The organism is Nocardiopsis sinuspersici, from assembly GCF_001998325.1.
GTDB lineage: Bacteria > Actinomycetota > Actinomycetes > Streptosporangiales > Streptosporangiaceae > Nocardiopsis > Nocardiopsis sinuspersici.
In genome coordinates this window covers 3,091,903-3,207,245 of sequence record NZ_MCOK01000001.1, presented here as the reverse complement: position 1 = coordinate 3,207,245, position 115,343 = coordinate 3,091,903, and the positions used below count along the sequence as shown (strand labels likewise).

The 115,343-nt window shown below is 71.8% G+C and carries 97 protein-coding genes, 1 rRNA gene, 3 pseudogenes and 1 riboswitch (1 of these 102 running past the window's edge); of the genes and pseudogenes, 72 read left to right on the top strand and 29 right to left on the bottom strand.

Translation table 11 applies throughout. The features are described 5' to 3' along the window. Both NOSIN_RS13775 and NOSIN_RS13770 read left to right on the top strand, forming a co-directional pair. A protein-coding gene (locus tag NOSIN_RS13775) for a rhomboid family intramembrane serine protease (RefSeq protein WP_077691128.1) crosses the window boundary here: on the top strand, positions 1 to 512 show its 3' portion. The gene continues 253 nt to the left of window position 1, outside the view; only the last 512 of its 765 coding nucleotides appear in the window; its start codon lies off the left edge, out of view; its stop codon occupies positions 510 to 512. A 79-nt stretch (positions 513 to 591) separates the two neighbouring features. Continuing rightward, positions 592 to 867, top strand: a complete 276-nt coding sequence (locus NOSIN_RS13770) for an Lrp/AsnC family transcriptional regulator (protein ID WP_077691127.1) — start codon at positions 592 to 594, stop codon at positions 865 to 867. A gap of 114 nt (positions 868 to 981) precedes the next feature. Here NOSIN_RS13770 and trpD read toward each other — a convergent pair whose 3' ends face one another. The 3 genes from trpD to NOSIN_RS13760 all read right to left on the bottom strand — a co-directional run bounded on the left by trpD (position 982) and on the right by NOSIN_RS13760 (position 2,829). Further along, a complete protein-coding gene (gene trpD, locus NOSIN_RS13765) occupies positions 982 to 2,094 on the bottom strand; it encodes an anthranilate phosphoribosyltransferase (protein WP_077691126.1) in 1,113 nt (370 codons plus the stop codon). A gap of 154 nt (positions 2,095 to 2,248) precedes the next feature. After that, a complete protein-coding gene (locus NOSIN_RS27230) occupies positions 2,249 to 2,395 on the bottom strand; it encodes a hypothetical protein (RefSeq protein ID WP_170293689.1) in 147 nt (48 codons plus the stop codon). Then, complete coding sequence (locus NOSIN_RS13760; protein ID WP_077691125.1) at positions 2,392 to 2,829, bottom strand: response regulator transcription factor; 438 nt, start codon at positions 2,827 to 2,829, stop codon at positions 2,392 to 2,394. The genes NOSIN_RS27230 and NOSIN_RS13760 overlap by 4 nt, the downstream gene beginning before the upstream one ends. A gap of 482 nt (positions 2,830 to 3,311) precedes the next feature. Here NOSIN_RS13760 and ctaE point away from each other — a divergent pair, with 482 nt between their 5' ends. From ctaE to qcrB, 4 genes are read left to right on the top strand one after another with little or no spacing between them, the layout of a single operon-like run. After that, positions 3,312 to 3,938, top strand: coding sequence for an aa3-type cytochrome oxidase subunit III (gene ctaE / locus NOSIN_RS13755; RefSeq protein WP_170293691.1), 627 nt, complete (start codon positions 3,312 to 3,314; stop codon positions 3,936 to 3,938). Between the two features lie 17 nt (positions 3,939 to 3,955). Continuing rightward, a complete protein-coding gene (gene qcrC, locus NOSIN_RS13750) occupies positions 3,956 to 4,873 on the top strand; it encodes a cytochrome bc1 complex diheme cytochrome c subunit (protein WP_077691123.1) in 918 nt (305 codons plus the stop codon). Then, positions 4,866 to 5,996 (top strand): cytochrome bc1 complex Rieske iron-sulfur subunit, encoded by a 1,131-nt coding sequence (gene qcrA / locus NOSIN_RS13745; RefSeq protein ID WP_077691122.1) that lies wholly within the window; start codon positions 4,866 to 4,868, stop codon positions 5,994 to 5,996. Before qcrC ends, qcrA begins: the two co-directional genes overlap by 8 nt. Before the next feature lie 3 nt (positions 5,997 to 5,999). After that, positions 6,000 to 7,652 (top strand): cytochrome bc1 complex cytochrome b subunit, encoded by a 1,653-nt coding sequence (gene qcrB, locus NOSIN_RS13740; RefSeq protein ID WP_077691121.1) that lies wholly within the window; start codon positions 6,000 to 6,002, stop codon positions 7,650 to 7,652. Between the two features lie 472 nt (positions 7,653 to 8,124). On the opposite strand, the gene NOSIN_RS13730 is transcribed toward qcrB, so the two are convergent. Then, a complete protein-coding gene (locus NOSIN_RS13730) occupies positions 8,125 to 9,924 on the bottom strand; it encodes an AMP-dependent synthetase/ligase (protein WP_077691119.1) in 1,800 nt (599 codons plus the stop codon). A gap of 530 nt (positions 9,925 to 10,454) precedes the next feature. On the opposite strand from NOSIN_RS13730, the gene NOSIN_RS13725 reads away from it, so the two are divergent. Further along, positions 10,455 to 10,910, top strand: a complete 456-nt coding sequence (locus NOSIN_RS13725) for a hypothetical protein (RefSeq protein ID WP_077691118.1) — start codon at positions 10,455 to 10,457, stop codon at positions 10,908 to 10,910. A gap of 146 nt (positions 10,911 to 11,056) precedes the next feature. Further along, on the top strand, positions 11,057 to 11,998 hold the full coding sequence (locus NOSIN_RS13720; protein WP_077691117.1) for an ROK family glucokinase: 942 nt from the start codon (positions 11,057 to 11,059) through the stop codon (positions 11,996 to 11,998). A gap of 110 nt (positions 11,999 to 12,108) precedes the next feature. Here NOSIN_RS13720 and NOSIN_RS13715 read toward each other — a convergent pair whose 3' ends face one another. After that, a complete protein-coding gene (locus NOSIN_RS13715; protein ID WP_077691116.1) occupies positions 12,109 to 12,921 on the bottom strand; it encodes a lysophospholipid acyltransferase family protein in 813 nt (270 codons plus the stop codon). 384 nt (positions 12,922 to 13,305) lie between these two features. Between NOSIN_RS13715 and NOSIN_RS13710 the strand changes: the two genes are divergently transcribed. From NOSIN_RS13710 to macS, 3 genes are read left to right on the top strand one after another with little or no spacing between them, the layout of a single operon-like run. Then, the gene (locus NOSIN_RS13710) at positions 13,306 to 14,103 is read left to right on the top strand and encodes an alpha/beta hydrolase (protein ID WP_077691115.1); all 798 of its coding nucleotides are present in this window, start codon (positions 13,306 to 13,308) and stop codon (positions 14,101 to 14,103) included. Next, positions 14,100 to 15,035, top strand: coding sequence for a hypothetical protein (locus NOSIN_RS13705; RefSeq protein WP_077691114.1), 936 nt, complete (start codon positions 14,100 to 14,102; stop codon positions 15,033 to 15,035). Before NOSIN_RS13710 ends, NOSIN_RS13705 begins: the two co-directional genes overlap by 4 nt. A 3-nt stretch (positions 15,036 to 15,038) precedes the next feature. Then, positions 15,039 to 16,226, top strand: a complete 1,188-nt coding sequence (macS, locus tag NOSIN_RS13700; RefSeq protein WP_227014784.1) for a MacS family sensor histidine kinase — start codon at positions 15,039 to 15,041, stop codon at positions 16,224 to 16,226. A gap of 31 nt (positions 16,227 to 16,257) precedes the next feature. Here the strand turns inward: macS and NOSIN_RS13695 are convergent, their stop codons facing one another. Continuing rightward, positions 16,258 to 16,890 (bottom strand): molybdopterin-dependent oxidoreductase, encoded by a 633-nt coding sequence (locus tag NOSIN_RS13695; protein WP_077691112.1) that lies wholly within the window; start codon positions 16,888 to 16,890, stop codon positions 16,258 to 16,260. Positions 16,891 to 17,225: 335 nt separating this feature from the next. Between NOSIN_RS13695 and aroF the strand changes: the two genes are divergently transcribed. Continuing rightward, entirely contained in the window at positions 17,226 to 18,272 is a 1,047-nt protein-coding gene (gene aroF, locus NOSIN_RS13690; RefSeq protein WP_077691111.1) for a 3-deoxy-7-phosphoheptulonate synthase, read from the top strand. Positions 18,273 to 18,406: 134 nt separating this feature from the next. Here aroF and thiI read toward each other — a convergent pair whose 3' ends face one another. The 7 genes from thiI to thiO form a co-directional block, all read right to left on the bottom strand. Then, the gene (thiI, locus tag NOSIN_RS13685; protein ID WP_077691110.1) at positions 18,407 to 19,696 is read right to left on the bottom strand and encodes a tRNA uracil 4-sulfurtransferase ThiI; all 1,290 of its coding nucleotides are present in this window, start codon (positions 19,694 to 19,696) and stop codon (positions 18,407 to 18,409) included. Between the two features lie 406 nt (positions 19,697 to 20,102). Continuing rightward, positions 20,103 to 21,128, bottom strand: coding sequence for a 6-phosphofructokinase (locus NOSIN_RS13680; protein WP_077691109.1), 1,026 nt, complete (start codon positions 21,126 to 21,128; stop codon positions 20,103 to 20,105). Positions 21,129 to 21,279: 151 nt separating this feature from the next. Further along, positions 21,280 to 21,936: a response regulator gene (locus NOSIN_RS13675; protein WP_077691108.1), complete on the bottom strand. Its 657-nt coding sequence runs from the start codon at positions 21,934 to 21,936 to the stop codon at positions 21,280 to 21,282. A 134-nt stretch (positions 21,937 to 22,070) separates the two neighbouring features. After that, positions 22,071 to 24,056 (bottom strand): Stk1 family PASTA domain-containing Ser/Thr kinase, encoded by a 1,986-nt coding sequence (pknB, locus tag NOSIN_RS13670; protein ID WP_077691107.1) that lies wholly within the window; start codon positions 24,054 to 24,056, stop codon positions 22,071 to 22,073. Between the two features lie 473 nt (positions 24,057 to 24,529). Further along, positions 24,530 to 25,309, bottom strand: coding sequence for a thiazole synthase (locus tag NOSIN_RS13665; protein WP_077691106.1), 780 nt, complete (start codon positions 25,307 to 25,309; stop codon positions 24,530 to 24,532). A 2-nt stretch (positions 25,310 to 25,311) separates the two neighbouring features. Beyond that, positions 25,312 to 25,527, bottom strand: coding sequence for a sulfur carrier protein ThiS (gene thiS / locus NOSIN_RS13660; RefSeq protein ID WP_077691105.1), 216 nt, complete (start codon positions 25,525 to 25,527; stop codon positions 25,312 to 25,314). A 2-nt stretch (positions 25,528 to 25,529) separates the two neighbouring features. After that, positions 25,530 to 26,801, bottom strand: a complete 1,272-nt coding sequence (thiO, locus tag NOSIN_RS13655; protein WP_150285718.1) for a glycine oxidase ThiO — start codon at positions 26,799 to 26,801, stop codon at positions 25,530 to 25,532. Continuing rightward, positions 26,770 to 26,881: riboswitch (TPP riboswitch) on the bottom strand. Its footprint overlaps the gene before it by 32 nt. A 125-nt stretch (positions 26,882 to 27,006) precedes the next feature. Here thiO and NOSIN_RS13650 point away from each other — a divergent pair. Together NOSIN_RS13650 and thiE are read left to right on the top strand one after the other, a co-directional pair. After that, entirely contained in the window at positions 27,007 to 27,384 is a 378-nt protein-coding gene (locus tag NOSIN_RS13650; RefSeq protein ID WP_171986593.1) for a helix-turn-helix domain-containing protein, read from the top strand. 309 nt (positions 27,385 to 27,693) lie between these two features. Continuing rightward, entirely contained in the window at positions 27,694 to 28,368 is a 675-nt protein-coding gene (thiE, locus tag NOSIN_RS13645) for a thiamine phosphate synthase (RefSeq protein WP_077691102.1), read from the top strand. A gap of 22 nt (positions 28,369 to 28,390) precedes the next feature. On the opposite strand, the gene NOSIN_RS13640 is transcribed toward thiE, so the two are convergent. The 4 genes from NOSIN_RS13640 to NOSIN_RS13625 form a co-directional block, all read right to left on the bottom strand. Beyond that, positions 28,391 to 29,398 carry a zinc-binding dehydrogenase gene (locus NOSIN_RS13640; RefSeq protein WP_077691101.1) on the bottom strand — a complete coding sequence of 336 codons (1,008 nt, stop codon included), beginning with the start codon at positions 29,396 to 29,398 and terminating at the stop codon, positions 28,391 to 28,393. Positions 29,399 to 29,557: 159 nt separating this feature from the next. Then, positions 29,558 to 30,451 (bottom strand): SDR family oxidoreductase, encoded by an 894-nt coding sequence (locus tag NOSIN_RS13635; RefSeq protein ID WP_077691100.1) that lies wholly within the window; start codon positions 30,449 to 30,451, stop codon positions 29,558 to 29,560. 56 nt (positions 30,452 to 30,507) lie between these two features. Next, positions 30,508 to 31,788 (bottom strand): DUF418 domain-containing protein, encoded by a 1,281-nt coding sequence (locus NOSIN_RS13630; RefSeq protein ID WP_077691099.1) that lies wholly within the window; start codon positions 31,786 to 31,788, stop codon positions 30,508 to 30,510. Between the two features lie 163 nt (positions 31,789 to 31,951). Continuing rightward, the gene (locus tag NOSIN_RS13625; RefSeq protein WP_077691098.1) at positions 31,952 to 33,034 is read right to left on the bottom strand and encodes a polyprenyl synthetase family protein; all 1,083 of its coding nucleotides are present in this window, start codon (positions 33,032 to 33,034) and stop codon (positions 31,952 to 31,954) included. A gap of 177 nt (positions 33,035 to 33,211) precedes the next feature. Here NOSIN_RS13625 and metF point away from each other — a divergent pair, with 177 nt between their 5' ends. Further along, on the top strand, positions 33,212 to 34,141 hold the full coding sequence (gene metF, locus NOSIN_RS13620) for a methylenetetrahydrofolate reductase [NAD(P)H] (RefSeq protein WP_077693582.1): 930 nt from the start codon (positions 33,212 to 33,214) through the stop codon (positions 34,139 to 34,141). Here the strand turns inward: metF and NOSIN_RS13615 are convergent. After that, a complete protein-coding gene (locus NOSIN_RS13615; protein ID WP_170293692.1) occupies positions 34,053 to 34,667 on the bottom strand; it encodes a GNAT family N-acetyltransferase in 615 nt (204 codons plus the stop codon). The genes metF and NOSIN_RS13615 overlap by 89 nt on opposite strands. A 320-nt stretch (positions 34,668 to 34,987) precedes the next feature. Further along, positions 34,988 to 35,482, bottom strand: a complete 495-nt coding sequence (gene bldD, locus NOSIN_RS13610) for a transcriptional regulator BldD (RefSeq protein ID WP_077691097.1) — start codon at positions 35,480 to 35,482, stop codon at positions 34,988 to 34,990. Positions 35,483 to 36,040: 558 nt separating this feature from the next. On the opposite strand from bldD, the gene pyrR reads away from it, so the two are divergent. The 14 genes from pyrR to NOSIN_RS13540 all read left to right on the top strand — a co-directional run bounded on the left by pyrR (position 36,041) and on the right by NOSIN_RS13540 (position 52,998). Then, entirely contained in the window at positions 36,041 to 36,721 is a 681-nt protein-coding gene (gene pyrR, locus NOSIN_RS13605; RefSeq protein WP_170293694.1) for a bifunctional pyr operon transcriptional regulator/uracil phosphoribosyltransferase PyrR, read from the top strand. Continuing rightward, positions 36,721 to 37,629, top strand: a complete 909-nt coding sequence (locus NOSIN_RS13600) for an aspartate carbamoyltransferase catalytic subunit (RefSeq protein ID WP_077691096.1) — start codon at positions 36,721 to 36,723, stop codon at positions 37,627 to 37,629. The genes pyrR and NOSIN_RS13600 overlap by 1 nt, the downstream gene beginning before the upstream one ends. 220 nt (positions 37,630 to 37,849) lie before the next feature. Beyond that, positions 37,850 to 39,151 carry a dihydroorotase gene (locus NOSIN_RS13595; protein WP_077691095.1) on the top strand — a complete coding sequence of 434 codons (1,302 nt, stop codon included), beginning with the start codon at positions 37,850 to 37,852 and terminating at the stop codon, positions 39,149 to 39,151. A 50-nt stretch (positions 39,152 to 39,201) separates the two neighbouring features. After that, positions 39,202 to 40,344: a glutamine-hydrolyzing carbamoyl-phosphate synthase small subunit gene (gene carA, locus NOSIN_RS13590; protein ID WP_077693580.1), complete on the top strand. Its 1,143-nt coding sequence runs from the start codon at positions 39,202 to 39,204 to the stop codon at positions 40,342 to 40,344. Between the two features lie 16 nt (positions 40,345 to 40,360). Further along, positions 40,361 to 43,663, top strand: a complete 3,303-nt coding sequence (carB, locus tag NOSIN_RS13585) for a carbamoyl-phosphate synthase large subunit (protein ID WP_077691094.1) — start codon at positions 40,361 to 40,363, stop codon at positions 43,661 to 43,663. 343 nt (positions 43,664 to 44,006) lie between these two features. Beyond that, positions 44,007 to 44,906, top strand: coding sequence for a dihydroorotate dehydrogenase electron transfer subunit (locus NOSIN_RS13580; RefSeq protein ID WP_077691093.1), 900 nt, complete (start codon positions 44,007 to 44,009; stop codon positions 44,904 to 44,906). Positions 44,907 to 45,018: 112 nt separating this feature from the next. Continuing rightward, a complete protein-coding gene (locus NOSIN_RS13575) occupies positions 45,019 to 45,960 on the top strand; it encodes a dihydroorotate dehydrogenase (protein WP_077691092.1) in 942 nt (313 codons plus the stop codon). Positions 45,961 to 46,276: 316 nt separating this feature from the next. Continuing rightward, positions 46,277 to 46,993: an orotidine-5'-phosphate decarboxylase gene (gene pyrF, locus NOSIN_RS13570; protein ID WP_077691091.1), complete on the top strand. Its 717-nt coding sequence runs from the start codon at positions 46,277 to 46,279 to the stop codon at positions 46,991 to 46,993. 409 nt (positions 46,994 to 47,402) lie between these two features. Then, a complete protein-coding gene (gene mihF / locus NOSIN_RS13565; protein ID WP_077691090.1) occupies positions 47,403 to 47,726 on the top strand; it encodes an integration host factor, actinobacterial type in 324 nt (107 codons plus the stop codon). Between the two features lie 358 nt (positions 47,727 to 48,084). Continuing rightward, the gene (gene gmk, locus NOSIN_RS13560) at positions 48,085 to 48,672 is read left to right on the top strand and encodes a guanylate kinase (RefSeq protein ID WP_077691089.1); all 588 of its coding nucleotides are present in this window, start codon (positions 48,085 to 48,087) and stop codon (positions 48,670 to 48,672) included. Between the two features lie 127 nt (positions 48,673 to 48,799). Further along, positions 48,800 to 49,066: a DNA-directed RNA polymerase subunit omega gene (rpoZ, locus tag NOSIN_RS13555; protein ID WP_077691088.1), complete on the top strand. Its 267-nt coding sequence runs from the start codon at positions 48,800 to 48,802 to the stop codon at positions 49,064 to 49,066. A 254-nt stretch (positions 49,067 to 49,320) separates the two neighbouring features. Next, positions 49,321 to 50,511 (top strand): bifunctional phosphopantothenoylcysteine decarboxylase/phosphopantothenate--cysteine ligase CoaBC, encoded by a 1,191-nt coding sequence (coaBC, locus tag NOSIN_RS13550; protein ID WP_077691087.1) that lies wholly within the window; start codon positions 49,321 to 49,323, stop codon positions 50,509 to 50,511. Between the two features lie 321 nt (positions 50,512 to 50,832). Continuing rightward, positions 50,833 to 52,026: a methionine adenosyltransferase gene (gene metK / locus NOSIN_RS13545; protein ID WP_077691086.1), complete on the top strand. Its 1,194-nt coding sequence runs from the start codon at positions 50,833 to 50,835 to the stop codon at positions 52,024 to 52,026. Positions 52,027 to 52,203: 177 nt separating this feature from the next. Next, a complete protein-coding gene (locus tag NOSIN_RS13540; protein WP_077693579.1) occupies positions 52,204 to 52,998 on the top strand; it encodes a DUF11 domain-containing protein in 795 nt (264 codons plus the stop codon). A 244-nt stretch (positions 52,999 to 53,242) separates the two neighbouring features. Here the strand turns inward: NOSIN_RS13540 and NOSIN_RS13535 are convergent, their stop codons facing one another. Further along, entirely contained in the window at positions 53,243 to 53,749 is a 507-nt protein-coding gene (locus NOSIN_RS13535; protein WP_077691085.1) for a CGNR zinc finger domain-containing protein, read from the bottom strand. 108 nt (positions 53,750 to 53,857) lie between these two features. Here NOSIN_RS13535 and NOSIN_RS13530 point away from each other — a divergent pair, with 108 nt between their 5' ends. After that, positions 53,858 to 54,733: an alpha/beta fold hydrolase gene (locus NOSIN_RS13530; RefSeq protein ID WP_077691084.1), complete on the top strand. Its 876-nt coding sequence runs from the start codon at positions 53,858 to 53,860 to the stop codon at positions 54,731 to 54,733. Positions 54,734 to 54,898: 165 nt separating this feature from the next. On the opposite strand, the gene NOSIN_RS13525 is transcribed toward NOSIN_RS13530, so the two are convergent. Further along, entirely contained in the window at positions 54,899 to 56,131 is a 1,233-nt protein-coding gene (locus tag NOSIN_RS13525) for a DUF349 domain-containing protein (RefSeq protein WP_077691083.1), read from the bottom strand. 454 nt (positions 56,132 to 56,585) lie between these two features. Here NOSIN_RS13525 and NOSIN_RS13520 point away from each other — a divergent pair, with 454 nt between their 5' ends. The 4 genes from NOSIN_RS13520 (at position 56,586) to NOSIN_RS13505 (ending at position 63,522) form a co-directional block, all read left to right on the top strand. Then, positions 56,586 to 57,263 (top strand): MBL fold metallo-hydrolase, encoded by a 678-nt coding sequence (locus NOSIN_RS13520; RefSeq protein WP_077693578.1) that lies wholly within the window; start codon positions 56,586 to 56,588, stop codon positions 57,261 to 57,263. A 263-nt stretch (positions 57,264 to 57,526) separates the two neighbouring features. Continuing rightward, positions 57,527 to 59,275 carry an aspartate--tRNA ligase gene (aspS, locus tag NOSIN_RS13515; protein WP_077691082.1) on the top strand — a complete coding sequence of 583 codons (1,749 nt, stop codon included), beginning with the start codon at positions 57,527 to 57,529 and terminating at the stop codon, positions 59,273 to 59,275. A gap of 799 nt (positions 59,276 to 60,074) precedes the next feature. Beyond that, complete coding sequence (locus tag NOSIN_RS13510; protein ID WP_077691081.1) at positions 60,075 to 62,108, top strand: SpoIIE family protein phosphatase; 2,034 nt, start codon at positions 60,075 to 60,077, stop codon at positions 62,106 to 62,108. Between the two features lie 22 nt (positions 62,109 to 62,130). Next, the gene (locus NOSIN_RS13505; protein ID WP_077691080.1) at positions 62,131 to 63,522 is read left to right on the top strand and encodes a replication-associated recombination protein A; all 1,392 of its coding nucleotides are present in this window, start codon (positions 62,131 to 62,133) and stop codon (positions 63,520 to 63,522) included. Between the two features lie 23 nt (positions 63,523 to 63,545). Here the strand turns inward: NOSIN_RS13505 and NOSIN_RS13500 are convergent, their stop codons facing one another. Continuing rightward, positions 63,546 to 65,144: a serine/threonine protein kinase gene (locus tag NOSIN_RS13500; RefSeq protein ID WP_077691079.1), complete on the bottom strand. Its 1,599-nt coding sequence runs from the start codon at positions 65,142 to 65,144 to the stop codon at positions 63,546 to 63,548. A gap of 338 nt (positions 65,145 to 65,482) precedes the next feature. Between NOSIN_RS13500 and NOSIN_RS13495 the strand changes: the two genes are divergently transcribed. From NOSIN_RS13495 to NOSIN_RS27760, 7 genes and pseudogenes are all read left to right on the top strand, one after another. Next, positions 65,483 to 65,875 carry a DUF948 domain-containing protein gene (locus NOSIN_RS13495; RefSeq protein ID WP_077691078.1) on the top strand — a complete coding sequence of 131 codons (393 nt, stop codon included), beginning with the start codon at positions 65,483 to 65,485 and terminating at the stop codon, positions 65,873 to 65,875. Beyond that, a complete protein-coding gene (locus tag NOSIN_RS13490) occupies positions 65,872 to 66,147 on the top strand; it encodes a hypothetical protein (protein ID WP_077691077.1) in 276 nt (91 codons plus the stop codon). The genes NOSIN_RS13495 and NOSIN_RS13490 overlap by 4 nt, the downstream gene beginning before the upstream one ends. Before the next feature lie 292 nt (positions 66,148 to 66,439). Then, the gene (locus tag NOSIN_RS13485; RefSeq protein WP_143832932.1) at positions 66,440 to 66,883 is read left to right on the top strand and encodes a hypothetical protein; all 444 of its coding nucleotides are present in this window, start codon (positions 66,440 to 66,442) and stop codon (positions 66,881 to 66,883) included. 895 nt (positions 66,884 to 67,778) lie between these two features. Further along, positions 67,779 to 70,448 (top strand): alanine--tRNA ligase, encoded by a 2,670-nt coding sequence (alaS, locus tag NOSIN_RS13480; protein ID WP_077691075.1) that lies wholly within the window; start codon positions 67,779 to 67,781, stop codon positions 70,446 to 70,448. A gap of 647 nt (positions 70,449 to 71,095) precedes the next feature. Then, on the top strand, positions 71,096 to 71,584 hold the full coding sequence (gene ruvX, locus NOSIN_RS13470; protein ID WP_077691073.1) for a Holliday junction resolvase RuvX: 489 nt from the start codon (positions 71,096 to 71,098) through the stop codon (positions 71,582 to 71,584). Next, the gene (mltG, locus tag NOSIN_RS13465; RefSeq protein WP_077691072.1) at positions 71,581 to 74,268 is read left to right on the top strand and encodes an endolytic transglycosylase MltG; all 2,688 of its coding nucleotides are present in this window, start codon (positions 71,581 to 71,583) and stop codon (positions 74,266 to 74,268) included. The genes ruvX and mltG overlap by 4 nt, the downstream gene beginning before the upstream one ends. Before the next feature lie 129 nt (positions 74,269 to 74,397). After that, a pseudogene (locus NOSIN_RS27760) lies at positions 74,398 to 74,617 on the top strand (helix-turn-helix domain-containing protein); the annotation flags it as partial. Positions 74,618 to 74,694: 77 nt separating this feature from the next. Here the strand turns inward: NOSIN_RS27760 and NOSIN_RS27755 are convergent. From NOSIN_RS27755 to NOSIN_RS27475, 3 genes and pseudogenes are all read right to left on the bottom strand, one after another. Further along, positions 74,695 to 74,976, bottom strand: a pseudogene (locus NOSIN_RS27755) (hypothetical protein); the annotation flags it as partial. Between the two features lie 8 nt (positions 74,977 to 74,984). Further along, a complete protein-coding gene (locus tag NOSIN_RS13450) occupies positions 74,985 to 75,347 on the bottom strand; it encodes a helix-turn-helix domain-containing protein (RefSeq protein WP_077691070.1) in 363 nt (120 codons plus the stop codon). 24 nt (positions 75,348 to 75,371) lie between these two features. Next, positions 75,372 to 75,494, bottom strand: coding sequence for a UPF0175 family protein (locus NOSIN_RS27475; RefSeq protein ID WP_216349814.1), 123 nt, complete (start codon positions 75,492 to 75,494; stop codon positions 75,372 to 75,374). 415 nt (positions 75,495 to 75,909) lie between these two features. Between NOSIN_RS27475 and NOSIN_RS13440 the strand changes: the two genes are divergently transcribed. From NOSIN_RS13440 to NOSIN_RS13300, 29 genes and pseudogenes are all read left to right on the top strand, one after another. After that, positions 75,910 to 76,422, top strand: coding sequence for a peptidoglycan-binding domain-containing protein (locus tag NOSIN_RS13440; RefSeq protein ID WP_077691068.1), 513 nt, complete (start codon positions 75,910 to 75,912; stop codon positions 76,420 to 76,422). 175 nt (positions 76,423 to 76,597) lie between these two features. Beyond that, the gene (locus NOSIN_RS13435; protein WP_077693577.1) at positions 76,598 to 77,425 is read left to right on the top strand and encodes a shikimate dehydrogenase; all 828 of its coding nucleotides are present in this window, start codon (positions 76,598 to 76,600) and stop codon (positions 77,423 to 77,425) included. Positions 77,426 to 77,837: 412 nt separating this feature from the next. Continuing rightward, positions 77,838 to 78,386, top strand: coding sequence for a translation initiation factor IF-3 (gene infC, locus NOSIN_RS13430; protein ID WP_236743365.1), 549 nt, complete (start codon positions 77,838 to 77,840; stop codon positions 78,384 to 78,386). 175 nt (positions 78,387 to 78,561) lie between these two features. Beyond that, positions 78,562 to 78,756, top strand: a complete 195-nt coding sequence (gene rpmI / locus NOSIN_RS13425; protein WP_077691067.1) for a 50S ribosomal protein L35 — start codon at positions 78,562 to 78,564, stop codon at positions 78,754 to 78,756. Between the two features lie 163 nt (positions 78,757 to 78,919). Beyond that, the gene (gene rplT, locus NOSIN_RS13420; protein WP_077691066.1) at positions 78,920 to 79,291 is read left to right on the top strand and encodes a 50S ribosomal protein L20; all 372 of its coding nucleotides are present in this window, start codon (positions 78,920 to 78,922) and stop codon (positions 79,289 to 79,291) included. A gap of 26 nt (positions 79,292 to 79,317) precedes the next feature. Further along, entirely contained in the window at positions 79,318 to 80,160 is an 843-nt protein-coding gene (locus NOSIN_RS13415) for a TrmH family RNA methyltransferase (RefSeq protein ID WP_077691065.1), read from the top strand. A 528-nt stretch (positions 80,161 to 80,688) separates the two neighbouring features. Next, positions 80,689 to 81,888, top strand: a complete 1,200-nt coding sequence (locus tag NOSIN_RS13410; protein WP_077691064.1) for a sensor histidine kinase — start codon at positions 80,689 to 80,691, stop codon at positions 81,886 to 81,888. A 190-nt stretch (positions 81,889 to 82,078) separates the two neighbouring features. Continuing rightward, complete coding sequence (gene pheS, locus NOSIN_RS13405; RefSeq protein ID WP_077691063.1) at positions 82,079 to 83,197, top strand: phenylalanine--tRNA ligase subunit alpha; 1,119 nt, start codon at positions 82,079 to 82,081, stop codon at positions 83,195 to 83,197. Then, on the top strand, positions 83,197 to 85,683 hold the full coding sequence (gene pheT, locus NOSIN_RS13400; RefSeq protein WP_077691062.1) for a phenylalanine--tRNA ligase subunit beta: 2,487 nt from the start codon (positions 83,197 to 83,199) through the stop codon (positions 85,681 to 85,683). The genes pheS and pheT overlap by 1 nt, the downstream gene beginning before the upstream one ends. 487 nt (positions 85,684 to 86,170) lie before the next feature. After that, entirely contained in the window at positions 86,171 to 87,397 is a 1,227-nt protein-coding gene (locus NOSIN_RS13395) for an aminotransferase family protein (RefSeq protein WP_077691061.1), read from the top strand. 230 nt (positions 87,398 to 87,627) lie between these two features. After that, on the top strand, positions 87,628 to 88,116 hold the full coding sequence (locus NOSIN_RS13390; protein WP_077693575.1) for a MarR family winged helix-turn-helix transcriptional regulator: 489 nt from the start codon (positions 87,628 to 87,630) through the stop codon (positions 88,114 to 88,116). 170 nt (positions 88,117 to 88,286) lie between these two features. Then, positions 88,287 to 89,735: an NAD(P)/FAD-dependent oxidoreductase gene (locus NOSIN_RS13385; RefSeq protein WP_077691060.1), complete on the top strand. Its 1,449-nt coding sequence runs from the start codon at positions 88,287 to 88,289 to the stop codon at positions 89,733 to 89,735. 132 nt (positions 89,736 to 89,867) lie between these two features. Continuing rightward, positions 89,868 to 90,896: an N-acetyl-gamma-glutamyl-phosphate reductase gene (gene argC / locus NOSIN_RS13380; protein ID WP_077691059.1), complete on the top strand. Its 1,029-nt coding sequence runs from the start codon at positions 89,868 to 89,870 to the stop codon at positions 90,894 to 90,896. A gap of 12 nt (positions 90,897 to 90,908) precedes the next feature. Beyond that, positions 90,909 to 91,694 carry a bifunctional ornithine acetyltransferase/N-acetylglutamate synthase gene (locus tag NOSIN_RS13375; protein WP_077691058.1) on the top strand — a complete coding sequence of 262 codons (786 nt, stop codon included), beginning with the start codon at positions 90,909 to 90,911 and terminating at the stop codon, positions 91,692 to 91,694. After that, positions 91,691 to 92,692 (top strand): acetylglutamate kinase, encoded by a 1,002-nt coding sequence (gene argB / locus NOSIN_RS13370; protein WP_077691057.1) that lies wholly within the window; start codon positions 91,691 to 91,693, stop codon positions 92,690 to 92,692. The genes NOSIN_RS13375 and argB overlap by 4 nt, the downstream gene beginning before the upstream one ends. Beyond that, positions 92,689 to 93,897, top strand: a complete 1,209-nt coding sequence (locus tag NOSIN_RS13365) for an acetylornithine transaminase (protein ID WP_077691056.1) — start codon at positions 92,689 to 92,691, stop codon at positions 93,895 to 93,897. The genes argB and NOSIN_RS13365 overlap by 4 nt, the downstream gene beginning before the upstream one ends. Positions 93,898 to 93,902: 5 nt before the next feature. Then, a complete protein-coding gene (argF, locus tag NOSIN_RS13360; protein WP_077691055.1) occupies positions 93,903 to 94,850 on the top strand; it encodes an ornithine carbamoyltransferase in 948 nt (315 codons plus the stop codon). Further along, positions 94,847 to 95,380 (top strand): arginine repressor, encoded by a 534-nt coding sequence (locus NOSIN_RS13355; protein WP_077691054.1) that lies wholly within the window; start codon positions 94,847 to 94,849, stop codon positions 95,378 to 95,380. Before argF ends, NOSIN_RS13355 begins: the two co-directional genes overlap by 4 nt. Positions 95,381 to 95,664: 284 nt before the next feature. Further along, positions 95,665 to 96,372: pseudogene (locus NOSIN_RS13350) on the top strand (argininosuccinate synthase domain-containing protein); the annotation flags it as partial. Positions 96,373 to 96,438: 66 nt separating this feature from the next. Next, complete coding sequence (gene argH / locus NOSIN_RS13345; protein WP_077691053.1) at positions 96,439 to 97,857, top strand: argininosuccinate lyase; 1,419 nt, start codon at positions 96,439 to 96,441, stop codon at positions 97,855 to 97,857. 397 nt (positions 97,858 to 98,254) lie between these two features. Further along, positions 98,255 to 100,783, top strand: a complete 2,529-nt coding sequence (locus NOSIN_RS13340; protein ID WP_077691052.1) for a sensor histidine kinase — start codon at positions 98,255 to 98,257, stop codon at positions 100,781 to 100,783. A gap of 1 nt (position 100,784) precedes the next feature. Then, on the top strand, positions 100,785 to 101,219 hold the full coding sequence (locus tag NOSIN_RS13335; RefSeq protein ID WP_077691051.1) for a roadblock/LC7 domain-containing protein: 435 nt from the start codon (positions 100,785 to 100,787) through the stop codon (positions 101,217 to 101,219). After that, on the top strand, positions 101,216 to 101,704 hold the full coding sequence (locus NOSIN_RS13330; protein ID WP_236743364.1) for a DUF742 domain-containing protein: 489 nt from the start codon (positions 101,216 to 101,218) through the stop codon (positions 101,702 to 101,704). The genes NOSIN_RS13335 and NOSIN_RS13330 overlap by 4 nt, the downstream gene beginning before the upstream one ends. Beyond that, positions 101,685 to 102,281, top strand: a complete 597-nt coding sequence (locus tag NOSIN_RS13325; RefSeq protein ID WP_077691050.1) for a GTP-binding protein — start codon at positions 101,685 to 101,687, stop codon at positions 102,279 to 102,281. Before NOSIN_RS13330 ends, NOSIN_RS13325 begins: the two co-directional genes overlap by 20 nt. A 157-nt stretch (positions 102,282 to 102,438) precedes the next feature. Further along, a complete protein-coding gene (locus NOSIN_RS13320) occupies positions 102,439 to 103,356 on the top strand; it encodes a sirohydrochlorin chelatase (protein ID WP_077691049.1) in 918 nt (305 codons plus the stop codon). Between the two features lie 288 nt (positions 103,357 to 103,644). Further along, entirely contained in the window at positions 103,645 to 106,146 is a 2,502-nt protein-coding gene (locus tag NOSIN_RS13315; RefSeq protein ID WP_077691048.1) for a sensor histidine kinase, read from the top strand. Next, positions 106,136 to 106,591: a DUF742 domain-containing protein gene (locus tag NOSIN_RS13310; protein WP_077691047.1), complete on the top strand. Its 456-nt coding sequence runs from the start codon at positions 106,136 to 106,138 to the stop codon at positions 106,589 to 106,591. The genes NOSIN_RS13315 and NOSIN_RS13310 overlap by 11 nt, the downstream gene beginning before the upstream one ends. Before the next feature lie 105 nt (positions 106,592 to 106,696). Beyond that, the gene (gene lhgO, locus NOSIN_RS13305) at positions 106,697 to 107,908 is read left to right on the top strand and encodes an L-2-hydroxyglutarate oxidase (RefSeq protein ID WP_077691046.1); all 1,212 of its coding nucleotides are present in this window, start codon (positions 106,697 to 106,699) and stop codon (positions 107,906 to 107,908) included. Between the two features lie 249 nt (positions 107,909 to 108,157). Then, complete coding sequence (locus NOSIN_RS13300; protein WP_077693572.1) at positions 108,158 to 108,565, top strand: hypothetical protein; 408 nt, start codon at positions 108,158 to 108,160, stop codon at positions 108,563 to 108,565. A gap of 17 nt (positions 108,566 to 108,582) precedes the next feature. Here the strand turns inward: NOSIN_RS13300 and NOSIN_RS13295 are convergent, their stop codons facing one another. From NOSIN_RS13295 to NOSIN_RS13280, 4 genes are all read right to left on the bottom strand, one after another. Beyond that, positions 108,583 to 109,266: an HNH endonuclease family protein gene (locus NOSIN_RS13295; protein WP_077691045.1), complete on the bottom strand. Its 684-nt coding sequence runs from the start codon at positions 109,264 to 109,266 to the stop codon at positions 108,583 to 108,585. 144 nt (positions 109,267 to 109,410) lie between these two features. Continuing rightward, complete coding sequence (locus NOSIN_RS13290; protein ID WP_077691044.1) at positions 109,411 to 109,992, bottom strand: permease; 582 nt, start codon at positions 109,990 to 109,992, stop codon at positions 109,411 to 109,413. Further along, positions 109,992 to 110,591, bottom strand: coding sequence for a TetR/AcrR family transcriptional regulator (locus NOSIN_RS13285; RefSeq protein WP_077691043.1), 600 nt, complete (start codon positions 110,589 to 110,591; stop codon positions 109,992 to 109,994). The genes NOSIN_RS13290 and NOSIN_RS13285 overlap by 1 nt, the downstream gene beginning before the upstream one ends. Further along, a complete protein-coding gene (locus tag NOSIN_RS13280) occupies positions 110,584 to 111,393 on the bottom strand; it encodes an alpha/beta fold hydrolase (RefSeq protein WP_077691042.1) in 810 nt (269 codons plus the stop codon). The genes NOSIN_RS13285 and NOSIN_RS13280 overlap by 8 nt, the downstream gene beginning before the upstream one ends. Before the next feature lie 270 nt (positions 111,394 to 111,663). Here NOSIN_RS13280 and tyrS point away from each other — a divergent pair, with 270 nt between their 5' ends. Then, on the top strand, positions 111,664 to 112,962 hold the full coding sequence (gene tyrS, locus NOSIN_RS13275; protein ID WP_077691041.1) for a tyrosine--tRNA ligase: 1,299 nt from the start codon (positions 111,664 to 111,666) through the stop codon (positions 112,960 to 112,962). 760 nt (positions 112,963 to 113,722) lie between these two features. Beyond that, positions 113,723 to 115,254, top strand: a 16S ribosomal RNA gene (locus NOSIN_RS13270). Positions 115,255 to 115,343: the final 89 nt, after the last annotated feature.

The following is a 115,343-nucleotide window of genomic DNA, read 5'->3' as shown; positions in this document are numbered from 1 at the left end:
GTGACAAGCCCGTGTGGTTCTCGGTGTTCGGCTCGATGTTCCTGCACGGCGGTCCGCTGCACCTGATCAGCAACCTGATGTACCTGTTCGTGTTCGGCCCCGTGGTGGAGGACCGCATCGGCAAGGTGCGGTTCCTCGCGCTGTACGTGCTCACCGGGGTCGCCGCCGCCTACGGCTTCGCCCTGACCGACGCCGACGGCACCATGCCCATGATCGGCGCCTCGGGGGCCATCTCGGGGGTGTTGGGCGCCTACCTCGTCGTGCAGTTCCGCAGCCGGGTGACCATGCTGGTGTTCGGGGTGATCCCGATGCGCCTGCCCGGGTGGGCCGTGGTGGGCAGCTACTTCGCGCTTCAGTATCTTCTCTACGTCACCACATCGAACGCCCCCGGCGCCGGCAGCGGGGTCGCCTACGCGGCGCACGTGTACGGGTTCATCGCCGGGGTGATCGCGGGACTGGTGGTGTACCGGCTGCGATGGCGCTCCGGGACGCGGCTCTCAGACGTCTACTAGGGCGTGTGCCACGGACGTGCCCCGGCGCCCCTCGCACGGCCGGCGCGCCGTCCCGCACCGAAACCGCCCTGGAGGCACAGTGATCACCGCGATCGTCATGATCAAGGCCGACGTCCACCGCATCCCCGAGGTCGCCGAGGCGATCGCGGAGATCGACGGGGTGAGCGAGGTCTACTCGGTCACCGGCGGAGTCGACCTCATCGCCGTGGTGCGGGTGCGCCGGCACGAGGACCTGGCCGAGGTGATCCCCGGGCGGGTGAACAAGGTTCCCGGCGTGCTCTCCTCCGACACCCACATCTCCTTCCAGACCTACTCCAAGCACGACCTGGAGTCGGCCTTCGCGCTGGGCTGGTAGCCGGCGCCGCGCCCCGCGCGGGCCCGGAAGGGGCCCGGGGCGCCCTCACGGCGTCCTCGGGGGCGCGGCCGCCGGCCGCGCCCCCGAGGTGCCCTCCGTGGGGCCCGCGGGCGCTCAGAGCGTCTTGGCGTGCTCCTGGCTGATGCGCACCCAGTGCTCCAGCGTGCGCTCGGCGGCGCCGCCGTCCACGGCGGCGGCGGCCCGCTCGTACCCGGCGCGCACCGCGTCCAGGAGCGGGCCCCGCACCCCGTCCACGGCCGCCAGCGCGGCGCCCGCGTTGAGCAGCACCGCGTCGCGCACCGGGCCGGGGCGGCCCGCCACCAGGTCGCGGACGGCCTGGGCGTTGAACTCCACGTCGCCGCCGCGCAGGTCCTCGGGCCGGGACCGGGCGATGCCCAGGTCGGCCGGGTCGAGTGCCTCGCGCCGGGCCGTGCCGTCGCGCACCACCCACACCGTGGAGGTGGTCGTGGTGGTCAGCTCGTCCAGTCCGTCGTCACCGCGAAAGACCAGCGCCGAGGAGCCGCGGCGGGCGAAGACCCCGGCGATCACCTCGCACATGCGCTCGTCGAACACCCCGATCGCCGAGGTCGAGGGCTGTGCCGGGTTGGTCAGCGGGCCCAGGAAGTTGAACACCGTGGGCACGGCCAGTTCGCGGCGCGTCTTGGAGGCGTAGCGGAACGAGGGGTGAAAGTGCGGGGCGAAGCAGAAGGTGATGCCCGCCTCCTCCGCCACCCGCACGGTCAGCTCGGGGGGCAGGTCCAGGACCACGCCCAGGCGCTCCAGTACGTCGGCGGTGCCGCAGGAGGAGGACGCGGCGCGGTTGCCGTGCTTGACCACGCGCGCGCCCGCGGCCGCGGCCACGACGGCGGCCATCGTCGAGACGTTCACGGTGTGCGCGCGGTCGCCGCCGGTCCCGACGATGTCCAGGGTGGGGCCGGGGACGCTGATCCGGACGGCGTTGGCCAGCATCCCCCGGGCCAGGCCGGTCACCTCGGACACGTCCTCGCCCTTGGCGCGCAGCGCGACGACGAAGCCGGCGATCTGCACGTCGGTGGCCGCGTCGGACATGATCTCGTTCATCGCCCACTCGGTGTCGGCGGAGCTGAGGGTCCGGCCCTCCAGCAGGGCGGTGATCAGGTTGGACCAGGTCCGCTCGGTCACTGCGGACCCCTCGTCGGGCCCGGCGGCCCGGGGACGGTCGGGGGAGGTTGCGGCGGGGACGTTCATCGTTGTTGCTCCACGGTGAGGAAACGGGCACAGGGGCCCCGGGCGCCGGCGCGTCGCGCGAGGGGCTGGGTGCGCGGCGCTTTCCGTCGAGGGTGGTGTCCCGGCCTTCGCGCGGCGGCCCTCACGGGCGGCGGCGGTGGCGGGCGGGCCGCCCTCAGGCGCCCGGGAAGGGAATCGGGGCGTGGCCGCGCCATCGCCCGGTGTCGGCGCCGTGGTGCAGGGCGGCGCCCACCACGCCGCGGCGGCGCAGTTCCCTCTCACCGTTCTCGGCCGTTCCCAGGCCGTGTCCCATTCCGGTCATCCGCTCAGGGCCGCGGCCCGCTGGCGCATCAGCTCGGCCAGGGACTCGGCGAGCGTGACGGGGTCGATCGGGTGGCTGACGACCTGCTCGGCCCGCGACCAGGTGGCCAGCCAGCCGTCGTCGCGCCGTCCCACCAGCAGCAGCACCGGCGGGCAGCGGTAGACCTCGTCCTTGACCTGGCGGCACAGGCCCATCCCGCCCACGGGGGAGGCCTCGCCGTCGAAGATCGCCACGTCGATGCGCGCGGCCGGGTCGGTGTCCTCCAGCCTGCGCAGGACGACGGGCGAGGTCGCGCACTCGACGAACTCCACCTTGGGGACGTCCGCGGCCGGGCGGCGGCCGATCGCCAGCCGCACCTGCTCACGGGTGTCGGCGTTGTCGCTGTAGACCAGCACGCGCATCCTGGCACCCGTGTCCGTACCGCTGACCACCATCGCGCAACCGTCCCATCGCGTCTGACCAAGGCCGCCGCCATGGGGGGTGCGGCCGAGGCGTTCGTTGGCTGTATGCCTCTGACTGTATTGCCTCGCGGCCCCGCTGCCCAGAAGGGGCGCGGGGCCCGTGCCGGATGCTGAGACCTTCGACACCACAGGATGCCAGCACGTCCGGGCGGTGCGTTAACCCGCTCCCGAGCCCGCGTTACACAATGGTGATGCTTTCGATGCCCGGGCGTTGGCCGGGGTGGGTTGGAGTGTCATCTGCGGGGGTACGAAACGCCTCAGCCGCCCAGGATCGCGATTTTCGGTCCCCGCGGGCGCGTCGTGCGACCGCGAGAGAGGGCCGAGCCGCTACAGTAACGTCCCAGTCACGGTGAACAGCCCCTTCGGGGGCTCTGGAGCGCCTCGCGTCGCCGCCGATCCGTCGCGTTACGGGGGGTCGGGTACGGGCCTGCGCGAGATGCCGTAATAATGCTCCCGTGGCGACAGCAACCGCGAACCCAAATACAGCACCGACACCAGCACATGGTGCGGCAAAGCGTCCTGACCTGGTGAGTGTTGGCACCATCGTGTGGTTGGCCAACGAACTCATGTTCTTCGCCGCGCTGTTCGCGATGTACTTCACCATCCGATCGGTGACGAACGGAAACCCCGAACTGGGGGAATGGCCGGCAACCCACCTCAACGTCCCGTGGGCGTCGGCCATCACGCTCGTCCTGGTGGCCTCCAGCTTCACCGCGCAGGCCGGCGTCTGGGCCGCCGAGCGCGGTGACGTCAAGAAGCTGCGCATGTGGTTCTTCATCACGTTCTTCATGGGCCTGTTCTTCGTTCTCGGACAGGCGTATGAGTACTACGAGCTCATCCTCCACGAGGGCCTGACTCTGCAGTCGAGCGCTTACGGGTCGATGTTCTACCTGACCACGGGCTTCCACGGACTCCACGTCATCGGTGGGTTGGTCGCGTTCCTCATCATGCTGGGACGCACGTACGCCGCGAAGCGCTTCACCCACCAGCAGGCGACCAGCGCGATCGTCGTGTCCTACTACTGGCACTTCGTCGACGTGGTCTGGATCGCTTTGTTCTGCACCATCTACTTCATCCAGTAACCCGAAACGGGGAAACCGTGAAATGGATCACCGCGCGGCGACGGCATCCCCTGGCGGGGTATGTCGTCGTCATCCTCGCGCTAGCCCTGTTCGGGGTGGGGTACGCCGCCCTGGCGCCCACCTCCGACCAGGCCCAGGCGCAGACCCTCGCCGTTGACGCCCCGTCACCCGACGACGTGAACGTCCTCGAGGGCAAGCAAGTCTTCGACCAGACGTGCGCGACCTGCCACAACTACGACGGCAGCGGTACCGAGCAGGGGCCCGACATCCGGGGGGTCGGCCCCGCGGCCGTCAACTTCCAGGTCAGCACGGGGCGCATGCCGTCCATGGACCCGGACAGCCAGATGCCGCGCAAGCCGATGGCCATCTCCGAGGAGGCCCTGCAGAACCTGATCGCCTACTACAACGCGGAGATCAGGACCGACGACCTGGGCCCCGACATCCCCTACGACGTTCCCGGCGAGGCGCCCCAGCGCGACCGGTTCGAGAGCGAGGAGGCCTACGAGGCGGCGGTCGAGGAGTACCAGACCGAGTACGAGGCCTACGTCCAGGGCGCCGAGGACACGGACATGGGCATGCGGCTCTACCTGACCAACTGTGCGCACTGCCACGGCTGGTCGGGCGGCGGCGGCGCCCTCACCGACGGCCGCTGGGCCCCCGAGATCCACGACGCGTCCCCGCGCCAGATCTACGAGGCCATGGTCAGCGGCCCCGGCGCCATGCCGATGTTCAGCGACGGCGTCATCGAGCCCCAGGAGAAGCAGGAACTCATCTCCTACGTGAAGACCCTCCAGTCCGAACCGGACGCGGGCGGCATCTTCGCCCTGGAGAGGGTCGGCCAGGTGGCCGAGGGCCTCATCGCATGGGTCGTCGGCCTTGCCCTGATCGTTGCCTGTGCGATCTGGATCACCGCGAAGCAGCGAGCCCATGACTGAGAACAACACCAACGACAACAACGAGGCCGGGGGCCCCGCGCCCGAGCGCGTGGTCGGCACTCCCAAGGCCGGAGAACGCGTGGTGTCCGAAGCGGGGACCTCGGCGGCCCCGGAGAGCGGCCACGAGGGCCCGTACAAGGCCTCCGAGACGCACGGGCGGCCCGAGGAGACGCAGCGGCGGGGCGAGAAGCTCGCCTCGCTGTGGTTCGTCCTGGCCTTCCTGGGCGGTATCGGCTTCCTGGCCTCCTACTTCGTGTTCGGACCTGAGGCGATCGCCGAGCCGCAGATCGCCCAGTACTCGAACATGCTGCTGGGTGGCACGCTCACCCTCTCCCTGTTCGGTATCGGCGCGGGCATGACCGTCTGGGCCCGCCAGGTGATGCCCCACTACGAGGTGGCCTCGCCCTATGACGAGCTGCCCTCCAGCGAGCAGGAGAAGGGCTCCTTCGGCGCGTTCTTCATGAGGGGCGCCGACGAGAGCGGCTTCACCAAGCGCCCGCTGATGCGGCGCACGCTCATCCTGGCGATGCTGCCGCTGGGCCTGGCGCCGATCGTGCTGCTGCGCGACACCGGCCCGCTTCCCGGCAACAAGCTCAAGAACACCGTGTGGGAGCCCGGTCTGCGCATGTACGTGGAGGGCACCCACCGTGCCGTCCGCGCCGAGGACTTCGAGAACGATCCCAACGCGATGATCTCGGCCCTGCCGGCGATCGACGACGAGCACCACCCGCACGGGATCAGCCTCGACGAGATGGCCAAGTCCGTGATCCTCCTGATCAAGATCCCGGAGGGCGACTGGGAGGAGCGGATGAAGGAGGAGGTCGAGGGTACCGACGGTGTGACGCGCCTGAACTGGACGCACAACGGCATCATCGCCTACTCCAAGATCTGCACCCACGTGGGCTGCCCCGCGGCCCTGTACGAGAGCACGACGCACCGCATCCTGTGCCCGTGCCACCAGTCGACGTTCGACGCCGCGAACGCCGCAGAAGTCGTCTTCGGCCCGGCGCACCGCCCGTTGCCGCAACTGCCGATCAGCGTTGACGATGAGGGCTACCTCATCGCGACCGGCGACTTCACGGCGCCGCCCGGTCCGACGTTCTGGGATTACGCGAAGGACTAGTCGATGAGTAAGACCACGCAAGCACCCAAGGCGCTTCGCGGCGTCGGCAACTTCATCGACGACCGCTTCCACCTGGCCAAGACCGGCGAGAAGAACCTGCGCAAGGTCTTCCCGAACCACTGGTCGTTCATGCTGGGTGAGATCGCGCTGTACTCGTTCATCATCCTGCTGATCACAGGTGTCTTCCTCACGCTCTGGTTCAAGCCGAGCATGGGGGAGATCATCTACGACGGCTCCTACGACCGCCTCCGTGGCGTTCCCATGTCGGAGGCCTACGCCTCCACGCTCTACATCACCTTCGAGGTGCGCGGCGGGCTCCTGGTCCGCCAGATCCACCACTGGGCCGCGCTGATCTTCGTGGCCTCCCTGGTGGTGCACGCGCTCCGCGTGTTCTTCACCGGCGCGTTCCGCAAGCCGCGCGAGATCAACTGGCTGATCGGCGTCGCGATCTTCGTCCTGGCCATGCTCGAGGGCCTCTTCGGCTACTCGCTGCCCGACGACCTGCCCTCGGGCATGGGCGTGCGGATCCTCCAGGGCGTGATGATGGCGCTGCCGCTGATCGGCCCGTACATCTCGATGTTCCTCTTCGGCGGGGAGTTCCCCGGCGAGGACATCATCACGCGGCTGTACATGCTGCACGTGCTGGCGATCCCGGCCCTGCTGCTGGGCCTGATCGTGGCGCACTTCATGATCCTGTGGCACCAGAAGCACACCCAGTACCCCGGCAGGGGGCGTACGGACAAGACCGTGGTCGGAACACCCATGTTCCCGGCGTTCGCGGTCAAGGCCGGCGGGTTCTTCTTCTTCACGTTCGCCGTGATCGCGGTCCTGAGCGCGTTCGTCCAGATCAACCCGATCCACCTGTTCGGGCCCTTCACCCCGACGTCCATCACCTCCGGGCTCCAGCCCGACTGGTACATGGGCTTCATGGAGGGGTCGCTGCGCATCTTCCCGAACTGGTTCGACATCGCGCCCTTCGGATACGCGATCCCGACGGCCGTGCTGGTGCCGGGCCTGGTCGTTCCGGGCCTGGTCTTCGGTGGTATGGCCGCCTGGCCGTTCATCGAGCAGTGGATCACCGGTGACAAGCGTGCGCACAACGTCGCCGACCGTCCGCGCAACGCGCCGGTGCGCACCGGCGTGGGCGCCGCGGGCGTCACCTTCTACGGTGTGCTCTGGCTGGCCGGGTCCAACGACATCCTGTCGGAGACCTTCTCGGTCGAGCTGTACGTGACCACGTACATCTTCCGTGTGCTGGCCATCGTGGGACCGGTCCTGGCCTTCGTCATCGCCAAGCGCATCTGCCTGGGCCTGCAGCGCCGTGACCGGGAGACCCTGGAGCACGGCTACGAGAGCGGGACCATCCAGCAGCTGCCCAGCGGTGAGTTCATCGAGGTGCACAAGCACAACTCCGAGGAGACGGTCCACGTCCTGGAGAGCAAGCCGACCATCGCCTCGACGGCGCTGGCCGACGACGCCGACGTCGACGACAAGGGTGTGGAGAACCCCAAGGCCCGCAAGGGCACCGGGAAGCTCCGTCGTGCCCTGGCTCACTGGTACACCAAGGACAACGTGCCCATCGACGGTGTGGAGGCGCACAGCGGCCACCACCTGCACCACTCCGCTCCGGAGGGTGAGAAGGAGGCCGCCCACTAGGGCGTTCACCACGTCATCGACGGACCCGGCCGCGAGTGCGGCCGGGTCCGTCGTGTTGCGGGCCTTCGCGCGGCCTCTGGCCGCCCTCTGCCCGGCGCCGGCCGGCGTGGTGTGCCGTCGGCGGGAGGGCCTTCGCGCGAGCTCTGTCCGGCCTCCGTGCGGGCGTGGGGCCGCCCGTGGCGGCGCGTGCGGGCGTGGGGCCCCGTCCGGCGGCCGCACGTACGGGTCTGGTGTGCTGGCGGCCGCTGGAGGGAGGGAGGGAGGGAGGGAGGGAGGGAGGGAGGGTGGAGGGGAGGGGCGCGGGTTCCCACCCCTTCCACGGGGAACCGTCCCGTGGAGGCACCGGTCCGGCGGTGACACCGCACGCCCGCCCGGTCGGCCCGCGGCCCCGCCGCGCGGAGGCGCCGTGAGACGGCGGGAGCCGGCCACCCCCGAGGGGACGGCCGGCTCCGGCGCGGCGGTGCTACGGGGCTCAGCCCGCGTAGATGTCGTCGATCTCCTTGCTCCACTGCTTGCTGACCACGTGGCGCTTGACCTTCAGGGAGGCGGTCATCTCGCCGCTCTCCTCGCTGAAGTCGTTGGGCAGGATCTTGAACTTCTTGATGCCCTCGGCCTTGGACACCGCCTTGTTGGCGTTGTCCACGGCCTCCTGGACGGCGGCGTTCAGGTCCGGGTCCTCGGTCAGGTCGGCGACCTCACCGGTCTTGTTGTTGGCCTCCCGCCACTGCGCGAACGACTCGGGGTCGATCGTGACCAGCGCGGCGATGAACTTGCGGTTGTCGCCGACCACCATGCACTGGCTGACCAGGGCGTGGGCGCGGATGCGGTCCTCCAGCACGGCCGGGGCGACGTTCTTGCCGCCCGCGGTCACGATGATCTCCTTCTTGCGGCCGGTGACGCTCAGGAAGCCGTCCTCGTCCAGTGAGCCCAGGTCGCCGGTGCGGTAGAAGCCGTCCTCAGTGAAGGCCTCCTTGGTGGCCTTCTCGTTCTTCCAGTAGCCGACCATGATGTGGTCGCCCTTGAGGAGGATCTCGCCGTCGTCGGCGATCTTCACGGTGGTGCCGGGAAGCGGCTGGCCCACGGTGCCGATCTTGTTGAACTCGGGGCTGTTCACGGAGGTGGGAGCGGTGGTCTCGGTGAGACCGTAGCCCTCGATGATGGTGAAGCCGATGCCGCGGAAGAAGTGGCCGAGGCGGGCGCCCAGCGCGGAGCCGCCGGAGACGGCGTAGTCGGCGTTGCCGCCCAGCGCCGCGAGCAGCTTGCCGTAGACCAGCTTGCCGAACAGCGCGTGCCTGAGCTTGAGCCCGAGGGGGATGCGGCCGGTGGCGAGCGCCTTGCTGTAGGCGATGGCGGTCTCGGCGGCGGCGTTGAAGATCTTGCCCTTGCCCTCGGCCGAGGCCTTCTGCTCGGCCTTGGTGTAGACCTTCTCGAACACGCGGGGGACCGCGAGGAGGAAGGTCGGGCGAAAGACCGAGAACTGCTCGATCAGGTCCGGGCCGGTGGAGGGGAAGTGGCCGAGGGTGGCCCTGGCCTCGATGACCATGACCTGTACGAAGCGGGCGAAGACGTGGGCCAGCGGCAGGAACAGCAGGGTGGAGGGGTTCTCCCTGCCGAGCATGACCTGTTTGGCGGGGCCGTTGAGCGCGTTGCGGGAGATGAACAGGAAGTTGCGGTGGGTGAGCTCGCACCCCTTGGGGCGGCCGGTGGTGCCCGAGGTGTAGATGAGGGTGGCGATGTCGTCGACCTTGACCGCGGTGCGGCGCTTGTCCAGCGTCTCGTCGCTGACGTCGGCGCCCGCGGAGCGCAGCTCGGCGTACTCGGGGCCGTCGAACCTCCAGACCGGGCCGAGCTCGGGGGTCCTCTCGCGGACCGACTCCATGCGCTGGGCGTGGTCCTCGCTCTCCACGAAGGCGGCCTTGGCGCCGGAGTCGGACAGGATCCACTCGACCTGCTCGGCGGAGGAGGTCTCGTAGATCGGAACGGTCACACCGCCGACGGACCAGATGGCGTAGTCGACGACGGTCCACTCGTAGCGGGTGCGGGACATCAGGGCGACGCGGTCACCGTGCTCGATGCCGGCGTCGAGCAGGGCCTTGGCGTACGCGGCGATGTCGCCGTGCAGCTCAGCCACGGTGACGTCGCGCCACTGGCCGGACTCCTGCCGACGGGCGGCGACGGCGTTGGGCTCGCTGGCCGCGCGCTCGTAGAGCGTGTCGGTCAGTCGCGCGTCATCGGAGATCTCAGCCTTCGCGGGAGAGCTGTATTCGCGCACGTGGTGCTCCTGGACATGTACGGGGTTCTGGTGATGGGGACGTGACGACCGTAACAACAGGACCTACTCGTGAGTAGAAAGTGTTGCCGTTCGGTATCCAAAGGTAATCCTGACGAAGGTGTGGCGCGAGGTGAACGCGCTGTTCACAGCGGCGCTCCCTCTGCGCCGGGCACTCCGGCTCCCGTCCCCGGGGCAGGGTGTGTACGCGGTGCCAGGCCCGTTCGCGGGTGTGTGAGGCCGCGCGGGCCGTCCGGGAGCGCGCAGGTCAGAGCAGTGATCCCGGTTACTCCTCGTACGCACGCGAGACTATACGCCTGGCGTGACTTTTGTGCACATTAATAGAGTTATGCGTCCTTTGTAACGTTTCCGAACTCCGGGAGGTTCCAGGGTCGGCCGCCTCCTCGCGTGCCCGGGTTCGGGGCCCCCGTGTGCCCACCCTGGTTCCTCCCTGATCCTGCGACGAGAAGCCCCCGGACGCCCGGGGCGCCGGTTACCGTGAAGCAGAACGCGGCGCGAAGGAGGAACCTGACATGGCGGAGAACGCTGATCGCAACGGTGGTTCGGGCGAGGGCGGGGGCGTGAACCCCGACATCGTCGACGACGCGCTGAAGCTGGTCGACAGCCTCCAGCGCAGGCTGCTGGCGGCCGGGGTCCGGCGCGGGGTCAGCGCCGTCACCTCGCCGCCCCCGAGCAAGGGGGACGTGTGGGAGGAGGCCATCCGCATGGAGTCGGACCAGCAGCGCCCCGCGCTGGAGGAGGTCCTCGACATCGTGCGCACGTCCGCCCCCGAGGTCGCCGGTCACCTGGGCCGGGCGGGACTGGCCATGGTCGGAGCCCTGGGCCGCACCTGGGACGTGGTCGAGCGCTCCCTGGAGCAGACCCGCGCCGACGCCGCCGACCAGCGGCGCTCCGGGGAAGATCCGGGGCCGGGCCGCGACGGGGGCACGGCGGGCGGTACCGAACGCCGGGTCACGGCAAGGGAGTAGGCGCCGGGGAGCGGGTCCGAAGCCGGGGGTGTCCCGGGTGCCCGGGGCCTGGTTTAATCGAGGGGCCTCGCGCATATGGAAACCCTCTGCCATGAACCTTGAGACTTATGTCAGAGTTCGGGCGTAAGTACGAAGGAGCTGCCCCCATGCTGACCATCGGCGTAGACATCGGCGGTACCAAGATCGCCGCCGGAGTCGTCGACCCCGCCGGGCAGATCCTGGACAAGGTCAAGTACCCCACGCCCAGCGACGACCCCGCCGCGCTGGCCGAGGTCGTGGCCAAGGCCGTCGACGAGCTGCGCGCGAGGCGGGGCGCCGTCGAGGCGGTCGGCGTGGGGGTGGCCGGGTTCGTGGACGAGGACCGCGCCACCGTGCAGGTCGCCGTCAACCTCGGGCTGCGCGAGGAGCCGCTCAGGGACCGTGTGCGGGAGCGTGTCGGCCTGCCCGTCGTCATCGAGAACGACGCCAACGCCGCCGCCTGGGCCGAGGCCAGGTTCGGGGCCGGACGCGGCAGCGACCACATCGTCTGCGTCACCCTGGGCACCGGCATCGGCGGCGGCCTGGTCATCGGCGGCACCCTGCACCGGGGCCGCTACGGCGTGGCCGCGGAGATCGGCCACTACCGGATGGTCCCCAACGGGCGCCGCTGCGCCTGCGGCAACCACGGCTGCTGGGAGCAGTACGCCAGCGGCCGCGCCCTGGTCGCCGAGGGCCAGGACCGGGCACGCACCGACCCACGGGCCGCCGAGCGCATGCTCAAGCTCGCCGACGGCGTCGTCGAGCAGGTCCAGGGCCACGTCATCACCCAGGCCGCGCTGGAGGGGGATCCGGCGGCCCTGGAGTGCTTCGCCGCCGTGGGCGAGTGGGCCGGGCTCGGCCTGGCCGACCTGGCCGCCATCCTCGACCCCGAGTGCTTCGTCCTGGGCGGCGGGGTCTCCGACGCCGGGGCCATCATCCTGGAACCGGTGCGCGCCTCCTTCGCGCGCCACGTCCCGGGCCGCCCCAACCGCCGCCTGGCCGACGTGCGCCTGGCCGAACTCGGCGGCGAGGCGGGCATCGTCGGCGCGGGAGACCTCGCCCGGCACTGACCGGCCCCGGCCCGGGCGGCCCCGCGCACACGTGGCCCCCGCGACCTCCACCGTGTGGACGCCGCGGGGGCCGACCGCCGTCCGCCGGTCCGGGCGGCCGCCGGACCGCCCTACTCCTTGGAGCCCTTCCTCGCGGCCCGCCTCTCCGCACGGCGGGCGCGGCGCTCCTCCTTGCGCTGTCCGCGCTCGGCGCGTCTGCGGTCCTTGTCACTGGCGTGCTGCTCGCGCCGGGCCTCCTTAGCCTCGGCCTCCAGCTCTTCCTTGATCGACTGCGCGTAGCGGTCCACGTACTCCTGGCCGGACAGCTCCATCAGCGCGTACATGATCTCGTCGGTGACCGCCCGCAGCACGCGGGGGTCCCTCTCCATGCCGTAGTAGCGGGAGAAGTCCAGCGGCTTGCCGAACCTGACCTTCGGGCGCACCCCCAGCTTGGGCACGGTACGGCCCGGAGGCATGATCTTCTCCAGGTTGATCATCGCCATCGGGACGACCGGTGCCCTGGACTCCAGCGCCAGGCGGGCCACACCGGTACGGCCCCGGTACAGCTTGCCGTCGGGGGAGCGGGTGCCCTCGGGATAGATCCCCAGCAGGTCGCCGCGCTTGAGCACCCTCAGACCGGTGCGCAGCGCCGCCTCGCTGGCCTTGCCTCCGGAGCGGTCGATGGGGATCTGCCCCACCCCGGTGAAGAAGGCCCGGCTCAGCAGGCCCTTCACACCCGTGCCGGTGAAGTACTCGGCCTTGGCCAGGAACGTGATCTTGCGCGGTAGCGGCAGTGGGCCGAAGAAGTGGTCGGAGAACGACAGGTGGTTGCTGACCATGATGGCCGGACCCCGGCGCGGCACGTTCTCCACACCCTCGGCACGCGGTTGCCACAGCACGGCCAGAACCGGCCCCAGGAACGCCTTGACCACCCAGTAGAACATCGCTCAGATCACCCCTGCACACGCGGGGAGCACTGGGCAGGGTCTGCCACGATCACTGTCCCGCTCGGCCGACATTGCCAGGTGGGTCCGCGCCCGAGTGACACGGGGAGAGCCGCCTGACGTGCGCCATCCTCCCACCGTGTGGGGGCGAGTGCCAAAGCGCCCCCGATCGGGCCCTTCGCCCATCGCAGAAGAGGATACTCAGTCGGCCCGCGCGGCACGCGACTCCCCTCTCCGCTCCGGAGGCGGGAGCGTTAGTGTGCACTCATGGCAAACAGTCCGCCGAGCGGCTAGCCTCACGGCTGGAGGCAGGATCGGTGCGCCCCCGACGACCGCGCTCCGGCCACCCGCGTCCCCGTACCGCATGACTCCTGGAGCCGCTCCGTGAGACCGTCCAACGCCCTCCCCCTGATCCCGGGCGCGGAGCCGTTCAGCCACCGCGGGTCGGAGGTCGGCGTCCTGCTCTGCCACGGGTTCACCGGTTCGCCGTACTCGATGCGTCCCTGGGGCGAGTACCTGGCCGCCGCCGGACTCAGCGTGGAGGCGCCCCTGCTGCCGGGGCACGGCACGGTCTGGCGGGACATGAACCTCACCACCAGCGACGACTGGCTGGCCGAGGTCGAGCGGGCCCTGCTGGAGCTGGCCTTGCGCTGCGCGGAGGTGTTCGTCATGGGACTGTCCATGGGCGGCGCCCTCACCCTGCGCCTGGCGCAGCGGCACCCCGACCTCGTACGCGGAGCCGTTCTCGTCAACCCCTCCCTTGCCGTGGAGGACCCGCGCCTGCCCCTCATCGCCCCGTTCCGCCGGGCGATCTCGCGGATCATGCCCTCCACACCCGGCCTGGCCTGCGACATCTCCAAGGACGACACCTCCGAGGGCGGCTACGACCGCGTGCCCACCGCGGCCGCGGCGACACTCCCGAAGCTGTGGCGCGAAGTTCAGGAGGGCATGTCCGGTTTGCGAGCGCCGATCCTGGCCTACCGGAGCACCCAGGACCACGTCGTGGGACCGAGCAGTCTGCGTATCCTCGCTAGGAGAGCGGTCAACACCCGGCTGATGATCCACCCGCTCCACGACAGCTACCACGTGGCGACCCTCGACCATGACGCCGCCACCATCTTCGACGGGAGCCTCGCCTTCGTGCGAGAGCACAGCAGAAGCGGGGAAGGAGCCGACAGATGACGCAACGTCGGGGCAACGGCCTGCTCGCCGACGCCTACGTGCCCCTGATCCTGCTCGCGTCCCCGCACGCCGACCTGATGCTGGAGGCCCTGCGCCGCAGCGGCATCGCCGCCTACGCGGTCCCCCTGGACGAGGACGTCCTCGACCCCGCCGGAGGCCAGGACGACGACCCGCCCACCGACCACCTGTACGTGGACGCCGAGGAGAGGACCGCCGCCGAGCGGGTCCTGGGCGCAGAACTGCCCGAACTGGACGACCGCCCCGAGGCGGCGCCCGACCTGCTGGCCCCGCGTGAGCCCCGGCCCGACACAGACGACGAGGAGGGCGGCGGGACCGCCGCCTCCGGAAGCCCGGCCCCGGGCGCTTCGGCCTCCGACGCCACGGTCGGCGGCGACCTGCTGGACGGCCCGCCCGACAACGTCGACCCCGACGCCGCTCCCGCCGAGCCCGCCGACGAGGACGAGGTCTGGAACGACCTGGTCGCGCGCTTCTACGACGACGCCGACACCCCCGCCGAACGGCGCCGCGCCTCCTGGCCCGACGCCGAGAACCTCGGCGCACCAGAACGGGACGGGGACACCTTCTCCGTCGGCGACCTCCTGGCCGAGGGGCCCGCGGAGGCCGGCGGCGGCCGCGACGAAGCGGAGGAGGAGGCCCGCCGCCGGGCCGAGGCGGAACTGGAGGGCCACTACGAGCCGCCGCCCCCGCCGCCCCTGCTCCAGGGCGACCGGGTGGGCATCGCCGCCTGGTTCGGCCTGCTGGGCGCACCGGTGCTGGTGTTCGGCGCCGCCTTCGTCGGCGTCACCCTGCCCAACTGGCTGATGTTCGCGGCGGTGCTGGCGTTCCTGGTCAGCTTCGTCGTGCTCATCCTGCGCATGACCGACTCCCGGCCCCCCGACGACGGCGGGCCCGACAACGGGGCGGTGGTCTGACCACTGGGCTTCGACGTCCCCCTCTGGCGGTCCTTCGCCGTCTTTCGCGCGGCGGCCCTGGCCTACTCCCTGCTCCTCGCCGTCCAGCACCACGAACACCTGTCCCGGCCCTGGCTGGCCTGGACGGTGCTGGCGGTGATGTCGGCGTGGACCGTGGCCACCACGTACGGCTACGCCCGGCCCGAGCACCGCACCTGGCGCCTGCTCACCGCCGACCTGGCGGTGGCCTTCGCGTGCCTGTTCGCCACCGCCGCCGCGGCCACGCCGTTCTACCTCACCCAGGCCCCGCCGCTGAGCGGCTACTGGTTCGCCGGGGCGGCCCTGGCGGCCAGCGTCATCTGGGGCAGGCGCGGCGCGGCCACCGTCGCCCTGCTCTACGGGATCTGCGACATCACCCTGCGCGTGGTCATGGGCGCCGCCGTGACCGCCGCGACCGCCCGCGGCGTGGTGCTGCTCCTCCTGGCCGGGCTGGCCGTCGGGTACATGGCCCGGGTGGCCGGGCAGGCCGAGGAGCGCTTCGCCCGGGCGGTCGCGCTGGAGGCGCGCATCCGCGAGCGCGAGCAGCTGGCCCGCTCGATCCACGACTCGGTGCTGCAAGTGCTGTCCCTGGTGGGGCGGCGCGGCGCCGAGGCCGGGGGAGAGGCCGCGGAGCTGGGACGGATGGCCGGTGAGCAGGAGGTGCGGCTGCGCGCCCTGGTCGCCGACGGGCTGCCCTCGGAGGCTCCCGCGGACGGGGAGGGGGCCGCGGGGAGGAGGCCCGGCCACACGGACGCGGGAGGGCCCGGCGCAGCGGTGGCCGGCGGGTCGGTGGACCTGCGCGAGCTGGTGCGCCGCACCGAGTCGGTCCACGTGTCGGTGTCGGCGCCCGCCACACCCGTCACCCTGCCCGCGCACACCGCCGAGGAGCTGGCCGCCGCCGTCCTCGCCGCCCTGGACAACGTGCGGCGGCACTGCCCGCGGGGCACCCGCGCCTGGGTCCTGGTGGAGGACGAGGAGGACGCGGTGACCGTTTCCGTGCGCGACGAGGGTCCCGGCATCCCGCCCGGGCGGCTGGAGGCGGCCCGCTCCGACGGCCGCCTCGGCGTGGCCCAGTCCGTCCGTGGGCGCCTGCGCGACCTGGGCGGCACCGTCGAGTACGTGTCGGTCCCGGGGCAGGGCACCGAGGTGGAGATGCGCGTTCCCCGGCGCTGAGGCGCCCCGGCGCGGGACGGCCGCGGAAGGCTCACAGGGGCGGGCCGTGGCCCGGTTCCTCCTGGTGGGAGAAGCGCTGTTCCCGCCAGGGGTCGGCACGGTTGTGGTAGCCGCGCTCCTCCCAGAAGCCACGGCGGTCCGCGGTCATGTACTCCACCGCGCGCAGCCACTTCACGCTCTTCCACCCGTACAGGTGCGGTACCACCAGCCGCAGCGGGGCACCGTGCTCGGGGCCGAGCGGCTCCCCGCCCCGGTGGGTGGCCAGCAGCACCCCCTCGGACAGGAAGTCGTCCAGGCGCAGGTTCGCGCTGTAGCCGTACTCGCCCCAGGCCATCACGTGCGTCACCTCGGGCGCGGGCGGGACGGCGGCGACCAGGTCGGCGGCGCTCACCCCGTGCCAGGGCACCTCGGGGATGCTGAAGCGCATCACGCAGTGGAAGTCGCTCGTCGAGTCCACACGCGGAAGCCGGGTGAACTCCTCCCACGTCCAGCGGTAGGACCCCAGGTCCTCGGTCGCCCCCATGATCCGGAAGTCCCACCTTCGCGGGCGGAAGGCGGGAACCGGTCCGTAGTACAGCGGCTTGTGCTCGTGGCGCACCGCCTGGCCCGGAGGCAGCCGCGACCGGTCTTCCCTCGCGCCGCCCCCGTCCGTTCCCTCGGACAATCCGTCCCCCTGCTCGTCTCTCGGCCCCCGGGGCCGTGCCCGCCCGGTCGGAGCGGGACGCGCTCCCGGCGTCCGGCCATCCTGCCAGGCGCCGACGAGAGCCAGGTCACTCACCCCGGTCGTGCGCGAACCCGGGGGGAGTGCGCTATAGTCACTGCCATGCAGCGAAACTTCTGGCGCTTTTATGGCTACCGGCCCGATACCCCGGTCGCCTGTAAAGCGCTGCGCTGACACAGACGACTTGAACCCCGGGCCGGTAGAGCCCGGGGTTTTCTCGTGTCCCGGGCTTCACGCGGTTCGGACCTCCAACCGACAAGCAGCTAGGGACACCCCACATGGTCATCGTGATGGCACCGGACGCCACCTCGGACAACATCGGCGATCTCGTCGAACTCGTCGCCTCCGCCGGAGGCGAGGCCTACGTGACGCGCGGCGTGAGCCGCACGATCATCGGCCTCGTCGGCGACGTCGAGCGCTTCCAGGACCTGGGCCTGGCCGCCAAGCCGGGGGTCAGCGACGTCCTGCGCATCTCCGTCCCCTACAAGCTCGTCAGCCGCGAGAACCACGACAGCCGCAGCGTCGTCAGTGTGCGCGGCGTGCCCATCGGCGGCGACAACGTCACCGTCATCGCCGGGCCGTGCGCCGTCGAGACCCCCGAGCAGACCCTCGCCGCGGCGCGGATGGCGCTGGAGGCCGGTGCGTCCCTGCTGCGCGGCGGCGCCTACAAGCCCCGCACCTCCCCCTACGCCTTCCAGGGCCTGGGCGAGGAGGGCCTGAAGATCCTCTCCGAGGTGCGCACCGAGACCGGACTGCCCATCGTCACCGAGGTCGTGGACGCCGCCGACGTCGAACTCGTCGCCTCCTACGCCGACATGCTCCAGGTCGGCACCCGCAACATGCAGAACTTCGCCCTCCTGCAGGCCGTGGGCGACGCGGGCAAGCCCGTCCTGCTCAAACGCGGCATGAGCGCCACCATCGAGGAGTGGCTGATGGCCGCCGAGTACATCGCCCAGCGCGGCAACCTCGACATCGTCCTGTGCGAGCGCGGCATCCGCACCTTCGAGAAGGCCACCCGCAACACCCTTGACATCAGCGCCGTCCCGGTCGCCCAGAGCCTGTCCCACCTGCCGGTGATCGTCGACCCGTCCCATTCGGGCGGCAAGCGCGACCTGGTCCTGCCGCTCTCGCGCGCGGCCGTCGCGGTCGGCGCCGACGGTGTCATCGTGGACGTGCACCCGAGCCCCGAGAGCGCCCTGTGCGACGGCCCGCAGGCCCTCCTGCGGGAGGACCTGGCCGAGCTGCGGGACCTGGCGGGCACCCTGGCCACCCTGAACGGGCGTGTCCTCACCCCGGCGCCCGACCTCCAGCCGACCCGCATATGAGGTCGCGGAGCTGAGACGACGGTGCCCCGACCCCGTCACCGGGAGCCGGGGCACCGCGGACCCCCGGGTCCGTTCTCCGGGCGGCTCGGCCACGGGGACGGGCCCGGCGGAGCCGCACCCACGGCAGGCGCCGCTCAGGCGGGGGTGGCCACCGGCGCGCTCGCGGGGGCCACGCGACTGGGCGCCTCATCGCCCAGGAAGCTGGGCTTGTGCACCTGCGCGGTGGAGACCAGGTGCTCGGCCAGCTCCTCGGCGTCCAGGCGCTTCTCGATCTGGCGCAGGTCCGGGATCTTGGCCGCGGTCTCCACCTGGCGCGGGGTCAGCATGGTGCAGCAGTCCTCGTCGGGCAGCTCCGAGATGGCCAGCGTCCCGATCCGGCGCGCGTGGTCCATGATCTCGGTCTTGTCCATGCCGATGAGCGGACGCAGGATCGGCAGGTCCACCGCGTCGTCCAGGGCGGTCAGGTTGGTCATGGTCTGGCTGGAGACCTGGCCCAGCGCGTCCCCGGTGATCAGGCACTCCGCGCCCAGGTCGTCGGCGAGCGCCTCGGCGGTCTTGAGCATCAGACGGCGCTGGGCGACGATCTGCAACCGCTCGATCCCCGAGGTCTTCAACTGCTGCTGGGCCTTGCCGAAGGGGACCACGAACAGCCGCGAGCCCACCTGGTAGCGGTCAAGCTGGCGGACCAGGCTGTAGGCCTTGTAGATGGACTCCGGGCCGGTGAACGGCATCCCGGAGAAGTGCAGGAAGTCGACCTTCAGGCCGCGCCGGATCATCCGGTGCGCGGCGACGGGGGAGTCGATCCCGCCCGACATCAGCACCAGGCCGCGGCCGCTCATCCCGGCGGGCAGGCCGCCCTGTCCGGGGATGCCGTCGGTGAACACGAACGCCTCGTCCCTGTCCACCTCCACGTACAGGGTGTTGTCGGGACGCTTGAGGTTCACCTTGTACCCGTACGCCTCGATGACCTTCGAGCCCAGGTACCCGGCCAGTTCCGAGGAGGTCATCTCGAAGCGCTTGTCGCGGCGGCGGGCGCGCACGGCGAAGGTGCCCTCGCGCCCGGCCATGGAGCGCACGCCGATGTCGGTGATCGCGTCCAGGTCCTTGGCCACCCGGCGGACCAGGTGCACCCACACCACGCCCATCACGTTGGCCATGCGGTCGGCGATCTCGGCGATCTCCAGGTCGGAGGCCCCGGGCTTGCGCACGATGATCACGCCCGCGCCGCGCTGGGAGAGGCGGACGTCGCCCAGGTCGCGCACGGAGGAGCGGATGTTGTTGTGCAGCCGCCGCTCGAAGAGCTTGCGGTTGGAGCCCTTGAGGACGATCTCGCCGAGCTTCATGAGCACGCAGAGCTCGCCGAGCCCGGCGTCGGATCCGGCCTGGGCTGCGGTGAGCGGCGCGGATTCAGGCGACGCGGACATGGTGCTACCTCCGGTGAGTACCTTCGTGCCCCGGTGCGGGGCGGGTGTGGCGGTGGCGGTGGCGGGACCGGGATCGCCCGTCGCCGTCTTCCAGTATCGAACATCCTCCCCACCGCTCCGTCCATTCTCGGGTACGCACTCGGTGAGGGGCACCACGTGGAGGGGTGTGCGCGGGCCCGGGACCGCGGGAGCCCCCGGACGCGGTGCGCCCCCCTCCCTGGGAGCTGGGAGAGGGGCGCGGTCCGGTACGGAAGGGGCGGCGCGCGTGTGGCCGGCGGCCGACGCCTGCGGGAGCCCCGGGAGGATCCGGGTCCCGGGCTTCCGGGCCGTGTTTCCTTGGGGCTCCGCCGCGCTTCGCCTCGTGCTCGGGCGCCGCGGGTACGGGAACCTCCGGCCCCTGCGGTACCTAGCCGAAGAAGACCTCGGCCTCCTCGTAGCGCTCGGCGGGAACGGTCTTGAGGGTGTCGGTGGCCTCGGCCAGGTTCACGCGGACGATGTCGGTGCCCTGCAGGCCGACCATCTTGCCGAACGACTTCTCGTGCACGGCCTGGATGGCGTTCACGCCCAGGCGGGTGGCCAGGACCCGGTCGAAGGCGCTGGGGGTGCCGCCGCGCTGCACGTGGCCCAGGACCACCGAGCGGGCCTCCTTGCCGGTGCGCCTCTCGATCTCCTCGGCCAGGTTCTGCCCGATGCCGCCCAGGCGCACGTGGCCGAAGGCGTCCTTCTCGCCGGTGGCCAGCTCCATCTGCCCCTCCTTGGGGTGGGCGCCCTCGGCGACCACGATGATCGGCGCGTACTGGGTCTCGAAGCGGCTCTCGACGTGCTTGACGACCTCGTCGATGTCGAAGGGGCGCTCCGGGATGAGGATGACGTTGGCGCCCGCGGCCATGCCCGAGTGCAGGGCGATCCACCCGGCGTGGCGGCCCATGACCTCCACCACCAGCGCGCGGTGGTGCGACTCGGCGGTGGTGTGCAGGCGGTCGATCGCCTCCGTGGCGATGTTCACGGCCGTGTCGAAACCGAAGGTGTAGTCGGTCGCGTTGAGGTCGTTGTCGATGGTCTTGGGCACGCCGACGACGTTGACGCCGCGGTCGTACAGCTGGCGGGCCACACCCAGGGTGTCCTCGCCGCCGATGGCGACCAGGGCGTCGACGCCCAGTCCGGCCATGTTGTCCTTGACCCGCTCGACGCCGCCCTCGATCTTCATGAGGTTGGTGCGCGAGGAGCCCAGGATGGTGCCGCCCCGGGGCAGGATGCCGCGCACGGCCGTCACGTCCAGCGGCATGGTGTCGCCCTCCAGCGGGCCGCGCCAGCCGTCCCGGAAGCCGATGAACTCGTAGCCGTAGTCCTTGATGCCCTTGCGGACCACGGCGCGGATGACCGCGTTCAGACCAGGGCAGTCCCCGCCACCCGTCAGAACTCCGACTCGCATTCGACTTCTCCTCGACCTTGTGAGCTCCTGGGCGCATGGCGCCATATGGTCTAGACCATAGTGGGCGCGGGGATCCGAGGCCAACCCGGGTGGGTGAACACCGGCCGAACCCGCGCCGCGGGGGCGGGAGGCGCCCCCGGGGACGGGCCTGTCACCCGTCCAGGCCCCGGTCGATGGCGTAGCGCACCAGCTCCACCCGGTTGTGCAGGTGCAGCTTGGTGAGGGTGTTCTGCACGTGGTTCTGCACCGTGCGGTGGGAGATGGCCAGCCGCTGCGCGATCTGCTTGTAGGCCAGCCCCTTGGCGACCAGGCGCAGCACCTCGGTCTCACGGGGGGTCAGCGCGGGCGCCTCCGGGCCCGGGTCCCGCTCCGCCGAGGACAGCCTGCGGTACTCGCCCAGCACCAGGCCGGCCAGGCCCGGGGTGTACACGGCCTCGCCCGCGTGCACCCGGCGCACCGCGTCCAGCAGTTCCTCACGGCCCGCCGACTTGACCAGGTAGCCGGTCGCCCCGGCCTTGACCGCGGCCAGTACGTCGTCGCCGGCCCCGCTCGCCGACAGCACCAGCACCCTCGGGGGCTCGGGCAGCGCCACCAGGCCCGCGGTCAGCTCGACCCCGCCCATGTCCGGCAGGTGCAGGTCCACCACGGCCAGGGTGGGGCGTGCGGCCGGGGCGATGCGCAGCGCCTTGGCCCCGTCGCCCGCCGTCCCCACCACGTCGATCCCGTCCTCGCCGAGATCGCGCGCGACCGCGTCGCGCCACATCGGGTGGTCGTCCACCACCAGTACCCGGATAGCCTCGCTCTCCATGCGGGTGAGCCTATCCCGCCCGCGTCCGCGCGGGGCCGGGGAACGTCGAAGGGGCGTGCGGGCCCGGCCTGCCCGCACGCCCCTTCCCGAGGCCGTGCTCCCACGCTCCGGGGGCGGCGCCCCCCCGGGGTGCGTCAGTCGTCGCCCCGGTCGCCGAAGTCGCCCAGGTCGATGCCGCCCGGGGTCGCGGTGATCGTGATCTCCGTCTTCTTGGGGGCCTTGCCGGTGTGGGACTGGTGCGTCACGACGTCGCCGCCGAAGAGCTTCTCGACCTTGACCTTGAAGCCGGCCTCCTCCAGGGCCTTGCGCGCGTCCTTCACCTTCATGTCGACCACGTCGGGGATGGCCACACCCGGCGGGCCGGTGGAGACGGTCAGGGTGACGGTGTCGCCCGCGCCGACGCCGGCGCCGCTGTCCGGGCTCTGCTGGATCACCTTGCCCTCGGCGACGTCCTCGCTCTCCTGCTCGACCACCTCGACGGTCAGGCCGAGGTCCTGCAGGGCCGTGCGCGCGCCCTCCAGGTCCTGGCCGACCACGGGGGGCACCGAGATGCTGCGGCTGACGGAGATCGTGACCGTCCCCTCCCGGTCGGCCTCCTCCCCGGCCGCGGGGTCGGTGGAGACCACCGTTCCCGGCTCGACGTCCTCGGCGTCCACCTCCTTCTGGACCACGTTCTCCGGGGCGAAGCCGAGGTCCTCCATCTGCTTGAGGGCGTTGGCGGAGTCCTCGCCCTCGAGGTCGGGCATGGACACCTTCTGCGGCCCCTTGGACAGGTGGACGGTGACCTCGGCGTCGGGGGACAGGCTCTCCCCGGCCGCGGGGTCGGTCTCGGCGACCGCGCCGGCCTCGACGTCGCTGTAGACGGTCTCGTCGGAGAGTACGTAGACCAGCCCCTCGGAGCGGATCAGCTCCCGTGCGGCCTCGGGGGCGGAACCGACCACGTCCGGAACGTCCGCGTAGCGGCCGGAGAGGAACCACCAGCCCGAACCGAGCACGATGACCGCCAGGACCGCCGCGCCGATCCCGATCAGCAGGTTGCGGCGGCGCCGGTCGTCGGGTCCGCTCCGGTAGTCGTCGTACCCGTCGTCATCGTCGTAGCCGTCGTATCCGTCCCCGTCCAGGCCGGCGGAGTTCATGTCCACGATCATCGTGGCGTTCTCGGTGCCCGGGCCGGCCCCGCCGGCGATGAGCTGCGGGGCGGTGACCGAGGACGTGGCCGCCGTCGGGGTGACGGGCGTCAGCGGGGCCCGGCCCGCCGTGGAGGAGGCGGGCAGGACGTTGAGGACCTCCAGGACCTTGGCCAGGTACTGGCCCGCGTTGCCCAGGCGGTACCGGGGATCGCGTTCGGTGGCCTTGGTGACCAGCCCGTCCACCTCGGGCGGCAGGCCCGGCAGGAAGTGCGAGGGGCGCGGGACGTCCTCGTTGACGTGCTGGTAGGCGATCGCGATGGGCGTCTCGCCGGTGTGCGGCTGGCCGCCGGTGAGCAGCTCGTAGAGCATGATGCCCGCCGCGTACACGTCGCTGCGCGCGTCGGCGGTGCCCCGCTCGATCTGCTCGGGTGCCAGGTAGGCGGCCGTGCCCATGAGGGTGCCGGTACGGGTCAGGCCCTGGTTGGACTGCTCCACGGCGCGGGCCAGGCCGAAGTCGGCGACCTTGACCCGGCCGTCCTCGGTGATGAGGACGTTCTCGGGCTTGACGTCGCGGTGCACCATGCCCGCCTGGTGGGCGGCGCCCAGAGCGGCCAGCACGGAGGCCATCACGTTCAGGGCGTCGCGCGGGGCCAGGCGCCCCTGGGCCTTGAGCAGGTCGCGCAGCGTGCGTCCGGGAACGTACTCCATGGCCAGGAACACGTGCCCCTGGTCCTCACCCTGGTCGAAGACCTGGACCACGTTGGGATGGGAGAGCTTGGCGACGGAGTGGGCCTCGTTGATGAAGCGCTGGACGAAGGTGGGGTCCTGCGCCAGCGAAGGATGCATCACCTTCAGCGCCAGGCGCCGGTCCAGCCTCAGGTCGTGGGCGACGTAGACGGTCGCCATCCCGCCTCCGGCGATCCTGGACTCGACGAAGTAGCGTCGGTCCAGGGTGGTGCCTACGAGCGGGTCGGAAGTCGTCATGTCCACGGCGGAGTAGTGTCCTTGCTGCGGGGAGCGCGGGCTGTCGCGGCCGGTGGCGCGTACCCGACACCGGGTGTCGAACCGACACGATAGCGGAAGCCCGCGCGGAGTCTGCCCCGCGGTTCACGGTCGCGTCGCCCCGCTCCACCGTTGGTGGGGATGCTCGCGCCTGGGTCGTCTTCGTGCGCGCGCTGCCCTCGCGGCCGGGGCGCACACCTTTTCCACGGTAGGGGACGGGGCCAAACGCCCCGGGCGTGAACCACCCGCCTCACGCCGCACTCGGCGGGGCGGCCCTGACCACGGTCGACGCCCTCGCGGACCGGGCCGACGGCGCTCCGTTCCCCTCCCGTCGGGGTCGGAAGGGGCACAGAACGCCACATCGGTTTCAGGAATCACTTTGATCTCATCGGCCACATGCGTGTGTCCGTGAGAGTGTCCCAACTCTCGTCGGTCTCCCCGGCCTGCTCCCGGCCGCCGCGCTAGTCGATCCCGGGGGAGGACGCCTGGGCGTGGCGGCGCACCGGGATGCGCCCGGCCAGCCGGGCGCCGCGGCCCGCGCGAACGGCGTCGCGCATCGCCGCGGCCATCCGTACCGGCTCCTGGGCCCGGGTCACGGCCGTGGCCAGCAGCACCGCGTCGCAGCCCAGTTCCATCGCCAGGGCCGCGTCGCTCGCGGTGCCGATCCCGGCGTCCACGATCACCGGCACGCCGGCCTGCTCCACGATCAGCTCCAGGTTGTGCGGGTTGCGGATGCCCAGCCCGGACCCGATCGGCGCGGCCAGCGGCATCACCGCCGCACAGCCCAGCTGTTCCAGGCGCCGGGCCAGCACCGGGTCGTCGTTGGTGTAGGGCAGGACGACGAAGCCCTCGTCCACCAGTTGCTCGGCGGCCTCCAACAGCTCCACGGGGTCGGGCAGCAGCGTGTGCTCGTCCGCCACCACCTCCAGCTTCACCCAGTCGGTGCCCAGCGCCTCACGGCCCAGCCGGGCGGTGCGTACGGCGTCGGCCGCGGTGAAGCACCCGGCGGTGTTGGGCAGCGCCCGGATCTTGTTGCGGGTGAGGATGTCCCACACCGATCCCTGGGTGGCGGGGGAGACCCGGCGCATCGCCACGGTGGTCAACTCGGTGCCGGAGGTGACCAGGGCCTCCTCCAGGACCTCCAGGGAGGGAGCCCCTCCGGTGCCGGTGATCAGCCGGGAACCGAAGGCGGTCCCCGCGATCACGAGCGGGTCGTCGGCGCGGGCGGTGTACTCGGCCATGCTCAGCCTCCCTGTACTGCGGTGAGGACGTCCACGCGGTCACCCGCGCCCAGCGCGTTGTCGGACCACGCGGCGCGGCGCACCACCTCGTCGTTGACGGCCACGGCGATACCGCCGGGGATCTCACCGTTCGCGGCGGCGGTCAGGTCGCGCACGACCGCCTCCACCGTGGTGTCGTCGGTAACCTCGCGGCGGTCGCCGTTGATGATCAGTTCCACTGCTACTCCCACTGCTTCCGCTTCGTCGTGCCCCCGCCGCCGAACACCCGGTCCGCGGCGAAGCGCTGGGCGTACTCCGGCAGGACGCCGGTGGTCAGTGCCCGGGCCATGACCTCGCCGGTGACCGGGGTCAGCAGCACCCCGTGCCGGAAGTGCCCGGCGGCCAGGTGCAGCCCCGGTACCCGGGTGGGGCCCAGCAGGGGCTCGTTGTCGGGTGAGCCCGGGCGCAGGCCCACACAGGTCTCGGTGATCTCCAGCTCACTCACCCCGGGGACGAGTTCGCGTGCGTCCCGGAGCACCTGCCACAGCCCCCCGGCGGTGAGCGAGGTGTCGTGGCCCAGCTCCTCCTGGGTGGCGCCGATGACCACCTCGCCGTCGGCGCGCGGCACCAGGTAGGTCGGAAAGCCCCTGACGAGTCCGCGGACCGTCCGGCCGACGATCGGCGGCTCACCGGCGGGCACCCGGGCGCGCAGCAGCTGGCCCTTGACCGGGCGCAGCGGCGGGACCACCGGCTCGGGGACCCCGACCGCGTCGCCCCAGCAGCCCGCGGCCAGGACCGCCTGGTCGGCGGGCAGCAGCCGACCGTCGTCCAGGCGCACGCCCAGCCGGGTGCCGTCCGGGCCGGGGGCGAGGACCTCCTCGGCCCGCCCGGCGATCTCGGTGACGCCCGCGCGCTCGCCCGCCACGGCCAGGGCGCGCAGCAGCCGCCGCGGGTCCACGGAGTGGTCGTCGGGGGCCAGGAGGCCGCCGCGCACGGACGGGGCCAGCATCGGCTCCAGGCGTCGGCACCCGCGGCTGGTCAGGCGTTCGGTGGCGATGCCCAGGCGCTGGTGGAGTTCGTGCAGTTCGGTGAGGACGGCCAGGTCGTCGCGGTCGAAGGCGACCAGGAGCGTGCCGGTGGCGCGGTGGCCCACGCCGAGGCCGCTGGCCTCCTCCAGTTCGGTGACGAAGTCGGCGTACATGGCAGCGGAGCGGACCCCCAGCTCCATGAGGGGCTCCTCGCCGAACACCGCCTCGGTGGCGGGGGTGAGCATGCCCGCCGCGACGGTGGAGGCGGCGCGGGCCCCGGCCGGGTCGGCCACGGGGTCGGGTTCGACCAGGGTGACGGACAGCCCCCGTTGGGCGGCGCGCCAGGCGGTGACACGCCCGACGAGGCCGCCGCCGACCACGACGACGCCGCGGTCGCCGGCACGTCCGTCGGTGGGGTGCCCCATGGGGGAGCGGGGGGTGTTCGAAGTGCGCACGGCGCTGGTCTCCCCTCCCTTCGCCGGCATGATCCGGATCAGGTTCGTGCGGTCGGAGGCTGCCAGCCTCCCTCTCAGCCGGGTATCACCCGGCTCCCGCGGGATGTGTGGGTCCGTCCCCATTCTAGGGCGTGTCCGCCGAACACGCCCTGGGGCCTCCGCCGGAGCGGGAAACGGGCGGATTCCGAGCCGAGAGCCGTCTCATCCGCGCCACAGGTGCACCGCACGTGCGGGGATGTGGCAGATTGGTGCCGTGACACAAAGCGACATGGACATCGACGCACTGGTCGGCGAGTGGCTGACCCTCAAGGAGGCGGCCCAGCCGCTGGGCGTGAGCCCGAACCGGATCAAGACACTGATCCGTGAGAACCGACTGATGGGCGTGGTCCGCGGAGGTGAGCTGTCCATCCCCGCCGCGTTCGTCGACGGCCACGACCTGGTCAAGGGACTGCCGGGCACGGTGATGCTGCTCAGCGACGCGGGGTTCTCCACCGAGGAGGCCCTGCGCTGGCTGTTCACACCCGACGACTCCCTGCCGGGCACGCCCATCCAGGCCATGCGTGAGAACCGGGGCACCGAGGTGCGCCGCCGCGCGCAGAGCATGGCCTTCTAGTTCGCGTGCCCGCGGGCCCGCCCGTCACCCTCCACCATCCTCGACGGTCGGCCTCCGGCCGTGGTTCCTCACGAAGGGCTCGGGGCGCCAAGGACCGGGGTTCTTCGGCGTCGCCCACGCCTGAGGCCCGTGCCCACGCCGTCGCCCGCCGCGATCCTCAGCGGACGCCTACGGCGCAGCACCCGTCGCGGCCCGGCTCCTCCCGTGGAACCCGCCCCCCGCACACGGTTCGGACCGGAATCTGCGGGGGGCGCGCCGTCGCGCTCCCTCCCCTTGGGCCCGCCCGGCTCAGGGCCTAAGGTGAGCGGTGTGAGGACCAGCCACGGAACCAGCCTGCGCAAGCGCCTGGACACATCCCTTCTGTACCTGTGCACCGACGCCCGGACCGGGCGGGGCGATCTCGCCGAGTTCGCCGACGCCGCCCTGGCCGGGGGAGTGGACATCATCCAGCTCCGGGACAAGGGCCTGGAGGCCCGGGAGGAGATCGCGGCCCTGGAGGTGATGCAGGATGCCTGCGAGCGGCACGGCGCCCTGCTCGCGGTCAACGACCGCGCCGACATCGCCCGCGCCGTGCGCGCCGACGTCCTCCATCTGGGCCAGCGCGACCTGCCCGTCCCCATGGCCCGCGACATCATCGGCGCCGATCCCCTCATCGGCCGCTCCAACAACGACGCCGACGCCGCGGCCGCCTCCGCCGAGGACCCCGGCAGCGACTACTTCTGTGTCGGCCCCACCTGGGCCACGCCCACCAAGCCGGGCCGCCCGGCCGCCGGGCTGGACCTGGTGAGGCGGGCCGCGGCCCTGGGCGCCGACCGCCCCTGGTTCGCCATCGGCGGGATCGACGCCGACAACATCGACCAGGTGCTGGACGCCGGTGCCCGCAGGGTCGTGGTCGTGCGCGCGATCACGGAGGCGCCGGACCCCCGGGCCGCCGCCGCGGAGCTGCGCCGGCGCCTGACCGCCAGGACACCCGGACAGGGCTGAGGCACGGGCGCCCGGCCCCGGTTCAGGACACCAGCAGGACCTTGCCGAGGACCGTGCGCCCCTCCAGCGCGGCGTGCGCCCGGCTCGCCTGCTCCAGCGGCAGGGCCAGCCCTACGTGCGGGGTGATCTCGCCCCGGCGGGTCAGCTCCAGCATGTACCGCAGGGCGCTTCGCCTGTCGTCGGGGTCCTGTGCCTGCAGGTCGAACAGGCCCAGTACCTCGACACCGCGGCGCCCGGCCTCCTCGGTGTCCACCTCTGAGAAGCGGCCCCCCGCCGTTCCGTAGCCGATGAAGCGTCCGCCGTCGGCCACGGCCCCGAAGGCCGCCTCGCCCAGGGCGCTCCCAGCGCCGTCCAGGACGACGTCGACCCCGGTGCCCCCGGTGAGCTCGAGAACCCGCTTCTCCCAGCCCGGCCGGGAGTAGTCCACGGCCTCGTGCGCGCCCAGCTCACGGGCGAGCGCCAGTTTGGCCTCTCCCCGGGCCGCGGCGAGGACCCGTGCTCCGGCCGCACGGGCCAGTTGGACGGCCAGGCTGCCCGCCCCGCCGGTGGCGGCGGCGACCAGGACGGTGCTGCCGGGGCCGAAGGCCGCGGCCCGCTCCAGCGCCAGCGCGGTCGGCCCGTCGTGCAGCAGTGCCAGCGCCGCCTTCGGGTCCACCCCCTCGGGCACCCTGACCAGTGCCGACTCCGGAACGGCGGCCCGCTCGGCGTATCCGTCCACGGGCAGGGTGGTACGCCCCTCCGACGCGTCCGTGTGCCCGGTGTCGGTGACCACCAGGGCGTCCGTCCAGCCCGGGTCCACGTCCTCACCGAGCGCGGCCACCCGCCCGACCACTCCCGCGCCGGGGACGTAGGGGGGAGACACGGGGAAGTACTCCCCTCCCCAGCCGCTCCGGACCAGGGTGTCCAGATACATGACGTTGGACGCCCCGACCTCCACCAGTACCCGTCCGGGCCCCACCTCGGGTTCGGACACCTCCCGGGCCACCAGGACCTCGGGACCGCCGAATCCGTCCACCACCACCGCGCGCATCTCTTCTCCTCCGTGTCCGCCTCGCCGACACCGCACATCCTTCTTCCTCAACAATGCTTGAGGTCAATGCCGCCGTGGAGAAAGCCGGCGGCGCAGCGGCCCGCAGGCGGTGGAACCGCCGCGCGCGGGGCACGGCGGTGGCGGGGTGGCGGCCCGGGGTCAGACCGCGACGTGTGACAGGGCACTGGGATGGCGCCGGAGGAAGCCCTCGATGGACTGGGCCGGGTGTCCGGTCAGCTCGGGGACGGTGGGCGCGACCACGTCCAGTTCCCCGGAGGCGATCGCCTCGTACGACGACACCCATCCCTCGACGGCCCAGTCGGGGGCGCCGCCGCCGCGGCGCGACTCCAGCGCCTCCTCGCGGGTCTCGGGCACGTACCGGACCGGGCGGCCGGTGAGCGTGCTCAGCCTGTCCACCGCCGCGCCCAGGGACAGGGCCTCAGGGCCGGTGACGTCGTAGGTGGCGTTGTCGGAGCTGAGCGTGGTCATCGGGTCGGTCAGCACCGCCGTGGCCACGTCCGCCACGTCGTCCCGCGAGACCCACGCGACCCTGCCCTCGCCGGCCGGGCCGCGCACCACGCCGCCGTGGTCCACCCAGTCCGGCAGCAGGTCCAGGTACAGGCTGGGCCTCAGGAACGTGTGCCGCACCCCGGTCGACCGGATGTGCGCCTCGGTGAAGAAGTGGGTGCGCGCGAACGTGAACGTCGCCGCCGGGCCCGCCCGCAGGAAGGACAGGTAGACGATCCGGGAGACCCCGGCCTTGATCGCGCCGTCCACCGCGCTCAGGTGGACGTCGACCCGGTCCTCGGACTCGGTCGCCGAGACCAGGAACAGCGTGTCCACCCCCCGGCACGCCCGTTCGAAGGCCTCCGTGTCCTCGTAGGCCGCCATCGCCGCGCTGCTGCCGGGATACTCCGGGGCGCGGTTGATGTCACGTACGATGAGCCGCTGGGACATCCCCAGCCTCGCGATCCGGGCGGCGACCCGCCCGCCCAGCGCCCCGGTCGCCCCGGTCACCCCTATGGTGTGGTTTGTCATGTGATCGTCGCCCATGACACTCCATCCTGCGTTACGAGGGCGTGCCGGGCACTCACCGGCACGCCCCTTTTTCACGCCTTCGGATCACGGCCGCCGACCGGGCCCTCCTCCGGCTCCCGCGCGCCTCCCGCGACCGGTCCGCGGTAGGCCAGGCGGCGCAGCAGCACCTCGGCCGGCCCGCGCCTGCCCGCCCGCTCCAGCGCATGGGCCGCCACCACCGTCACCAGCCACACGCCGACCGCGAACAGGAACATCGACCACGACGTCAGGTGGGCCCCCACCCCCAGGCCCCAGGCCGCCAGGACCGGCGCGCACAGCACCGACTGGGCCAGGTAGGCCGACAGGGAGCGCTTGCCGGTCGCGGCCAGCGCCTCCACCACCGGGCCGGATCCGCGCCCGCGCTCCTGGAGCCGGCGCGCCGCCAGGGCGATCAGCGACACGTACCCGAGCCCGCAGGCCAGACCGGTCACCATGTGCGGCATGCTCAGCATGCTCGCCTGCGTGGGGGACAGTTCCCAGACCCCGACCTGGGCCAGGGCCGAGGGCAGTCCGCCCAGCCAGCCGACGGTGACGCCGGCGAACGCGGTCAGGCGCAGGAGCGCCAGGTTGTTCCCCGGCTCCTCCAGGATCCGGTGGCGCGCCGCCCAGTAGCCGAGCAGGATCGCCGTGGGCACGGCCAGGCCCAGCAGGCCCTGGCCCAGGACGACGAGCGGCCACGCCGTCAGACGGCCCAGCGCGGCGCCCCACAACGAGGGTTCGCCGATGTTGGCGGCCAGTTGTTCGAGGCCGGGCGCCGGGGATGCGGCGCCGTCGGCGGGGGTGAACGCCAGCCCCACCAGGCTGAACGCCGACAGCAGCAGCATCAGCCCGGTGATCGCGCCGGCCCACACCAGCAGCGTCCTGTCCGCGCGCCGGAGGAACAGCCAGCCCAGCACCAGCCCCGCCAGGCCGTAGGCACCCAGGACGTCGCCCATCCACAGCAGCAGGGCGTGCACGAAGCCGAACACGAGCAGCCACAGGTTGCGGCGGCGCAGCAGCGCGTCCACGTCCCGCGCACTGGTGCCCGCGGCCTCCTGGCGCCGGGCCAGCTGCACCATGCCGTAGCCGAAGAGGAAGGCGAACATCGGATAGCTGCGCGAGTCCACCGCCATGACGGTGAAGAACTGCGCGACGGCGTCCAGAGCGCCCGCGGGTTCCGGGTGGGCGCTCATCCCGCTCATGGGGACCGCCCACAGGTACCAGGCCGTGTTCGCGATCGCGATGAACAGCAGCATGGACCCGCGTGCCAGGTCGGGGGCGAGCGCCCGCTCACCCGCCCCGGCCGGTCCGCGTGCAACGGCGTGCCCAGGCATGGAAGGCCTTCCGGTCGAGATATGTCTTCTTTTGATTCAACCGGAGGCGGTTGCCGGGCACAATACGCCCCCGCGGGGGAGGAACCCTTCAAAAACCCCTAGGGAGAACCCCTGAAGCCGTCGGGTGAGGGCCCGAGGAGAGGACCCCGGCGGGAACCGGGAGTCAGTGGGAGCGGGAGGTGGCCGCCACCACCAGCCGGCGCAGCGGCTCGCGTGCGTCGGCGTCCAGCTCCGGGCTCTCCAGGGCCCGGACGGCCTCGTCGGCGTACTCGCCGATCATCTTCTCGCACACCATCAGGGCGCCCGACTCCTCGATCAGGGAGCGCATCCACCCCACCGACTCCACCGACAGGTCCGGCGCGCCCAGCAGCGAGCGGAACCGCTCGGCGTCGGCCGCGCCCACGCGTGCCAGGGTCTCGGCGACCACCAGCGTCCGCTTGCCCTCGCGCAGGTCGTCGCCCGCGGGTTTGCCCGTGGTGGAGGGGTCGCCGAACACGCCCAGGACGTCGTCGCGCAACTGGAAGGCGATGCCCAGCGGGATGCCGTAGGCGGTGTAGACCCCGGCCAGCTCCTCGTGGCGGCCCGCCAGGGCGGCGCCCAGGTGCAGCGGGCGCTCCACCGTGTACTTGGCGGACTTGTAGCGCATCACGCGCAGCGCGGCCTCGCGGGTGGCGGTGCCCCGCACCTGCTCCAGGGTGTCCAGGTACTGCCCGGCCATCACCTCGGTGCGCATCGCGTCGAACGGGGGGCGCCCGTCCCGCAGCACCTCCGCGGGGAAGCCGCTGGCCTGGTACATCTCGTCGGACCACACCAGGCACAGGTCGCCGATGAGGATCGCCGCGCCCATGCCGAAGCCCTCGCTGTCGCCGCTCCACCCGTGGTCGGCGTGCAGCTTGGCCAGCCGTTTGTGGGTGGCGGGCATCCCGCGGCGGGTGTCGCTGTTGTCGATCACGTCGTCGTGGACGAGCGCGCACGCCTGGAGGAACTCCAGGGAGGCCGCGGCCCGGACCACCCGCTCGTCGTCGGCCGCGCCGCCCGCTCCCCGCCATCCCCAGTAGCAGAAGGTGGGCCGCAGGCGTTTGCCGCCGGAGAGCATCGCCTCCAGCGCGTCCATCGCCGGGGCCAGTTCCTCGCCGATCTCCAGGACCTGGGCCCGGTGGGCGGCACTGAATCCGGACAGCTCATGGTCCACGTCGGAGCGGATCACGGAGACGGGTGAGGCGGACGGGGAAGAGGAAGGCACCATGGTCCGCACATTATCGGCTGTCCGGCACGGGCCGGTCATCCCTCGCCTGGCCGGCCCGCCCCGGGCCGTGCCCGGAAGTGGTGTCCGCCACTGGTCTCACGGAGTGGGACGTCACTCCCACCGGGAGGGGACGCCTCGCCTATGGTGGTGTCCATGCTGTCAGCACCGACACGCCCCGTGGCGCCCAGAAACCCGGCCCCCAGGCCGCGTCATATCCGCGAGCTCCTCGACGCGGGCGAGCCGATGTTCTCCTTCGAGTTCTTCCCCCCGCGCACGCCCCGGGCGCAGGAGCGCCTGTGGCGCGCCATCCGGGAGATCGAGGCCCTCGGCCCCTCCTTCGTCTCGGTCACCTACGGCGCCGGCGGCAGCACGCGCGGGATGACGGTGGAGACCACCGAGCGCATCGCGACCGACACCACCCTGCTCCCGGTCGCGCACATGACCCTGGTCGACCACTCCGTCGCCGAACTGCGCCACCTCGTGGGGCGCCTCGCCGACGCGGGCGTGTCCAACATGCTCGCCGTTCGCGGCGACCCGCCCGGGGACCCCAACGGCGAGTGGGTCACCCACCCCGAGGGGCTGACCTACGCCGAGGAACTGGTCCGCCTCATCAAGGACAGCGGCGACTTCTGCGTGGGCGTGGCGGCCTTCCCGTTCAAGCACCCGCGCTCGGCCGACGTCGAGACCGACACCGACTACTTCGTGCGCAAGTGCGAGGCGGGCGCCGACTACGCCATCACGCAGATGTTCTTCGACCCCGAGGACTACCTGCGCCTGCGCGACCGGGTGGCCGCGCGCGGCTGCGAGGTGCCCATCATCCCCGAGGTGTTCCCCGTGGTGCGCACCTCGTTCATCCCGCGCTCGGAGCAGCTCTCCGGGGCGCCCTTCCCGCGCGACCTGGCCGAGCGCTTCGAGTCCTTCGGCGACGACGCCGAGGCCGTGCGGGCCTTCGGCATCGAGTACGCCCAGCGCATGTGCGAGCGGCTGCTGGCCGAGGGCGCGCCGGGCATCCACTTCATCACCTCGAACCAGTCCACGGCCACCAGGCAGATCTATCGGGAGATCGCCGGTCACCGGAGCCGGCCAGAGGCAGCCGGGCGGCCATGATCGAGAAGGGCTGACCGGGGCTGCCGGGGAAGGAGAAGTCCTCCAGCACCTCGGTGAAGCCGCACGAGCGGTACAGGTGGCGCGCCACGGAGGGCCCCGAACGGGTGGACAGCACCGCGGTGGGCTCCGGGCGGCCCCGGCACAGGGCGTGGAGCAGGGACCGTCCCACGCCCCGGCCCTGTGCGCGGGGGTGGACGTGCACCTCGGCGATCTCCAGCGGGTCGGACAGGTAGCGGCGCACCTGCCGGGTCCGCCCGCACGCGTGCAGTTCCCGCACGACCGTGTCGTGCCACCACTGTCCCGAGCACCCGTGGAAGGCGTAGGCGAAGCCGACCGGGTGGCCCCCGCGCACGGCGACCACCGCGCGAAAGCCCGGATGGCCGGCGTGGTTGTTCATGACGGACGCTCGTCCCGGCAGCTGCTCCGGGGGCGGCCGCATGGCCGCCTCGTACACCTGGAGCAGCGCGGGGACGGCGTGCGTGAAGGCGGGTGGGGCCAGTTCACGCAGTTCGGTATCGGCGTCCACACCCCAACACTAGCCCCGAACCGCGGGGCCCGCCCGGGTTCGGCGCGGACGGCGCGCGGGCCCCGAGGGGTTCTTGACGGGTCCGTCGGGCTGGGGTTAACTGGACGGTGTCGAACAGGAGTTCGACCGACTCCGCCGGGTCCCCCGCTCGGCGGAGGGGGCGGTGCGGCCGGGTTGGGGAGGGGAAGCCCCACGTCCGGCTCGCACCGCCCTCCCGGGTCCCACCACGCGCCCCGGAAACGACGAGAGCCGGCGCCTCGGCGCCGGCTCTCGTCGAGCGGGTGGGGTTCCTCGTCTGCCGTGTCCTGGACGGTCCGCCCCTAGAAGGCGTCGACCGCGCGACGCGCCTCAGGGTCGAGAACACCCCAGTTGATGAGCTCCTCGGTCAGGTCGCCGGGCGACTTGTCGTAGATGACCGCGAGTGAACGCAGGTCCTCCTGGCGGATGGAGAGCACCCGCCCGTTGTAGTCGCCGCGCTGGCTCTGGATCGTGGCGACGTAGCGTGAGAGCGGCCCGGCCTTCTCGTGCGGCAGCTGCTGCATGCGCTCCAGGTCGATGACCAGCTTGGGTGTGGGTCCCAGCGGGGTGGGAGCCGCGCCGCCGGGCAGCAGCTCCGACATCGGCACACCGTAGAAGTCGGCCAGCTCGGCGAGCTTCTGGACGGTGACGGCACGGTCGCCGCGCTCGTAGGAGCCGACCACGACGGCCTTCCAGCGTCCGTGGGACTTCTCTTCCACCCCGTGCAGGGACAGGCCCTGCTGGGTGCGGATGGCACGCAGCCGCGCACCGAGGGACTTGGCGTATTCGGATGGCATTTCTTGTCGCTCCCGGCCGTGACGGTGGCTGGCGTGGTGGGGGAGACGTCCGCTCGTACTCGGCGGGCCGCCTATGCGGTCCAGCGGATGGTCACGGGATGCAACCCCACCCGGCAGTGGTTACAGACAGTGACGGTAGGGGGGTCTGCCTCCCAGGTCAAGCCGTTGGTGTGAAACGCGACTAATCAGTGGCCAAACCGTGCGTAAGTGAGACACCTCTCATGTGCGGACCGAACGGGACGAGTCGTGCGCCACGATGGCCCGAAAAGCCCGTCCCTCCTGGGTATTTCAGGTTTCACCCGGTTCATGGGCGAATCCCGTGTGTGGCGACATGACTACATTCGGATAGGTGTGTACGGGTCTAGAATGTGATGAGAGTCACACTCGTGACCCGGGGTGCCGACCGCGCTCCGGGCTCCCCGGCCGCCGCTGGTAGCGTGGCTCCGATCGACATCCTTTAACGACCTGTTCAGTGAGGCAGGGAAGGGAGTCACTACTTTGCGTGCGCAGAAACCGACCCCGGGTGATTCCGGTGGCGGTGTGCCCGAGGCTCCTCCGATGCCCGAGGGCACACGAGCCGTCCTCGAGGGCAACGAGATCAACCGGGCGCTGACCCGTATCGCCCACGAGGTGCTCGAACGCACCAAGGGCGGACAGGACGTCACCCTCCTGGGCATCCCCTCCCGCGGAGTCCCGCTCGCCCGGCGCCTGGCGCGGCTCATCGAACGCGTGGAGGACCGTACCGTCCCCGCGGGCTCGCTCGACATCACCATGTACCGCGACGACCTGCGCTCCGCCCCCGTCCGTGCCCTGGGCAGGACCGAGATCCCCGTGGGCGGTCTCGACGACCGCGTCGTCGTCCTGGTCGACGACGTCCTCTTCTCCGGACGCACCGTCCGCGCCGCCCTCGACGCACTCGGAGACCTGGGCCGCCCCCGCGCCGTCCAACTCGCCGTCCTCGTCGACCGGGGCCACCGCGAACTGCCCATCCGCGCCGACTACGTGGGCAAGAACCTGCCCACCTCCCTGCGCGAGAGCGTCACCGTGCGCCTGGACGAGACCGACGGGTACGACGCGGTGCTGCTCGGGCCCGCCCGCCCGTCACCCTCCACCACCCTCAACCGACGGCCTGCGGCCGAGGAACCTCCCTCTTCGTCGCCCTCCACCACCCTCAACCGACGGCCTGCGGCCGAGGAGCCTCCCTCTTCGTCGCCCTCCACCACCGGGGGGAACGACTGATGCGCCACCTGCTCTCCACCGGAGACCTGTCCCACGACGAGGCCACCCTCATCCTGGACACCGCCGCCGAACTCGCCCAGGTCGGCGACCGCTCCGTCAAGAAGCTCCCCACCCTGCGCGGGCGCACCGTGGTCAACCTCTTCTACGAGGACTCCACCCGCACCCGCACCTCCTTCGAACTGGCGGCCAAGCGCCTGTCCGCGGACGTCGTCAACTTCTCCGCCAAGGGCTCCAGCGTCTCCAAGGGCGAGAGCCTCAAGGACACCGCTCTGACACTGCAGGCCATGGGCGCCGACGGCGTCGTCATCCGGCACAGCGCCTCGGGCGCCGCGCACCGCCTCGCGAACTGGGTCGACGGCTCCGTGCTCAACGCGGGCGACGGCACCCACGAACACCCCACCCAGGCCCTGCTCGACGCCTTCACCATGCGCTCGCGCCTGGGCCGCCTGGAAGGGTTGCGCGTGGCCGTCGTCGGCGACATCCTGCACAGCCGTGTCGCCCGCTCCAACGTGCTGCTGCTCACCACCCTGGGCGCGCACGTCACCCTGGTCGCGCCGCCCACCCTGCTGCCGGTCTCGGTGCACACCTGGCCGTGCGAGGTCTCCTACGACCTCGACGCCGTCCTGCCCAAGTCCGACGTGGTCATGATGCTGCGCGTGCAGGCCGAGCGCATGCACGAGTCCTTCTTCCCCTCCACGCGCGAGTACAGCCGCAACTACGGGCTGGACGGCGAACGCCTCTCCCGCATGCCCGAGGACGCCATCGTCATGCACCCGGGGCCCATGGTCCGCGGTATGGAGATCTCCGCCGAGGTCGCCGACTCGCCCCGGTGTACCGTCACCGAACAGGTCGCCAACGGTGTCAGCCTGCGTATGGCGGTGCTCTACCTGCTGCTCAGCGGTTCCTGACGGCGCCCGTCCCGGGGCCCGCCCCGCCGCGCCCGGTACCCGGGCGCCCCGGAGGCCGGGAACCCCCGGAGCCCTCCGGTGAGGCGGCGCGGCCCTCCCCGCGGTCCCACCCACGGACCCTCCGGCGGCCCCGGCGGCGCCCGGACCCACCAGCCGCCCAGCCGCGCTCCGGCGCCCACGAACCCTTCCCAACCGAGAACACGAGGAAGCCAACACCGCGATGCCCGACACCAACGGACCGCACCTGATCCGCGGCGCCAGCCCTCTCGGCGGCGCCCCCGTCGACCTGCTCCTGGCCGACGGCAGGATCGCCGCGATCGGCCCGGGCCTCGACGCCCCCGCCGACGCCGAGACCGTCGACGCCTCCGGCCTGGTCGCCCTGCCAGGCCTGGTGGACCTGCACACCCACCTGCGCGAACCCGGCCGTGAGGACGCCGAGACCGTCGCCACCGGCTCCCGGTCCGCCGCCATGGGCGGCTACACCGCCGTCCACGCCATGGCCAACACCGACCCCGTCGCCGACACCGCCGGGGTCGTCGAGCAGGTCTGGCGCCTGGGCCGCGAGGGCGGGTACTGCGACGTGCGCCCCGTCGGCGCCGTCACCGTCGGCCTGGCCGGACGGCAGCTCTCCGAGATCGGCGCCATGGCCGACTCCGCCGCGAAGGTCCGCGTCTTCTCCGACGACGGCGTCTGCGTCTCCGACGCCCTGCTCATGCGCCGCGCCCTGGAGTACGTCAAGGCCTTCGACGGCGTCGTCGCCCAGCACGCCCAGGAGCCCCGCCTGACCCAGGGCGCCCAGATGAACGAGGGCCGCGTCTCCGACCGCCTCGGCCTTCCCGGGTGGCCCGCGGTCGCCGAGGAGGCGATCATCGCCCGCGACTGCCTGCTCGCCCAGCACGTGGGCTCGCGCCTGCACGTGTGCCACGTCTCCACCAAGGGGTCGGTGGACATCATCCGCTGGGCCAAGGCCCGCGGCTGCGACGTCACCGCCGAGGTCACCCCCCACCACCTGCTCCTGACGGAGGAGCTGGTGGAGGGCTACGACCCCGTCTACAAGGTCAACCCGCCCCTGCGCACCGCCGAGGACGTCCAGGCGCTGCGTGAGGGACTGGCCGACGGCACGATCGACATCGTCGCCACCGACCACGCGCCCCACCCCGTGGAGGCCAAGGAGACCGAGTGGTCCACCGCCGCGATGGGAATGGTCGGGTTGGAGACCGCGTTGGCCGTCGTGCAGCGCACCATGGTCGACACAGGGCTGCTCACCTGGGCCGACGTCGCCGACCGCATGTCCGCGGCCCCGGCACGTGTGGGCCGTGTCCACGAGCACGGCCGCGGTCTCGCCGCCGGCGAGCCCGCCAACGTGGTCCTGTACGACCCGGCCGCGCCCGTGGAGGTCGACGGGGCGGCCATGGTCACCAAGAGCAGCAACACCCCCTTCCGGGGCATGACCCTGCCCGGCCGGGTACGCGCCACGTTCCTGCGCGGTGCCCCGACCGTCCTGGAGGGGAAGATCCAGTGAGCACAGCATCGAAAGACCAGGCCAGCCCTGGCGTGGAGGAGGGGGCGAACGTGTCCGAGACAACCGGCGGACCGGCGATTCTGGTACTCGAGGACGGCAGGGTCTTCCACGGCCGCTCCTTCGGTGCCACCGGCGAGACCTTCGGCGAGGCGGTCTTCAACACCGGCATGACCGGCTACCAGGAGACCCTCACCGATCCCTCCTACCACCGTCAGATCGTGGTGATGACCGCCCCGCACATCGGCAACACCGGCGTCAACGACGACGACCCCGAGTCCGGCCGCGTCTGGGTCGCCGGGTACGTCGTGCGCGAGCCCGCACGCATCACCTCCAACTGGCGCGCCCAGCGCACCCTGGACGAGGAGCTGCGCCACCAGGACGTGGTCGGCATCGCCCTCACCGGCACCCGTGCCCTGACCCGGCACCTGCGCGACAAGGGCGCCATGCGCGCCGCCATCAGCACCACCGAGACCGACCCGAAGGCCCTGTTGGCCCGCGTGCGCGAGCAGCCGTCCATGGCCGGCTCCGAGCTGGCCGCCGAGGTCAGCACCCGGGAGCCCTACGAGGTCCTGCCGCCCGAGGGCGTCGAGACCCGCTTCCACGTCGCCGCGGTCGACCTCGGCATCAAGGCCATGACGCCCCAGCGCCTGGCCGAGCGCGGATGCAGGGTCACCGTGCTGCCCGCCGCGGCCACCGCCGAGGACATCCTCGCGCTGGACCCGGACGGGGTGTTCTTCAGCAACGGCCCCGGCGACCCGGCCACCGCCGACGGCCCCGTCGCCGCGATGCGCGGCGTCATGGACGCGGGTAGGCCGCTCTTCGGCATCTGCTTCGGCAACCAGATCCTGGGCCGCGCCCTGGACCTGGGCACCTACAAGCTGCCCTTCGGGCACCGGGGCGTCAACCAGCCGGTGATCGACACCCGCTCCGGCCGGGTCGCCGTCACCAGCCAGAACCACGGCTTCGCCGTCGACGCCCCCATCGGCACGCCCTTCGACACCCCCTACGGCCGGGCCGAGGTGAGCCACGTCGGCCTCAACGACCAGGTCGTCGAGGGCCTGCGGCTGCTGGACCGCCCCGCGTTCAGCGTCCAGTTCCACCCCGAGGCCGCCGCCGGCCCCCACGACGCCGCCGAGCTCTTCGACGCGTTCGTCGACCTGATGTCCGCCCAGCCCGCTTCGGCTGTCAAGTAGCAAGAGGGAACAGAGCATGCCGCGCCGTAGTGATCTTTCATCCGTCCTCGTGATCGGCTCCGGTCCGATCGTGATCGGGCAGGCGGCCGAGTTCGACTACTCGGGAACCCAGGCCTGCCGCGTCCTGCGGGCCGAGGGCCTCCGGGTCATCCTGGTCAACTCCAACCCGGCCACGATCATGACCGACCCGGAGATGGCCGACGCCACCTACGTCGAGCCGATCACCACCGAGATGATCGAGAAGATCATCGCCAAGGAGCGCCCCGACGCGCTCCTGCCCACCCTGGGCGGGCAGACCGCGCTCAACGCCGCCATCGACCTGCACGAGTCAGGCATCCTGGACAAGTACGGCGTCGAGCTCATCGGTGCCAACGTCGAGGCCATCCAGTCCGGAGAGGACCGCGAGAGCTTCAAGGGCATCGTGGAGCGCATCGGCGGCGAGTCCGCCCGCTCGCGCATCTGCCACACCCTCGACGAGTGCCTGGCCGCCGCCGAGGAGCTCGGCTACCCCGTCGTCGTACGCCCCTCCTTCACCATGGGCGGCGCCGGCTCGGGCTTCGCGCACAACGAGACCGAGCTACGGCGTATGGCCGGACAGGGGCTGACGCTCTCCCCGACCACCGAGGTGCTCCTGGAGGAGTCCATCCTCGGCTGGAAGGAGTACGAGCTGGAGCTGATGCGCGACGTCAACGACAACGTCGTGGTCGTGTGCTCCATCGAGAACCTCGACCCCATGGGCGTGCACACCGGCGACTCCATCACCGTCGCCCCCGCCATGACCCTCACCGACCGCGAGTACCAGAAGCTGCGCGACATCGGTATCGCGGTCATCCGCGCGGTCGGAGTGGACACCGGCGGCTGCAACATCCAGTTCGCGGTCCACCCCACCACCGGCCGGATCATCGTCATCGAGATGAACCCGCGTGTGTCCCGCTCCTCGGCGCTGGCCTCCAAGGCCACCGGCTTCCCGATCGCCAAGATCGCCGCCAAGCTCGCCGTCGGCTACACGCTCGACGAGATCCCCAACGACATCACCCGGGAGACACCGGCCAGCTTCGAGCCCACGCTGGACTACGTGGTCGTCAAGGTCCCCCGGTTCGCCTTCGAGAAGTTCCCGGGCGCCGACCCCACCCTCACCACCACCATGAAGTCGGTGGGCGAGGCCATGGCCATCGGCCGGTCCTTCCCCGAGGCGCTCCAGAAGGCCATGCGCTCCCTGGAGAAGAAGGGCATCGGCCTGACCTGGGCGGGCGAGCCCGGTGACAAGGACGACCTGCTCCGCAGGGCCGCCACCCCCACCGAGCACCGGCTGCGCCAGGTCCAGCAGGCCCTGCGCGCCGGGGCCACCGTCGAGGAGATCCACGAGTCGACGAGGATCGACCCGTGGTTCCTGGACCAGATGCTGCGCCTGGAGGAGACGGCCCGCGTCCTGGCCGACGCGCCCAAGCTCGACGCCGACCTGCTGCGCGAGGCCAAGGGGCTGGGCTTCTCCGACGTCCAGATCGGCGAGATCACCGGCAAGAGCGAGGACGTGGTCCGCGAACTGCGCCACGCCATGGACATCCACCCCGTCTACCTGACCGTGGACACCTGCGCCGCCGAGTTCGAGGCCCGCACGCCCTACCTGTACTCCAGCTACGACGAGGAGACCGAGGTCCCCCCGGGCGACAAGCCCAAGATCATCATCCTGGGCTCGGGACCCAACCGCATCGGCCAGGGCGTGGAGTTCGACTACTCCTGCGTCCACGCCTCCTTCGCGCTCTCCGACGCCGGGTACGAGACCGTGATGGTCAACTGCAACCCCGAGACCGTCTCCACCGACTACGACACCAGCGACCGGCTCTACTTCGAGCCGCTCACCCTGGAGGACGTGCTGGAGGTCGTGCGCGCCGAGCAGCTCAGCGGCACGGTCGCCGGGGTCATCGTGCAGCTGGGCGGCCAGACCCCGCTGGGCCTGGCCCGCCGCCTCAAGGAGGCCGGGGTGCCCATCATCGGCACCAGCCCCGAGGCCATCGACCTGGCCGAGGACCGCGGCGCGTTCGGCAAGGTCCTGGACGACGCCGGGCTGCCCGCGCCCAAGTACGGCACCGCCCACTCCTTCGCCGAGGCCAGGATCGTCGCCGACGAGATCGGCTACCCCGTCATGGTCCGCCCCTCCTACGTGCTGGGCGGCCGGGGCATGGAGATCGTCTACAGCGAGACGATGCTCGCCGACTACATCGAGCGCAACGCCGAGGTCAGCCCCGAGCACCCGGTGCTGATCGACCGCTTCCTCGACGACGCCATCGAGATCGACGTCGACGCCCTCTACGACGGCCGCGACCTGTACCTGGGCGGCGTCATGGAGCACATCGAGGAGGCCGGGATCCACTCGGGCGACTCGGCGTGCACCCTGCCCTCCATCACCCTGGGCCGCGAGGACATCGAGCGCATCCGCTACTCCACCGAGGCCATCGCCCGGGGCACCGGGGTGCGCGGACTGATCAACGTCCAGTACGCGCTCGCCTCCGGCGTGCTCAACGTGCTGGAGGCCAACCCGCGCGCCTCGCGCACCGTGCCGTTCGTGTCCAAGGCCACCGCGGTGCCGCTGGCCAAGGCCGCCGCCCGCGTCATGGCCGGGTCCACCATCGCCGAGCTGCGGGAGGAGGGCATGCTGCCCGCCGACGGCGACGGAGGCGACCTGCCCGTCGACGCCCCGGTGTCGGTCAAGGAGGCCGTGCTGCCCTTCAACCGGTTCATCGACAAGGAGGGCGAGGGCGTCGACACCATCCTGGGCCCCGAGATGCGCTCCACCGGCGAGGTCATGGGCCTGGACACCGACTTCGGCTCCGCCTACGCCAAGTCGCAGCTGGCCGTCAACGGCTCCCTGCCCGACCGGGGCCGGGTGTTCGTCTCGGTGGCCAACCGCGACAAGCGCTCGATGATCTTCCCGGTCAAGCGCCTGGCCGACCTGGGCTTCGAGATCCTGGCCACCGAGGGCACCGCCGTGGTGCTGCGCCGCAACGGCGTGCACGCCACCGTGGTGCGCAAGCACAGCGAGGGCAGCGGTCCCGCGGGGGAGCCGACCATCGTGCAGCTCATCCACGCCGGGGGCGTCGACCTCATCGTCAACACGCCGTTCGGCAGCGCCGGGCAGGCCGGTCCGCGCCTGGACGGGTACGAGATCCGCACCGCGGCCGTGGTGCGCGGCGTGCCCAGCGTGACCACCGTCCAGGGCCTGGCCGCCGCGGTGCAGGCGATCGAGGCACGGGTGCGCGGGGACATCGGCGTGCGCTCCCTCCAGGAGCACGCGCGGACCCTCACCGCCGACCGGAGCTAGGGGATGGGGAGCGGAGCCGTGCCCGCCCGCGGGCTGTGCTCCGCTCCGCTCGGCCCGCCCCGTGGGCCGTGGTCCTGTACCCGCAGCGCACCTCGGCGCTCCGGCACCGCCGCGGGTACGAGAGCGTCCGGGGCCGGAGTGCCCGGCCGCACCGGCGACGTGTCCGGTCGGCCCACGAGGGGACCAGGACCCGGAAGGCGGGCGGGGCGCCGGGAACGGTGCGTTCCACGGCGCCCCCGCCGATACGGTTGGCGCACAGGGCAACTCAGGAATCCAGAGGGGGGAGGGCGGCGTCCCGCCGGCGCCCCGGCACGCGACACCGGGGCGGGGACGCCACGACCTGATGAGCGACAACGGACCGGTGCAGGCCAGGTGCCCCGTGCTGAACGTGCGCAGGGTGGACGCCTACTACGCCATCACCGTGGTCGCCCCGGGCATCGCCGAGCGCTTCCGGCCCGGGCAGTTCGTGTCGGTGGCGGTCGGCGGCGACCACTCCAGCACCCTGCTGCGCCGCCCCTTCGCCATCCACGACGTCAAGCCCGACTACGGCGGCACCGTCGAGTTCCTGTTCTCGGTGCGCGGTGCCGGCACCGCCTGGCTGGCGGAGCGGAGGTCGCGCGACCTGCTGGACGTGGTCGGCCCCCTGGGCCGCCCCTTCCCGCTGCCGAGGGACCCGGTCAACTGCGTGCTGGTGGGCGGCGGCTCGGGCAGCGCACCGCTGTTCCCGCTCGCCCTGTCGCTGCGCAGGCGCGGCTGCCGGGTGGACTTCGTGCTGGGCGCCGCCTCCGCCGACCGGGTGTTCAGCGCCATCACCGCCCGCCGTGTCGCCGAGACGGCCGTCTTCGCCACCGACGACGGCTCCTTCGGCACCCGCGGCCGGGTCACCGACGTCCTGGGCAGGGTGATCGAGGAGTGCCGTTCCGACGCCGTCTACGCGTGCGGCCCCATGCCCATGCTGCGCACGGTCACCGCCGTGGCGGGCGAGCACGGCATACCCGTCCAGGTGGCGGTGGAGGAGACCATGGCCTGCGGCACCGGGATCTGCATGACCTGCGTCATCCCCGTGGTGGGGGAGGACGGCATCACCCGCATGGTGCGCTCGTGCGTGGACGGCCCGGTCTTCCGGGGCGAGCAGGTGCGCTTCGACGACGTGGGCACCATTCCCTTCGACGCCCTGGGCGCCCCCGGCTGGAAGGGCTCCAGCGCCGCACGCGCCGCCGAGTCGGCGCGCGACATCGCCTGACGCACCGGGCCCTCCACGGGCTCGGACGCGCGACCGAGGGTCGTGCCGGGCACCCGGCTCCGGCCGTGCCCCGCCGCCCGGACACCGTCAGCACCCGAGAGCAGTGGGAAAAGTGAACGCAGACCTCAGGACCCGGCTGGGCGGCTGTGAACTGCCCAACCCGGTGGTGGCCGCGGCCGGCTGCGCCGGAGCGGGCCGGGAGCTGGCCCAGTTCCTCGACATCGCCTCGATCGGCGCCGTCACCACCAAGTCGGTGATGCTGGAGCCCCACGCCGGGCGGCCCGCCCCGCGCATGGCCGAGACGCCCAGCGGCATGCTCAGCACGACGGGCATGCAGGGCCCGGGGGTGGACGTGTTCCTCCAGCGGGACCTGCCCTGGCTGCTCTCCCGCGGCGGCCGCGCCATCGTGTCCATCGCCGGTACGGGGGTGGGCGAGTTCGGTGAGCTGGCCAGGCGCGTATCGGCGGCGGACGGGGTCAGCGCGGTCGAGGTCAACCTCTCCTGCCCGGACCCCTCCGACCCCGCCGGGCGCCACTTCGCCGACGACCCCGCCCGGGCCGCGGCGGTGGTGCGCACGGTGCGCTCCCACACCCGCTCCGGACTTCCGGTGCTGGCCAAGCTGGCCGCCGACGTCCCCGACGTGGTGGAACTGGCGGCCGCGTGCGTGGAGGCGCGCGCGGACGGGCTGTCCATGGTCAACACGGTGCGCGGCATGGCCGTGGACACCCGCACCCTGCGCCCGGCGGTGGCCGGTGGCATGGGCGGGCTGTCCGGCCCGGCCATCCGCCCGCTCGCGGTGGGGTGCGTCTACCGCGTGCACGAGGCGCTGCCCGACGTGCCCGTCATCGGGATGGGCGGAATCCGCACGGGCGCCGACGCGCTGGAGTTCATGGCGGCCGGTGCCCGCGCGGTGGCGGTCGGCACGACCAACTTCTCCGACCCCTCGGCGTGCGCGCGCGTGCTCCGCGAGCTCACGGAGCTGCTGGACGCGCGGGGCGTGGCCCGGGCCTCCGACGTCGTGGGCGCCGCCCACCGGACGGGAACGGGGGTGTGACAGTTCGGACGCATGGCGCACAGGGGCTCTGACCGGCCTGGACGGCCCTGAAATGGCTCTGTGCGACCAAACGCGTGCATTTGGTCCCTTCCTGTGTCCGGGCGGAGAACTCGCGCCCACGGCCGCCTGGGCGCCGTTACGGGGAAGTGACACGGGTGGTGCGCATGAAGCGCCTCATCCGGGGAACCGCACACCCTGATGGTGTGCACATGACAGTGGACGTGCATCGTCCGGTGCTTCGGTAAGCACGTCCGTAAGTACATCCGTACGTTGCATGCGCCGATCCGTTCGGCCGCACACGATTGGAGATACCGACATGACCGCGCCTTCTGCGCCTTCCGCGCCCATCGCCGTCGCCCTCGACGCCAGGGACATCGAGACCGCGGCCACCTGGGCCTCGGCGGTCGCACCGCACGTGAGCACGGTCAAGGTGGGGCTGGAGCTGTACCTGCGCTACGGGCCCGACGTGGTCAGCGCGGTACGCGGCGCCAGCCGGGTGGGGGTCTTCCTCGACCTGAAGCTGCACGACATCCCGGCCCAGGTCGCCGGCGCCGCGCGCAGCGTCGCGGGTCTGAGGCCCTCGATCCTCACCGTGCACGCCGGGGGAGGAGCGGACATGGTCCGTGCGGCGGTGGAGGCCGCCCCGGACACCAGGATCGCCGCCGTGACGGTGCTCACCTCGCTGAACGAGGCGGACCTGGAGCAGGTGGGGCTGCTCGGTCCGGCCCGCGACGCGGCTCGGCGCCTGGCGGTGCTGGCGGTGAACGCCGGGGCCCGCGCCCTGGTGTGCTCGCCGCAGGAGGTGGCCCTGCTGCGCGCCGAGGTGGGCCCGGACATCACCCTCATCACGCCGGGCGTGCGCCCGGCGGGGGCGGACAAGGGCGACCAGTCGCGGGTGGCGACCCCGGAGGAGGCCATCGAGGCGGGGGCGGACCTGCTGGTCATCGGCCGCCCCATCACCCGGGCTCCGGACCCCGGATCGGCGGCGGCCTCCCTCGCGGCCGCCGTGCGCCGGGCCGGGGTCCGCGTCTAGGCAAGCGAAGGGGGACAGGGTCTTGGGAGCACCCTTCGACGGCGCCGGCGGGCGCTGGACGAGGGGATCGACGGATCCGGGAGACGAACCGTCACAACGGATCTCAAACGTCGGGTTATGTGCCACGAGCGGTCACTAATTAGGTATGTCCGAAATTCGGAACACACTGCCCAGAGTGACCCGGGTCACCCCTGTGTGACCTGTGCTGGTGGCGTGCCTGGCACTCCCTCCAACCGGGACCAAGGTCCTGAGTTTCGTCTCTTACAGCAATTGCCTCATAACGTAGAGTAGTTAGTTCGATGAAATAGCCGCTGAAAGGGCACTTTACGTTGCCTAACAGGGGTCAGACCTACTAACTTGCGCAGGCGTCCGCCCTCTACAAACGAGTAGAAATCCGAGGTGACCCGGCGTGGCCCTTCCTCCCCTGACACCTGAACAGCGCACTGCGGCTCTGGAGAAGGCCGCTAAGGCCAGAAAAGAGCGCGCAGAGGTCAAGAACAAGCTGAAGAACGGCGGCGTCTCGCTGTCCGAGGTCCTCTCCGACGGCCTCAAGGACGACGTCATCGGAAAGATGAAGGTTTCGGCTCTGCTCGAATCCCTTCCCGGCGTTGGCAAGGTCCGTGCCAAGCAGATCATGGAGCGGCTCAACATCGCTGAGTCGCGCCGTGTCCGCGGCCTGGGCACCAACCAGCGCGCCGCCCTCGAAGCCGAGTTCGGCGACCTCACGAAGTAGCGAACAGGTAACACCACGCAGTACCGCGGTGCCAGGCGGCAGCAGTAGCGCCTGGACGCAGTACACCGGTCCGTCGCGTCCCCCACAGTCGTGACGGATACCGAGCCGCCCAGGCGGCCGACCCCGGTGAGCTTCGACCGGGCCGCGGCCGGTGGACGGATGGCCCCAGGTCACGACCGTCCGCCGCGCCGCGGCCCGGTGGTATAAAGGGAACTTCCCGCGACCGTACGCGGACACCCCGTACCACCAGCCGCCCGCACGGCGACGGCGCCCGAACCGACCCGGTCCCCGGTGCGCGACGCGAGGGCCCCGGCCCCGCCCCGTGGGGGACAGGCCCGAAGGGAAGCCTGGAACACACATGTCCGATCCCGGATCCCAGTCCCGCCCGGCCCGGAAGCGGCTGACCGTCCTCTCCGGACCGTCGGGTGTGGGAAAGAGCACGGTGGTCGCCCACCTGCGCCGCGAGAACCCCGAGGTGTGGCTCTCGGTCTCGGTCACCACCCGCAGACCCCGGCCGGGCGAGCGGGACGGCGTCCAGTACTACTTCGTCACCGACGAGGAGTTCGACCGCCTCGTCGCCGACGACCAGCTCCTGGAGTGGGCCCAGTTCGCGGGCAACCGCTACGGCACCCCCCGCGGCCCCGTCGAGGAGCGCCTCCGCGCCGGAGTCCCCGTCCTGCTGGAGATCGAGCTCCAGGGCGCCCGCCAGATCCGCGAGTCGATGCCCGACGCCCTGCACGTCTTCCTCGCCCCGCCCTCCTGGGAGGAGCTGGTGCGCCGCCTCACCAGGCGCGGCACCGAGTCCGAGGAGGTCGTCCAGCGGCGCCTGGAGGTGGCCAGGATCGAACTGGCCGCCGAGAAGGAGTTCGACACCACGCTCGTCAACACGTCCGTACGGGAAGTGTGCGAGGAGCTGCTAGCGTTGATCACCGCGCCCGAGGTGTGATAGCGGCCGGGCCCCGCGGCCCGAGCCGTCCGCGCCCGCACCGGGAATCCCGGCGGCGCCCGTAGACCCGACCATCACGCCGCGGCTCCCGCGCCGAGCCGCGGACCATCTCTGGGGGTAATTCGAAGTGGCTGGTACCGAGCCCGTCGCCGAAGGCATCACCAATCCGCCGATCGACGATCTGCTGGATCTGGTGGACAGCAAGTACAGCCTGGTCACCATGGCCTCCAAGCGGGCCCGTCAGATCAACGCCTACTACGCCCAGCTCGGCGAGGGCCTGCTGGAGTACGTCGGCCCGCTGGTGGAGACCCACGTCCAGGAGAAGTCCCTGTCCATCGCCCTGCGCGAGGTCAGGGCGGGCCTGCTCAACGCCGAGCCCTACGAGGGCATCTGACCAGGGTCTTCGAGCCCCCGCCGGCCCGGCCGGGGCCCGGGACGCCCAGAACCGGGATCCGTGTTCCCAGGAGCACGGCGTCCTCGCCCGCGCCCGGTTCGTTCCTCTCCGGCGGCCCGGCTCGCCCCGCGGGACCCGGTATGCCCCTCGCGTGCCGTGACCGCGTGACCGCGTGCTCGCACAGGGGCTCCGTGGGCGAGGTGTCGGGGGACTGGTAGAACCTGTCTGTGAGTGACACACAGACTGTTCCCCAGGTGGTCCTCGGCGTCGGCGGGGGCATCGCCGCCTACAAGGTGTGCGAGCTGCTGCGCCGACTGACCGAGTCCGGCCACCGGGTCCGGGTCGTGCCCACCGCCGAGGCCCTGCGCTTCGTCGGTGAGCCCACCTGGGCCGCCCTGTCCGGCCAGCCCGTCGCCACCGGTGTGTGGGACCAGGTGCACGAGGTCCCGCACGTGCGCATCGGCCAGGAGGCCGACCTGGTGTTCGTGGCCCCGGCCACGGCCAACATCCTGGCCCGGGCGGCCGCGGGCCTGGCCGACGACCTGCTCACCAACACCCTGCTCACCGCGCGCTGTCCGGTGGTGTTCGCGCCCGCGATGCACACCGAGATGTGGGAGCACCCCGCCACCCAGGCCAACGTGGCCACCCTGCGCGCACGCGGCTCCATCGTCCTCGACCCGGCCGTGGGCCGCCTGACCGGAGCCGACACCGGACGCGGGCGCCTGCCCGAGCCCTCCGAGCTGTTCGAGAGCGCCCGCCTGGCGCTGCGCCGCGGCACCGCCGCCCCCGACCTGGCCGGCCGGCGCGTGGTGATCTCCGCGGGCGGCACCCGCGAGGCCATCGACCCGGTCCGCTTCCTGGGCAACCACTCCTCCGGCAAGCAGGGATACGCCCTGGCGCGCACCGCCGCCGCGCGCGGCGCGGACGTGACCCTGGTCGCCGCCAACGTCTCCCTGCCCGACCCGGCCGGCGCGCGCGTCGTACGCGTGGGCTCGGCCGTGGAACTGGCCGAGGCCATGGAGGCCGAGCGAGCCGGAGCCGACGCGGTCGTGATGAGCGCCGCCGTCGCGGACTTCCGGCCGGTCGCCAGCGCCGCCTCCAAGATCAAGAAGTCCGGTGCGGCGCCCGCGCCCATCGAACTCGTGGAGAACCCCGACATCCTCGCCGGACTGGTCGCCTCACGCGACTCCGAGCGGCTGGAGCAGACCATCGTGGGGTTCGCCGCCGAGACCGACGACGTGATCGCCAACGGCCGCGCCAAGCTGGCGCGCAAGGGCTGCGACCTGCTCGTGGTCAACCAGGTCGGCGGCGGGCGCGCGTTCGGCACCGAGGACAACCAGGCCGTCGTCCTCGGCGCGGACGGCACCGCGGTGGACGTGCCCACCGGCCCGAAGGAGGACCTCGCCGACCGGATCTGGGACCTGGTCCGCCGGCGCCTGGACTGAGCGCTGGCCCCCGCCCTCCACCGCCTTCGGCGGCCGCGCTCCACACGCGGGTCCGCCCAGGGCGGGGCGGTGGGCGCGTCCCGGGAGGGCCCGGCCCGGTCCGGGTCACACGCGTCCGGGACTGGATTCCCACCGCCGAGTACGCCACACTGCGAACGGTGCCCACGGCGACCAGCGGGTCGGCCGCTGGGTGCCCGTCCCCACCAGTCCAGTTACAGTGGACGATAACCAACCACGTCGGTCGGTATTGCGCTCCGGCAGGAAGCCGGGGACCGCCGCCGACACATGTCAGCCAGCAGCCGCTGCAAGGAGTCACGCAACGTGTCCCGCCGCCTTTTCACCTCCGAGTCGGTCACCGAAGGCCATCCCGACAAGATGGCCGACCAGATCAGTGACGCGATCCTCGACGCGATGCTCACCCAGGACCCGCGCAGCCGGGTCGCGGTCGAGACGCTGATCACCACTGGTCAGGTCCACATCGCGGGTGAGGTCACCACCCAGACCTACGTCGACATCCCCGCCATCGTGCGCGAGAAGATCCTCGAGATCGGCTACGACTCCTCCGCCAAGGGGTTCGACGGTGACTCCTGCGGGGTCAACGTCTCCATCGACGCCCAGTCCCCGGACATCGCCCAGGGTGTCGACACCGCCTACGAGGCGCGCGTCGGAAACGAGGGCGACGACCTCAACAAGCAGGGCGCCGGCGACCAGGGGCTGATGTTTGGCTACGCCAACCGTGAGACCCCGGAGCTGATGCCGCTGCCCATCAAGCTGGCGCACTCCCTCTCCGAGCGCCTCGCCGGGGTCCGCCGCAACGGCACGGTGCCCTACCTGCGCCCGGACGGCAAGACCCAGGTCACCGTCGAGTACGAGGGCAACACCCCGGTCCGCCTGGACACCGTCGTGGTCTCCAGCCAGCACTCCGCGGACATCAACCTCGACGAGATGCTCGCCCCCGACATCCGCGAGCACGTCATCGAGCCGGTCGTGGCCGCCTACGGCCTGGAGTCCGACGACTACCGGCTCCTGGTCAACCCGACCGGCCGCTTCGAGATCGGCGGCCCCATGGGTGACGCCGGCCTGACCGGCCGCAAGATCATCGTGGACACCTACGGCGGCTACGCCCGCCACGGCGGTGGCGCCTTCTCCGGCAAGGACCCGTCGAAGGTGGACCGCTCGGCCGCCTACGCCACCCGCTGGGTCGCCAAGAACATCGTCGCCGCGGAGCTCGCCGAGCGTGCCGAGGTGCAGGTCGCCTACGCCATCGGCAAGGCCCACCCGGTCGGTGTGTTCATCGAGACCTTCGGCACCGAGAAGGTCGCCCCGGAGCTGATCGAGAAGGCCGTCAAGGAGGTCTTCGACCTGCGTCCGGCCGCGATCGTCCGCGACCTGGACCTGCTGCGCCCGATCTACTCCAAGACGGCCGCCTACGGCCACTTCGGCCGCGAGCTGCCCGAGTTCACCTGGGAGAGCACCGAACGTGCCGCCTCGCTGCGGTCCTTCGTGGGCGCCTGAGCCCGCACCCTCTCCCGCGCACGTCCTCGACGCGTGGCCCGGGGGCGGACGGCCGACCGGCCGTCCGCCCCCGACGCGTGTTCGGGGCTCCTCCGCATGGCGCACGAACAAGATGGCTACTGTGTGTTATTCCGTACATACGCAATGTTATTTCCGGGCGTGTACGCGGAGGAGATCATGGCCGCAGCAACGACGGTGTCGGCACTGGGACTGGCGGCTCTGATCGCCCTGCCCGGAGCCCACCTCGCACCCGGCCAGCCGGCGAAGGCGGCCGGGGAGGTCGTGGCCGGCGCGGACGGCCTGCACGTGGACCTGGAGGCGCACACCGACCAGGAGCGGGCGGAGCCGGGCGACCGGATCCGGTACACGGTCCGGGTGCGCAACTCCGGGACCGAGGCCCTCCCCGACGCCCGGGTCGTGCAGTTCCTGCCGTCCACGATGCGCTACGTCTCCGGGACGGGCGGGGCCGACGTGGAGGAGGGGCGGGTGACGTGGTCGCGGTCCCTGGATCCGGGCGAGCGGACGAGCATGAGAGTCACCGGCGAGGTCACCGGGGTCCGCGACGGGGGCGAGCACCCGGTCACCACGGTGTGCGCGCGCCCCGGGCCGGAAGCGGTGCTGGTCTCCTGCGACGCCGCCCTGCACAGGGTCCACGGGGCGCTGCCGCTGGTGTGGGTGGTCACGGCCCTGGCCTTCGCCGCCTCCGTGGCGCTGTGCGTCGGCGGCCTGGTGCGCCACCGGAGCACCCTGGACCAGCAGCCCGGCGGCCCCGGGACGGTGTCCGAGCGTGAGAGCGCGCCCGAGCCCGCACCCGCGCCCGTGCGCGAGCCCGCGCCTGTGGCGGTGGCGGAGCCGGCGCCCCGGCCCGCACCGGAGCCCGAGCGCGTCCCCGAGACGGTGGCCGGACCCGTGCCCGTGCCCGGGGCGGGTGCGTCCCGGGAGAGGGTCGCCGAACTGGACGGACGGACCTAGGTCCTGTCCGGTGGACTCGGTGCTGTGCCGCTGGGGTTGGCGAGGGCGCCGACGGGGTTCTGGAGGCCGCGCAGGTGCGTCCGTGAGGTACGAGCGGGTGCACCGCAGGGGCCGAAGGTTCCCGTGCCTGCGGCGTCCGAGCACGAGGTGAAGCGCAGCGGAGCCTCAAGGAGGAGGCACCGCCCTGGGTTCTGCTCGGTGGACCGGGGTCCTGTGCCGCCGGGGGCGCCGACTCGCCGGCGCCCTACCCGGACCGCGGGGCCTCCCGTGTCCGGGCCTGGTGCCGGCGGGCCTTGATCCGGTTCCCGCAGGTCCGCATCGAGCACCACCGCGCGGTGTTGGCACGGCTGCGGTCCAGCAGGAAGAGGCGGCACTCGGGGTTCTCGCACGGCCGCAGGCGGCCGGGCATGCGTTCTTTGACGTCCGCCCACGCGAGCACGAGCTCCACGGCGAGCCTGCGCTCCGGCGGCACCTCCAAGTGCCACTCGATGCCCGACGCGCAGGGCCGCGGGACTCTGCGAACGCCTGCGAGGACCCGGCGCAGACGGGGCTCCGCCGGGGTGCCCGACTCCACCGCCTGGAGCGCGTCCCGGGCGGTGAGCAGCCACCGGCGCTCCTCGTCGCCGCCGAGGCCCCCGTGCTCCCGCGCCCACCCGTCCACCCCGTGGTCCTCGCGCCACAGGTCCCGGCGCCGGCCGTCCGTGACGGGGGTGCTGTTCAGCGCCTGCATCAGGGCTTGGTCGTCCAACACGGGCCCCACCTTCCCATCTAACTCCATCAAGTGGTTTGACAGGTTACCCCCGGGGCGGTCTACTGAGCACCCAGGGATAACCACCATAATCCATTTAAGGGGTTAGGCATGGTCGAGGTCCGCCACCAGTACGCGACAGTGCGGGGACATCGCGTCTTCTACCGCGAGGCAGGAGCCCGCGAGGCGCCCGCGCTCGTACTCCTGCACGGCTTCCCCTCCAGCTCACGCATGTTCCGCCACCTCATTCCGGCGCTGGCCGACCGGTTCCACGTCATCGCCCCCGACCACCTCGGCTTCGGCAGCTCCGACGCCCCGCCCGTGGACGCGTTCACCTACACCTTCGACTCCCTGACCGACGTCACCGCGGCCCTCCTGGCCCGGCTCGGCCTCACCCGGTACGCCCTGTACGTCCAGGACTACGGCGCACCCGTCGGCTGGCGGCTGGCCCTGCGCGACCCGGGCGCGGTCACCGCGGTGGTCACGCAGAGCGGCAACGCCTACGAGGACGGCTTCGTACCGGATTTCTGGAGACCCGTGTGGGCGTACTGGGAGGACCCGGGGCCCCGCACCGAACCCGCCGTCCGTGCCGCCCTCTCGCTCGACGCCATCCGCTGGCAGTACCTGCACGGAGTGGACCGGCCCGAGCTGGTCGACCCCGACACCTGGGCCGCCGACCACCGCGAGGTCAACCGGCGGGGCAACGACCTCGTGCAACTCGCCCTGTTCCGCGACTACGCCGCCAATCCACCCCTCTACCCCCGGGTGCACGCCTACTTCCGGGAGCGCAGGGTCCCCCTCCTCGCGGTCTGGGGAGCGGGCGACGAGATCTTCGGCCCGGACGGAGCACGCGCCTTCACGAGGGACCTGCCGGACGCGGAGGTCCACCTGGTCCCCGGAGGCGGGCACTTCCTGCTCGAAAGCCACCTGGACACCGTGGCCGGGTACATCCGCGGGTTCCTGACCGTCGCCGAACCACCGGCGTGAGGCCCGAGGAGCTCCCGGGCAGGGTGAACGGGCTCCTCGAAGCCGCGCTCCGGACGGCGTGCGCCGCCCGCGACGGGCAGCGCCCCCGGGCGCGCCCCTGAGAGGCGCACACGCGGACGGGCCGCGCCCCCTGGGGGACGCGGCCCGTCAGTCGCCCTGCCGGACTCAGCTCAGCTCGTTGAGCGCCTTCTCCGCCTCGGCCAGCCACGAGCGGCGGGCCTCCAGCGCGTCCTCGTACTCCCTGACCCGGCGGTCGTCGCCCTTGGCCCGGGCCTTGTCCAGCTTGGCCTCCAGCCCGCTGATGGCCGACGCCAGCTGGGCGACCGTGTCCTCGGCGCGGGCCCGCGCCTCGGGGCTGGTGCGCTCCCACTCGGCCGCCTCGGCCTTGCGCACGCCGTCCTCGATCTGCCGGAAGGCGCCCTCCAACTGGTCGCGCACGTCGCGCGGCAGCTCACCGGCCTCCTCCCAGGCCTCCTGGAAGTCGCGCAGCCGGGCACGCGCCCGGCGCGGGTCGGCGATGCCGGGGATCTCCGCCCTGGCCTCGGCCAGGATGCGCTCCTTGGCGTCGGCGTTGACCCGCAGTTCGGCGTCGCGCTCGGCGAAGGTGGCGTTGCGCGCGTCGAAGAAGGTGTCCTGCGCGGCCTTGAAGCGCGCCCACAGCTTGTCCTCGCTGGCCCTGTCCGCCCGGCCGCTGCTCTTCCACCGCTGCATCAGGTCGCGGTAGGCGCGGGCCGTGGGACCCCAGTCGGTGGAGCCCGCCAGCGACTCGGCCTCCTCCACGATGCGCTCCTTCTCCACGCGCACCGTCTCGCGCTCCTGGTCCAGGTTGGCGAAGTAGGCCTTGCGCCGCTTGGAGAAGGAGTTGCGCGCCGCCGACATGCGCTTCCACAGAGCCTGCTCGGTGGGGCGGTCGGCCCGCGGGGCCTTCTTCCACTCCTCGATGAGCTGGAGCATCCGCTCACCGCCGGACTTCCAGTGCGTCGTCTCCACCGAGACCCGCTCGGCCTCGGCGACGATGCGCTCCTTGATCTCCCGGGCCTGACCGCGTGCCTGCTCCTGGGCCTGCTTCTGCTCGACCTTGCGCTCCTCGGCGCGGTCCGCCAGCGCGTCCAGCCGCTTCATCAGCGCTTCCAGGTCACCGACCGCGTTCGCCTCCCGGACGGAGTCGCGCAGCTTGTCGATGCTCGCCATCGCGGCGGAGGCGGACAGGTCCGTGCTGCGGAGCCGCTTCTCCAGCAGCTCCACCTCGGTGCGCAGGGATTCGTACTTGCGATGGAAGAAGGTCAGGGCCTCCTCCGGCGCCCCGGCCTGCCACGATCCGACGACCCGTTCGCCTTCGCTCGTGCGCACGTAGACCGTGCCGTCGTCGTCTACGCGGCCCCAAGGGTCCGTGGTCACCGTGTCCTCCTGCTGTCATGAGCCCGGCCGTGGGACGGGTTCGTGTCGTCGCGTCGTGTTCCTCGCCGGTTCGTGATGGGAACCACCGTGCTCAGCACGATATCCATACGATTCGGCGGTGGGCGCCGCGCCGTGATTCGGATCTGCGCAGATCATGGATGTCCGCGCGCCCTCGGGAGCCCGGCCGGGAGCCCTCCCGCCCAGCAGAGGCGCAGGTAGGGGCCTCGACGTACACCAAGGACGGTGACCAATATGGCATTACCACGCGGTTTGGCAAAGAGCCCGGCCGCGCGCGGTGATCGAATGGTGATCAAACGCTTTCCACCGTCCGGCGTTCGGGTCGCCTCCCCTTCCGTGTCTCGGTAGGCTCTGCTAACGGGAGTCCGCGTGTTCGGCCCGCGAACCCGCCCGCCCCGTGACCGCGCACCCGACCGAGGACAGGACGACACCCGCCGTGCTCATCGCCGCACTTCCCACCGGGCCCCTCGCCGCGAACTGCTACGTGCTCGCACCGGCCCCGGGCGGCGACTGCGTCATCGTCGACCCGGGCCAGGAGGCCACCGAGCAGGTCGACAAGGCCCTGGCCGAGCACTCCCTGACCCCCGTCGCGGTACTGCTCACCCACGGCCACTTCGACCACGTGTGGTCGGCCGCCGAGATCTGCGAGCGCCACGGGGTCCCCGTCCACCTGCACGCCGCCGACCGCGGCCTGCTCACCGAGCCCGCCTCCGGGGTGGACCCGGGCTTCGCCGCCCAGTTGTCCGCCCTGCTGGGGCCGGGCCCGCACACCGAGCCCGAGGAGATGGTGGAGGTCTCCGGCGGCGACACCCTCACCCTGGCCGGACTGGACTTCGAGGTCGAGCACACCCCCGGGCACACCCCCGGCTCGGTCGTCTACACGGTGGCCACCGAGGACGGCGTCCCCGTGATGTTCGCCGGGGACCTGGTCTTCGCCGGGTCCATCGGCCGCACCGACTTCCCCGGCGGCGACCACGCCGCCATGCTGCGCAGCCTCGCGAGCGCCGTGCTGGGCCGCCCCGACGACACCCAGGTCCTGCCCGGCCACGGCCCGGCCACCACCGTCGGGCGCGAGCGCACCACCAACCCCTACCTGCGCGATACCGCCGGCTGACCGCGCGTCCCGGCCCCTCCCGCACCGCAGGAACGACGTATGACCACCCAGCACCACCGAGGCGTCCACCACCCGGCCCTCCGACCGCGCGACGGACGAGATATCCGCACCGGCCCCGCCTGAGGGCGGGTTCCGGTGGTTGCACACCGCCCTCTCCCGGATCCCTCCGCCGGGTGCCCGCGGGCCGTGTGCGCGGGACAGGCTCGTACCGAAGCGCAGGTCGGGCACACTTGACATGAACAAGACGCTGAAGGAGAAGTCCGTTGATACGCACGCATGAGGCAGGTGCGTTGCGCGCCGAGCACGCCGGCGCCACTGTCGTCCTCGCCGGGTGGGTGGCTCGCCGCCGCGACCACGGCGGCGTGGTCTTCCTCGACCTGCGCGAGGCCTCCGGTGTGGCCCAGGTCGTCGTCCGCGAGGACGACCTCGCCCACGACCTCCGCGCCGAGTACTGCATCAAGGTCACCGGCTCCGTCCGGGTCCGCCCCGAGGGCAACGAGAACCCCGAGATCCCCACCGGCGCCGTCGAGGTCGTCGCCGACGAGATCGAGGTGCTCAGCGAGGCCGCGCCGCTGCCCTTCCAGTTGGACAGCGCCGCGGACGTGGCCGAGGAGACCCGGCTGCGCTACCGCTACCTGGACATCCGCCGCCAGGAGATGGCCGACAACCTGCGCCTGCGCTCCAAGGCGACCTACGTCGCCCACGAGGTCATGCGCGACCTGGGGTTCACCTACATCGAGACCCCGTACATGACGCGGTCCACCCCGGAGGGCGCCCGCGACTTCCTGGTCCCGGTCCGCCTCCAGCCGGGGCACTGGTACGCCCTGCCGCAGTCCCCGCAGCTGTTCAAGCAGCTGCTCATGGTCGGCGGCATGGAGCGCTACTACCAGCTCACCCGCTGCTTCCGCGACGAGGACCTGCGCGCCGACCGCCAGCCGGAGTTCACCCAGATCGACCTGGAGATGAGCTTCGTCGACGAGGAGGACGTCTTCGCCGTCGGCGAGAAGCTGTTCACCCGCCTGCTGCGCGAGGTGCGCGGTGCCGAGCTGCCCGAGCGGTTCCCGCGGATGCGCTTCGCCGAGGCCATGGACCGCTTCGGCTCCGACAAGCCGGACCTGCGTTTCGGTCAGGAGCTGGTCGAGGTCACCGACTACTTCGCCGAGACCCCCTTCCGTGTCTTCAGGGCGCCCTACGTGGGTGCCGTGGTCATGCCCGGGGGCGCCTCCCAGACCCGCAAGGAGCTGGACGCCTGGCAGGAGTGGGCGCGCTCGCGCGGGGCCAAGGGCCTGGCCTACGTGCTCGTCCAGGAGGACGGCACCCTGGGCGGTCCGGTGGCCAAGAACCTGTCCGACGCCGAGCGCGGGGGACTGGCCGCCAAGGTCGGCGCCGCGCCGGGTGACGCGGTCTTCTTCGCCGCGGGCAGGCGCTCCGAGAGCCAGGAGCTGCTGGGCGCGGCCCGTCTGGAGATCGGCAGGCGCTGCGACCTGATCGACACCTCCCGCTGGGAGATCCTGTGGATCACCGACATGCCCCTGTTCGAGGAGGGCGACGAGGAGGGCACCTGGAAGCCGGTGCACCACCCCTTCACCGCTCCGGCCGTGGAGGACGAGGCCGACTTCCAGGACCACCCGGGCACCACGAACTCCCGGGCCTTCGACCTCGTGCTCAACGGCTACGAGCTGGTGTCGGGCTCCATCCGTATCCACCGCGCCGAGATGCAGCAGAGGATCTTCGACGTCATCGGCCTCAGCAAGGCCGAGGCCGAGTCCAAGTTCGGGTTCCTGCTGGAGGCGTTCAAGTTCGGCCCGCCGCCGCACGGCGGTCTGGCCGTGGGCTGGGACCGCATCATCATGCTGCTGGCGGGACAGCCGACCATCCGCGAGGTCATCGCCTTCCCCAAGACCGCCTCGGGCGGCGACCCGCTGACCGGTGCGCCCACGCCGATCACCGAGGCCCAGCGGGCCGAGGCCGGGGTGGACTTCGACCCCGAGGCCGAGGAGCGGTCGAAGTAGGACGTTGAGGGACGACGCCCTCCGGGGGCGGTGCGCGGATCCGCGCACCGCCCCCGTCGTGTGCGCGCGGTACGGCCCCCGGGGATCCATGCGCGCGCGGTACGGCGACGTCATACGCAGCGTTCAACGTGACGGCCTCGGGGGTCCACGCGCACGCGGTGCGGCCCCGCGCGGTACCCGTCACCAGTGGGAAAGCGTCGAAAACGCCAGGTGCACGCCAGGTCCTCGGATGGCCGGAGAATTTCGCATCGGATGGCGCGTGCCCGGATTCGTCCTACTTTGGACTTGCCGTATTCGTTCACACGGAGAAAACTGTCCGTTATCGGGCGATGGTGGAGGGTGCGAACGTGGCCGGACACGGCCGCACGGGCCGGGTACGGATGCGCGGAGAGCCGTCATCCCCTACCGTTGAGGGCGAATCACCCCTCTCGAACCGCGACGAGCACGTGTCTGGAGTGAACACGTCGCATTCACGGGACTTCCCGTGCGCGGCCGAAAGTGGTGATGGAGTTCTTCTGCGCCATTGAGTCACACGAGCGTAACGATTCACACCCCGTGCTCAGCCGAATACGGCCGTGGGCGTGGAATTCGGCGCCAGTCCATCCCGCCGGCGAACCGCCGGAACCCGTGTCCGGCTGGTCCGCACGGCGGCCGGGCGGTACGGACGTCGGCGCCCTCCCCGGTCCGGAGCCGGAACCGGCCCCATCCCGGACACTAGAATGATCCGGTCGGAACGTTCAGGGGTGACCGCGCCTGAGCGCGGGTGTGACGTCCGAGACGACATGAGGATGAGTCATACGTGAACGGAAAACGCGCTGCAGGCGATGGTTCCGAGGGCGCCCTCGCGGAGGCGTTCTCCCACGCCCCCGAACCCATGGCGCTCGCCCTGGCCGACGGCGCGGTCCTGCACGCCAACCTGGCCTTCACCGAGCTCTTCGGCCTGGAGGAGGCCGACCTCGTCGGCCGGACCTGGTACGACCTCCTCGACGGTGACGACGCCCAGCGCGGCGCCCGCGCCCACGACGAGGCCCTCGCGGGGCACTGGGGCCGCCGCGCGCGCCTGCGCCTGAGCGTGAGCGACAAGGCCGCCCACCTGGTGGAGGCCGAACTGCGCCCCCTGCCCGGGAAGGAGGCCGGCGGCACGCACGTGGTCGCGCTGCTGCACGTGCTCTCCACCGAGGAGACCGACCTGCGGGTGATCGGCGAACTGCGCACCGACAACTCCGACTCCGTCCTGTGGAGCCTGGACCTGGGCACCGGCCGCCTGCGCGAGCTCTTCGGCCCCACGCCGCTCGGCGCCCTGCTGGCCGGGAACGACCGTGAGCTCGAACGCATCCTGGAGCGGGTCCACCCCGACGACATCGCGCGCGTACGCGACGCCATGTCCGCCTCCTTCGCCGGGCGCGACTACGAGCAGCGCTTCCGCGTCTTCGACCGCCTCGGCGACGAGCGCTCCCTGCACGTACGCGCCCGCTACGTGCCCGGCGAACCCGACCGCCTGGTCGGCATCGTCGACGACGTCACCGAGCACGTCCAGCTCGTCCGGCGCCTCGCCGACCGCCGCCGTACCGAGGCCGAGCACGGCCGCCTGGTCACCGAGCTGTCCTCCAAGCTCGTCTCGGCCACCACCGTCGACAAGGTCATGGACCTGCTCAGCGAGGAGTTCCTGCCGATCTTCGGCGGCGTGCAGGCCATAGCCCTCTACGTGGAGAACGGGTTGCTGCGCAGCTCGCCCAACGCCCACGGCCGGGGCGGCGCCGTCAACAACATCAACAGCATCGACGGCCGCCGCGCCGACGACACCGACTTCCCCATGGGCGCCGTCATCCAGGACCGCCAGCCGCGTTTCTTCGAGAGCCGCGCCGAGATCATCAGCCGCTTTCCCGCGGCCGTCGAACTCATGCGCCAGGTACGCGGCCAGGCCTGGGCCACCGTGCCGATCTTCGGCGACGGCAAGGTCGCCCTCGGCGTCTGGCAGATGGTGTGGGACCGCCCCCACCACGCCAGCCGCGACGAGCGCGCCCTGATGCTCACCTTCGCCGGACTCGCGGGACAGGCCCTGCAGCGCATCAAGGCCCAGCAGGCCGAGCTGGAGCTGGCCGACGCCGTGCAGCGCCGCATGCTGCCCCGCCAGGTGGCCAGCTTCCCCGACATGGACATCGCCACCAAGTATCTGCCCTCCCGCGCGGACTGGCGCATCTGCGGCGACTTCTACGACGTCATCGAGCTGCCCGAGAGCAAGGTCGGCCTCCTGGTCGGCGACGTGCAGGGGCACGGTGTGGAGGCCGCCGCCGCCATGGGCCAGATCCGCGTGGCCTTTCGCGCCTACGCCTCCAACCAGTCCGACCCGGGGGTGGTCCTGGGGGAGACCAACCGCCTGCTCACCGAGACCGGTGAGATCGTCTTCGCCACCTGCGGCTACCTCGTCGTGGACCGCGAGAGCGGCGTCATGCAGGCGGCCTGGGCCGGGCAGCCGCCGGCCGTGCTGGCCTCCAAGGGCGGCTACGAGATCTGGGAGCCCGAGACCGGTCCGCCGCTGGGGGTGCTCCCCAGCGCCGAGTATCCCGTCACCACCCGCATGCTCCCGCCCGGGACCTCCCTGCTGCTGTGCTCGGACGGGCTCGTGGAGAGCTCCCAGATCCCCATGGGCGAGGGGCTCGCCCAGGTCGGCGCGGCCCTGGCCGAGCACTCCGAGTCGCCCGAGGACGCCGCGGACGTCCTGGCCGAGATGGCCCCCGCCGGGCGCGGTGACGACATCGCCCTGCTGGTCACCCGCATGGTCTCCTCCGCCGATCTCGCGCGCAGCCGGGCCGCGGTGGCGTCGGGGACCTGACCGCTCCGGTTACGCTGGGGACGTGCCCGAAACGCTGTTCGACGACGCCGGAGCCGAGGCCGCCCGAGGGCAGGAGCCGCTCGCCGTGCGCATGCGCCCCCGAACCCTGGACGAGGTCGTGGGCCAGCGCCACCTCCTGGGCCGGGGCAGCCCGCTGCGGCGCCTGGTCGAGGACGACGCGCCCATGTCCGTCTTCCTGTGGGGGCCGCCCGGCACCGGTAAGACCACCCTGGCCACGGTGGTCAGCCGCGTCACCCAGCGCCGCTTCGTGGAGCTGTCGGCCGTCAACGCCGGGGTCAAGGACGTGCGCGCCGTCGTCGACGAGGCCCGGCGGCGCATGGGCATGCACGGCACCCGCACCCTGCTCTTCGTCGACGAGGTGCACCGATTCAACAAGACCCAGCAGGACGCGCTGCTGCCCGCGGTGGAGAACCGCTGGGTCAGCTTCATCGGCGCCACCACCGAGAACCCCTTCTTCTCCGTGGTCAGCCCGCTGCTGTCCCGCTCGCTGCTGCTGTCCCTGGAGTCCCTGGACGAGGACGACGTCCGCGCCCTGGTGGACCGGGCCCTGACCGACGAGCGCGGACTGGACGGCCGCTACGCGCTCTCACCGGAGGGCGCCGACCACCTCGTGCGCCTGGCGGGCGGCGACGGCCGCCGCTCCCTGACCTACCTGGAGGCCGCCGCCCTCGTCGCGGGGCCCGCCCTTCGCCCTCCACCACCCTCGGACGACGCCTCCGGCGCGGTATCCTCCGGGGCGGAACCGGTCACCATCACCGCCGAGCACGTCGAGCGCGCCGTCGACCGGCACGCCGTCCGCTACGACCGCTCCGGGGACCAGCACTACGACGTCGTCAGCGCCTTCATCAAGAGCATGCGCGGATCCGACCCCGACGCCGCCCTGCACTACCTCGCCCGCATGATCGAGGCGGGGGAGGACCCCCGCTTCATCGCCCGCCGTGTCGTCGTGCACGCCAGCGAGGACGTGGGCATGGCCGATCCCACCGCCCTGCAGACCGCCGTGGCCGCCGCCCAGGCCGTGGAGCTCATCGGGATGCCCGAGGCCCGCATCAACCTCGCCCAGGCCGTCATCCACATCAGCCTGGCCCCCAAGTCCAACGCCGTGATCAGCGCCATCGACGCCGCGACGGCCGACGTGCGCGCGGGCCGGACCGGGTCCGTCCCCGCCCATCTGCGCGACGGCCACTACCGGGGCGCCGCCGAACTCGGCCACGGAAAGGGCTACCGCTACGCCCACGACTTCCCCGGCGGGGTCGCCCCCCAGCAGCACGCGCCCGACGACCTCGTCGACCGCGAGTACTACCGGCCCACCCAGCACGGCGCCGAGCGGCGTTTCAGCGAGGTCCTCCAGCGCATCAAGGGCGTCCTGCGGGGCGGTGGCCGGCGCGACTGAGCTCCGGCGCCGCCCCACGCCCCCTACTCGGTGAACAGTTCGGTGACCTTGACGATCTCGCGGGGCCCACCGTCCTCCGCGGGCTCCTCGGCGAAGGTCACCTCGACGATCATCACCGGGCCCCACGACAGGTAGTCGATGAAGTCGCCGCCGGTCAGCTCCCAGGTGCCGCGGCCCTCCTCGTCGAGGAAGACGTGGTTGGGCGCGGCGCAGAACTTCGCGCAGAGCACCTCGGCGTCGGGGGAGATGACCGCCTCAGCGGGCTCACCGGCCTCGTCCCACTGCTCGGCCCAGGCGCTGTGGCTGGGCACCCCCTGGCCGCGGACCGGCTCGTCGTCGCGGTCGACGGGGGTGTACACCCACGGACCCGACTCGGGGGACTCCTGCTCGGCGGGGTCGAACCGCACCACCAGGGTCAGCGGGTCCTCGTCGGCGGAGGGGCTCGCGTCGACGGGCTCCCCCTCGACGGATTCCCCCGCGGCGTCGGAGGCCAGCGTGTCGTCGGGGTCGAACATCCGGGAGATCCCCCATATCCCGGCGCCGACGAGGACGAGGGCGAGCGCCGCGCTCCCGACCAGGAACAGGGCGCGTGTGGTGCGGCGGTTGGACATGCGCCCCTCCAGCCGGACGACCTGGGGCACCCGGGCGGGCGGCTCCACGGCGTGCCACTCGCGCTCCAGGATGAGCGCCAGGTCGTCGCGTCCGGGGGAACCGGCCCCGGTGGCGTTCCCGGCGGGGGAGGCCGCGCTGCCTCGGAGGTGGTCCGCGTTCTCGGACTGCCACACCGCGATGACCGCGCCGATCACCTCGCGCAGGCTGGGGCGGCGGTCGGGGTCGGGGTCCAGGGCGCGCCCGACCACGGGCCGCAGTCCCCTGGCCAGCCCGTCCAGGTCGAAGGACCCGTGCGCGGCGCGCTCCGCGATCTCCTCGGGCTCGCCGGGGCCGAAGGGCAGGCGCCCCGTTCCGGCGAAGGAGACGACGGCGCCCCAGGCGAACACGTCGGCGGCGGGTGTGGCCCCGCCGCCCCGGAAGCGCTCGGGGCTCAGCCAGGTGGCGCCGGCCCCGCGCATCCGCTCCGCCGAGGCCGCGACCGCGCACTCCATGATGTGGGGGCCGTGCGACTCCAGCAGGACCTCGCTGGGACGCAGCGAACCGTGGGCCACCCCGCGCGTGTGCAGTGCGGACAGGCCCTCGGCCAGGCCGGTGGCCAGGGCGATGAGCTTGCCGGTGCCCAGTCCGCCGCGCTTGGTGACGTAGTGCGACAGCCGCTCGCCCGCCAGGTAGGGCATGGACAGCCAGGGCGGGTTGGCGTCGCTGTCGAAGTCCAGGGGGACGACCACGCGCCGGGGATCGGTGTTGGAGAGGGCGCGCAGGCGCTGTTCCAGGGCGGGGTAGACGTCGGGGGAGTCCAGCTCGGGGGAGGTGAGCACCTTGACGGCGACCAGGCGGTCGCCCGGGCTGGAGAACGCGGCGTCCACGGCGGCGTAGACGGTGCCGGTGGCTCCCTGCCCCAGGCGTCCGAGAACGAGGTAGGGGCCGATCCGTGAGGGGTCGTCCGGATAGAGGGGGGCCAGGTCCGGCGGTACCAGTACGGAGATCTCTCGGGGAGAACGAGGGCTCATGGGTGTCCTGTCGGTGCTTCAGGGGCCGGGGGCGGCTGAGTGTCCGGACATCGTAGTGAAGATCCCGATTGATAATGATTCTCCTTCAGGGAAGGCCGTCCGTCGATCCCCGCGTCCTCGGCCGGCCACCGCCCGGTCGGCCGACCGGTACGTGACCGGTGCCACTTCCGTCCTCGCCGTGGCGTGTCCGCTCCACCGGCACCGGGACACGATAGGGTCAGCCGAAATCGGCCCGACCCGCGTACCGCGGGGAGCCCGGTCGTCCCCCAGGCCCGGCGCGTGCGCGAGGGGGCCGTCCACACCCTCGAAGTAACCCTCTATCTGCCCACGGAGCCCGCATGCTGACCGGAGGAGAGGTCGCCGCGCTCGTCGCCGCGGTGGTCTGGGCGGTGCTGGCCACGTTCATGTGCGTGGCGCTCGTCAAACTGATCAAGCTCATCAACGAGGCGACCAGGGTCGTCTCGGAAGTGGGGGACCGCACCCCGCCGCTCCTGGACGACGTCGCGTCCACGGTGGAGCGCACCAACACCTCGCTCGAACGCGTCGAGGAGATCACCGCCAACGTCCAGGCCAGCTCGGAGGACGTCTCCACGGTGACCGCGCTGACCCGGTCGGTGCTCACCGGGCCGCTGGTGAAGGTGGCTTCGCTGTCCTACGGGGTGCGCCGCGTGCTCGGCCAGCGCCGGGCCCTCGCGGTCGTGCGCACCCGCAAGCGGAAGGCGAACCGGTGATCGGCAGACTGTTCTACCTCGCCGCGGGGGCCGCCCTCGGCGGTTACGCGGTCCACCGGGTCAACCGCGCCAGGCGCGCCCTGAGCCCGGGGGGTATCGCGGACCGCGTGGAGGGCCAGGTCACCGAGTACCGGGGCGCCCTGCGCGAGCTCAACGAGGACCTGGCCCTGGCCGTGCGCGAACAGGAGGAGGAGCTCCTGCGCCGGTACGCCCCGAGGAGGGGGCGCCGGGCCCTGCCCGGGGCCGGGCAGGAGCCTCCGGAGCCGTCCTGAGGAGATCCGCCGGTATCCGGCACCGTGCGCCCTCGCGGCGCGCGGTGCTTTTCGCCGCACATGGGTAGGGGCGTCCGTAGGAACGTTGTCCAGGTGTTATGGAGGTTCCCCCATGTACCCGCAGCAGCCTTCGAACGACCCGAACCAGGGCGGTCAGTACCAGGGCGGCCGGTATACCGAGGGTCAGTACCCAGGGGACCAGTACCCCCCCGGGCAGTACCCACAGGACCCGGCGTACTACGGCGGCCACCCGGGGTCCCCGTCCGGCGCCGGACGGGGGAACGCGGACGGGATGCCCGGCACGGCCGTCACCGTGCGGGTGCTGATGTTCATCGGCGGCGCCTTCGGCCTGCTGTTCGGCGGGCTGATGTGGCTCGTCGCCGCGATGGCGGCCAGCGGCGGCCAGATCGGTGAGCAGGTGCGGCGCGCTCTGGAGGACACGGGCATGGCGATGTCCGGCGCGGAGGCGGCGACGTTCTTCGGCGTCATGGGCGCGGTCCCGTTCGTCTACGGGATCGTGTCCATCGTGCTGGCCTCGCTCATGGGACGCCGCAGCCCCGTCATCCTGTGGGCGGTCGTGGTCTTCCAGGCCCTGGCGGCGCTGGTCCTGGTGATCAACCTGTTCACCGGCGGTTTCGCCGCGGTGATCCCGCTGCTCTTCACGATCGCCATGATCGTGCTCATGCTGTTGGGGAGCACACGCGCCTACTACTCGCGTTCGGGCTCCTCCCACTGACACGTCCGACCCCGCCGATCCCGGGGGACCGGCGCCGGCCGGTCCCCCGAGCCGTCGCCGGGGCTGCGCCGGCCTGCCCGTTTCGTGTCCCGTCGCCGGCTCTCCGTAGTGTCGCGTCACCGATGCACTGGGTTACGGAAAGGCCGAAACGTGAACCCCGGCCCCCGTCTGCCACAGCCCCACAACCGTTCGGAAGCGCCGTGGAGACCACCCACGGGAGCGGCGTACGGATACGGAGGCCGGATACGGGCACACGGCCGTCCTCCGCACGGACAGGCGCCGTACGCTCCCGGCTATCCGGCGGCGCCCCGGCAGTACGCGCGGCAGCCGACGAGGCGGGGCGGTGCGCCCCTGACCGTGCGGGTGCCGGTGTTCGTCGGCGTGCTCGGCGTCCTGCTCGCGGTTCCCTTCACCGCCACGGCGATGGACGGCGGACCCGTCCTCTTCCTGGTCCCGGTGGTCTTCGGCCTCCGCGGTGTGGGATCCCCGTCCTCGCGGTCCTGGCCGGACGCCGCTCCCCGGCGATTCGCCGGAGCATCCTCTCGCCCGCCGCCACCGGAGAAGCCGGCGGCAGTCCCTCCGCCTGATCGCCACAGGTGCCACGGGCCCGTACCGCGCGGTGGCCGCCCTACGCGCCCTGACGGGTTCCGCCCGCGCCCGCCGGCCGGTCCCGGCCCCGTCCGGCCGGGGCTCGGCAGTGGTCAGCGGCGATAGCCTGGAACAACCAGGCCGCCGACCTTGTCCAAGGGACGGGTCCCCGGCGGCCACCCGCAAACCACGCGCGCCGACGGGGCGGCCCCCTCTACGATGGGCCCCTACCGAACACGCGTGACAACGGTCCCAGCAGGGACGGACACGTCGCCCCGGGCGGCGGAGCAAGCACAGGAGGGCATCAATGGAGACGGCAGAGATCGCGCGCCGCTTCCTCAGTTTCTTCGAGAAGAACGGACACACCGTGGTGCCCTCGGCAAGCCTCATCGCCGAAGACCCCACGCTGCTGCTCGTGCCCGCGGGCATGGTTCCGTTCAAGCCCTACTTCCTGGGCCAGCGCACGCCTCCCTACGCCACCGCGACCAGCGTCCAGAAGTGCATCCGCACCAAGGACATCGAGGAGGTCGGCAAGACCTCCCGGCACGCGACGTTCTTCCAGATGCTCGGCAACTTCTCCTTCGGCGCCTACTTCAAGGAGCAGGCGATCCCGCTGGCGTGGGAGCTGGTCACCTCCCCGGTGGAGGAGGGCGGCTTCGGCATCGACCCCGACAGGCTGTGGGTGACCGTCTACCTCGACGACGACGAGGCCGAGACGATCTGGCGCGACAAGGTGGGCGTGCGGCCCGAGCGCATCCAGCGCATGGGCATGGAGGAGAACTACTGGTCGATGGGCGTCCCCGGCCCCTGCGGCCCCTGCTCGGAGATCTTCTACGACCGCGGCCCCGAGTACGGCGTCGAGGGCGGTCCCGAGGCGGACGAGAACCGCTACATCGAGATCTGGAACCTCGTCTTCATGCAGTACGAGCGGGGTGAGGGCGGCGACAAGGGCGACTTCCCGATCCTCGGCGACCTGCCCAAGAAGAACATCGACACCGGCCTGGGCCTGGAGCGCCTCGCGGCGGTCCTGCAGGGCGTCGACAACATCTACGAGACCGACATCATCGGCCGCGTCCTGCACCGTGCCGCCGAGCTGACCGGCACCCGTTACGGCGACGGCGAGGAGCAGGACGTCATGCTCCGCGTGGTCGCCGACCACGTGCGCAGCGCCGTCATGCTCGTCGGCGACGGCGTCAAGCCCGGCAACGAGAAGGCCGGGTACGTCCTGCGCCGCATCCTGCGCCGCTCCATCCGCAACCTGCGCCTGCTGTCGGGCACCGACACCGCCTTCCTGCACGAGCTGACCGAGATCAGCATCGACGCGATGAAGGACATCTACCCCGACCTGCTCGACAAGGCCGACGTCATCCACGGTGTGATCGACGCCGAGGAGAGGAACTTCGCCGAGACCCTGCGCGCGGGCACCACGCTGTTCGGCCGCGCGGCCGAGCGCACCCGCGCCGCGGGCGGCAGCGTCTTCTCCGGTTCGGACGCCTTCCAGCTGCACGACACCTACGGCTTCCCCATCGACCTGACCCTGGAGATGGCGGCCGAGCAGGGCCTGTCCGTGGACGAGGGCGCCTTCCGCGAGCTCATGCAGCGCCAGAAGGACACCGCCAAGGCCGACGCCAAGGCCAAGAAGCTCGGCAACGCCGACATCTCCCTGTACGCGCAGATGCTGGAGGGCGCCGGGACGACCGACTTCCTGGGCTACACCGACGCCGAGAGCGAGTCGCACGTCAAGGGCATCGTCGTCGACGGCGTCTCGGCGCCCGCGGCCCGCGCGGGGGAGAAGGTCGAGATCGTCCTGGACCGCACCCCGTTCTACGCGGAGAGCGGCGGCCAGCTCGCCGACACCGGCACGCTGTCCGTGGACGGGCGCGGCGTCGTGGACGTGGAGGACGTGCAAAAGCCCCTGCCCGGGCTGTTCGTGCACCGGGGCACCGTCCGCTCGGGCGAGGTGGTCCTGGACGACACCGTGCACGCCACCATCGACACCGGGCGCCGCAACGCCATCGAGCGCTCGCACTCGGCCACCCACCTCATCCACTCGGCGCTGCGCAACTCCCTGGGCCCGTCGGCGGGCCAGGCCGGTTCGGAGAACCGTCCCGGCCAGCTGCGGTTCGACTTCACCGCCGACAACGCGCTGGGCGGCGCACGCCTGGCCGAGGTCGAGGAGGAGGTCAACACCGTCCTGGCGGGTGACATCCCGGTCCAGACCGAGGAGAAGGGCCTGGACGAGGCGCTGAAGATGGGCGCTCTGGCCATGTTCGGCGAGAAGTACGGCGACCGCGTGCGCGTGGTGGAGATGAGCGACTACTCCGTCGAGCTGTGCGGCGGCACCCACGTGCCCTCCACCGCCAGGCTGGGCATCGTCAAGCTCCTCGGCGAGTCCTCCATCGGCTCGGGCGTGCGGCGTGTGGAGGCGGCCGTGGGCGTGGACGCGTTCAAGCGGCTCTCCAAGGAGTCGGCACTGGTCGGACAGCTCTCCGAGCAGCTCAAGACCCCGCGCGAGGACCTGCCCGAGCGGATCGACACCATGGTCTCCCGGCTGCGCGCCGCGGAGAAGGAGATCGAGAGGATGCGCGCCGAGCAGGTGCTCCAGGCGGCCGGTTCGATCGCCGAGGGCGCCCGCCGCCACGGTCCCGCGCTGGTCGTGGCCGCCCCGGCGCCGGAGGGCACCAGCGGCGACGACCTGCGCAAGCTGGTGCTGGACGTGCGCGGCCGCCTCGGTGAGGACGAGCCCGTGGTCGTGGCGATGACCGCCGTGCCCAAGGACCGCCCGGTCGTGGTGATCGCGGTGAACAAGGCCGCGCAGAAGAGCGGGATCAAGGCGGGCGAGCTGGTGGGCATCGCGGCCCGCGCGCTCGGCGGCGGTGGCGGCGGCAAGCCCGACATCGCCCAGGGCGGCGGCAGCGACGCCGGCAAGGTCGACGAGGCCCTGCGCGCCGTCGAGGAGCGCGTGGCCAGGGACTAGACACCCCCTCGGGCGTGTGCGGGAACCGCTCCGGCGGCTCCTCGCACACGCCCGACGTGTGTGCCGCCCCCTGTGCCGCCCTGTGTCGCTCCTCTCGTTCACCGTGTCCCGCCGCCACGGGACGGCGCCGCCGGTGCCGGGCCCCGGGGCCCGGCGGCCACGGTGGCGAGGTGACGCACGGGCGTGCGGGGAGCCCGCGGTGTCGCTCTCCGTGACGGTGGGGAGGATTCCGACATGCCCGGGTACGGCGTCCCCCTCCGGACCGGGACCCGCCGCCACCAGGGAAGGTGATGCCGGACGACCGGCACGCCATGGCCGCGGAGCACCCGTACGCGCCGGGGCGGCGCCGAGGTGATTTACACTCAGACGGAACGCGTTCACCCGGACCTCACCGGGACGGCTCCGTGGGAGGCGGCCGACGCGGACCGCGGCTCCGTACCGCGGCTGTCGTCGGCGAAGCTGCGCACCGCCATCGAATCGGGCATACTGTGGCGCGTCACAGCCGATCACACGGCTGTCTGTGCGGAATCTCCCGCAATCCAGCTGACGAACAGGACCACCGTGTTGAGGATTTCCCAGCCGCGGTGCTGTGCCGACAACGGTACGGCCCGCCCGCGTACCATCCCCGGTTCACGGGAGAGATCCTCTTGAGACACGGTGTGCGCTTGGCCGTCGATCCGGGTAACGCCCGTATCGGAGTCGCCGCCAGCGATCCCAGCGGAATGCTCGCCAGCCCGGTCGAGACCATCCCGCGCGGCAGGGGCGACCTGCAACGGATCGCTCTGCTGGTCCTGGAACGCCAAGCACGGGAGGTCGTTGTGGGTTACCCTGCCTCACTGTCAGGCCAAGAAGGTCCGGCGGCCCGCTCCGCCAGGGAGTTCGCGAACACGCTCGCCGCGCTTTTGCGTCCCGTTCCCGTCCGTCTGGTCGACGAACGCCTCACCACGGTGACCGCGCAGGGCCAACTGCTCTCCGGAGCCTCCTTCGCCAAGAAGGGGGCCAAGGGCGGCAGGGCCCGCAGGTCGGTCATCGACCAGGCCGCGGCCACCGTGCTCCTCCAGAGCGCCTTGGACCAGGAACGGTCGACAGGCCATCCCCCGGGCGAGATCGTCCACTCCAGCCAGGGAGAAGAATGAACGACAGGGATGACTACCCCGAAGATCCCTATCGTGGGCGCTCCGGCCACGAGCGCGGTTACGACTACGACCCGCTCAGTGACCCCTCGCCTCCACAGCCGCCGCCGCGCGGCCGCAGGGCGCGCCCCGGACCCGCGGACTGGAACGACGCACCCGGTGCGGGCGAGTTCCGGCGCGGTGCCCCGGACGCCGGCGGGTTCCGCCCGCCCGCGGAGGGCCCCGCGGCTCCGCCCCGGCGCGTCGGGGCGGCCGACGCCCTGCGCGGAGGACGGGCCGCACGCTCCGGGACCTCCCGTTCCGAGACCCCCCGCCCCCAGGGCCCCGAGGGGCCCTCTCCGACCCCTCCGCCCGCGCCGCCCCGGCGCGCCGCCGGCGACCCGACCCAGGACGCCCTGGCCGCACTGGCCAACCTGGGGGGGAGCGCCGCGCCGTCCCGGCCCGTCGAGGACGCTCCGCAACCACCCGCGGGAACCGAGGAGCCGCCCCGGCGCGGCCGCCGTACCCGCCCCGAGCCCACGCCCGGACCCGAGCCCGAACCCCGCGGCAGGAGCCGCGGGGAGGAGAGGGCGCCCACGGGCCGTCGCGGTGGCGGCCGCCGCAGGCGCGGCGCCCCGGACGACGTTCCCACCGAGTCCGCGCCCCCGGCTCAGCCCCCGCCCCCGTCCGCGGACGAGCAGCCCCAGGAGCCCCAGGGCCGTCGCGCCCGCCGCAAGCGCTCGCGTCGCGAGGAGGAGGACACCGGCGGTTTCCTGGCCGACGCTCCCGAGGACAGCGGGTTCTTCGACTCGGGGAACTTCCCCGGTCTGAACAGCTCCGCGGCCACCGGCGCGTTCGCCGCGGTCGGCGATCCTCCGGACCGCCGCCCCCGCCGTGCGCGCGCCGACCGTGCTGATCGCGCCGAGGAGGTGCCCGCCGACAGCGGTGCGTTCCGCGACACCGGCGCGCCCTCCCCCGAGGAGGCGCCCGAGACCGCCGCGTTCGCCGCGGACGCCTCCGAGGAGGCGCCCGAGCCCAGCGGCCGTCGCGCCCGTCGCGGGCGCGCGGCCGAGAAGGAGCCGCGGAGCCGTCGCGGTGGCGGCCGCCGCAGGCGCGGAGCCCCCGTCGAGGAGGTCCCGCAGGAGCCCGAGGCCCCCTACGAGGAGACTCCCCACGAGGAGGCGCCCGAGCCCAGCGGCCGTCGCGCCCGTCGCGGGCGCGCGGCCGAGAAGGAGCCGCGGAGCCGCCGCGGTGGCGGCCGCCGCAGGCGCGGAGCCCCCGTCGAGGAGGTCCCGCAGGAGCCCGAGGCCCCCTACGAGGAGACTCCCCACGAGGAGGCGCCCGAGACCGCCGCGTTCGCCGCGGACGCCGCGGACGCCTCCGAGGAGGCGCCCGAGCCCAGCGGCCGCCGTGCCCGTCGCGGGCGCGCGGCCGAGAACGAGGAGGAGCCCCGTGCCCGACGCGGCAGCCGCCGCAGGCGGGGCCGGCGCGAGGAGCCCGAAGTACCGGAGGAGGCGCCGGAGGAGGACGAGTACGACTACGAGGAACCCGCCCTCGCCGACATCGCCGCGGCCTACGGCGGTGGCCGCAGCAGCCGCAGGAAGGCCAAGGAGCTCAAACGGGCGCGGGCCAACGCGGGCAGGGGCGGCAGGAAGCGCCGCCGCGGGGGCGGCAGGGGCATGATGATCCTGCTGGCGCTGGCCCTCATCCTCGTGATCGCGGGCGGCGGCTACGGCATCATGAGCGTCTACGTCTTCCCTGACGACTTCGAGGGGCAGGGCAGCGGCGAGGTCGTCTTCGTCATCGAGGAGGGACAGGCCGGCGCCACCATCGCCTCCAACCTCGTCGGCAAGGGGGTGGTGGCCAGTGAGAGCGCGTTCCTCAACGCCCTGGAGGCCGTCCCCGAGGAGGAGCGCGGCGACGGGCTCGTTCCCGGAACCTACTCCCTGGCCGAGGGCATGAGCGGTGAGGCGGCCGTGACCGCGCTGCTCGACCCCGCCAGCCGGCTCGGCGGACGCGTCACCATCCGGGAGGGGCTGCGCCCGGAGGAGATCATCGGTGAACTCGCCGAGGGCACCGGTCTGACCGAGGAGGAGCTCAACGAGGCCTACGCCAGGACCGACGAGCTCGGCCTGCCCGACTACGCCACCGAGGGCCCCGCGGGCTACCTGTTCCCGGACACCTACCGGTTCGACCCGAACATGGACGCGCTGTCGGTGCTCAAGACCATGGTGACCCGGTACCACCAGGTCGCCGAGGAGGTCGACCTGGAGAACAAGGCGAGCGCACTCGACTACGGTCCCAACGAGATCATGGCGATCGCCTCCATCATCCAGGCCGAGACCGGCAACAAGGAGGACATGCCCCTCATCTCGGCGGTCGTGCACAACCGCCTGGCCGAGGGATGGCCGCTCGAAATGGACAGCACGTGCTTCTACGAGCTCGGTACCCACGGCCTCGCGCTGACCGAAGAGCAGAAGACCGCCTGTAAGAACGCCCCGGGGGAATACGGCACCTACGGCAGGGTCGGGCTGCCCGTCGGCCCGTTCGTGGCACCCGGGAAGTCCGCCATTGAGGCCGCCCTGGCCCCGGCCGACGTGGACTACATGTTCTTCGCACTGGTCAACCCCGAGACCGGAGAGACGGGCTTCTCCACCACCCTGGACGAACACAACGCGATGGTGGCCGAGAACCAGGACGAATGGTAGGGACAGCTAGGTGTGCTGTCCAGGCACGTTGGTGACGAGTGGAACACCCTGAGGGGTGCTGGACACAGGTGAGGGCCTTCTGGTTCCGGTGTGGATTGCGAAGTCTGCACCGACGTCCAGGAGGCCCTCATGGTCCACCGTAACGCTCTACCCACCCCGACAGGACGACTGCGCCCGGCCCGCTGCGTGGTCGAGGACGCGTGGACACTACGCCAGGCCGCCGAACGCTTCCGGGTGGCCCACACCACCGCCCGACGTTGGGCCGACCGCTACCGCACCCGGGGCCGAGCGGGCCTGGGCGACCGCTCCGGCGTCCCCCGCCACCAGCCTGGACGCACCTGCGACCGCATCGAGCAACAAGTGGTGCGCCCACGCCCCCTCGGTCGGGTCCAGCTTGGGCGCGTAAGCGGGCAGGTACTCCACTTCAAGCCAGGTCCGAGTGGCGATGGCCCGCCGCGTTTGGCCGCTGCGGGGTCCGGACAGGTTGTTCCACACCAACAGGATCGGGGCCGCCAACTCCTGGTGGGCCTCGTTCACCAGAGCGAACAACTCGCGGTCGCGGTACCAGCCCGGCCGGGTCCGATACGGCATCCGCGGCGCTCGGTCGTGCCGGTAGCAGCGCAGCGAGGCCACCGACAGCTCGGTCTGGGATCCTTCGACCACGTACAACAGCGGGAACTGCCAGGCTGGGGCCCAGGTGCGCTCCACCGCACCGGTCAGCGAGGTCCACGATTCGTCGGCGAAGCAGATCCGCGCCCCGTCGCGGGCCCCTTTTCGATGTCGGGCCAGGTGCGCTCGACCCACTCGGCGATGGCGTCCCCATCGCGCTCCAGGGACTGGCGGGCGGGCAACTGGTTGGTCCAACCCATCCGGTGCGGCAGCCGCCGCACCCCCGACAGGTCGGTGTAGGCCACACCGAACCCTTCGTGGACCACCCACCGGATCCGGACCAGGGTCCAGCCGTTGGCGGCGAACCCGTAGTCCTCGGCGCCCCGGCGCGGAATCCGGCGCAGCTCGTGCTGTTGGTGCTCGGTGAGCAGACAGTGCGGCCCGGGGCCTTTGCTGGCCAGCGCGGCCATACCTTCCTGGCGCCAGGCGCGGGGTCAGCGGTTGACCGCGCGCGTGCTCACGCCGAGCATGTCGGCGATCTGGCCGACGTGCAGTTGGCCCTGCTCGAACAGGGCGGCGGCGGTCATACGGCGGTGCTGTTTGTCGGTGGCGTCCATGGCGCCCCGAAGAGAAAGATCAAAGCTCAATCAGGCAAACCTGACACAGAGGGTCATTGGCAGAACTGGCGTGATCGGCACCGAGTTCGTGCTCGCTGGTACCACCAGCGGTCCCGCCTCGCGCGTCCGCTTCGACACCTGTATCCGCAGGTCAGCTAACAAAGTACGGCTGTCGTGCCAGGGAGAACATATTTCTCACCCGACCTTTGCAACAGATCTGTCGACCCCTGGGCTGCTCTTGTTGGGTTCTCCGAGGTCAGGTCGCATATTCAAAGGGCGGAGGTGTTGCTACGACGGTATGACACCACCGTCTCTTGTCGAGGCCTGAGTGCTATGGTACTTTCTGGTTTGCGTGGATGGTTCTCATCTGGACTGTTCGTCTGTTATGGAAATTTCAAAATAGGATCACGTGGGTATGCTAGTTCTTAATTCCTTTGTCAGGACGGGTGTTGCTGCTGTTGTGGCGACACTGGCCATGGTGGCAGTTGCTTCTCCGGTGAGTGCAAGTGTGTCACAAGGGTATGTCGTCGGCGCGGGGGCGATTAACAATGACTTTGGAGACGAGGGGCCCCTCTCGGCGGGCGTGAACAACCATAATCTCGCTGTCGGTCTTTGGCAGCACATTCTTTGGGCTGACGGTTATCTGGGGGGTGGAAGTCAACTGGATTGCCAGTTTGGTCCGCAAACCAGGTCTGCGACGATTGCCTGGCAGCGAGATCATGGGCTGGCTGCTGACGGGATTGTGGGTTCCGGCACCTTCGGAAAAGCGGACAACTATCTCTATCGGGACGACTACGATGGGACGATTGCGTACGACGGTAGTGTCCGTGATATTTATGGAATGTATCGCAGTGCTAATAGTGGGCGGTATGTTTTGGGTGGCCACCATGTCTCCTACACGGCTACTGGCGCTGGCGTCTGTCAGTAGTGATGTCGAGTTTTAGCATTGAAAATTATTCTCAATTTCCATAATTGAATAGTTTCTGATGGGGTGGGTCGCCATTTGGTGAGTTGATGCCACCCCTCTTGCTCGGTGTTATGATCAGGACTTCGGTGTTATAGTCAGAGCGCTGATTTTAGGGCTCCAAGCGAAGGGGGTGCCGGTGCGCGCCGCGGTACTGGGGTCGCCGGTGTCCCACTCGCTCTCACCGGTCCTGCATACCGCCGCCCACACGGCGATGGGCCTGACGGACTGGTCCTACGGTATGCACGAGTGCGGCGAGGAGGACCTCGCGTCCTTCCTCGCCGGGCTCGGCGGCGAGTGGGCCGGCCTGTCGCTGACCATGCCGCTCAAGCGCCGGGCCCTGGACCTGGCCGACACGGTCACCGGCCTGGCCCGGCAGGTGGGCGGCGCCAACACCCTCGTCCGAAGGGACGGGGCGTGGGAGGGCACCAACACCGACGTCGCCGGGATCGCCGCGGCCCTGGCCGAGGCGGGGATGGGCGCTCCGCGCGGCGCGGTCATCCTGGGCGCCGGGGCCACCGCGGCCTCCGCCCTCGCCGCGCTGCGCCGGCTCGGCCTGACCTCACCGGTCACCGTGCTGGCCCGCGACCCCGCCCGCACCGGGGAGGTGGCCGAGGCCGCCCGGCGGCTCGGCCACCCGGTCGGGATCGCCCCGCTCTCCGAGCTGGACGAGTACCTGGACGTGGACCTGGTGGTCTCCTCCCTGCCCTCGGGCGCGGCCGACCACCACGCCGGCAGGCTCGCCGCCTCTCGGGCCGACCTGTTCGACGTCGTCTACTCGCCCTGGCCCACCCGTGCCGCCACGGCCGTCGCCGCGCGCGGCGGCCGCGTGGTCGGCGGCTTCCCGATGCTGCTCCACCAGGCCGTCGAGCAGGTCCGGCTGATGACCGGGATCGAGGACGTGCCGGTGGAGGCCATGCGCCGGGCGGGCGAGGCGGAACTGGCCCGCCGTGCCGTGCCCGCCTGAGCGGTCCGAAGGGGCTCCGACTCCTGGTATGGTGAGGTATCGACTTGTTCCGGTGTGTTCCACATCGGAGCCGCAAGCGGAGATGATCCTCCCACCTGCCGAGTACAGCTCGTGTAGGTTCCGGTCCGGCGAACCGAGCGCGTCATGCTCTGTTCACCGGGCGCCCGTGTCCGGGGTGCCCGGTGCGCGTGTCCGCACTCGCCGGGAATAACCGTTCGGATCACCCCGCTTGCACACGCTGGCGGGGTTTTTGCTGTGTGCGGGCCCCGACGAGGCCGAGCGGTCCGACGGACGAGGACGGCTCGGCCAGCAGAGCCGTCCACCGCCTGGCGGACGGCCGATTCCAGGTAATCCGAGAAAGCTAGGGAGGGGTCCCATCAGCGCCGAGCCCCGCATCAATGACCGCATTCGGGTGCCCGAGGTCCGTCTCGTCGGACCCAATGGTGAGCAGGTCGGAATCGTCTCCGTGCAGGACGCCCTGCGTCTGGCCCAGGAGTCCGACCTCGACCTCGTCGAGGTCGCTCCGACCGCGCGCCCGCCGGTCGCCAAGCTGATGGACTACGGCAAGTTCAAGTACGAGTCCGCGGTCAAGGCCCGTGAGTCGCGCAAGAACCAGTCGAACACGATCATCAAGGAGATCAAGCTCCGCCCGAAGATCGACCCGCACGACTACGAGACCAAGAAGGGTCACGTGGTGCGGTTCCTCAAGAGCGGGGACAAGGTCAAGGTGACGATCATGTTCCGAGGCCGTGAGCAGTCCCGGCCCGAGCTGGGCCGCCGACTTCTGGCCCGACTGGCCCAGGACGTCCAGGACCTTGGCACCGTGGAGTCGCAGCCCAAGCAGGACGGCCGCAACATGGTCATGGTGATCGGCCCGCACAAGCGGCGGTCCGACCACAAGGCCGAGGCCCGCGCGGCGGCGGAGGACAAGTCCCGCCGCGAAGAGCGCTCGGACGCCTGACGACGGGAAGTCCCCACCGCCCGGACGCCGGGAAGGCACCGGGTGGTGGGGTGGGCTGTGCTCGCACGGTCCGGATGCGTCACACCGGCGCGCAGGGGTCCCCCGCCAAAGCAGCGGAAGAACCGTGCCCTCCGTCCACGACGGAGGCACGCCGACGGAGTAGGAGACGCGGCACATGCCGAAGAACAAGACCCACAGTGGGGCCAAGGACCGCTTCAAGGTCACCGGCTCCGGCAAGATCATGCGCCGCCGTGCCAACAAGAACCACATCCTTGAGCACAAGACCTCCAAGCGCAAGCGCAAGCTGAGCAACGAGTCGGTGCTCGCCCCCGCGGACACCAAGAGCGTGCGCAAGCTGCTCGGCAAGTAGTTCCGAGGACCCTTTCCCTCCCCGGGAGCGCCCGCGTGCCCGACCAAGGGCGCGGTGACGGCCCCCGGGAGGGAACCACACGAAGCAACACGGCCGCCGGATTCGTCGGAGCCGGGCCGGTCGGCGCGCCGCGCGCGCCGGAAGAGACAACGAGGGAGTTCCAGTGGCACGCGTGAAGCGGGCTCTCAACGCCAAGAAGAAGCGCAAGGTCGTTCTCGACCGGGCGAGCGGCTACCGCGGTCAGCGTTCGCGCCTGTACCGCAAGGCCAAGGAGCAGATGCTCCACTCGATGACCTACTCCTACCGGGACCGCAAGGACCGCAAGGGGCAGTTCCGTCGTCTGTGGATCCAGCGCATCAACGCGGCCTCCAGGGCCCAGGGCCTGACCTACAACCGCTTCATGCAGGGCCTGAAGCTGGCCGGCATCGAGGTCGACCGCCGTATGCTCGCCGAGCTGGCGGTCAGGGACGAGGCCGCCTTCGCGAGCCTGGTGGAGACGGCCAAGAAGGCCCTCCCCGCCGAGGCCGCGGCCTAGGGTCGAGAAGTGATCGGCGAATAGCGATGGCGAGCCACGAGTTCACGAGTATCCGCTCACCCAGGATCAAGGGGGTTCGGCGGCTCGCCAAGCGCACCTTCCGCCAGCGTGAGCGGCGCTTCCTCGCAGAGGGGCCGCAGGCGGTGCGGGAGGCGCTGACCGCCTCGGACGGCGGTGACGGGCGGCCCCACGGGGCCGCCCCCGGCGTTGTCGAGGTCTACGCCACGGCGGAGGCCATGCAGCGCCACATCGACCTGGTGGACGCCGCCCGCGCCGCTGGCGTACCCACCCACAGGGTCAGCCTGGACGTGATGTCGGAGCTGGCCCAGACCGTCACACCCCAGGGCGTCATCGCGGTCTGCGAGTTCGTCGACGTCCCCCTGGACGACCTCGGCGACGTCCGCCTGGTGGTCGTGCTCTCCCACGTCCGCGACCCGGGCAACGCGGGCACGGTCCTGCGTACCGCCGACGCGGCCGGCGCCGACGCGGTGATCTTCACCGACGCCTCCGTCGACCCCTACAACGGCAAGTGCGTGCGTGCCTCGGCCGGAAGCCTGTTCCACCTGCCCGTGGTCGTGGGCGTCCCGGTGGCGCGCGCGGTCGACTTCCTGCGCGGGGCGGGGGCGCGGGTGTGGGCCGCCGACGGCGGCGGCCCCCGCGACCTGCACGGCGTCGCCGACGACGGCGACCTGGACGGCCCCGTCGGCTGGGTGTTCGGCAACGAGGCATGGGGCCTGCCCGAGGATGTCGTCACGCTGACCGACGGCGCGGTCAGCGTCCCGATCTACGGCGGGGCCGAAAGCCTGAATCTGGCCACGGCCGCCGCCGTGTGCCTGTACACCACCGCGCGGCAGCAGCGGCGTTCCTGAGCCGGTCCGGACGGTCCCGGATCGTCCCAGCTCAGGGCGCCGACGGTGACACGGCGCCGCCATGCCGTGTCCGACTCGTCCCCACCGCGGGCAGCGTGCCCCGGGCACGTGTGCGCGGTTCCTGCGCCCGTCCCCGCGGAATGCACGTGCACGGAGCCCGTGTGCCGATAGGGTCGGCGGGAGAGGGATCGCGGAGGGATCCATGCGCGTCACGCGTAGGATTCGGCGTGTCCACCCGTGTCACGGGTGGAACGCCGTACCGACCCGGATCACCCGGCAGGCTTGACGACACCGCGTGAGTACGTGCGACGCACTCGGGCCGGTGGTCCCTGTTTCCCGGGTGGCGGACCGCCCGGAGAGGACTTGTACGCTCCTCTCCCCCGGGGCGTCCGGTACCGGGCCGCGAGGCGTACCAGGTGGAAGTGCAGGGTAGACAACCTGCGGTGGCGTCCATGGGGCGACCACCGGTCAGCGGTCCTCGGCCCAGGAGCCTGTGGTCGTGAACCTTCAAGGGGAGCGGGGAGAGGCGTGGGCAGCGGCCGGCAGGTGGACCATCCGGCGGAGGACTCGGGTGACGGGACCGCGCACCCCCCGGACGCTCACCCCGAGGCCGAGGACGACCGCGAACCCGGCGCCGTCGACCGTTCCGGTGCCCAGGCCGCGGCCGCCCTGCAGGAGGTCGACGGCTCCCTCGCCGGGGCCGGCCCCCTGCACCCGGACGACCTTCCCGACGGTGTGGTGGTGGCCGACGCGCGCGGCCGTGTCGTGCTCTTCAACGCCCAGGCCGCCCAGCTCATCGGCATCCCCGTCGAGTCGGCCCTGGGCCGCGACTACCGCTCCGTCCTGCCGCTGCTGGGTATAGACGGCAACGACTGGTGGGAGGCGAGCGATCCCTACGGGGGCGCCCGCGACCGCGTCCGCCAGCCCGAGCGCGCCCTCGTGCTGCCCGACGACCGCGAGATCCTCGTCGCCGCGCGCTACGTGCGCGCCCGTCCCGGCGGCGACCTCGTCCGCCTGGTCGTCACCCTCCGGGACGCCTCCGCGCGCGCCGAGCGCAGCCGCGCCGACCTGGTCTCCCAGGTGGCCCACGAGCTCCGCTCCCCCCTGACCAGCGTCAAGGGCTTCACCTCCACCCTGCTCACCAAGTGGGAGCGGCTCACCGACAAGCAGAAGCTGTTCATGCTGGAGACGGTCAACGCCGACGCGGACCGCGTCACCCGCCTCATCCACGACCTGCTCGACGTCTCGCGTATCGAGTCCGGCCGCCTGGAGGTGCGCCGCCAGGTCGTCGACCTGCCCGAGGCCGTGCGCCGGGTCGTGGCCGGGCGGGTGGCCTCCGGCGAGCCCGAGGAGCGCTTCCGCGTCGAGACCCGCGGCGAGCTTCCGCGCATGTGGCTGGACCCCGACAAGATCGAGCAGATCCTGTTGAACCTGGTGGAAAACGGCGTGCGGCACGGCGCTGGTACTGTCAGTATCGTGATCGAGCCGTGTGAAGGAGGAACAGCGGTGTCGGTGCGCGACGAAGGCCAGGGCATAGCGCCCGAGACCATTCCGCGCGTCTTCCGCCAGTTCTGGCGCAGCAAGCGCCGGAGCGGGACCGGCCTCGGGCTGTTCATCGTCAAGGGCCTCGTCGAGGCCCACGGCGGCACGATCACCGTCGGACGCGCCCCCAGCGGCGGCGCCGAGTTCCGATTTACCATGCCCGCCGGGGCGCCCGAGTTCGTCTGAAGACCCTTCGGACCCTCCAGCCTCCCCGGTGGGCGCAACGGCGTGCTCCCGGCCTCGTAACGGACCCTTGTGCCGGGCACGCCCGTAATCCGCCTGCTTTCCCTGTCGGCTTCGTCCGCCCCGCCGCGGACCGTGACTGCCGCCTGTTCCCCCGTCCTGGTCGGGGACTCCGGCGGCGAGGCAACCAACCATGTCTGCACCGAACAATTCCTTCGACCCGGTCGAGGTGACCCCTCTGCACCCCGACGAGGTCGCCCGCATGCGCGAGGAGGCACTGGCCGCCATCGAGGCCGCCACCGACCTCGCCGAACTCAAGGAGGTCCGCCTCGCACACGCCTCGGACCGCTCCCCGCTGGCCCTGGCCAACCGGGAGATCGGCGCCCTGCCCCCGGCCGCCAAGGCCGACGCGGGCAAGCGGGTGGGCGGCGCCCGGCGCGACGTCGGCCAGGCCCTCAAGGCCCGCCAGGCCGTCCTGGAGGCCGAGCGCGACGAGCGTGTGCTCATCGAGGAGCGGGTCGACGTCACCCTGCCCTGGGACCGCGCCCCGCGCGGTGCCCGCCACCCGCTGACCACCGTCGCCGAGCGCGTGGCCGACATCTTCGTCGGCATGGGCTTCGAGATCGCCGAGGGCCCCGAGGTCGAGGCCGAGTGGTTCAACTTCGACGCCCTCAACTTCCAGCCCGACCACCCCGCGCGCACCATGCAGGACACCTTCTTCGTGGAGGGCCCCGACGGCGGCGGGTCCGGGCTGGTCATGCGCACCCACACCTCGCCGGTCCAGGTCCGCGCGCTGCTCTCCCGCGAGCTGCCGGTGTACGTGGTCGCGCCCGGCAAGACCTTCCGCACCGACGAGCTCGACGCCACCCACAGCCCGGTCTTCCACCAGTTGGAGGGCCTGGTCGTGGACAGGGGCGTCACCCTGGCCCACCTGCGCGGCGCCATCGACGCCTACGTGGAGGGCGTCTTCGGAGAAGGGCTGCGGACGCGGTTCCGGGCCTCCTACTTCCCGTTCACCGAGCCGTCCGCCGAGGTGGACATGGAGTGCTTCGTGTGCCGGGGCGCCTCCGTGGGCAACCCCGACGCCGCCTGCCGCACCTGTTCCAGCGAGGGCTGGATCGAGATCGGCGGCTGCGGCGTGGTCAACCCGCGCGTGCTCACCGCCGCGGGGGTGGACCCCGAGGTGTACACCGGCTGGGCCTTCGGCCTGGGAATCGAACGGACACTGATGTTCGCGCACGGCGTGCGCGACATGCACGACATGGTCGAGGGCGACATCCGCTTCACCTCGGCGTTCGGGAGTGAGAACTGATGCGCGTCCCCCTTAGCTGGCTGCGGGAGTACGTCGACCTGCCGGCCGACGTCACCGCACGCGACCTCGCCGGCCGCCTCACCCTGGCGGGCCTGGAGGTCGAGACCGTCGACGAGCTCGGCGCCGACGTCACCGGGCCCCTCGTCTACGGCCGGGTGCTCTCCATCGAGGAGCTCACCGGGTTCAAGAAGCCCATCCGCTTCTGCCGTGTGGACGTGGGCCGGGCCAACGGCACCGGCGAGCCGCAGGAGATCGTCTGCGGCGCCCGCAACTTCGCCGAGGGAGACCTCGTCGTGGTCTGCCTGCCCGGCGCCGAGCTGCCCGGAGGCTTCCGGATCGGTGCCCGCAAGACCTACGGCAGGATGTCGGCGGGCATGATCTGCTCGGCCACCGAGCTGGGCCTGTGGGAGGACCACAGCGGCATCGTCGTCCTGCCCGAGGGCTTCGGCGAGGTGGGCGAGGACGCCATCGGCCCGCTCGGCCTGCGCGAGGACGTCCTCGACATCGCCGTCACCCCCGACCGCGGCTACGCCCTGTCCCTGCGCGGCGTGGCCCGCGACACGGCCGCGCTGTACGGGGTCGGCTTCCGCGACCCGGCCGACCTCACCGTGGCCGGTCCCGCGGGAGAGGGCCGGCCCGCGGAGATCGACCCGGCGCTGTGCGACCGCTACGTCCTGCGCGGCGCCACCGGGTTCGACCCCGACGCGCCGAGCCCGCTGTGGATGAAGCGCCGCCTGCACCAGAGCGGTGTACGCCCGCTCTCCCTGGCCGTGGACGTCACCAACTACGTGATGCTCGAACTCGGCCAGCCGCTGCACGCCTGGGACGGCGCGCAGCTCCAGGGCGCCCTGCGGGTACGCGCCGCCGCGGCGGGGGAGAAGCTGGAGACCCTGGACCACGTCCAGCGCTCCCTGGACGCCGACGACATCGTCATCGCCGACGACAGCGGCCCGGTCAACATCGCGGGCGTCATGGGCGGCCTGAGCACGGAGATCTCCCTGACCAGCACGGAGGTGCTGATCGAGGCCGCGCACTTCGACGCCATGCACATCGCCCGCGCCTCGCGCCGCCACCAGCTGTCCTCGGAGTCCTCCCGCCGCTTCGAGCGCGGTGTGGACTCCGCCGTGCAGCTGGCCGCGGCCACCCGTGCGGTCGAGCTGCTCGCGGAGCTGGGCGGCGCCACCGTCGAGACCGCCTACACCCACCTGGACCGGACGCCGCCCCGCGAGGCGATCGGGGTGAGGGCCTCACACGCGGGCTCCGTCGCCGGGGTGGACTACCCCGAGGGCACCACGGAGAAGTGGCTGCGCGCCATCGGCTGCGCGGTGGAGGCCGACGGGGACCTGCTGAGGGTCACCCCGCCCACCTGGCGGCCCGACATCACCGATCCCAACGACCTCGCCGAGGAGGTCATCCGGTTCGAGGGCTACGAGAACATCCCCTCGATCCGCCCGCTCGCCTCGGGCCGGGGCCTGACCGTGAGCCAGCGCCTGCGCCGCGCGGTCGGCCGGACCCTGGCCGACACCGGTTTCCACGAGGTGCTGAACTACCCGTTCGTCGGCGAGCGCGACCTCGACGGACTCCAGCTTGGCGCGGACGACGACCGCAGGAGGGCGCTGCGCCTGGCCAACCCGCTCAACGAGGGCGAGCCGCTGCTGCGCACCACGCTGCTGCCCGGCCTGTTCAAGGCCCTGGCCCGCAACGTGGGGCGCGGCCTCACCGACGTGGCCCTGTACGAGATGGGCCTGGTCTACCGGCCCAGGCCCGGGGCCGCCCGCGCCCCGATGCTGCCGGTGGACCGCGGCCCCAGCGCCGAGGAGCTGGCCCGGATCGACGCCGCCCTGCCGGAGCAGCCGCGCCGGGTGGGCGCGGTGCTCTCCGGGCTCGTCGAGCGCGCCGGATGGTGGGGCCCGGGCCGGGAGGCCACCTGGGCCGACGCCGTCCAGGCCGCCCGCGACATCGCCCGTGTCGCGGGGGTCGAGCTGGAGGTCGAGGCCGACCAGCACGCCCCGTGGCACCCGGGGCGCTGCGCCGCGCTGTACGTGCGCGCGGGCGGTGGGCGCCTGCTGGTGGGGCACGCCGGCGAGCTGCACCCGCGCACCGTCAAGGCGTTCGGGCTGCCCGAGCGCACGGCGGCGGTGGAGGTCGATCTCGACCGGATCGAGGGGGCCCGCACCCCCGCCACCGCTCCGGAGGTGTCCACCTACCCGGTGGCCACCCAGGACGTGGCCCTGGTCGTGGACTCCTCGGTGCCGGTGGGCCGGATCAGCGAGGCCCTGGCCGAGGGCGCGGGCGAGCTGCTGGAGAGCGTGCGCCTGTTCGACGTCTACACAGGGGAGCAGGTGGGGGAGGGCCGCAAGTCGGTGGCCTTCGCCCTGCGCTTCCGGGCCGGTGACCGGACTCTGACCGCGGAGGAGGCCGGCGCCGCGCGCGACGCGGCCGTCGCCGCGGCCACCGAGCGCACGGGGGCGGTCCTGCGGGGCTGAGACGTGTGAACGGGCCCGTGCCGGGGCCCGTGGCCGGACCTGGACGGGGCCGGCTGCTTCCCGGAGGAGGGGAGCGGCCGGCCCCGTCCCCTTTCCGCGGGAAAGCGGTCGCGCGACGTGGCGGTGAGGCCCCTCGCACCGCCGAAAGCTTCGGTGGCGACCCCAGATTTCAGATTATTTTTTGGCGAGTTTTTCCAGGCCAGCAGGGGTTTTCGCGCTGCCACCGGAGGGTAGGCGGCATGAAGTTTAGGTTTCGGGGCATGAATCGTCGTTTTGTCTCTTGCTGTGTGGTGGGTCACCAGATTAGCCTGCAAGCACCTGCCACCATCGGGCGCCCGGGTGCAGGCCAGATCAACCTGAGTTTTCCGCTGCGCTTTGGCGCATGACTCGGCTCGGAGGTCGCCATATGACCGAAACGGTTGTCTCGTCCGCACTTGTTCCCCGGGAGCACCGGGAGCCCAGCCGCCTCTGGCACACCTTCTGCGATATGAACACCGTGGCCAAGGGGCCGGAGTTCACGGTGGCCCGTGCCGAGGGGGTGTGGCTCTGGGACGACTCCGGCGATCGCTACCTGGACGGCACCGCCAGCCTCTGGTACTGCAACGTCGGGCACGGACGCGTCGAGATCGCGGACGCGGTCCACCGCCAGATCAGCACCCTGGACGCCTACACCGTCTACGGGGACTTCACCAACCGGCCCGCGGCCGAGCTCAGCGAGCGCCTGGCCGCGCACGCGCCCGTCGTCGATCCGCGGGTGATCCTGACCTGCGGCGGGGGAGAGTCCATCGACACCGCCGCCAAGCTCGCGCGGCGGTACTGGGCGGTCACCGGCCGGCCCGAGCGCACGCACCTGATCAGCCGGACCGGCGGCTACCACGGCCTGCACGGCTTCGGCACGAGCCTGTCCGGAATGGACCGGTTCCGTAGCGGCTACGGCAAGCTGGTCGAGGACACCTCGGTGGTGCCCCACGACTCGGCCGAGGCCCTGGAGGCCGAGATCCTGCGGGTGGGCCCCGAGCGGGTCGCCGCCTTCTTCGCCGAGCCGGTGGTCGGTGCGGGCGGGGTGTTCCCGCCTTCGGACGGCTACTTCGCCGAGGTGTCGCGGATCTGTCACAAGTACGGCGTGCTGTTCGTCGTCGACAGCGTCATCTGCGGTTTCGCGCGGATGGGCAACTGGTTCGGGATCGAGCGCTTCGGTGTCACCCCGGACATGATCGTCTTCGCCAAGGGCGTCTCCAGCGGTTACCTGCCACTGGGCGGCGTCGTGGTCAGCGGGCGGGTGGCCGACCCCTTCTACAACGGCGAGGGCAATCCGTTCATGCACGGGACCACCTACGCCGGGCACCCGACGGCCTGCGCGGCGGCGATGGCCAACCTGGACATCCTGGAGCGCGAGGACCTGTTCACGGTGTCGCTGGAGGTCGAGCGCCACCTGGACGGCGCGCTGCGCGGTCTGGCCGACCACCCGCTGGTGGCCGAGGTCCGCTCGGGCCTCGGGGTGATGGGTGCGGTGGAGCTCACGGAGGAGGCCCTCGTGGGGAGGGGGATCACCACGGCGGAGATCTTCACCGAGGCGCGGGCCCGCGGGGCGATCCTGCGGCCGATCCCGACGGCGCTGCTCGTCTCGCCGCCCCTGATCATCACCTGGGAGCAGATCGACCACCTGGTGTCCACCCTGGCGGCCGCGCTGGACGCGGTCGCGGCCCGTCACTGACCATGGGGCCCCGCCGCCTCCGAAGGACGCGGCGGGGCCCCATGGAAAGTACTCTTCCCGTCCCATACCGGTGTGCTGACCCGGCGCGTGACCAGACGCGCCGGGTGTGACGTGTCCGCGGGAAAAACGCTGGGCGAAACGTCCGCCGTCGAGTAAAATTTACTGGGAAGATATTTCTTGTGGGTGAGATGCGCGCCGGCGTCCGCCCCGGGAGGGACGAGGGAGCGGGCATGAGCACACGGCAGACCGACATCGACGCGGAAGCGGAAACCGCACCGAGCGACGACGACCTCATCACCGCGTGGGGGCTGGTCCACGAGGCGATGAACACCGTCCAGCCCAAGCTCCTGGGCGGGATCACCCCCGACGGCAAGGACATGGCCGGACCCTGGTTCGAGGTGCTCATACGCCTGCAGCGCACCCCCGGCCACCGGCTGCCCATGAGCTGCCTGGCCCGCGAGGTCAGTCTGAGCACGGGCGGGTTCACCAAGCTCGCGGACCGCCTGGAGCGGGAGGGCTACCTGGAGCGGGAGAACTGCGCCTCCGACCGCCGGGTCGTCTACGCCGTGCTCACCGGCAAGGGCCTGGACTTCATCGGGAAGGCGCGCACCAAGCACGTCGAGCGGCTGCGCGAGTACGTCCTGGGCCCGCTCGGGGACGACGGCGTCCGCCGGCTCACCGACATCGCGCGCACCCTCCGTGACCACGCATGCTGCTGACAGTGCGTTCGGCTCGGAACTGTACGTAGCCGAATCCGCTTTCCCTCGGGGCTCCACCGCCCGAGAAGGCACGGAAAACATCCCACGAACCGTCGTTCCCGTGTAAGTTGGCGGGAGTTCGTGGGTCCCGTGTGGGGTGGACCGTGAGCACACAGGTTTCGGGGGGAAAGATGGGATTGTTCACCACTGCCGCGCAGATGAGGACGATTCCCCGGTCCTCACGTTTTTCCAACGGGTCCGTGTCCTTCTGGTTCCGGGAGACCGGCCTCCCCGAGCGCCGTGCGCCCCTGCCGGGCACCGCCGACTACGACGTCTGCGTGGTCGGAGCCGGGTACACCGGCCTGTGGACCGCCTACTACCTCAAGAAGGAACAGCCGGACCTGCGGGTGGCCGTGGTCGAACGGGAGTTCGCCGGGTTCGGCGCCTCCGGCCGCAACGGAGGGTGGCTGTCGGCCGAGTTCGCGGGCTCGCGTGAGCGCTACGCGCAGTCACACGGCAAGGCCGCGATGATCGCCCTGCAGCGGGCGATGATGGACACCGTCACCGAGGTGATCTCGGTGGCGGAGGCCGAGGGCGTCGACGCCGACATCGTCCGCGGCGGCATGCGGCTGGTGGCCACCAACGCCGCCCAGCGCGAGCGCCTGGCCGAGGACATCGAGTACCTCCAGGAGTGGGGCTACTGGCCCGACGACATCCACCTGGTGGAGGGCGACCACGAGCCCCGGCTGGCGGTGTCCGGCGCGGTCGCCTCCGCCTACTCCCCGCACGCCGCCCGCGTGCACCCCGCCAAGCTGGTCACCGGCCTGGCCCGGGTGGTGGAGGACCTGGGGGTGATGATCTTCGAGGGCACCGCCGTGGAGGAGATCCGCCCCCGCGGCGCGACGGCGCGTCCGGCGGTCGTCACCGAGCACGGCACCGTCTACGCCGACCACGTCGTGCGGGCCACCGAGGGGTTCACCTCCACGCTGCGCGGCCAGCGCCGCGACTGGCTGCCGATGAACTCCTCGATGATCGCCACCGAGCCGCTTCCGGCCGAGCTGTGGGACAAGATCGGCTGGGAGGGCCGCGAGGTCCTGGGCGACGCCGCCCACTCCTACGTCTACGCCCAGCGCACCGCCGACGACCGCATCGCCATCGGCGGACGCGGGGTCCCCCACCGCCTCGGCTCCGCCCAGGACCAGGACGGCGCCACCCAGCCGCAGGTCATCGCCGGGCTGTGGCAGGCGCTCGTCCGCATGTTCCCCGACGTGGCCGAGGTGCCGGTCGAGCACGCCTGGTCCGGCGTGCTGGGAGTGCCGCGCGACTGGTGCCCGGCCGTGCACATGGACACCGAGACCGGTCTGGGCTGGGCGGGCGGCTACGTGGGCAGCGGCGTGGCCACCAGCAACCTGGCCGGGCGCACCCTGCGCGACCTGATCCTGCGCCGGGAGACCGACCTGACCCGCCTGCCCTGGGTCGGCCACCAGGTCCGCACCTGGGAGCCCGAGCCCCTGCGCTGGGTGGGCACCCAGGTCATCCACGGGCTGTACCGCACCGCCGACCGCCGCGAGTCCCGTACCGAGGACAGGGCCCACACCTCACGCCTCGCCGAGATCGCCACCCGTATCGCCGGCCGCTGAGCCTTCACCGGACAGCCGGTCGCCCGCGCGAGAGGCCCCGCCCACGGCGCGGCGGGTGCCCTCGCATCTGCTTGCATAAATTTACATGGTCATGCATGATGGTCCAGTCAGTTCCGACCAGGGGGCATCACCATGGGATACACAGCGGCCATCGCCGGAGCCAGCGGCTACGCGGGGGGCGAGCTGCTGCGCCTGCTCCTGGACCACCCCGAGATCACCATCGGCGCGGTCACCGCCGGGAGCAGCGCCGGGACACCCCTGATCCAGCACCAGCCGCACCTGCTGCCGCTGGCCGACCGGGTCCTGGCGCCCACCACCGTCGAGGAGCTGCGCGGCCACGACGTCGTCTACCTCGCCCTGCCGCACGGCCAGTCCGCCGACATCGCCCAACAGCTCGGCGACGACGTCCTCGTGGTCGACTGCGGCGCCGACTTCAGGCTCAACGACGCCGCCGCCTGGGAACGCTTCTACGGCACCCCGCACGCCGGAACCTGGCCCTACGGCCTGCCCGAGCTGCCCGGACAGCGCGAACGACTCGCCGGATCCCGCCGTGTCGCCGTCCCCGGATGCCACGTCACCGTCGCCACCCTGGCCCTGCTGCCCGGCCTGGCCGAACAGCTCGTCGAGCCCGACCTGACCGTCGTCGCCGTCACCGGCACCTCCGGTGCGGGAAGGGCGCCCAAGCCCAACCTCGTCGGCAGCGAGGTCATGGGCGCACTGAGCCCCTACGGCGTCGGCGGCACCCACCGGCACAACCCCGAGATCGTCCAGAACCTCACCTCGGTCACCGGCGAGCCGGTCAGGCTGTCCTTCACCCCCGTCCTGGCCCCGCTGCCCCGCGGCATCCTCGCCACCTGCACCGCGCCCCTCAAACCCGGCACCACCGCCGACCAGGTCCGCGCCGCCTACCAGTCCACCTACGCCGACGAGCCCTTCGTCCACCTGCTCCCCGAGGGCACCTGGCCCAGCACCGCCATGACGCTGGCCGCCAACACCACCCTCGTGCAGGTCACCGTCGACCCCGACGCGGGCCGCATGGTCGCCGTCGCCGCCCTGGACAACCTCACCAAGGGCACCGCGGGCGGCGCCGTCCAGAGCACCAACCTCGCCCTCGGCCTGCCCGAGGACACCGGTCTGCCGCTCGCCGCGGTCGCACCCTAGGAAGGCAACACCGTGAGTGTCACAGCGCCCCAGGGCTTCCGCGCCGCCGGAGTCGCCGCGGGCCTGAAGGACGACGGCGCCCGGGACGTCGCCGTCGTCGTCAACGACGGCCCCTCCCGTGCCGCCGGAGCCGTCTTCACCACCGCCGACGACAAGTCCGCCCCCGTCCTGTGGTCCCAACAGGTCGTCGCGGGCGGGCGCGTGCGCGCCGCCGTCCTCACCTCCGGCGGGGCCAACGCGGGCACCGGTCCCCCCGGCTTCCAGGACGTCCACGCCCAGGCCGAGCACACCGCCGACCTGCTGGCCGACTCCGCCGCCGAGGTGGTGCTGTGCGCCACCGGCCCCGTCGGGACCCGTCCGCCCCTGGACGCCCTGCGCCAGGGAGTCACCGCGGCCCTGGCCGAGGCCTCGCGCGGCGGGGGACTGGCCGCCGCCGACGCCATCCGCACCACCGACACCGTCGTCAAGATCGCCTTCCGGCGCGGTGACGGCTACACCGTCGGCGCCATGGCCAAGGGCCCCGACGCCTCCCTGTCCTCGGCGCTGTGCGTGCTCACCACCGACGCGGACGTCACCGCCGACCAGTGCCGGCGCCTGCTGCCCGACGCCGTGGGCAAGACCCTCGACCCTCTGGCCGCCACCAACGACACCGTGCTGCTCATGGCCAGCGGTGCCAGCGGCACCACCCCCGAGGAGGACGCCCTCGCCGCACTGCTGACCGAGGTGCTGGCCGAACTGGCCACCCAGATCGGCGCCGACACCCCCGCCACCGAACACGACCGGGCCCAGAACTCATGATCGCGCGCTCCACCCCGTCCACCGAGAACCAGGCGCGGGACGTCGCCATAGACAAGGCCGCCAACCTCATCGAGGCGCTGCCCTGGCTCTCCCGCTTCCACGGCCGCACCGTCGTGGTCAAGTACGGCGGCAACGCCATGGTCAGCGACGAGCTGCGCGTCCGCTTCGCCGAGTCCATCGTCTTCCTGCACTACGCGGGCCTGCGCCCCGTCGTCGTGCACGGCGGCGGACCCCAGATCAGCGCACAGCTCGACCGCGCGGGGGTGGAGTCCACCTTCACCGCCGGACTGCGCGTGACCACCGACGAGGCCATGGACATCGTCCGCATGGTCCTCACCGGCCAGGTCAACCGCGAGATCGTCGGGCTGGTCAACCAGCACGGCCCCTTCGCCGTCGGCATGTCCGGCGAGGACGCCAACCTCCTGACCGCCCGGCGCAAGACCGTCGAGGTGGACGGCGAGACCGTCGACCTCGGCCGCGTCGGCGAGATCACCGGCGTCGACCCGGGCGCCGTCGCCGCGCTCCTGTCCGACGGCCGGGTCCCCGTGGTCTCCAGCGTCGCCCGCGCCGACGACGGCGGCGTCTACAACGTCAACGCCGACACCGCCGCCTCCGCCCTCGCGGTCGCCCTGGGCGCCAGCAAGCTCATCATGCTCACCGACGTCGAGGGCCTCTTCTCCGACTACCCGCACAACACCGAGCTGGTCAGCCGCCTGGACGTCGACGAGCTGCGTGCCCTGCTGCCCTCCCTGTCCTCGGGGATGCTCCCCAAGATGGAGGCCTGCCTGCACGCCGTCGAGGGCGGCGTCCCCCAGGCCCACATCATCGACGGCCGCATTCCCCACTCCCTGCTCCTGGAGGTCTTCACCGACCAGGGCGTCGGCACCATGGTCGCCGACCCGGAGCTGGAGGCCGCCCTGCTCGCCGGAAACGGCCACACCCCGCGCCCCTGGCGCCCCGACGACACCACCGCCACGAACACAGGAGGCGCACAGTGACCAGTGGTTCCGAGCTGCGCGAGCGCTTCGCCGCCTCGCTCATGCCCACCTACGGCGTCCCACCCGTCGCACTCACCCTCGGGCGCGGCTGCGAGGTCTACGACGCCGACGGCCGCCAGTACCTCGACCTCATCGCCGGGATCGCCGTCTCCAGCCTCGGACACGGACACCCCGCACTGGTCAAGGCGGTCGCCCACCAGACGGCCACCCTCGCCCACACCAGCAACCTGTTCGTCCACGAGCGCGAGGTCGAGCTCGCCGAGCGCCTGGTCGGCCTGCTCGGCGGCGACGCCAAGATCTTCTTCGCCAACTCCGGCACCGAGGCCAACGAGGCCGCCCTCAAGCTGGTCAGGCGCGCCGCCGGGCCCGGACGCCACTACTTCGTGGCCTCCGACAAGGGCTTCCACGGCCGCACCTCCGGCGCCCTCGCCCTCACCGGCAAGGACGCCATCCGCGAGCCGTTCGGCCCCTTCGGCATGGACGTGCGCTTCGTGCCCCACGGCGACCTGGACGCCCTCGCCGATGCGGTCGACGAACACTGCGTCGCCGTGTTCACCGAACCCACCCAGGGAGAGGCCGGGGTCGTCCCCGCCCCCGAGGGCTACCTCGCCGGGGTCCGTCGGATCTGCGACGACACCGGCGCCGCCTTCGTCCTGGACGAGATCCAGAGCGGCATCGGCCGCACCGGCCGCTGGTTCGCCCACCAGGCCGAGGAGGGCGTGCGCCCCGACGTGCTCACCCTCGCCAAGGGCCTGGGCGGCGGCCTGCCCATCGGCGCCTGCGCCGGCTTCGGCCGCTACGCAGACGCCTTCCACAAGGGCGACCACGGCTCCACCTTCGGCGGCAACCCCGTCGCCTGCGCCGCCGCCCTCGCCGTCATCGACACCATCGAGAGCGAGAACCTCCTCGCCCACGCCACCGTCGCGGGCGAGATCCTGGCCGAGAAGATCGACGCGCTCGACCACCCCCTGCTGGTCGGACAGCGCGGCAGCGGACTGTGGCGGGCCCTGGAGCTGACCGGGCCGCACGCCGCGCACGTGCAGGAACAGGCGGCCGTACGCGGCTTCCTGGTCAACGCCGTGGCGCCCGACGCCGTCCGGATCGCCCCGCCCCTGGTCATCACACCCGAACAGCTCGAACTGTTCACCGAGGCGCTGCCCACCATCCTGGACGCCGCCGAGGCCGCCGCGACGAAGGAGCAGTAGTCACCATGGCCCGTCACTTCCTCCGCGACGACGACCTCACCCCGGCCGAGCAGGCCCGGGTGCTCGACATCGCCGACGACATGAAGAGGGACCGTTTCCTCCACCGGCCGCTCGCCGGCCCGCGCACCGTCGCCCTGATCTTCGACAAGCCCTCCACCCGGACACGCCTGTCCTTCGCCGTCGGCGTCGCCGACCTGGGCGGCAGCCCACTGGTCCTGGACACGGCCAGCACCCAGATGGGCCGAGGCGAACCCCTGGAGGACACCGCCCGCGTGCTGGAGCGCCAGGTCGCCGCCGTCGTGTGGCGCACCTTCGCGCAGAGCGACCTGGAGGCCCTGGCCGCGTACACCTCCGTCCCGGTGGTCAACTCCCTCACCGACGAGTTCCACCCCTGCCAGATCCTCGCCGACCTGCAGACCGTCCGCGAGCACAAGGGCACCCTGGCCGGGCTCACCCTCGCCTACCTCGGCGACGGCGCCAACAACATGGCCCACTCCTACCTGCTGGGCGGGGCCACCGCCGGACTCCACGTGCGCGTCGGCGCCCCCGAGGGACACCTCCCCGACCCGGAGGTGGTCGCCCGCGCCACCGAGATCGCCGAGAGCACCAGGGGATCGGTCACGGTCACCACCGATCCCGGCGAGGCCGCCCGCGGCGCCGACGTCCTGGCCACCGACACCTGGGTGTCCATGGGCCAGGAGGACGAGGCGGCCGAGCGCGAGGCGCCCTTCCGCCCCTACGCGATCGACGCCGCCCTGCTCTCCGCCGCCCACCCCGCGGCCATCGTCCTGCACTGCCTGCCCGCCTACCGCGGCAAGGAGATCTCCGCCGAGGTCCTCGACGGGCCCCGCAGCGTGGTCTGGGACGAGGCCGAGAACCGCCGCCACGCCCAGAAGGCCCTGCTCGCCTTCCTGCTCGAGGCCAGCGACAAAGCCGGGACCGACCGACGATGACGGCGGACAGCGGCGGGTCGGCGCCGATGACCAAGGCGGCCAGACACGCCAGGATCACCGAGGTCCTCACCAGGGCGGACGTCCGGTCCCAGGGAGAGCTGGCCAGGCGCCTGGCCGAGGCGGGCGTCCAGGTCACCCAGGCCACCCTGTCCAGGGACCTGGACGAGCTGGGCGCGGTCAAGCTCCGCACCGCCGACGGCCAGCTGGCCTACGTGCTGCCCGGTGAGGGCGGCGAACGCCTGCAGCGCACCCGGCCCGACAGCCTCGACCTCGAACAGGTCTCCGGCGCCCGCCTGACACGGCTCGCCGAGGACCTGCTGGTCTCCGCCGAGGCCTCCGCCAACATGGTCATCGTCCGCACCCCGCCCGGCGCGGCCCAGTACCTGGCCTCGGCCATCGACCACACCGACTTCCACGCCATCCTGGGCACCATCGCGGGGGACGACACCATCCTGGTGATCTCCCGCGATCCCCAGGGAGGTGAGGAGCTGGCCGCCGCGCTCCTGCGACTGGCCGACCGCAGACCGTAGCCTTGTACGCGCCGCAACCGCAGTCGCCGCACACCAACGAACACCCGAGGGGGAACCCATGACCGAGCGCGTCGTACCCGCCTACCTCTCCTTCGCGAGAGTGCCACTGGCTTCAGCCGGTGGGTGAATCGCCCTGTCAGCCAAGGCGTGCTACTTTTGGCCATGGTCCGGTAACCGAGGGCCATGGGGTCGGGCAGGCCCTGTCAGGACGTGGAGCCTTCGGGGGTACCCGGGCGACGAAGCGTCAACCGCCAGCGACCTCTGTGCTTAGAGGTTGTCGGATCCTCCCGGCTTCGGCAGGGAGAGGATGCCAAATGGACCGCTACCCGCTGGTCTCCGTGCCCTCGCGCCCGCTGATCGTCAAGCACCTTGCCGACGCCGCCCGGTACCACGGCACCACCATGGTCGCCCACGGCTGCACCGGCAGGGGCAACGACCAGGTCCGCCTCGAGGCCGGGCTCGCCGCCCTCCTCGCCGAGCTCAGGGTCCCGGCCCCGGTCCGCGGCTCCGGTGTGACCCGCGACAGGGCCATCGCCTTCGCCGAGGACGGGGGGCCGCCGATCGACGTCAGCAGGAAGTCGCCCCACTCCATCGACCAGAACCTCTTCGGCCGCGCGGTGGAGACCGGTTTCCTGGAGGACATCCGGAACGGTCCCGTCGAGGACCTCTACGACTACACCCAGGACCCCGCCCAGGAGCGCGAGCCCGACGAGCTCGTCTACGACGGCCTGTGGTTCTCCCCGCTCAAGGACGCGCTGCGGACCTTCGTCACCGAGGCCAACAAGAACGTCACCGGCGACATCCGCATGGTCCTGCACGGCGGCCGCGCCGTGGTCACCGGCCGCCGCAGCGAGGCGTCCCTGTACGACTACGGCCTGGCCACCTACGACACCGGCGACACCTACGACCAGTCCCTGGCCCGCGGCTTCATCGACGTCTTCGGCATGCCCGCGAAGATCGCCCACCTGCGCGACCAGCGCCGTACCAGGTAAGACCCCCGGCGGTGCGGGGCCGTCCGGCTCCGCACCACCCGCACACCACACGTCAAGGAGACTTCCATGGCCGACCAGCCCGAGGCGCTGCGCCTGTGGGGAGGCCGCTTCGAGGGCGGCCCCGACCAGGCCCTGGCGCGGCTGTCGCTGAGCACCCACTTCGACTGGCGCCTGGCCCGCCACGACATCGCCGGCTCGCGCGCCCACGCCCGCGCGCTGCACCGCGCCGGGCTGCTCACCGCCGACGAGCTGGAGCGCATGCTCGTGGGCCTGGACCGGCTGGAGGCCGACGTGGCCTCCGGGGCGTTCACCCCCGTCCTGGAGGACGAGGACGTGCACACCGCTCTGGAGCGCGGTTTCATCGAGCGGGTCGGCCCAGAGCTGGGCGGTCGGCTGCGCGCCGGGCGTTCGCGCAACGACCAGATCGCCACCCTCGTCCGCATGTACCTGCGCGAGGAGGCACGCCAGATCGCCGACCAGCTCCTGGACCTGGTGCAGGCCCTGGCGGACCAGGCGGCGGCCCACCCCGGCGCCGCCATGCCCGGCCGCACCCACCTGCAACACGCCCAGCCCGTGCTGCTCGCCCACCACCTCATGGCGCACGCCTGGCCGCTGGTGCGCGACGTCGAGCGGCTGCGCGACTGGGACCGCCGCGCCGCGGTCTCCGCCTACGGCTCCGGCGCCCTGGCCGGGTCCTCCCTGGGACTGGACCCCCAGGCGGTCGCCACCGAGCTGGGCTTCCCCGACTCGGTGGACAACTCCATCGACGGCACCGCCGCCCGCGACGTGGTCGCCGAGTTCTCCTTCGTCACCGCCATGATCGGGGTGGACCTGTCCCGGCTGTCGGAGGAGGTCATCCTGTGGGCGACCAAGGAGTTCTCCTTCGTCACGCTCGACGACGCCTTCTCCACCGGCTCCTCGATCATGCCGCAGAAGAAGAACCCCGACGTGGCCGAGCTCGCACGCGGCAAGGCCGGGCGCCTGGTCGGTGACCTGGCCGGGCTGCTCACGACCCTCAAGGGGCTCCCGCTGGCCTACAACCGCGACCTGCAGGAGGACAAGGAGCCGGTCTTCGACGCGGTGGACACCCTGCACCTGCTGCTGCCCGCCATGACCGGCATGGTCGCCACCATGGCCTTCCACGCCGACCGGATGGCCGAGCTGGCCCCGCAGGGCTTCTCCCTGGCCACCGACATCGCCGAGTGGCTGGTGCGCGAGCGCGTGCCCTTCCGGGAGGCGCACGAGATCGCGGGCACCTGCGTGCGGGTGTGCGAGGAGCGCGGCATCGACCTGCCCGACCTCGGCGACGACGACCTCGCCGCCATCTCCGGGCACCTGACCCCGGCGGTGCGCGAGGTCCTCACCGTGCCCGGGTCGCTGGCCTCCCGGTCCGGCAAGGGCGGCACGGCGCCGGTCCGGGTCGCCGAGCAGCTGGAGCGGCTGCGCGCGGGGATCGACGAGCACCGGAAGGGCTTCGTCGCCTGATCCCGCCCGTCGCCCTCCCGCCACCCTCAACGGCCGGCCTGCGGCCGCGGTAGTTCTCCCTGTCGCCCTCCCACCACCCTCAACGGTCGGCCTGCGGCCGCGGCGGCTCTCCCCCGTTCGGGCGCGCGTCCGCACCGGACGCGCGCCCGAACGCGTTCGTACGGCTCCCTCCCGCGACCGCGTCCACGGCGCCCGCGTTCTCCTCGCGCCCATTTTGGAATTAGCCCCGCGAGGTCGGTGAGAGTGCGATAGCGTCCTGAGTCTGTGGGCACCAAGCGTGGTGTGCCCTGTGCGCACCGTAGTGGCCTCCCCGGCTCGGGGACCGCCGGCGTACCAGCCCGGTGCGCGGTGCACCCACGCTCGACAGGCGCCGCGACCAGTCCGTGGGAGGAACGCAATGGGGAACACGGGAGGCACCGGCCGAGGCGGCATCAGGGCTCAGATCAACAAGATCGTGCTGATCCCCAGCATCACCTTCCTGGCACTGTTCGTCGTGCTCAGCACGGCCACGCTCGTCCAGGCGGTGTCGCTGCGTGCCGCGGTCGGCGACGGACGGGCCGGCATCCAGCTCGCCGAGGCCCTCACCCGGCTACAGGAGGAACGCCGGCTGAGCGCCGAGTACCTCGCCGCGCCCGGAGAGGACGGGCGCGAGGCGCTGACCGAGGCGGCCGACCGGACCGACGAGGCGCTCACGTCCGTACGCGAGCTGCGCGACGACCTCGGGGACCAGGACGATCCGGCCACCGCGCCCCTCGTCGAGGACTTCTTCGCGTCACTGGACGCCGTCGACGAGCTGCGTACCGAGAGCCTCTCCGACCCCGGCCCGGCCGACGACGCCGTCACCGCCTACACCACCGCCATCGAACAGGGCATCCTCCTCTACGCCAGCACGGCGCGCTCCCTGGACAACGGGCCCGCCACCGCCGAGGCCGCCGCCACCACCGACCTGATGTGGGCCCAGGAGAGCTTCAGCCACGCCGACGCGCTCATCGGCGTCGTCCTCGCCGGGGACGCCCTGGACCGCGACCAGCAGGTACGGATCGCCGCTCTCATCGCCGACGCCCGACACCGTGTCGACACCGTGCACCCCGGCGCCGACGACCGCGGGTCCTCCGCGGTGGGCGCCCTCGCCGGGAGCAGGGCATGGCAGGACGCCCTCGCCATCGCCGACACCCTCGCCCGCCACGAGGCGCCCGTCAGCGTCGACCCCGCCACGTCCGAGCAGACCCGCGACTCCGAACCGCCCTCCGGGGCCGGTGACTGGCGCGAGCACGCCGACCAGGTCAACGCCGCCATGGGCGAGGCGACCACCGAGCGCGCGGGCTCCGTCGTCGGCGCCACCGAGGACGCCAGCTCCTGGATGCTCACCCTCGCCGTGGGCGGCAGCATCCTCTCGCTGTTCGCGGGCACCCTCGCCTACGGTGTGGCCTCCCGCTCCGCCGGGCGGCTCACCTACCGGCTCGCCCAACTGCGCGCCGACACCCTGGGCACCGCGCGCAGCGACCTGCCCCGCATCGTGCGCCGCCTGGAGGCGGGCGACCCCGTCGACCTCGACACCGAGATGAAGCAGCTCGACCACGGCGACGACGAGGTGGGCCAGGTCGCCGACGCCTTCAACATCGCCCAGCGCACCGCCGTGGGCGCCGCCGTCAAGCAGGCCGACATCCGTGCGGGCGTCAACCGGGTCTTCCTCGGCATCGCACACCGCCACCAGTCCCTCCTGCAACGCCAGATCCAGCTTCTGGACCGCGTCGAACGCGAGGAGGAGGACCCCGACCTGCTGGAGAGCCTCTTCCAGCTCGACCACCTGGCCACCCGGGGCCGCCGCCACGCCGAGAACCTCATCATCCTGGGCGGCGCCCAGCCCGGTCGGCGCTGGCGCCGGCCCGTCCCGCTCGTGGACGTCCTGCGCGGCGCCATCTCCGAGACCGAGGAGTACGCCAGGGTCCGGCTGACCTCCGCCCCCGACCTGTCACTGTCCGGCGCCGCCGTGGCCGACGTCATCCACCTGCTCGCCGAGCTCGTCGAGAACGCCACCGCCTACTCGCCGCCGCACACCGAGGTCACCATCGCCACCGAGTCCGTGCCCAGGGGCGTGGCCGTGGAGATCGAGGACCGCGGCCTGGGCATGACCGAGGAGGTCCTGGCCAACTCCAACAGGACGCTCAGCGAGGCGCCCGAGTTCGACGTCATGACGCCCGGCGCGGACTCGCACCTGGGACTGTTCGTGGTCGCGCGCCTCGCCGCCAAGCACGACATCCGGGTCCAGCTGCGGCACTCGCCCTACGGCGGGACCCGGGCGGTGGTGCTCGTCCCCAACGCCCTCGTCGCCGCCTCCTCCACCGCACCCGAGCGGCCCCGCGCCGCCGTCCGGCAGGGCACCCACTCAACGGTGCAGGAGCCGCCGGGGCCGGAGGAGCCCGCCGACCTGCTCGCCGTGGGCGAGCCCTCACACCACGTCCGCCCCGTGCTGCGCCCGGTGCCCCGGCACGGCGGCGACGACGGCGGGCGCGTGGCCGAGAACCCCGGCCGTACCCCCCTGCTGCGCCGGGTCCCCCCGCCGACCCCCGAACCGCCTTCCGCGCCCGCGGAGCACGGCACGCACCCCGACGCCGGTCCCTCGGCCCCCGCCGAGCGGGTCGGCACCGGACCGGGCCGCGCCGGACTGCCCAGGCGCAGGCGCCAGGCCAGCCTCGCCCCTCAACTCATGACCGAACCCGTGGTGGAGCGGACCGACCCCGCCCCGGCGGGTTCCGACGAGAGGACCCCCGAACAGGCACGGCGGATGATGAACGCCTTCAGCGCCGGGACCCGGCGCGGTCGGGCCGCGGACATCGACGCCGACGTCGACGCCGACAGGCGTGGACACAGCAGTGACGGTCAGGTCGGCGTGAGCGCCGACGATCACATGGGAGAGAGCGACTGACATGGTGGGCAAGAGCATGGCCGCGGACAACCTGGACTGGCTCCTGGACGACCTGGTCGACCGCGTCGTCGGTGCCGAGCACGCGATCGTGCTGTCGGCCGACGGGCTGTTGCTCGGACGCTCGCGAGGGCTGGTCCCGGAGGACGCCGAGCACCTGTCGGCCCTGGCCTCGGCGTTCCAGAGCCTGGCACGGGGAACGGGACGGCACTTCGGCGGCGGCGACGTCCGCCAGACGGTGGTGGAGATGGAGCACTCCTACCTCTTCGTCACCGCGGCGGGCGCGGGAGCGTGTCTGTCGGTACTGGCCACCGAGGACGCGGACGTCGGGCTGGTCGCCTACGAGATGAACCTGAGGGTCAAGCGGGTGGGCCAGTTCCTCACGGCCGCGCCGCGCAGGCCCGGTCAGCTCACCGCCACGGGAGGAGCCGGTTCGTGAGCACGTCCGAAGAGCGGTACGGAGTACGCGCACCCGACCCCGGCGACGACCCGGCGGACCAGGCGCCCGGCCGCCGGTCGGCACCGTGGCACCGGGGCCGCGGACATCCCACATCCGAGGGGCCGTCGCTGGGGGTCGCGCTCGGCGACGCGCCCACGGGTCCCCTGGTGCGGCCCTACACCATGACCCGGGGCCGCACCCGTCCGTCCACCGGCCCGCGCCTGGACCTGGTCACCATCGTGGTCACCGCGCGCGACCTCAAGGAGCGGAACAGGGAACCGGAGCACGAGGCGATCATGCGTCTCTGCCACAGACCGATATCGGTGGCGGAGATCTCCGCCCGGCTCGACATCCCCCTGACCGTCGTCAGGGTGCTCCTGGGAGACCTCCTCGCCGACGGCGACGTGCGGACCAGGGCGACCATGACGCAGCTTCCCGAGAAGAAAGTACTTCAGGCGGTACTCGATGGCATCCGCAGACTCTGAGACCAGGCCGCAGGAGGCGATCCCCCAGGCGGTCAAGATCATCATCGCCGGGGGGTTCGGCGCGGGCAAGACCACCCTGGTCGCCTCCGTCAGCGAGATCACCCCTCTGAGCACCGAGGAGGTGATGACCGAGGCCAGTTACGGTGTGGACGACATCGGGGGAGTGGAGCACAAGACCACCACCACGGTCGCCCTGGACTTCGGCCGGATCACCATCAACGACGACGTCGTCCTGTACCTGTTCGGCACCCCCGGCCAGGACCGGTTCTGGTTCATGTGGGACGAACTGGCGGAGGGGGCGCTGGGCGCGGTCGTCCTGGCCGACACCCGCCGCCTGGACACCTGCTTCCACGCCGTGGACTTCTTCGAACGGCGGGGGGTGCCGTTCGTGGTCGCGGTGAACCGCTTCGAGGGCTCCACCGTCTACCGTGAGGAGGAGGTCCGCCAGGCGCTGGACGTCTCCGCCGATGTACCCATCATCCTGGCCGACGCCCGCGAGCGCGGATCCTGCAAAGAGGTGCTGGTCGAACTGGTCACCCACGTGATCCGGGGGCGCGATCCCGTCATGAGCGGCTGATCTCCGCGGGGTACCACCCCGGGCGCTCCCTGCGGATTCGATCCGGTATACGTTCGGAGGGACACGCCCATGAAACAGGGTGCCGAACGCTACAATGTCGCGGCAGTGACCACCGTCCGACCGGGCACCCCCATCCGCCTCTCATCTGAATCCTGGTATGCGAAACTCTGATCGACTTCCTCCACGCGAACTGCCCAAGCGCCGTTCCGGCCGCCACCGCAACCCCCTGTCCTTCGACAACTGGTTCGGTACCCCCGCCCTGATCATGGCGGTCCCAGGCACGGCCGAAGCGGCGAAGTGCGCCGACGGCGAGTCGATCGGTGCCCGGATGGCCGACCTCGTGCGCGCCTACCGCCCCGAGGTCACCATCCGCTACGGACACACCGAAGGCGACGAACAGACCCTCGTCGAGGCGCTCCACGGCCTGGAGCACTCCGACAAACGGCCCCTGTCCGGCGTCGTCGTCCCGCTGGTCACGGCCCCGCACACGGGGGTGTCCGCCGCCATCGAGGCGGCCGTCGCCCGGACCGGTGCCGACGCGCGCGTCACCGAGGGCCTGGGCCCGCACCCGATGCTCGCCGAGGTGCTGCACCTGCGCCTGGCCGAGGCCGGATACGTGCGCGCCGACCGCATGCGCCTGATCAGCGTGGTCGCCCGCGACACCACCATGACGGACGGTGTGGTGGTCGGGGCCGTCGGCGGTGAGGGCGCCGTCGGGGCCGCCGGTGTGACCGCCGTGCTGCTCGCCGCGCGCCTGGGCCTGACCGTGCTGCCCGCCGACCTGGAGAACGAGGCGGCGGTCGAGCAGATGGTGGGCCAACTGCGTCAGGGCGGCTGCCAGCGCCCGGTCATCGCGCCCAGCGCCCTGGGGCCGGAACTGCCCCGCGAGGAGCTGGAGGCGCTCGCCGCGCGCCACGGGGCCAGGCTCGGTGACCCCCTGGGCTCGGACAGCCTGCTGGGCAAGATCGCCGCCCTGCGCTATGCCGAGGTCCTGAACTCGCTGGGCGTGGAGCAGCCGCCCACGGTCGAGGAACTGCCCGCACCGGTGGGATCCCGGCACCGACCGGAGAACTGAGGAGCGGGTGTAGGAACGCGACACGCCGTGCTCCGTGGAGCATCAGGCGCCCCAGGGCCGCCCGTACAGCGGGCGGCCCTTCGTCGTCCCCACCGGAGGACCTGCGGTTTCGCCCCCGTCGGGAACTCCGCCGGCACACCCCGCGTAGAGGCACCGTCAAAGAAAAGGCAACTGATAGTGATCGTTTGACAGCATAAAGCAAGAATCTTTCGATAGCCTCGGCACGACCGAAAGCCGCCGAGGCACCCTCCCGGAGCCCGGCAACCGCACAGGCTGGAGGGGGCCGCCATGCGACGCACCCGCGACAACGCGCCCACGATCCGCGGGCAGCTCACCCGCATCGTGTTGATCCCGAGCCTGTGTTTCCTCGCCCTCTGGCTCGCCGTCGCCGCCGGCGGCACGTTCCAGGCCGTCCAGCTCATGGGCGCCGTCGCCCAGGCGCGTGAGGGAACACAGGTCTTCTCCGACGTGTCCAAGGAGCTGCGCGCCGAACGCAGGCTCTCCGTGATCCATCTGGGCCGCCTCGAAGGCGGCGGCTCCGACACCCTGGTGAGCTCCGCCCTCGACGAGCAGCGCGAGGCCACCGACACCGCCATGGCGAAGGCCGTCGCCTTCGCCGAAAAGCTCCAGGGCACCCGCGACCACGAGGTCCAGCGCAGCGCGACCGCCTTCCTGGACACTCCCGAGGTCCTGGCGGAGTCCCGGCTGCGCCTGGACGAGAACACCGTCGGACAGGAGGAGACCCTCATGCGCTACGGCGGGGTCCTGGACTCCGCCGCCGGCGCCATCACCGCGCTCGTGCACAGCACCGACGGCGGGGAGAACCTCACCGACGCCGTCCTGGTCAGCGAGCTCCTGAACGCGCGCTCCGCCTACGCCACCGCCGACGCCCTGCTCGCGGGCAACATCGCCCGCGGGGAGATGAGCTACGAGGAGACGGCGCACTTCACCTACCTCACCGCCTCCTACCGCGGCACCCTGGACTCGGCCGACTCGGTCATGCACCCGAGCGTCCGGGCACGCTATGACGCGATGACCTCCCAGCAGTCCTGGAACCGCGCCGAGGAGCTCAGCCGCCAGGTGGTCACCCGGCCCCCCATCGCCGAGCCCCGACCGACCGGTCCCGCCGAGCCGGAAGGACAGGACGAGCCGGACGGCCCGGGGGACGGCGAGTCCGACATCCGGTGGAACACCGACATCGACGTCGACGCCGACGAGTGGGACGGCTCCTCGGCCCAGGCCGTACTGGCGATGGACGAGCTGGTCCGGGCCCAGACCGGACGCACCGTCGACCTGGCCTGGAACGCCGCCCTGCTACAGATCTCCCTCGCCGCGGCGGCGGCCGGACTGACCCTGGTCTGCGGTATCGCCGCCATCTCCGTGGTCGGCCGCTCCTCACGGCGCCTCACCGACCGGCTGGCCCGCCTGCGCGGACAGATCCTGGAGCGCGACGAGGACCTGCCCGACATCGTCGACCGGGCCCAGCGCGGCGAGAAGGTCGACGTCCAGGAGGAGCTGCCGCAGCTGGACGAGTGCGGGGACGACGAGATCGGGCAGGTCGCCGAGGCCTTCGACGCCGCCCAGCTCACCGCCGTGGAGTCGGCGGTGCGCCAGGCCGAGATCCGACGGGGCGCCAACCGCGCCTACCTGGGCATCGCCTTCCGCAACCAGAACCTGGTCCAGCGCCAGCTACGGCTGCTCGACGAGATCGAACAGCACGAGCAGGACTCCGAGGCGCTGCGCCGGCTGTTCCGACTGGACCACCTGGTGACCCGGGCGCGCCGCTACTCCGACAACCTCATCATCCTGGGCGGCGGCCAGTCGGTACGCCGCTGGCGCCAGCCGCGTCCGCTCGTGGACGTGCTGCGCGCGGCCATCGCCGAGACCGAGGACTTCGAGCGGGTCCGCCTGATCTCCGCGCCCCGTGTGCTCATGCACGGCCAGGTGGTCGCCGACGTGGTGCACCTGCTCGCCGAACTGGTGGAGAACGCCACCCAGTTCTCCCCGGCGGGCACTCCCGTGGACGTCAGCTGCACCCCGGCCGCGGAAGGACTGGTGGTGGAGGTCGAGGACCGCGGCCTGGGCATGTCCGAGCACGGGTACGAGGAGGCCCGGCGCACCCTCAAGCAGCCTCCGGAGTTCGACGTGATGGCGCTGCCGGACGATCCCCGCCTGGGCCTGTTCGTGGTGTCCCGCCTGGCCGACCGGCACGGCGTGCGGGTGTGGTTGCAGCCCTCGCCCTACGGGGGCACCCGGGCGACCACGCTCATCCCCGCCTCGCTGCTGGAGCCGGTGGAGAACACCGTGACGGTCACGGACGCGCTGACGGGCGGCAACGGTCCGATGGGCGGCCCGGTGGGACCGCACGGGACGGCGTCCCAGACCGGTCCCCTCCCGCTGCACGGCTCCCCGCCCGGCAACGGGGCGGCGCACCCGCCGGTCGGCCCGGGGCACAGCGGTCCACAGACGCCTGTGCGGACCGGTCCCCAGGGACCCTTCCCGACCGGGCCGCAGGAGCCGTTCCGGACCGGATCCCAAAAACCCGTGCAGACCGATCCCCAAGGGGCTTTCCAGACAGACGCGCAGAGGCCCGTGCACACCGGGCCGCAGGGGCCCTTCCCTAGCGGCCCGCAGCCCTCCTTCACGGCGCCGACCGTTCGGACCGGCCCCCAGAGGACCCTCCCCCGCAGGGCCGTCCCGCCGAACGGGCACACCCGCCCCGAGGACCCGGCGCACCGGCCGCCCGCACCGCCCGCACCCACGCCACCGAGGGGGAACGGTGAGGACTGACGGCGTACACGGCCACGAGGCGGTCGCCGGAGCGCTCCCCGAGGAGACGGTCCGGGGACCTGCGCCGGAAGCCCCGGGCCACGACGAGGAGTTCGGGCAGGAACGCTTCCTGCGCCCCTTCGCCGTGACCGCGGGCGATCCCGACACCCCGGCCGTCCTCGGCCCCGAACCCTCGGGGATCGACATGCTCAGCCTGGTCGTCGCCGCGCGCGTCCCGGGCCGCCACGAGTGGCTGCGCCCCGAGCGCGAGACCATCCTCGGCCACGCCCTGCGCGCCCGTACCGTGGTCGAACTCGCCGCCGAGGTGCACCTGCCGGTCGGCCAGGTCAGGGGTATCGTCGCCGCCATGATCGCCGACGGGTCGCTCCAGCGCTGCGGCCCCTCGCGGCCCCTCGCCCGCCAGGACATCCTGCACGCCGTCCTGGTGGGACTGCGCTCGCTCTGACCGGGAGGCCCGGCCCCGCCCGCCGGACGGGCGGAGAGTGCCCGGCGGGGCCGGTACGCGGCGCAGCGGGGTGCGCGTCCGCCGAACATGCCCTAGCGTGCCGCCATGCGCAGCACCGAACACATCGGAGTCATCGGAGCGGGAATCGTCGGCCTGGCCCTGGCGCGCCGCCTCGTCCTCCACCGCCCCGGCACCCGCGTCACCGTCCTGGAGAAGGAGGACCGGGTCGCCGCGCACCAGACCGGCCACAACAGCGGCGTCGTCCACGCGGGGCTCTACTACAGGCCCGGCTCCCTCAAGGCCACCCTGTGCCGCCGCGGCGCCGGCCTGCTCAGGGACTACTGCGCCGAGCACGGGCTGCCCTACCAGGAGGTCGGCAAGGTCCTGGTGGCCGCCGGCACCGACGACGAGGCCCGCCTGGACGACATCGAGCGCCGTGCCAGGGACAACGGCGTCCCCGGTGTCACCCGGCTCGGCCCGGAGGGGCTGCGCGCGGTCGAGCCCCACGCGGCCGGGACCGGAGCCCTGTACTCGCCCGGCACAGCCGTCACCGACTTCTCCGCCGTCGCCGAACAGCTCGCCGACGACGTGCGCCGCTCCGGCGGCCGTGTCCTGCTCGACACCCCCGTGCTGGACCTGCGCCAGGACCACGGCGGCGTCCGCGTCCTCACCGGAGACCCGCGGGGTGAGCGGCTCGTCCACCGCTTCGACCGCCTGGTGCTCTGCGGCGGGCTGCACAGCGACCGCCTCGCACGCATGGCCGGAGCCGCCGACGACCCCAGGGTGGTGCCCTTCCGCGGCCAGTACCACGAACTCGTCCCCGAACGCCGCCACCTGGTCAAGGGCCTGCTCTATCCAGTCCCCGACCCCCGGTACCCCTTCCTGGGGGTACACCTGACCCGCCACGTCCACGGCGAGGTCATGGCCGGGCCCAACGCGATCCTCGCCACCGCGCTGGAGGGGTACCGGGCCCGCGACCTGAGCACCGGCGAACTCGCGCGGACCCTGTCCTGGCCCGGGTTCTGGCGCCTGGCCCGCCACCACTGGACCGTGGGCGCCAAGGAGGTCCTCGTGTCGGCCTCGCGCGCGGTCTTCGCCGCCCAGGCACGGCGGCTGCTGCCCGAACTGGCCGCCGCCGACCTGCGCCCGGCACCGGCCGGGGTGCGCGCCCAGGCCCTGGCCCGGGACGGCTCCCTGCTCGACGACTTCCACGTCGACACCCACGGGCGGGTCGTGTGCGTGCGCAACGCGCCCTCGCCCGCGGCCACGTCCTCGCTGGCGATCGCCGAGTTCCTCACCGACACGTTCGTCTCCTGACCCCGCGGGTACACCGTCCCGACGCGGGCCCGGTGCGTGTCGGGACGGGTTTTCCACAGGCTGGAGGACACCCTGGTGGTGGCCTCCGCGGCGCCTCACCATAGGAGGCGGCGCTGGTCCGGGACGGCCCCGTGACCGCCGCCGGAGGTGGCCATGCGCGTTGTCCGGTGGGTCGCGGCGGTCCTCGCCGCCGCGCTCGCGCTCGTACTCACCGCGGCCCCGGCCGCCACCAGCCCACGAGGGGGAGAGTTGGACGGATTCACCATCGGGCACCTGCCCGACCAGATCGACGACCGGACCTCGGTCTCCGACTTCGAGTACGAGTGGGGCGACGTGTCCTTCTCCAGCCGGGTGTGGGAGAGGACGGTGGAGGGAGGAGGGGCCAGGGTCGTCCTGCAGGTCCTGGTCATGCGCGGCACCGGGCTCACCGACCTGGCGGCCGTCCGCGACTTCCTCGCCGAGTACCACGAGCGCGCGCCCGACTGGGAGCTCACCGAGTTCGACAACAACGGCCGTACCGCCCTGCACGGCGAGACCGAGGCCTTCTGGACGCCGGCCGAGGGCGTGGCGGTGGAGGTCCGCGACGCCTTCGGCCTCGTCGGCCAGGAGGAGCTGCTGGCCACCGCGCGCGGTGTCGGAGCCGAGAACCCGGGCTGAGCGGACCCGGCGCGGCCTCAGCAGCCGGCGAGCACCTCGCGCAGCGCCGCCTCCTCGTCCGGGTCCACGGTCAGGTCCCACGTGTGCTTGACCTCGATCCACGAGACCACGTAGTCGCAGTGCGAGGACTCCAGCGGCGGCAGCCAGTCCGCGGGGTCGGAGTCGCCCTTGGACCGGTTGCTCGACGCACTGACCGCCCACAGCTGGGAGGAGTCCAGGTCGTTGGCGAAGCGCTCGCGCTTCTCCGTCGTCCACGCGTGGGCGCCCGAACGCCAGCCCTCGTTCAGGGCCACCATGTGGTCGATGTCCAGCTCGCCGGAGTCGGTGAAGGTCTCACCGTCATAGGGGCTGTGCCAGGAACCGGCCACCGGATCGCAGTCCTCGTCCACCTCCACGCCCTCGCCGTCGCGCTGGAGGACCACCTGCCGGGTGTCGCAGCCGTCCTTCGAGGTCCAGTGCGGGAACAGGGACCGGTCGTACCCGGAAGGGTCGTTCTCCGCCTCCACGCGGAGCTCCTCCAGCCGTTCACGGGCCTGCTCCACCGACAAGGAGGAGCCGTCCGTCGAGGGCTTGGAGGAGGTGTCATCGCCCTGGGGCTGGGCGGTACCTCCCTGTTGGTCCAGGGTGCACGCGGCGAGGGCGAGGACGCCGAACACGGTGAGCGCGACACCGCCGATCTTCGACGGGGCCTTCTTGGGCATCAGGGGCTCCAAAGCGGGTTGGGCGCCGTGCACGGACGGCGCACGGCCGTGCCACCAGCTTGGCCCATGCCGGGTCCGGCGCAAGCACCGCCGGGGCCAGGAGTTCCTCACCGCAGAGGGGCGCGACCGCCGCGGACCGGGGGCTCATGTCCCGAGGAGGTCGAACAGGAGGGAGCCCACCAGGAGCAGGCCGACGCCCGCGCCGTACAGCCACGCCCTGGTGCGGCTCGGCTGGTCCCGGAACGTGCGCCAGGCGTACAGGACCGTGCCCGCCAGTACCAGCGCGCCCTCGACCACGGCCGTCACCGCGGGGAACTCCCACAGCCCGAGCCCCAGGAGCGGCAGCCCGCCCGCGCCACCGGGCAGGACCACCAGGTCCGGCCGGTGCACCAGCAGGTCCAGGAGCCAGTGGCTGAACACCACACCGCCCAGGACCACGCCGGCGTCACGTCCCCACCGGTCCCGAAGGAACACGTGCGTCAGTCCGCCCACGAGTAACGCCAGCACCAGGTCGCCGACCAGGGCATGTGAGTACTCCGCGGTGATCAGGAGGGACCCGTAACCGCTCAGACCGGGCTCGGCCGGTTCCCCGACCTCGATCCCCAGCGCGGCCAGCGGCAGGAAGACCAGGTCCGGTAGCTGTGTCGCCACCAGAAGCGCGCCCATGGGAATTTCCGGACGCAGGGCCCTGACGATCCCCGCCACTCCGAAGTGTCCGGCCAGCATCAGCCACGGCTCCGTCTCATGTCCGCTGCTCCCTCTGCGCCGGGCCACTGCCCGAGTGCGCGTATGAATCCCTCCAGCAGGAGGGCGTAGGTCCGGTCCACGTCCTCGGGGAGCCCGAAGCCGCCGTGCGTCTCCAGGTCCACGAACCCGTGCAGCGTGCTGCGCAGCGTCCGGATCGCGTGCACCATCTGGTCCTCGGGGATCCCGAACCCGCGAAGCACCGCCGCGAGTACCGGCACGGGGTCGGTGGTCAGGCCCGGCTCGGCTCCGGCCAGCCCGGGCAACTGCTGCAGGGCGGTGTAGCGCCCGGGGTGGGTGTGCGCGTAACGGCGGTAGGCGTCGGCCACCGCACGCAGCGCGTCGGGTCCGGACCGGCCCACGGCGGCCCGCTGGACCCACTCGCCGAGTCCGTTCGCGCCCAGCAGCGCCACCTCCCGTCGCAGCCCCGCCAGTCCGTCGACGTGTTTGTACAGGCTGGGCGTGGCGACTCCGAGCCGTTGGGCGACCGCGGCCAGGGACAGGGAGCGGAAGCCCTCCTCGTCGCTGAGCCGCGCCGCCTCCTCTGCCACCAGCGCCGGCGTCAGACCCGCTCTAGGCACGGGACACGACCTCCCCGATCAGGGCCTCCAGGGCGGGTACGACCACGTCGGGCCGCTGGGACTGGGGGTAGTGGCCGCACTCGGGCACCATCACGACGGAACCGCGGACCACCGAGGCCGCCCACTCGGCCTCGGCGCGCGGGTCCTTCCAGTCGGGGTCCCGCTCGCCCACGACCACCACGGCCCCCACCCGCGACTCCACGGCCTCCAGGACCTCCTCGTGGGGCGCGTGGACGGTGTCGTACACGGCGCGGTACCTGTCGGCCGGGCGCAGCATCCGCAGCACGCGGTCCAGGTGCTCCCGGTGCCCCTCGGGGGTGCGCCCGGTGTTCAGGCCGTCGTAGTAGCGCGTCAGCACCCGGGGGCCCCACGGCCGGACCAGCATGAGCCGCAGCGCGATCCGTACGAACAGGGAGGGGCCGGGCTGGCGGAGGAAGGGCGCCAGCAGGGCGACGCCGGCCACCAGGTCGGGCCGCTCCCTCGCGGCGATGGCCACGGCCGCCCCGCCCATGGAGTTGCCCACCATCACCACGTCCTCCCCGCCCAGCTCCTCGGCGAGTGCGACGGCGTCGGTGGCCGCCGCCCGGTTGGTGTGGTCGTCGAAGGTGGCGTCGCTGTCCCCGTGGCCGCGCAGGTCCATGGCGGCGACCCGGTACCCGGCCCCGGCGAGCGCGGTGCCGACGAAGCGGAAGGAGGCCCGGTGGTCGAACATGCCGGGCACGCAGACCACGAGGGTCCCGGTGTTCTCCGCTCCGTAGAGGTCGTAGGCGATCCGTCCCCGGGGGCGGTCGAGGTGGTGCATCGTGGAGCTCCTCACGCTCTGGCTCATGTCCATAGCCTGAAAGCTAATGCTATTAGCCAAGCGGGTCAAGGGGGCCGGTCGGGGTTTCCCACGGGATTCGGGGCCGCGCGGGGAGGAGGTCCGCGAGCAGCGGCCTGTGAGCAGCGGCTCGGGGACAGCCGATAGCGTGGAGGCGGGCCGAAAACCAGATGTCCGTCCGCGGCATACGGCCCTACACTTCAAGGCAGATCGAGTCCCACGGGGCCCGCCTACACAACAGAGAGCAACACAGTGACCGACATCATCGACGAACTCCAGTGGCGCGGCCTGCTCGCGCAGACGACCGACCTTGACGCACTGCGCAAGGCGCTCGCCGATGGTCCGATCACCCTGTATTGCGGATTCGACCCGACGGCGGGCAGCCTGCACGTGGGCCACCTCACCCAGATCCTGACCCTGGCCCGCTTCCAGCAGGCGGGACACCGTCCGATCGCCCTGGTCGGAGGCGGTACGGGTCTCATCGGCGACCCCAAGCCCAGCGCCGAGCGGCAGCTCAACTCACAGGAGACCGTGCGGGGCTGGGTCGGCAACCTGGCCGCGCAGCTGTCCGCGTTCCTGCGCTTCACCCCCGAGGGCGAACAGCCGGAGCCGACCGACGCCGTCCTCGCCGACAACTCCGAGTGGCTCGGCGAGATCAGCGCCATCGAACTGCTGCGCGACGTCGGCAAGCACTTCAGCATCAACCAGATGCTCGCCCGGGAGACGGTGAAGAGCCGCCTCGACGGCGAGGGGATGAGCTACACCGAGTTCAGCTACGTGCTGCTGCAGTCCTACGACTACGTGCAGCTCTACCGGCGCTACGGCTGCACGTTGCAGACCGGCGGCTCCGACCAGTGGGGCAACATCACCGCGGGCCTGGACCTGGTCCGCAGGATGGACGGCAACGAGCCGCACGGCCAGGCGCACGCGCTGACCACGAACCTGCTCACCAAGGCGGACGGGACCAAGTTCGGCAAGACCGAGTCCGGCAGCGTCTGGCTCGACCCCGAACTGACCTCGCCGTACGCCTTCTACCAGTTCTGGTTCAACGCCGACGACCGCGACGTGGTGCGCTACCTCAGGACCTTCAGCTTCCGCGGCCGGAGCGAGATCGAGGAGCTGGAGCGCCAGACCGAGGAGCGTCCGCAGGCACGCGCCGCCCAGCGCACCCTGGCCGAGGACCTCACCACGCTGGTGCACGGCGAGGAGGAGTGCCGCAAGGTCAAGGAGGCCAGCCTGGCGCTGTTCGGCCGGGCGGACCTGTCCGAGCTGGACGCCCGCACGCTGGAAGCGGCGCTGTCCGAGGTGCCCAAGGCCGAGGTCGGCGGTTCCGTGGACGAACTGCTCGTGACCGACCTGTTCGCGCAGAGCGGCCTGGCGCCGAGCAAGTCCGCGGCCCGCCGCGCGATCCAGGAGGGCGGGGCCTACGTGAACAACGTCAAGGTCACCGACGTGGAGGCCAGGCTCAGCGCCGAGGACGTGCTCGGGGAGCGCTTCGTGGTGCTGCGCAAGGGCAAGCGCAACATCGGCGGTGTCGTCCTCAACGGCTGACCGGCCGACCGGCACACCGATCCACGGGCCGGCGCCCGCAAGGCGCCGGCCCGTGGCCGTGTCCGGGAACGTTTGTTTGGGGATGAGGGTTTCGAGAGGAAACCTTCCGGGAAGAACGCCTCCTGTCTGACACAAACAGCCAACACGCGGACCTGGTGTTGAGGACCGCGTACGAGGGGCCTTCACAAGCCGCCCACACGGGGCGACGGGGTCCCGGACCCCGGGTTCGACACCTGGTCCGGGCTCTGATTTGACGCTTGCCCCCACGCTCCGTATAGTCGAAAGAGTCGCTGCGGGACGGCGAGGATCCCTCGGGGTCGCTCGGAACCGGACCGCGATCACAGACTCTCCCTCCACACCGAACCGGTTCGAGCACTGCTTTCGGGCCGGTAAGCTCGGAGGGCGCCTCCACGGAAACGCGGAAGCGAAACGGGCTTTACCCCGATCAGGAACACACAAACCGCCGGTTTGGCGGAATGCGGAACACCTGATAAAGTGAAGACACAACAAAGCGGAAACGCACAACAGCGCCTTCCACGGAAAAGCGACAGGTTCCCTGAGGAACCGGGCTTGTACGGGATGAGCGGTTGTTTCTTGAGAACTCAACAGCGCGTGTTTGATTTTCTTTAAGCCATGTTTGTTTTGGCCCCACCACACTTCGGTGTGGAGGGTTCCTTTGATGAACCGGGGCAACCCGGTTGGTCAGGATTACTTCTAGGTTTACCCGCCCAGGCCTCGCGCCGGGCAGGGTTGAGTGACCTTTATGGAGAGTTTGATCCTGGCTCAGGACGAACGCTGGCGGCGTGCTTAACACATGCAAGTCGAGCGGTAAGGCCCTTCGGGGTACACGAGCGGCGAACGGGTGAGTAACACGTGAGCAACCTGCCCCTGACTCCGGGATAAGCGGTGGAAACGCCGTCTAATACCGGATACGACCCATGGTCTCCTGACCGTGGGTGGAAAGTTTTTCGGTCGGGGATGGGCTCGCGGCCTATCAGCTTGTTGGTGGGGTAACAGCCTACCAAGGCGATTACGGGTAGCCGGCCTGAGAGGGCGACCGGCCACACTGGGACTGAGACACGGCCCAGACTCCTACGGGAGGCAGCAGTGGGGAATATTGCGCAATGGGCGAAAGCCTGACGCAGCGACGCCGCGTGGGGGATGACGGCCTTCGGGTTGTAAACCTCTTTTACCACCAACGCAGGCTCCCGGTTCTCTGGGGGTTGACGGTAGGTGGGGAATAAGGACCGGCTAACTACGTGCCAGCAGCCGCGGTAATACGTAGGGTCCGAGCGTTGTCCGGAATTATTGGGCGTAAAGAGCTCGTAGGCGGCGTGTCGCGTCTGCTGTGAAAGACCGGGGCTTAACCCCGGTTCTGCAGTGGATACGGGCATGCTAGAGGTAGGTAGGGGAGACTGGAATTCCTGGTGTAGCGGTGAAATGCGCAGATATCAGGAGGAACACCGGTGGCGAAGGCGGGTCTCTGGGCCTTACCTGACGCTGAGGAGCGAAAGCATGGGGAGCGAACAGGATTAGATACCCTGGTAGTCCATGCCGTAAACGTTGGGCGCTAGGTGTGGGGACTTTCCACGGTTTCCGCGCCGTAGCTAACGCATTAAGCGCCCCGCCTGGGGAGTACGGCCGCAAGGCTAAAACTCAAAGGAATTGACGGGGGCCCGCACAAGCGGCGGAGCATGTTGCTTAATTCGACGCAACGCGAAGAACCTTACCAAGGTTTGACATCACCCGTGGACCTGCAGAGATGTGGGGTCATTTAGTTGGCGGGTGACAGGTGGTGCATGGCTGTCGTCAGCTCGTGTCGTGAGATGTTGGGTTAAGTCCCGCAACGAGCGCAACCCTTATTCCATGTTGCCAGCACGTAATGGTGGGGACTCATGGGAGACTGCCGGGGTCAACTCGGAGGAAGGTGGGGATGACGTCAAGTCATCATGCCCCTTATGTCTTGGGCTGCAAACATGCTACAATGGCCGGTACAATGGGCGTGCGATGCCGCAAGGTGGAGCGAATCCCTAAAAGCCGGTCTCAGTTCGGATTGGGGTCTGCAACTCGACCCCATGAAGGTGGAGTCGCTAGTAATCGCGGATCAGCAACGCCGCGGTGAATACGTTCCCGGGCCTTGTACACACCGCCCGTCACGTCATGAAAGTCGGCAACACCCGAAACTTGCGGCCTAACCCTTCGGGGAGGGAGTGAGTGAAGGTGGGGCTGGCGATTGGGACGAAGTCGTAACAAGGTAGCCGTACCGGAAGGTGCGGCTGGATCACCTCCTTTCTAAGGAGTCTTTTGCAGGCCGACTGTTTCCTATGGTCGGCCGGACTCAAAAGTGGACCCGTCACCCTCTGGGGTGCTCGGGAGTGGCT

Coding starts and splice junctions, on each gene's coding strand:
- trpD (WP_077691126.1), bottom strand. CDS start 2,094: ATGAACGTCCCCGCCGCAACCTCCCCCGACCGTCCCCGGGCCGCCGGG.
- NOSIN_RS27230 (WP_170293689.1), bottom strand. CDS start 2,395: ATGACCGGAATGGGACACGGCCTGGGAACGGCCGAGAACGGTGAGAGG.
- NOSIN_RS13760 (WP_077691125.1), bottom strand. CDS start 2,829: ATGGTGGTCAGCGGTACGGACACGGGTGCCAGGATGCGCGTGCTGGTC.
- qcrA (WP_077691122.1), top strand. CDS start 4,866: ATGACTGAGAACAACACCAACGACAACAACGAGGCCGGGGGCCCCGCG.
- qcrB (WP_077691121.1), top strand. CDS start 6,000: ATGAGTAAGACCACGCAAGCACCCAAGGCGCTTCGCGGCGTCGGCAAC.
- NOSIN_RS13725 (WP_077691118.1), top strand. CDS start 10,455: ATGGCGGAGAACGCTGATCGCAACGGTGGTTCGGGCGAGGGCGGGGGC.
- NOSIN_RS13720 (WP_077691117.1), top strand. CDS start 11,057: ATGCTGACCATCGGCGTAGACATCGGCGGTACCAAGATCGCCGCCGGA.
- NOSIN_RS13715 (WP_077691116.1), bottom strand. CDS start 12,921: ATGTTCTACTGGGTGGTCAAGGCGTTCCTGGGGCCGGTTCTGGCCGTG.
- NOSIN_RS13705 (WP_077691114.1), top strand. CDS start 14,100: ATGACGCAACGTCGGGGCAACGGCCTGCTCGCCGACGCCTACGTGCCC.
- aroF (WP_077691111.1), top strand. CDS start 17,226: ATGGTCATCGTGATGGCACCGGACGCCACCTCGGACAACATCGGCGAT.
- thiI (WP_077691110.1), bottom strand. CDS start 19,696: ATGTCCGCGTCGCCTGAATCCGCGCCGCTCACCGCAGCCCAGGCCGGA.
- NOSIN_RS13680 (WP_077691109.1), bottom strand. CDS start 21,128: ATGCGAGTCGGAGTTCTGACGGGTGGCGGGGACTGCCCTGGTCTGAAC.
- NOSIN_RS13675 (WP_077691108.1), bottom strand. CDS start 21,936: ATGGAGAGCGAGGCTATCCGGGTACTGGTGGTGGACGACCACCCGATG.
- NOSIN_RS13665 (WP_077691106.1), bottom strand. CDS start 25,309: ATGGCCGAGTACACCGCCCGCGCCGACGACCCGCTCGTGATCGCGGGG.
- thiO (WP_150285718.1), bottom strand. CDS start 26,801: ATGCCGGCGAAGGGAGGGGAGACCAGCGCCGTGCGCACTTCGAACACC.
- NOSIN_RS13650 (WP_171986593.1), top strand. CDS start 27,007: ATGTGGCAGATTGGTGCCGTGACACAAAGCGACATGGACATCGACGCA.
- NOSIN_RS13640 (WP_077691101.1), bottom strand. CDS start 29,398: ATGCGCGCGGTGGTGGTGGACGGATTCGGCGGTCCCGAGGTCCTGGTG.
- NOSIN_RS13635 (WP_077691100.1), bottom strand. CDS start 30,451: ATGGGCGACGATCACATGACAAACCACACCATAGGGGTGACCGGGGCG.
- NOSIN_RS13630 (WP_077691099.1), bottom strand. CDS start 31,788: ATGCCTGGGCACGCCGTTGCACGCGGACCGGCCGGGGCGGGTGAGCGG.
- NOSIN_RS13625 (WP_077691098.1), bottom strand. CDS start 33,034: ATGGTGCCTTCCTCTTCCCCGTCCGCCTCACCCGTCTCCGTGATCCGC.
- bldD (WP_077691097.1), bottom strand. CDS start 35,482: ATGCCATCCGAATACGCCAAGTCCCTCGGTGCGCGGCTGCGTGCCATC.
- pyrR (WP_170293694.1), top strand. CDS start 36,041: ATGCCCGAGGGCACACGAGCCGTCCTCGAGGGCAACGAGATCAACCGG.
- NOSIN_RS13600 (WP_077691096.1), top strand. CDS start 36,721: ATGCGCCACCTGCTCTCCACCGGAGACCTGTCCCACGACGAGGCCACC.
- NOSIN_RS13595 (WP_077691095.1), top strand. CDS start 37,850: ATGCCCGACACCAACGGACCGCACCTGATCCGCGGCGCCAGCCCTCTC.
- carB (WP_077691094.1), top strand. CDS start 40,361: ATGCCGCGCCGTAGTGATCTTTCATCCGTCCTCGTGATCGGCTCCGGT.
- NOSIN_RS13580 (WP_077691093.1), top strand. CDS start 44,007: ATGAGCGACAACGGACCGGTGCAGGCCAGGTGCCCCGTGCTGAACGTG.
- pyrF (WP_077691091.1), top strand. CDS start 46,277: ATGACCGCGCCTTCTGCGCCTTCCGCGCCCATCGCCGTCGCCCTCGAC.
- gmk (WP_077691089.1), top strand. CDS start 48,085: ATGTCCGATCCCGGATCCCAGTCCCGCCCGGCCCGGAAGCGGCTGACC.
- NOSIN_RS13540 (WP_077693579.1), top strand. CDS start 52,204: ATGGCCGCAGCAACGACGGTGTCGGCACTGGGACTGGCGGCTCTGATC.
- NOSIN_RS13530 (WP_077691084.1), top strand. CDS start 53,858: ATGGTCGAGGTCCGCCACCAGTACGCGACAGTGCGGGGACATCGCGTC.
- NOSIN_RS13500 (WP_077691079.1), bottom strand. CDS start 65,144: ATGAGCCCTCGTTCTCCCCGAGAGATCTCCGTACTGGTACCGCCGGAC.
- NOSIN_RS13495 (WP_077691078.1), top strand. CDS start 65,483: ATGCTGACCGGAGGAGAGGTCGCCGCGCTCGTCGCCGCGGTGGTCTGG.
- NOSIN_RS13485 (WP_143832932.1), top strand. CDS start 66,440: ATGCCCGGCACGGCCGTCACCGTGCGGGTGCTGATGTTCATCGGCGGC.
- alaS (WP_077691075.1), top strand. CDS start 67,779: ATGGAGACGGCAGAGATCGCGCGCCGCTTCCTCAGTTTCTTCGAGAAG.
- mltG (WP_077691072.1), top strand. CDS start 71,581: ATGAACGACAGGGATGACTACCCCGAAGATCCCTATCGTGGGCGCTCC.
- NOSIN_RS13450 (WP_077691070.1), bottom strand. CDS start 75,347: ATGGCCGCGCTGGCCAGCAAAGGCCCCGGGCCGCACTGTCTGCTCACC.
- NOSIN_RS27475 (WP_216349814.1), bottom strand. CDS start 75,494: ATGGACGCCACCGACAAACAGCACCGCCGTATGACCGCCGCCGCCCTG.
- NOSIN_RS13440 (WP_077691068.1), top strand. CDS start 75,910: ATGCTAGTTCTTAATTCCTTTGTCAGGACGGGTGTTGCTGCTGTTGTG.
- rpmI (WP_077691067.1), top strand. CDS start 78,562: ATGCCGAAGAACAAGACCCACAGTGGGGCCAAGGACCGCTTCAAGGTC.
- NOSIN_RS13415 (WP_077691065.1), top strand. CDS start 79,318: ATGGCGAGCCACGAGTTCACGAGTATCCGCTCACCCAGGATCAAGGGG.
- pheS (WP_077691063.1), top strand. CDS start 82,079: ATGTCTGCACCGAACAATTCCTTCGACCCGGTCGAGGTGACCCCTCTG.
- pheT (WP_077691062.1), top strand. CDS start 83,197: ATGCGCGTCCCCCTTAGCTGGCTGCGGGAGTACGTCGACCTGCCGGCC.
- NOSIN_RS13395 (WP_077691061.1), top strand. CDS start 86,171: ATGAACACCGTGGCCAAGGGGCCGGAGTTCACGGTGGCCCGTGCCGAG.
- NOSIN_RS13390 (WP_077693575.1), top strand. CDS start 87,628: ATGAGCACACGGCAGACCGACATCGACGCGGAAGCGGAAACCGCACCG.
- NOSIN_RS13385 (WP_077691060.1), top strand. CDS start 88,287: ATGGGATTGTTCACCACTGCCGCGCAGATGAGGACGATTCCCCGGTCC.
- argC (WP_077691059.1), top strand. CDS start 89,868: ATGGGATACACAGCGGCCATCGCCGGAGCCAGCGGCTACGCGGGGGGC.
- argB (WP_077691057.1), top strand. CDS start 91,691: ATGATCGCGCGCTCCACCCCGTCCACCGAGAACCAGGCGCGGGACGTC.
- argF (WP_077691055.1), top strand. CDS start 93,903: ATGGCCCGTCACTTCCTCCGCGACGACGACCTCACCCCGGCCGAGCAG.
- NOSIN_RS13355 (WP_077691054.1), top strand. CDS start 94,847: ATGACGGCGGACAGCGGCGGGTCGGCGCCGATGACCAAGGCGGCCAGA.
- argH (WP_077691053.1), top strand. CDS start 96,439: ATGGCCGACCAGCCCGAGGCGCTGCGCCTGTGGGGAGGCCGCTTCGAG.
- NOSIN_RS13340 (WP_077691052.1), top strand. CDS start 98,255: ATGGGGAACACGGGAGGCACCGGCCGAGGCGGCATCAGGGCTCAGATC.
- NOSIN_RS13335 (WP_077691051.1), top strand. CDS start 100,785: ATGGTGGGCAAGAGCATGGCCGCGGACAACCTGGACTGGCTCCTGGAC.
- NOSIN_RS13325 (WP_077691050.1), top strand. CDS start 101,685: ATGGCATCCGCAGACTCTGAGACCAGGCCGCAGGAGGCGATCCCCCAG.
- NOSIN_RS13320 (WP_077691049.1), top strand. CDS start 102,439: ATGCGAAACTCTGATCGACTTCCTCCACGCGAACTGCCCAAGCGCCGT.
- NOSIN_RS13315 (WP_077691048.1), top strand. CDS start 103,645: ATGCGACGCACCCGCGACAACGCGCCCACGATCCGCGGGCAGCTCACC.
- lhgO (WP_077691046.1), top strand. CDS start 106,697: ATGCGCAGCACCGAACACATCGGAGTCATCGGAGCGGGAATCGTCGGC.
- NOSIN_RS13295 (WP_077691045.1), bottom strand. CDS start 109,266: ATGCCCAAGAAGGCCCCGTCGAAGATCGGCGGTGTCGCGCTCACCGTG.
- NOSIN_RS13290 (WP_077691044.1), bottom strand. CDS start 109,992: ATGCTGGCCGGACACTTCGGAGTGGCGGGGATCGTCAGGGCCCTGCGT.
- NOSIN_RS13280 (WP_077691042.1), bottom strand. CDS start 111,393: ATGCACCACCTCGACCGCCCCCGGGGACGGATCGCCTACGACCTCTAC.